Here is a 112,020-nt window from a genome sequence, read left to right on the forward strand (position 1 = left end):
ACACCATTCAAGTCCAGAAAATCCTCTGCGGGGCACGGGAGGCAGACAGCCCCTGCGCCACCTTGGAACAGACCGGAGACTAGCCATGAAATGTCCACTTATCGCCCCAGCGCTGGCACTGCTGCTCAGCACACCCGCTTTCGCCTCCATGGGCGAGATCTGGGTGTCGAACGAGAAGGACGACACGGTCAGCGTGATCGACATCGAAACGCTTGAAGTCGTGCGCACGATCGAAACCGGTGAGCGGCCGCGCGGGATCACCTTCTCCAAGGATTTCACGACGCTTTACATCTGTGCCTCCGACAGCGACTCGGTTCAGGTCATGAACCCTGACACCGGCGAGATCCTGCACGACCTGCCCTCCGGCGAGGACCCCGAACAGTTCGTGCTGCACCCCAATGACCGCCACCTCTACATTGCCAACGAGGACGACGCGATCACTACCGTGGTGGATACCGAAACCCGCACCGTGATTGCCCAGATCGACGTCGGGATCGAGCCTGAGGGGATGGCCGTTTCGCCCGACGGAAAGATCGCGATCACGACCTCCGAGACGACCAACATGGCTCATTGGATTGACACGGAAACACAGGAACTGTTCGCCAACACACTGGTGGACAGCCGCCCACGCCACGCCGAGTTCCGCGCCGAGGGCACAGAACTTTGGGTTTCTGCCGAGATCGGCGGGACCATGTCCATCTTTTCGGTCGCCGACCAAAGCGAGATCGCGAAAATCGGCTTCGAGGTTGAGGGCATCCACCCGGACAGGGTGCAGCCCGTCGGGTTCGAATTCACCGCGGATGAAAAGCACGCGTTCGTTGCTCTCGGACCCTCGAACCACGTGGCCGTCGTGAACACCGAAACCTACGAGGTCGAAGACTACATCCTCGTCGGCCGCCGGGTCTGGCATATGGCCTTCAATGGCGAAAAGTCGCTGCTGTTCACCACCAACGGCGTGTCCGGCGACGTTACGGTGATCGATGTGGCCAAGCGCGAGCCGATCAAATCCATCAAGGTGGGCCGCTTCCCGTGGGGTGCCGCATACCGCCCCGCGCAAGGCTGATTTCCAGCATGCATTTCCAGTTTGAAAGACCAATGAGGACGACGATGAAAACCCTGACAACACTTGCCACGGTGGTGGCGCTTTGCCTGCCAGCCGCAGGCTTCGCAGATGGTGCACCGCGCGATGAATGGGGCCGCGCCGGAATTCTGTCTTCGGCCAACAAGGTCGAACTGCCGCCGGTGATGCTCAGCTCAGGCATGCCGTTGTCGGAGGCGCCGTGGGTTCTGAAATCAGGCACCTATTACGAGTTCGAGATCGAAGGCGATGGATCAGCGGAACTGGCCCTTGAAGGGTCCGAGTTTTTCCGTGCAATCTGGATCGATGAGATCGTGGTGAACGATCTCGAAATCCGCCCGCTCGGCGTGAATTCGATCGAGTTCGACGATGCCGGCGAAATGGAGATTGGGTTCGTTGCCATCAAACCCGGCACATATTTTCTCAGGATCCCCGGCTCGACTGGCGAGACCCAGCGCCTTGAAATCACAATCGAATAAGTCGCCATGAGTGGGCTTCAGGTCACCGACCTGAGCTTCGCCTACGGCGCGAGAAAAGCCCTCGACGCGGTCTCGTTCGATATCGCGCCAGGGGCTTTTTGCGCCTTGCTGGGCCCGAATGGTGCGGGAAAATCCACATTGTTCGGTTTGCTCACACGGCTCTTCACAGCCCCGGCAGGCGAAATTTTCGTTGCCGGGCAGTCCTTGTCCGAAACACCACGGGCCGCGCTTGCGCAGATCGGCGTCGTCTTTCAGCAAAACACGTTGGACCTGTCGCTTTCGGTGGATCGGAACCTGCGCTACTTTGCGGCACTGCATGGCCTTTCGGGCGCGGAGGCAGGCAAACGGATCGACGCAGCACTCGACCAACTGGACATCCGCGCGCGCAGGCAGGAACGGGTGCGCGATCTGAACGGCGGGCACCGGCGCAGAACTGAAATCGCGCGTGCACTGATCCATCACCCCTCTGTCCTGTTGCTGGACGAGCCGACCGTGGGGCTGGATGCGGCTGCACGCACCGGCATCACCGACCATGTCCACGCTCTTGCGGCGGAAACGGGCCTGACGGTGCTCTGGGCCACGCATCTGACCGACGAGGTCCGCGATACCGACCGGCTGCTGATCCTTCATCGTGGTCGTATTCTGGAGGATGGGATCGCAGCCGAAAAGCGCGGGGCGGCGTCCCTGACCGATCATTTCCTCGGACTGACAGGGGCTGCGGTATGATGCAAACCATCCAGACCGCGCCATGCCGAACGGGCGTCCGATGACCCCCTATCTTACCGCACTGGCCGCAATCACCTCGCGCGAAGCGTTTCGCTTCGTCCAGCAGCGAGAGCGCTTCATCGCCGCCCTGGTGCGCCCTTTGGTCTGGCTTCTGGTCTTTGCGGCCGGGTTTCGCGCTGCCCTTGGTCTATCAATCACGCCGCCATACCAGACCTATATCACATACGAGATATATATCGTTCCCGGACTTTGCGGGATGATCCTGCTGTTCAATGGCATGCAATCGTCGCTCAGCCTTGTCTATGATCGTGAAATGGGGTCCATGCGGCTGCTGCTGACCTCACCGCTGCCTCGCTGGTGGTTGCTCTTCTGCAAGCTTACGGGCGGAACGCTGATCTCCATCGCGCAGGCTTATGCGTTCCTGGGCATCGCGGCGCTGTTCGGCATCACCCTACCACTTGCCGGCTATCTTCTGGCCTTCCCGGCGTTGCTGATCGCCGGGCTGATGCTCGGGGCGCTGGGGCTGATGCTGTCGTCCTTCATCAAGCAGCTGGAGAATTTTGCAGGCGTGATGAACTTCGTGATCTTCCCGATGTTTTTCCTGTCCTCTGCGCTCTACCCGCTCTGGAAAATGGCCGAAAGCAGCGAGCTTTTGCACGATATCTGCGCGGCCAACCCCTTCACCCATGCGGTAGAGTTGATCCGTTTCGCCCTCTACGCAGAGGTGAACCTGCCGGCGCTCGGCTGGACCGCGCTGGCTTGCGTGGTGTTCATGGCGCTTGCGCTGTGGGGCTACGACCCGGCGCGCGGGATGATCAGGCGCAAGGGTTGATCCGGCACAAGTTTGCGCGACGCCAAGCCCACGCATGTCTGCGCAAGGAGGCGGCCCGCTCACGTCTGCGCGAGGGGGCTGGTCGTCTGGGTCCGGGACGGGTCCAATGGGGCAACTCTGTCGTGTTGGAGACCGCAATGGGCCCTTTTTCGCATCCGCTTGCATGCGCCTGCGCTGCTCTTGTATCCGCGATCGTGGCCCAAACGGCCTCCGCCACGGTTCTGGGCGGAGAGATCGTACAGCAAACCGGTGACGGCACATTCGTGATCCTTGAGACGGACAGCGGGTTCGACGTGGGTCTCGACAATTTCAATACCGACCACCTTTACGCCTTTGACGAGGATCAGAACATCGTGCTCGACGCGCCGATCCGCGTTGATATCGGGGGCGTGGACGGGGTCATTCCGGCGGGCGAGGTCGTGGCCAGCCACTATGTCTTTTTCGACAGCTGGCACGGCAGCCACTATGCGTTTGTCGAGTTTGACGCCCCCATTCTCGGCGTCGCCGCCCTGCCCGCAAGTATGGACGCCACTGATTTCCTGGCCAACACCAACGTCAACTATATCAGCACCGATCTGCGCGGGTTGGAAACCGGAGACTATGCGTGGATCGACGAAGACAATCCAAATCGTCTCTGGGTGCTGTGGGCCGGATCGTCGCCCGGGGACTATATCCGTGTGTTCACCGCCCTGTCCCCAGCGGCGATGATGTAGGGACGGTGCGCCTACGACCATTGCGCGGCTGACCTTTCGCCGGGGTTGTGCTAGGAACGCGGCGGAGGAGCCATCATGCTGATCAGACCTGTCATTGCCTTTCTGTGCTGCGTCTCACCGGTCCTGGCCGATGACCACGGCGAGTTGAACCCGCCGGAGATGGGCATGAACCGCGTGATGGAAAACATTCGTCAGGGCAAACCGGATATGGTCACCTGCTCAGCCGGGTACTTCATGACCAAGAAGGGCGACCATGCAATGGCGCGCGAGCTGTTCGAAGCCTGCGCCGAAGCTGGCTGGACCGGAACGATGACGTGGATGAGCCAGCTGGACAACAACGGTCTGGGCGCACCTGAAAATCCCGAAGCCGCCGCAGAATGGGACCGCCGCGCCGCCGAGGCGGGCGATCCGGTTGGCAAGTTCAATTACGGGCTGGACCTGATCCGGGGGCGCGGCGTTGCGAAGGACGAAGCCGCAGGCCGGGCCATGGTGGACGCCGCTGCGGAAGACGGGCTTGAGGTCGCCAAACGCTTGCAGGGCGCAGGTTACGATCTGGACGAGGTCACACCGGACGCCGACAACTGGAAATACGCGCCCTTGTTCTGACGCTCGGACGTGACAGTCGCGGGACGCCCGTCGAGTGTGATGATCCGCGATGACAGCATCTCTGCCTCCCGCGCGACATGGGTGACCAGAACCGTCGCCAGCCCCCGTGCAGCCCGCAAGCGCGCGAAAAGAACCATCATGTCCTCCGCCAGATCCGGGTCTAGCGACACGAATGGCTCATCCAGTACCAAGACGTCCGGCCTGGACGCAAAGGCGCGCGCCAGCGACAGGCGACGCTGTTGGCCAAGTGAAAGCTGCGCCGGGAATTGCGCTGCCTTTTCGGACAATCCGACCTCCGCCAGCGCGGACCGCGCATCGGCTGCCGACAGACCCGTGGCGAGGCGGATATTGTCGAGCGCGGTGCGCCACGGCAGAAGCGTTGGCTCCTGAAACACCATGGCGACGCGGTCGGGCGTCTTCAACTCGCCGCGAAACCGCGTCTCCAAACCTGCAAGGATACGCAAAAGTGTGGACTTGCCGATGCCGGACGGTCCGGTGATCGCCAGCGTCTCGCCCGCGCGCACATCGATCGACAGCGCCCCCAGGACGGGGACACCGTCGAACTGCATGGTGTCGAGCGACAAATGCACAAGTGGCGCGGCCTGCGCTGGCGCGCGCGCCGATGGTTCTGGCGCATCAACGCTTGCGAGCCGCAGCCCGCGTGAGTCAGCTTCCCGGTTGGACAAACACACCCGCGGGCATCTCGGTAGCCTTACCGATCAACTCCGCGCCCCCCAGTTCCGCCATCAGGGCGAGCATCCGGGCCGCAGCATCTTCATCGACGGGGCCCGGCGCGGGAATGCCGGCGCGAAAGCCGGCCTTGAGCGCGTCGAACTGCGCATCCGAGTTCACCTTCATCCGAGGGCGCAGCCTGTCCCATTCCGAGTCCGACCCGGCGAGCAGATCCTTGGCGGCGCGTGAAGCCCCGGCAAGGCCTTCGACCAATTCCGGATGTTCGCGCAGCATATCGCCATGCAGAACATAGCCCAGCAGCGGGGTTTCAGGGCTGAGCCCCAACGCGCCAGACGCGGTATCGACCGTCACGAGCGGTCGCATGCCCGAGGCATCCATCTTGGCCATGAAATGCCAGAAGTTGATCGCGCCATCCAGATCACCCTGCAGCGCGGTCTTGTAGATCAGTGGCGGCGCCCCGAAGACCTGTTCGGTTTCTGCCGCGAGATCCATTCCGTATTCCTGCTGTGCATAGGCCCGAAGGATAAGCCAGGATTTATCAAGCGGGCCACCGGCGATGCCGACCTTGGCCCCCCTCAGATCCTCCAGTGTCCGCGCCGGCGAGTCGTCTGCGACCATCACGCCGCCCACGGCCTTGGAATACGGGATAAAGACGAAGTCCTTGCCCGCGGCGCGTTGCCGTGCAACCCACAGCCAGTCCGAGACGATCACGTCCGCCTCACCGCCCTGGAACGCAATCTTCGCAGCAGAGCCCCCCGCCATTCCTTGGACTGCAAGCTCGAAGCCACGCGCTGTATCGAACCCGTGGTGCTTTATGACGTCCAGTTCCCAATTCACCGTCCCGAATTCCAGCACGGCTGCCCGCAGTTTTGGCAGCTCGGCGAAAACGGCAGTGGCCGAAACGACAATGGCCAGCGCCGCAGCACAGGCCCGTGACATGAGTTTCATGGTGTTCCTCCGAGTTTGCGACAGACTACCAAGGCGCCAAGGCGGTAAAATACGACCAAAGCGTCATTCTACCACGGGGATTTCTTGACATGGCTCAAATCCGCTTTCCGGTGCAGGGGGTAGGTTGCGCTGACGTAACCGGAGGGACACCCGATGAGAAACCTTTTGATCTGTACCGTGATGGGACTGGGCCTTCTGGCACCTTCTGCGCAGGCGGAGCCCGTTTTCGAACAAGCCAAAGTGATGGCTGGCGAGATGCTGTTCAAGGCCGAATGCCGCCGCTGCCATGCCCCCGACACCACTCATGACAGCTACGGCCCCCCGCTGGAGAACATCGTCGGACGCGCCGCGGGCATCGTCGAAGACTATGACTACTCGATCGCGTTGGAAGCCTCGGGCATTGTCTGGACCGAAGCCGCCCTGCGCGCATGGATGGAAGACAATGACGGCTTCATGCCCGGCACGAAGATGCGCCATGTCGGGATCGAGGACCGCACAGTGCAGGATTTCATTCTGGCCTACCTGAATTCGATTTCCGACGCGGAAAAGAACAAGCAGATCGACAACTGAACTTGGTTGCAAGCGGCCCCGGACGCAGGGCTGCCGGTCACCGGGACGACCTCCCCCAAAAGGTCCCGGATGGCCCCTGGCGAGGGGACCGACGCGACCGCCTTCGGGCGGTCGCGCTTTTTCCGGATCAAGCGCGCTTATTCGATCACAAGGTGCGGCAACCAATGGCTGTCCGGATCTGCCTTTTCGAGATCGACAGGCCGTATCGGGCGCATCTCGCCGTCGGGCGGGGGTACGGCCAGGATATCCATGTCCATTTCGTGCATGACCCCGGTCATCGAACCATCGGCAGCGGCGTCGATCTTGTAGTACACCCCGTTCCACATATTGATCCCGTAATCCGTCGCGCTCTTCCAGATGAACAACAGGTCATATTCCAAGTCGGTAGGCCCCTGCGACAGGTCGCGCGCGTTTTCGTAAGGGTACGGCACGTGACACCATGTCTTGGTCGGCCCATCGAGGCACTTGAACGGACGCATGGACAGAAAGTGATTGGAAAACGGGTCGGCCAGCATCGACAGCGTGTAGTCGGCACCCGTCGTCTCGAGCTTTGCGATGGCGAGGCGTGCGCCCTGTCCGTCGACGAGAAAAACCGTGCGTGTCTCCGCAGCCGCCATAGCGCCGGCGGCCAGACCGGTTGCAAGTATGAATGCCCTGATAATCGTCGTCATGAATGGTCCTCCGAGGTGACACGATACGCCGGGGGGGTGCCTGCCAAGATGCGACTTTTGTCTCGGGTTGCGGCGGTTTCAGGGGCAAACGCGCATCTGGAACATGCATTACGACCATTGGCCAATAGGTCCCGTGCGGTGATCTGGGCGACAACTCCACTGGAGGAATTCCCCGATTGGTGGGGGACTCAGGGACAGTAATTACATGGAGGATAGCCGCATGAACCGGTTTATCGTCGCCGTGACAGCCGCCGTCGTCGCCTCTGGCGCGGCCTATGCTGCAGGTGTCACCGAAGAAGACCTGGCAAATGATGCCGCAAACACCGACAGCGTGCTGACCAATGGTATGGGGCGTGATCTTCAACGCTACTCGCCGCTGGACACGCTGAACAAGGACAACGTCAGCAAGCTGGTTCCGGCTTGGGCGTTCTCACTCGGCGGAGAAAAGCAGCGCGGTCAGGAGACACAGCCGCTGGTTCACGATGGCATCATGTACATCACCGGCTCCTACAGCCGCGTTTACGCGATCGACGTGATGACCGGCAAAGAGGTCTGGCAATACGACGCGCGTCTGCCCGAAGGTATTCTGCCGTGCTGTGACGTCATCAACCGCGGTGGCGCGATCTATGACGACAAATTCTATTTCGGCACGCTCGATGCCCGCATCGTCGCACTGGACCTGAAAACCGGTGATGTTGTCTGGCGGGAAAAGATCGCAGATTACAAGGCGGGCTATTCCTACACGGCGGCTCCGCTGATCGTTGACGGCCTGGTCGTGACTGGCAATTCCGGCGGTGAGTTCGGCATCGTGGGCGCCGTCGAAGCGCGCGACGCAGAGACCGGCGATCTGGTGTGGAAACGCCCGGTCATCGAAGGTCACATGGGTGAGCTGAACGGCGAGCCGTCGACCATGACCGGCACGCTGAATGCGACCTGGCCCGGCGACATGTGGAAAACCGGTGGCGGGGCGACATGGCTCGGTGGTTCTTATGACGCGCGCACCGACACGCTGATCTTCGGCACGGGGAACCCGGCACCCTGGAACAGTCACCTGCGTGGCGCAGGCGAGCCGTCCGAGGACGGTATGGGCGACAACCTCTACGCCGCATCGCGCCTTGGCATCGACCCGGCAACGGGCGAGATCAAGTGGCACTTCCAGACGACGCCGCGTGAAGGTTGGGACTTTGACGGGGTGAACGAAGTGGTCGCCTATGACGACCGCGACGGCAACCAGCGTTTGGCCACTGCGGACCGGAACGGCTTCTTCTACGTCCTGGATGCAGCAGATGGCGGCTTCGTCTCCGCCACACCGTTCGTCGAGGAAATCTCCTGGGCTTCCGGCATCGATGACAACGGCCGCCCGATCTTCATCGAGGACAACCGCCCGGGCAATCCGGCCGAGTCCGCCGATGGCGCGAAGGGCGAGACAGTCTTTGCTGTCCCGGGTTTCCTCGGTGGCAAGAACTGGATGCCGATGGCCTTCAGCCAGCGCACCGGCAACTTCTACGTCCCGTCCAACGAATGGGGCATGGATATCTGGAACGAGCCGATCACCTACAAGAAGGGCGCGGCCTATCTTGGGTCCGGCTTCACCATCAAGCCGCTCTTCGAAGATCACATCGGCAGCCTGAAGGCGATTGATCCCGATACCGGCGAAGTGAAGTGGAACTACAAGAATGACGCGCCTCTGTGGGGCGGTGTCATGACCACCGCCGGTGGCCTTGTGTTCTTCGGCACCCCCGAAGGTGAGTTCATCGCACTGGATGACGAAACCGGGGAGACGCTCTGGTCCTTCCAGACCGGCTCCGGCATCGTGGGCCAGCCCATCACCTGGGAGATGGAAGGCGAGCAGTATGTCTCCATCATCTCCGGCTGGGGTGGTGCGGTTCCGCTCTGGGGCGGTGAGGTGGCCAAGAAGGTCAACTACCTGAACCAGGGTGGCATGCTCTGGACCTTCAAACTGCCCAAGGAATACGCCGCGAAGTAATTCGCCGCGAACGAGGGACACCGTACAGACCAAGCGCGCGCCTTTCGGGGCGCGCGTTTTTTTGTGTGTGGATGATTTCGGTGCGTGGCGGCCTAGCTATTGGGTCAACCGAAACCTCACAAGGCCGCCACATGCTCCGTCATTGCCTTAGCCTCGCCCTGCTTTTATCCCTGATGCCAAGTGCCGGCCTCGCCGAAATCGAAGTCAGCTTTCGTGATGGCGCGCCCAAGGATCGCTTTACCGTGACGAATACCGGGAACTGTCCGACAGGACCCATGGTTGTCGAGATTGACATGACCAACAGCGTTGGAAAGCTGATCTTCGACGTTACCGCCCGCGGTGCGGGCGTGCAGGTGTTCCAACCACTGGAGATTACAGCAGGTGCCGAGTTCTTGCGTATCATTCCGGGTGTAGAAGACGGTCAGACAGGTTTGCAACTTGACCTTGTCGGTCTGCCCGCGGGCGGTCGGATCAGCTTTACCATCGATGTCGACGACACGATCGGACAGCGCGAGATCACGGTCAGCGGATCGGAAATGCAAGGCAGCGCCGTAATCGTTCAGGCAGGCTTTTCTGCAGAACCGGGCGTGTTTGATGACCGGGCCGTCGCGCGGGTCGAAACACCCGGTTGCGTGTCCTGAACCCGCTCCTCCGACCACTTTCTGAGCGTGTCGAGCACGCCGAGAGCGGTTCGCCCATGCTCTGTAATCTGATACTGAACCGTGACAGGTGCGGTTTGCATGACCTGCCGCGTCACGAGCCCATGCGCCTCAAGATGCCGTAGCCGGTCTGCAATCATCTTCTTGCTCGCGCCGCCGACCATGCGTGCCAGATCATTGAAGCGCACTGGCCCGTCCCGGACATGCCACAGGATCGACCCCGTCCACTTGCCTCCCAGAATCCGCATGCCCTGTTCAATGGCGCAAGGCTGATCACATGGCTCTGCCACGACCTTCCGGCCCGAATGTTCGGTGATTTTTGCTCGCATTGCCGAGACCTAGGTAACAAAAAGTATACTGGTTGCTTTTCTATCCCATCGCCTTCAACTGGCAAGAAGGTTTTTACCGAGGGATTTCCGGAGCCATCAGATGCCAAACGCCGACATCCACCTTTACACCGCCGCGACGATGAACGGGTACAAGCCTGTCATCTTTCTGGAGGAAGCCGGTGTTCCTTACGACCTAACGTTCATCGATTTCGCCAAGAAGGAGCAAAAGGCACCGGGCTACATGAAACTGAACCCGAATGGCCGCATCCCGACGATCGTGGACAGATCAAACGGAGATTTCCCGGTCTTCGAAAGCGGCGCAATCTTGTGGTACCTTGCGGAGAAGTACGGCCAGTTTCTGCCAATCGATACGAGTGGCAAGTCCGAGGTCCTTCAATGGCTGATGTTCCAGATGGGCGGGATCGGGCCGATGATGGGACAGGCCATGTATTTTCAGCGCATCGCTGCCCCGAACGGGCATGAAGAGCCTTTCTCCATCAAGCGCTACGTGGATGAAACGCGCAGGCTGCTGGAGGTGCTCGATACCCGGCTGGAGGGGCGCGCATGGCTCGCTGCCGATGCGTATTCGATCGCGGATATGGCGACCTATCCATGGGCGCGCGCCTACGTTTGGGCAAATGTCTCCATCGATGGCTTGCCGAACCTGCAAGCGTGGTTCGACCGGATCGATGCGCGGCCTGCCGTCCGCAAGGCACTGACCATTCCGAAGGCACAGCCCGCGTTCTGGGGGCACGCGGATGAGAGTGCGTTTCTCAAGGAGAACGCCGCCCGCTTCTCCTCTGACGTGAAATCCTGACGGCGCGGGTGACGGGAGGCGCGCGGAGCGCTAAGCAGGGAGGAGAACATCCCAAGCGTGCAGGCCCCTGATGAGCGATCCACACCTGAACTCGATGATGGAAAACCTCTATTGGTGGGGTGTGCCAACCCTCTTTCGCTGCCCGCATCAAGGACCCAAGGGGGCCGACATCGCCCTTGTCGGGGTGCCGCATTCGACCGGGAATGGCACGACGGAGCGCGATCAGCACCTTGGGCCACGGGCCTTGCGCAACGTCTCGGCCGTATCGCGGCGTATGCATGGCGGCTTCGGCCTCGACCCATGGACAGCGGCGCGGATTGTGGATGTCGGCGACGTGCCCCTGCCCCGCGCCAATGACAACGAAGCCTGCATCGCCGACATCACCGAGTTTTTCCACACCCTCGACGCCGCAGGCGCAAGGCCCGTGTCCGTGGGCGGCGACCACTCTGTCACCGGCGGCATCGTTCAGGCACTTGGCAATGGGCATCTGAGCAAGGGCGAAAAGATATGTTTCCTCCATCTGGACGCCCATACGGACGTCTTCACCAAGGTCGATCACTTTCTGGGCGCTGAGAAATCCGCCGCGCATTGGGGGGCATACCTTGCCGATCAGGGGCAGGTTGATCCGACCCATTCCATGCAGATCGGGCTCAGAGGGCACGCGCGCACGCTGGATTGGCTGCAACCGTCCTACGACTACGGCTATAACGTTGTGACCATGAAGGACTTCCGTGCGCGAGGGCTCGCAGATGTCGTCGCGCAAACCCGTGACATGCTGGCGGGGCGGCCGGTCTACATCACCTTCGATCTGGACTGTCTTGACCCGACCATCGCGCCCGGCGTGTCCAACATCGAACCAGGTGAAAAAGGCTTCGATATCGACGAGGCCGTGGGCCTGCTGCATGCAGTGCGCGGGCTGAACATCATTGGCGGCGACGTGGTCTGCATGATGCCCACCAAGGACAACCCCAACCAGATCACGGCCCTGACGGCTGCGGCGATCATGTTCGAAATGATTGCCATGATCGCCGAGAACACCAAATCCGCCTGATCACCCGGTTGTGGTCAGGCCTGCGATTGCAATGCATGTCAGGGTATGGGACCAAAGGGGTGGTTTCATGAACCGGACTTTACCTTATCATTGGTATACTGATGTGATGACGGGTCGCCTGACCCCAGCGCAGCATCTCGGGAGGAGGGCAAAGCGCAGATGACTTCGCCGAGCGAGTTTCAAACCGCTATGATCGTGGATGACCATCCGCTGTTTTGCGATGCGCTGTCGATGACGTTGCGCACGGTGTCCAATATTGACGAGATCACAACTGCCGACACGATGCAGGCAGCGCTTACCCAGCTGGAGGGCGAAGCACCGGACGTGATCGTGCTGGACCTGAACCTGCCGGACGTAAACGGTCTGGACGGGTTGATCCGCCTCAAGACCGCCTTGCCGAACACACCGGTCGTGGTCGTGTCTTCGATGGCGGACAACCGGATGATTTCCTCGACACTGCGGGTCGGAGCGTCTGGCTTTGTGCCGAAGCACTCCAAACGCGATGTGTTTCGCGAGGCGTTCGAGGCAATCGCCCATGGCAAGGTTTTCACACCCGAGAATTTCGTGCCGACCGGCGAAAAGGATGGCCCGCGCACAAGCGCGGAAGAGGCGTTGTCGCGGTTGGGGCTGCTGACCAAGCAACAGGCGCGCATCCTGCAACTGATCTGCGAAGGCAAACTGAACAAGCAGATTGCCTATGACCTGTCGATCGCGGAGACGACCGTCAAAGCCCATGTCACCGCCATCATGCGGAAACTGGGCGTGCAAAGCCGGACACAAGCCGTTTTGATTGCACAGGAAGCAAATTTCGCCAATATCGTGCGAAGCGACGAAACACCGGTCTGAGCAGAGGGACCTGCGCATCTGCGCAAGGGTCGGAACGGTGGCAATCAGAATTAGGGGGGAGGATGCGGCAAGACTCAGACGCCGCGCCCGTCGGTGGAGCGTTCCCACAGACGATTTTGCGCGCACACGTGCCAGTGGACCATCCGGACGCTGTTGCCCAACTCAAGACCGACCTTGGCGACGCGCCCTTTGCGCTCGTGGTGCTGTTTGTGTCCCCGGACGCGCGTTTTCGCGATGTCATCGCCGAGGCACGACGCGTCTTCTCGCCCGCGCCTGTTCTGGCCTGCACAACCGCCGGTGAGATAGCCAACCGCGGCTATACCGAGGGCGAGATCGTTGCCATCGGCCTGCCCTCGGATCGCTTCGCGGTGGAGGCCATGGTGGTCGACAACCTGCACGAAGTTGACAGTCAGGCCCTGATCGACCGCACGATCCGTCATCGCACGACGCTGTCGCGCAGCGCGCCGGACTGGGTCCACGAGTTTGCCTTTCTTCTGATCGATGGTCTTTCCCTCAAAGAGGACGAACTCGCCTTTGCGCTGGCGACCGGACTTGGCACCGTGCCGATGTTCGGCGGCTCCGCGGGCGATGGCGAGCGGTTCGAGGAAACCTTTGTCAGCTTCGCAGGCGATGTCTATCAGAATGCCGCCGTGCTGGCATTCGTGCGCACCCGGTGTCCCGTGCATGTGTTCAGTCTTGACCACCTCAAACCAACTGAAAAACGCATGGTGGTCACCCGGGCTGATCCTTCGCGCCGCATCGTGCATGAGATCAACACGGAACCGGCGGCGCGAGAGTATGCGCGGCTGTTGGGGCATAATCCCGAAGACCTTGGCTCGTTCACTTTCGCCGCTCACCCTGTCGTCGTCACTATTGGCGGGAACAGCCACGTGCGGGCGATCCAGAAGGTGACGGAGGACGGGGACCTCGTGTTTTTCTCAGCCATCGACGAAGGCCTTGTGCTGACCCTTGCGGAACCGGATGACATCGTGGTGCATCTGGAGGCGGAATTCAGCGCCCTCAGCAACCCGTTGAAACCGGATGCGATTCTCGCCTGCGACTGCATTTTGCGGCGGCTGGAGGCGGGACAGCTCCAAAAACTTGGAAAAGTGAGTCAGGTTTTAGCGGAAAACCAGGTGGTTGGCTTTTCGACCTATGGCGAACAGTTGAATGCGATGCACGTGAACCATACAATGACAGGTGTCGCATTGTATCCCCCGGACAGCGACCCGCCGCTCGTAGGGAGAGCACATGACGAATTGGCTGATCGACCCAAGCGACTCGCTTGAGCGCCAGAACGAGAAGCTCCGTCAGATCACGGAAGTTCTCATGCAGCGCGTTGAACAGGACACCGACCGCACAGGTGCGGCCTACGCCCAGTTCGAACGCGCAGCGCTTCTTGAGGACCAGGTCCGCCAACGCACTGCAGATCTCGAACACGCGCTGGACCTGCTGAACGAGTCGAACGCGCGGCTTGCAGAAGCCAACCGCGCCGCAGAGACCGCGCGCTCCGACCTGTCCAACGCAATCGAGACGGTTCAGGAAGGGTTCGCGCTGTTCAACTCGGACGATGAATTGGTGATGTGCAACTCTCGCTTCGGCATGCACATGATCGACCTGCAAGACGCATTGCGCCCCGGGCTCACCTTCGAAGCCTACGTGGAGCTTGTGAGCCAGTCGCGTTTTCTCGCCATGCCGGATGGCATGACCTCCGAGGAGTGGGCGACGCGGCGCCTGCAACGCCATGCCGACAATCACGTGATGTTCAACGTGCGCATGGTCCGCGACCGCTGGGTGCAGGTCAGCGAACACCGCACGCGCGACGGTGGCACGGTGATCCTGCAAACCGACGTCACCGACATCATGCGACTGGAACGCGAAGAACGCGACAAGCTGCTGGACGGTCAGGCGCGGATGATCCGCGCCACGCTGGACCACCTCAATCAGGGTGTCTGCATCTTCGACCGTGACGCGCGGCTTCTGGGCTGGAACAAGCGGGTCGGAACCTTGCTGGCCTTGCCGGTGTCAAATTTCCGCCTGGGCACCCGGTTCGGCACCATCTTGGAAAAGCTGGAAAACGAGATCACCTTCACCGGGGATATCAGCCGGTCCGAGCTCACGACCTGGGTCGCGCAGGCCACGGTGCGCAAACCCCTGACGATGGAGGTCCGGCGGCGCGACGGCATGATCCTCGATGTCTTCGCGCAGGACATGCCGGATCATGGCTTCGTGATCTCCTTCACCGATGTCACAGCGGAACGCGAAGCGACCCGCACCCTGTTTCAGGTCAACGAACTTCTGGAACAACGCGTGATGGAACGGACGCTGGAGCTTGAAGATGCGCTTGGTGCGGCAGAGCGGGCGAACGCATCCAAGTCGCGCTTTGTCGCGGCGGCATCGCACGACCTGCTGCAACCGCTCTCGGCGGCCAAGCTCTACGTTTCGGCTTTGGACGGGCCGGACAACACGGAACCGACACGTGAGATCGCATTCAAGGCGCAACGCGCGCTCAGTTCCGTCGAAGGCATTATCGACGCGCTTCTCGACATCTCGAAGTTGGAGGCCGGGATGGCGGCGATCGACATGCAGTCGGTCTCGCTGAACTCGATCTTCGACGCTGTTCGGGATGAATTCGCACCGATTGCCGCGCAGAAAAACCTGAGATTCAAGGTCATGCCGTGCGACGTGATGGTTGAAAGCGACCCGGCATATCTGCGTCGGATCGTGGCGAACCTCATCTCCAACGCGATCCGGTATACCGAGACCGGACAGGTTCTGGTCGGCGGGCGCCGGAATGGGGGGTCGGTCCGGATCGAGGTGTGGGACACCGGCCCCGGCATCTCAGAAGGCGATCAGGACGTGATCTTCCAGGAATTCCAACGCCTGAACGCCAAGGCAAGTGCGTCCGAAGGGTTGGGACTGGGCCTTGCCATCGTGGAGCGCGCTTGCGCGCGTTTGGGGCATCCACTGGGGCTCTGGTCCGTGCTTGGCAAGGGGTCGGGGTTCTTCGTCAACGCCGCCCTCTCCTCGCAACCCGGTCTCGCGCTTGAGGCGGGCATCCCGCACGGCACGCCCGCGCGGCTCGATGGCGGCGGCATGATCGTCTTGCTGGTCGAAAACGATCTGGACATGCGGCGTGCGCTGACGTTGCTGCTTGAAAAGTGGGATATCAGCGTGCTGGATGTGCATGGCGCGGAAGAGGCCTTGTCCCTGCTGGATGAAATCGCAATCGCACCGGATGCCATCATGGTGGATTATCAACTGGATGACAAAGACACCGGTCTTGACCTGATCGCCCAGATCCACGCGCGCCACGGCACGATGCCGACGCGTCTTATCTCCGCCAACCGGTCGCCCGAACTGCGCACGGCCTGCGCCGCCCGCGACATCACGCTGATGAACAAACCGATAGACCCGCGGACCTTGGAAACGTTCCTTGCGCAGGCCCTCGAACGCGCGCAGGGGCGCTGAGCTGCGTGTCAGCCGCCGTCGGCCTGTGCCCGCCTGACTAGGTCCTCGGCATAAGGGCCGAGCGTGTCGACGATCCTGAGAACGCCCTGCGCATTGGGATGAATGCCATCGGGTTGCATCATCCCCGTGAGGGCTCGCGTCCTGTCTACCCCGTCCACCAACCCGGCCAGAAAACTGCGAGAGTAGAGCGTGCCGTATTTCTCTGCCAGATCGGGGTACATGCTATCGAAAGCGGTTTTGTAATCCGGCCCGTAATTGCCGGGTGCCTCCAACCCGATCAACAGGACCTCCACCCCACTTTGTTCCGCGCGCGCCAGAATACCATCGAGGTTCGCACGACTTGCCTCCGGCGGGATCGCGCGAAGCAGATCGTTGCCCCCCAAGGCCACGATCATTGCGTCAACTTCCGGGGTCAGCGTCCAGTCGACACGGCTCAGCCCGCCTGCCGTGGTATCCCCGGAGACACCCGCGTTCAGGATCACCACATCATGGCCCCGCGCACGCAGCCAAGCCTCTAGCTGCGGGACAAACCCGTCTTCCTGCGGCAGACCATAGCCTTGGGTCAGACTGTCCCCGAGGGCCGCAATGGTGGTCGGCTCTGCCGCGACCGGACCAGCCAGTGCAATTGCAGCAAAAGCCGCAAGGCTCGCCTTGCGCAGTCGACCCCCTGCCCCATATCCCAAGGAAAGCAGCGGTTGCAGGAGCCCCGACATGACAGATGGCCGAACCCCGGACGCAGTTCTCAGCCTGCGCGATGTGGCGCTCTGCCTCGATGGCAACGCCGGTCCGGTGGAAATCCTGCGCGGGATCACGCTCGATGTGGCGCGGGGGCAGACAGTCGGGCTTGTAGGGCCTAGCGGGTCGGGCAAGTCGTCTCTCCTGATGCTGATGGGCGGGCTGGAGCGCGCAACCGGCGGACAGGTGATGGCGCTGAACCATGATCTGACCGCACTGGATGAGGACGCCCTTGCCCGCTTTCGCAGAAATCATATGGGGGTGGTTTTCCAGTCCTTCCACCTGATTCCGACAATGACCGCGCTGGAAAATGTCGCCACCCCGCTGGAACTGGCAGGCATGGACGACGCGTTCGACCGCGCTGAAGCCGAGTTGGAGGCGGTCGGCCTTGGCGCGCGGGCCGATCACTACCCCGCGCAAATGTCCGGGGGCGAGCAACAGCGCGTGGCCCTTGCCCGCGCCGCAGCACCACGACCGGAAATCCTGCTTGCCGACGAACCCACCGGAAATCTGGACGGATCCACCGGGGAGGCGATCATGGACCTGCTTTTCGGGTTGCGTGACCGCCATGGCGCAACACTGGTTCTGGTGACCCACGCACCAGAGCTTGCAGCGCGCTGTGATCGCGTTATCCGCCTGCGTGACGGGCAGATCGAGGCACAGGAAACCAGCACGACCGCCGAGGCCGCCGAATGAGCCTGCACGTTGCGGCCCGCATTGCGCGGCGCGAGTTGCGTGGGGGGCTCAAGGGGTTCCGCGTGTTTCTCTTGTGCCTGGCGCTCGGGGTTGCCGCCATCGCGGCGGTCGGCTCAGTACGCGTATCCATTCAGGAGGGGCTGTCGCGCGAAGGTGCCGTTATTCTGGGCGGCGATGCCCAGATGGAGTTTACCTACCGCTACGCCGACGAGGCAGAGCGCGCCTGGATGGCCGAAACAGCGGAAGCCGTGTCCGAGATCGTGGATTTCCGCTCGATGGTGGTTGTGGATCAGCCGGATGGGCCCCCGGACCGGGGCCTCACGCAGATCAAGGCGGTCGATGCGGCCTACCCCCTTAAAGGGTCGGTCGCGCTGGACCCGGACATGCCCCTTGCGCAGGCCCTCGATGGCACCGGCGATCTGCCCGGCGCGGTGATGCAGCAAGTCCTGATGGACCGGCTGGCCCTCGCCCCGGGCGACACCTTCCGCCTTGGCACGCAGGAGTTTGTCCTGATGGCCGCGCTCACGCGAGAACCCGATAGCGCGGGCGGTGGGTTCGGCCTTGGCCCCCGCACAATCGTGCGGACGGAGGATTTGGCGAACTCCAGTCTGTTGGGCTCCGGCACCCTGTTTGAAACCGAGTACCGCTTGTCCTTGCCCGAAGGCACCGATCTGGCCGCACTCGAAGTCGCCGCAGAAGCCCAATTCCAGGACAAAGGCATGCGTTGGCGTGACAGCCGTAATGGCGCGCCTGGTATTGCCCGTTTCGTCGACCGCATGGGCGCGTTTCTGGTGCTTGTCGGTCTGGCCGGTCTGGCCGTCGGCGGTGTTGGCGTGTCCGCCGCCGTGCGCGCTTACCTGGAGGCCAAGACCCCTGTGATCGCCACCCTCAAGACACTCGGCGCAGAGGGCCGCACGATCTTCGCGGCCTACATGATGCAGATCGGTGTGCTTACAGCGCTCGGCGTTGCAGCAGGGCTTATACTGGGTGCGATCATCCCGCTCGCACTCGCCCCGGTGATCGAGGCGCGACTTCCGATCCCAGCCGCATTTGGCGTCCACCCCGGCCCCTTGGCCGAAGCGGCGCTGTACGGCGTGCTGACGGCACTGGTGTTCACCCTCTGGCCCCTTGCCCGCACCGAACAGGTCCGCGCGGCTGAGCTTTTCCGCGATACGACATCGCGCACGATCCGGCTCCCGCGGCCGGCCTACCTTGGCGCGCTCGGGGCGGCAGTTGCCCTGTTGGTCGGAAGCGCCATCTGGCTGTCGGGCATTCCGATGCTGGCCAGCGGGTCGGTCGGTGGCATTGTCGGCGCATTGGCGCTTTTGATCCTTGCCGCGTGGGGCATACGCACCTTGTGTCGCCGTCTCGCCCGCGCCCGGGTCGTCCGTGGCCGCAGCGCCTTGCGTCTTGCACTCGGCGCGATTGGCGGACCGGGGACCGAGGCGACCTCCGTCGTCCTGTCGCTCGGGCTCGGATTGTCGGTCCTGGCAGCGGTCGGACAGATCGACAGCAACCTGCGTACCGCCATTGCCGAGGATCTTCCACAAGACGCCCCAAGCTATTTTTTCGTCGATATTCAGAACGACCAATTGCCCGCATTCCTTGACAGAACCCAAACTGATCCGGGCGTCAGCCGCGTGCAGAGTGCGCCGATGCTGCGCGGCGTGATCACCCGGATCAACGGAGAGCCCGCCCGCGAGGTTGCCGGAGACCACTGGGTGCTGCGTGGCGACCGCGGCGTGACGTATTCCGCTGCCCCTCCGCCGAACACCACCATCACCGAAGGAGAATGGTGGCCCGAGGACTACAGCGGCCCGAACCAGATCAGCTTTGCCGATGAAGAGGCGCGAGAGCTCGGGCTGGAGCTTGGGGACGAACTGACCATCAACATCCTCGGCCGTGACATCACCGGTACCGTGACCAGCTTCCGCGTCGTCGACTTTTCGACGGCCGGGATAGGATTCATCCTGTCGATGAACCCCGGCGCACTGGCCGGCGCTCCGCATACCCACATCGCGACGGTCTACGCGGAGGAGTCCGCAGAAGCGCCACTGCTGCGTGACGTCGCGGGCGATGCGCCCAACATCACTGCAATCCGCGTGCGCGACGCGATCGACCGTGTGACGGAAGCCTTGTCCGGCCTCGCGGCGGCCACGTCCTATGGGGCGCTGGCAACCCTGGTTACAGGGTTTGTCGTTCTGATCGGCGCTGCCGCCGCCGGGGAACGGGGCCGCGTGTTCGAAGCGGCGGTGCTGAAAACCCTCGGCGCGACGCGCGGGCGCATCCTGTCGAGCTTTGCGATGCGCTCGGCCCTGCTCGGGGCGGCAGCAGGGGCCGTTGCGATCGTCGCCGGAGGGATCGCAGGCTGGGCCGTGATGACCTTCGTGATGGAGGCCAGCTATACGTTCGAGCCTGTCTCAGCCATCGCCATCGTGCTGGGCGGCGCGCTGGCAACTCTGCTGGCCGGGCTTGCCTTTGCCCTGCGCCCCCTGGCGCTCAGACCAGCCGGAGTGCTGCGAGCCCGGGAATGATCAGCACTCGGGCAGGTTCACCGCGAGACCTCCAAGGCTCGTTTCCTTGTAGTGGTCCGACATATCCCGCCCGGTCTGGCGCATCGTCTCGATGCAGTTGTCCAGCGGCATGTAATGCGTCCCGTCCCCGCGCAGGGCGAGACTGGCCGCTGCCACAGCCTTGACCGCACCAAGCCCGTTACGCTCGATACAGGGGACCTGCACCAGCCCGCCGACCGGATCACAGGTCATCCCCAGATGATGCTCCAATGCGATCTCAGCGGCGTTTTCGACCTGCGCGTTTGTCCCGCCCAACGCGGCACACAGGCCTGCGGCGGCCATGGCGGCGGCGGACCCGACCTCCCCTTGACAGCCAACCTCCGCGCCCGAGATCGACGCATTGTGCCGGATCAACCCACCAATGGCCGCCGCGACCAGCAGGAAGTCACGGCACCCGGCCTCCGTCGCGCCGACGCAATGGTCGCGGTAGTAGCGCAGGACAGACGGCACGACGCCCGCCGCCCCGTTGGTCGGTGCCGTGACCACCTGACCACCTGCGGCATTCTCTTCGTTCACCGCCATGGCATAGACGCACAGCCAGTCGTTCACCGTGTGCGGCTGCGCGAGGTTCTGCCCGCCCTCGGCCTTCAGGGCCGCATGAAGCTCCTTCGCACGACGTTTGACTTTGAGCCCGCCGGGCAGGATGCCCCCGGTCTCAAGCCCCCGATCAACACAGGCCATCATCACACCCATCACCCGGTCGATCCGCGTGTCCGGATCGCCATGCACCGCCTCGTTCGCGCGCTTCATCTGCGCGATCGTCTTGCCGGACGCGGCTCCCATTTCCAGCATCTCGGCAGCAGAGCCAAACGGATGCGGGTACCCGGCCTGCGCTTTCTCCGTGTGCAGGTCGGTGTCAGGCGCGTCCAGCTCCGACGCGCGCAGCACGGCACCGCCGCCGACAGAGTAGAACGTCTCTTCCATGTAGAGCGCGCCAGTGTCGTCAAACGCCCGCAGGATCATCCCGTTGGCATGGCCCGGCAGACGCAGATCGTAGTCAAAAGCGATGTCTTCGTTCGGGTCGAACCGCAACTCTCCAAGCCCATCCGGCGTGACACGACCGGTCGACGCCATGGCGGTAAGAGCAGCCTCCGCGGCAGGGGCGTCCGGCGTCTCTGGAACAAAGCCCGCAAGCCCCAGTGCCACGGCCCGGTCCGTTGCATGCCCCTTGCCGGTGAAGGCCAGCGAGCCGTGCAGGGAACATCCCAGTGCCGCCAGTGTGCCGGCACCCGGTTCCTTGTCGCGCCGCCCGCGCAAATCCTCCAGAAACTCCGCCGCTGCCACCATAGGTCCCATGGTGTGAGACGACGACGGGCCAATCCCGATCTTGAAAATGTCAAACACGCTCAGAAACATCGCGCGCCCTCCCGATATAGCGAGCGTATCGATGCAGGATATCCGGCGCGCCACAGGACGCGACACCGAAGTTCGAAAACCGACCTGTGTCTGGTGGGGGACCCGGCGCCGCAGGCGACGGGCCACGCCCAACGGGAGGCGATGTGCGCACGCACATCAACGACGGGCGGGAGAGCCCCCGTTGCCCCCTATTCCGCCGGCTCCGCATAGGCATCGACAGGCGGACAGGTGCAGACAAGGTTTCTGTCGCCAAAGGCGTTATCGACCCGGTTCACGGGCGGCCAGTACTTGTCCACACGGAAGGCCCCGGGGGGATAGCAGGCCTGTTCGCGGCTGTACGGGCGGTCCCAGTCTCCGACCAGATCCTCCACCGTGTGGGGCGCGCGTTTGAGCGGGTTGTTCTCGGGGTCGAGATCGCCCGCGGCAATCGCGTCGGTTTCCTCGCGGATCGCCAGCATCGCGTCGCAGAACCGGTCGAGCTCGGCCTTGGGCTCGGATTCGGTCGGCTCCACCATCAAGGTGCCTGCCACGGGCCAGCTCATCGTCGGGGCGTGAAACCCGCAATCCATCAGGCGCTTGGCGACATCCTCCACCGTGACATGGGCGATCTTGTCCAGCAGCCGCGTGTCCAGAATGCACTCGTGTGCCACACGGCCGTTCTCGTTCGAAAACAGGATCGGGAAGCCCGCCTCAAGCCGCTTGGCCATGTAGTTCGCGTTCAGGATGGCGACCTTGGTGGCCTGGGTCAGCCCCTCCCCGCCCATGAGCAGGCAATAGGCATAGGAAATCGTCAGGATGGACGGGCTGCCGTAGGGGGCCGCTGCCACCGCGCCAACATCGCCGAAGCCTGCGCCATCGCGGTGGAAATGGCCCGGCAGATGCGGGGCCAGATGCGCCTTGACACCGATCGGCCCCATGCCCGGACCGCCGCCGCCATGGGGGATGCAAAAGGTCTTGTGCAGGTTCAGGTGGCTCACATCCCCGCCGATATCGCCGGGGCTGGAAATGCCCACCATCGCGTTCATGTTCGCGCCGTCGATATAGACCTGGCCGCCGTGGTCATGGGTGATCGCGCAGACCTCCTGCACCGTGCGTTCGAACACACCGTGGGTCGACGGATAGGTGATCATGCAACCGGCCAGGTGTTCGGAGTGCAGCTCCGCCTTGGCCCGAAAATCTTCCAAATCGATATCGCCGTTCTCGGCCGATTTGACCACGACAACCTTCCAGCCGACCATCTGGGCAGAAGCCGGATTGGTGCCATGGGCAGAGGTCGGAATCAGGCAGATGTTGCGGTGCGCGTCCCCGCGTGCCGCGTGATATCCGCGAATGGCCAGCAGCCCCGCATACTCGCCCTGTGCCCCGGAATTGGGCTGCATCGACATCGCGTCATAGCCTGTGACATCGCACAGCATGTCCGACAGCTCGTCGATCATCTCGTGATAGCCCGTCGCCTGGTCCGCGGGGACGAACGGATGCAAGTTGGCAAACTCGGGCCATGTCAGCGGCAACATCTCGACCGTTGCGTTCAGCTTCATCGTGCAGGAGCCCAGCGGAATCATCGCCCGGTCCAGCGCCAGATCGCGGTCGGCCAGACGGCGCATGTACCGCGTCATCTCAGCCTCGGCCCGGTTCATGTGGAAAATCGGATGGGTCATGTAGCTGCTTTCGCGCAGCATTTCCGTCGGCAAGTGATAAATCACCCGGGACTTGTCATAGCGCAGCCGCGCGCCACCAAAGGCCCGCCAGACCGCCTCTATCGTTTTGCCAAGGGTGAGTTCATCAAGGGTGATGCCGATGCGGTCCGACCCGATCCGGCGCAGGTTCACGCCTTCGCGCAAGGCCGCGTCGAGGATCACACCTTGCATCTCGCCAACCTTCACGGTGATCGTGTCAAAATAGTCCTTCGGGTCGACCTTGAACCCCAGTTCTATCAATCCGTCCGCCATTCGTGCGGTCTTACGGTGCACGGTCTGGGCGATGGCCTTCAGCCCGTCCGGGCCATGGAACACACCGTACATGGACGCCATCACGGCCAGCAACGCCTGCGCGGTGCAGACATTCGAATTGGCCTTTTCGCGGCGGATGTGCTGCTCGCGGGTTTGCAGGCTCAGCCGGTAGGCCTTGTTGCCGCGCGCGTCGATGGAGACCCCGATGATCCGCCCGGGCATGGACCGTTTTAGCGCATCCGTGCAGGTCATGTAGGCCGCGTGTGGCCCACCATAGCCCATCGGCACGCCAAAGCGCTGCGTGGACCCAATGGCAATATCGGCGCCCATCTCGCCGGGGGATTTCAGAAGTGTCAGCGCCAGTGGGTCCGCCGCCAGAATGCCAAGCGCCTTGGTCTCGTGCAGCGCGGCGATCTGATCGGTGTAATCGCGAACGTGCCCATAGGTGCCCGGGTACTGGAAAAGCGCGCCAAAAACCGCCGTCGGGTCCAGGTCTTCGACCGCGCCGACGATCACCCCTATCCCCAACGGCTCTGCACGCGTGCGGATCACGTCGATCGTCTGGGGGTGACAATCGCGCGCCACGAAGAACCCGGTCGCCTTGGATTTCGAGGCACGCTGCGACATGGCCATCGCCTCGGCCGCGGCGGTCGCCTCATCGAGAAGCGAGGCGTTGGCGATCGGCAAGCCGGTCAGGTCCGCCATCATGGTCTGGTAATTCAGCAGCGCTTCGAGCCGACCCTGGCTGATCTCAGGCTGATAGGGCGTGTAAGCCGTGTACCAAGCAGGGTTCTCGAGAATGTTCCGCAGGATCACCGGTGGGGTGTGCGTGCCATAATACCCCTGTCCGATCAAAGATGTCAGAACGGTGTTCTTGTCCGCCAACTCACGCATGCGGTGGATCGTGTCCCGCTCGCTCAGCGCGGGCCCGAACGCCAGGGGCTTGGCACGTCGAATATCCGAAGGAACCGCTTCGTCAATCAGGGCGTCGAGGCTCGGCACGCCGATCGTCGCGAGCATCTGGGCCATTTCCTTCGGCGAGGGGCCGATATGCCGGCGGTTGGCGAAATCGTAAGGTGCGTAATCTGTCAGGGAAAAGCCCATGGGTCGCTCCTTGGAAGGGGTGCGCTGCGCGCTGAGGTCGGTCGGTTTGCATGCCGGAGGGCGTCTCCGGCGGGGATACTATCAGACTTGAATGTTCCCGTTTCGGATCACTCGATGAGCGCCTTGTAGGCGTCTTCGTCCAGCAATTCCTCGAGTTCGGAACTTTCACCGAGCTTGATCTTGTAGAGCCAGCTTGTGCCTTCGGGGTCTTCGTTCAGCAGCGCCGGGTTGTCGACGAGTGATTCGTTGGCCTCGGTTATCTCTCCGGTCACGGGGGCATAGATGTCGGACGCGGCCTTGACGCTTTCAACAACTCCGATCTCGTCCCCCTTGGCGAAGGTTTCGCCAACGCCTTGAAGCTCGACGAAGACGACCTCGCCCAATTGTTCCGCGGCGTGGGCCGTGATGCCGATCGTCGCCATGTCATCCATGACAGTGATCCATTCGTGGTCTTCGGTGTAGTAGGTCGTCATTTCGGGGAACCTTTTCTAGCGTGCATAGCGATGCGGGACGAACGGGAGCGCCACGACCCGGGCCGGGGCGGGTTTGCCGCGCAGGATCAAGTGAAGTTCCGTACCGGGGGCCGCCAGCCCGGTCGGGACGTAGCCCATGGAGATCGGGGCCTGCAACGTCGGCGAGAATCCACCCGAGGTGACTGTCCCGACCACGGTGCCGTCCTTTGTGGAGATTTCTGTCCCCGCACGTGCAGGGGCCCGACCGTCCGGGCGCAGCCCGACAAGGGTGCGCGGTGCGCCATCGGTAGCCTCCGCGACGATCCGGGAAGCACCGGGGAAGCCCCCCTCCTCCCGTCGACGTTTCGGGATCGAAAACCCGAGGCCGCCCTCGATCGGAGAGGTGGTCTGGTCGATATCACTACCATAGAGCGGCAGTCCTGCCTCCAGTCGCAGGGTATCGCGTGCCCCGAGACCGGCGGGCTGCGCGCCGGCATTCAGAAGTGCGCGTGCCAGAGTTTCGGCATGTTCGGCAGGAACCGAAATTTCGAACCCATCCTCGCCCGTGTAGCCCAGCCGCGAGACCCGGCAGACAGCACCGTCCCAAACCTCGCGCTGCGCCTGCATGAAGCGCAGAACCTCCACCGATTGTGGAAAAAACGACGCGAGTGTGGATGCTGCCGCTGGCCCCTGCAGCGCAAGAAGCGCATGGTCAGCGAGCACGGTGACCTCGTGGTCGGGAAGCCCTGCCGTGAGCAAGGCGATATCCTGATCTGCCATAGAGGCATTGACCACAACGAACAGCTCCTTGCCGGTCTGCGTGACGATCAGGTCGTCATAGATGCCACCCTCGGACGTGGTGAGTTGCGTATAGCGCGCATGGCCGGGTCTGAGGGTGGTCAGTCCTCCGGGACACAGTCTTTCGAGGGCTGCGGCGGCGTCAGAACCAGCGATCACCAGCTGGCACATATGGCTGACGTCAAAAAGTGCGGCGGCGTCGCGGCAGGCTGCGTGTTCCGCCATGATCCCGGTGGGATATTGCACGGGCATTTCCCACCCGGCAAACGGAACGAGCTTGGCACCGAGCTCTACATGTAGGTCGTACAGGGGCGTCTTCTTCAACATCTATGGCTTTTTCCGGGCGAGTCGGAGTTTGTCAGCGTATGAGTTTCCTATCGGAAACAATCGCGAATTGGCAAGTGGAAGCGCCGCCACATGGCGAAAATAACGTCGCGGGAAAGCCCGGCGTATCGTGGCCCTTGCCGATGCCCGCAATTCACGCAAACTGCGCACCGAAGCGGGGTGAGATCAGAGGGCGGAATGGCCGGAGCGAAGATCGAAGAGTTTGGACAGATCGAAGATGGTTCCACAGTGCACAGGATCACCCTGGGCTCGAAATATCTGCGCGTATCCGTTTTGACTTTGGGTGCCGTACTTCACAATGTCAGACTGGCCGGGATTGGCCATGGACTGACGCTTGGCAGTCCGGATGTCCGCGCCTATCGCTCCAAGATGCGCAGTTTCGGCGCCTTGATGGGGCCCGTTGTGAACCGCATCCGCAACGCCAGCGCACCGATCCTTGGAACGCCGCACAGGTTCGAGGCAAATCTGGAGGGCGTGCACACCAAGCATGGCGGATCGGACGGAACGCAACACCGGGTCTGGACCATTGAAGAGGCCTCAGACGCCCACGTGGTGCTGCGGATACTGCTGGAGGATGGGCTGGCTGGCTTCCCCGGCACCCGCGATATCCGTCTGGAGTACCGTGTGACGGCGAGCGATCTGGATATGGTCATCCGGGCCGAGACAGATGCGCCAACGCTGCTGAACCTTGCGAACCATTCGTATTGGAACCTGGATGGTCCGGGACCCGTCGCCGGACACAAGTTGGAAGTGCATGCCGATCGGTATACCGAGAATGGGCCCGACCTGATGGTCACGGGGCGCGTGCTGGATGTGGCGGGAACGGATTTCGACTTTCGGGTGAAGCGCCGCTTTGCGCCGTGCGGCTCGTTGCGCTTTGACCTGAACTATTGCCTCGCCGATGGCAAACGCGCCCTCAGTCCTGCGCTGCGTCTGGAGGGACAATCGGGCGTTGCGATGGAAATGTGGACCACCGAACCGGGCCTGCAGGTTTTTGATCAGGGGACAATCGACACCGCGCCATTCAACGGCCATCACGGCACGCCCCATGCACCGTTTTCCTCAATCGCGCTGGAGGCACAGGGCTGGCCGGACGCGGCTAACCACACAGGGTTCCCGAGCATCGAGGTTCACCCGGACGCACCCTATCGGCAGCACACGCGCTGGCGGTTTTCCTGATCTAGTTGGCGCCGCGAAACCACGCGACAATCGCAGCGCGATCTTCGGGCTGCATGTAGTTGGCGGTGCCCGGTGGCATCGCGTGGCTCGCGCCCGCTTGCAGGAAGATCGCGCGGGCCTGGCTGGCCACGTCTGCCTCGGTTTCCAGCACCACGCCTTTTGGTGCCCATGCGAGGCCGGGCCAGAACACCTCCCGCGCATGGCACATCGCGCAATTGGCCTGCACAATGTCAAAGACATCCATGAACCCGTCGGCGGACGCGAACCTTTCGGCATGCGGGTCGCGTGCGGCTGTTGCGTCCTGCGCGGTGTCGGGGATGCCAAGCGTCGAGAGGTAGACGATCACGCCAAAGAGAGCCGCCGTCAGCCCCCATGTCCACCAGAGCATGCCCTTTTTCTGGTGCATGGTATTGAAGAAATGCCGGATTGTGACGCCCATCAGGAACACAAGCGCAGCGATCAGCCAGTTGTACTGGCTCGCAAACGCGAGCGGGTAATGGTTCGACAGCATCAGAAACAGCACGGGCAGGGTCAGATAGTTGTTATGGGTAGAGCGTTGCTTGGCAATCTTGCCGTATTTGGCGTCTGGCGTGCGACCGGCCTTGAGGTCGTCGACCACGATTTTCTGATTGGGGATAATGATCATGAACACGTTCGCGCTCATGATCGTTGCGGTGAACGCCCCGAGGTGCAACAAGGCCGCGCGTCCGGAAAACACCTGCGTATAGCCCCATGACATGAGAACCAGAATGCCGAACAACAGGATCATCAAACGCGTGTTGTCATCCCCGAACTTGGATTTGCAGATCCGGTCATAGGCGAGCCAGCCCAGCGTGAGAGAGGCGAGCGAGATCACGACACCGGCCCAGACAGGGATGTCGAGGACATTGGGATCGATCAGATAAAGCTCTGCGCCAAGATAATAGACGAGGATCAGAAGGGCGAAGCCCGACAGCCATGTCGCGTAGCTTTCCCATTTGAACCAGACGAGGTGTTCCGGCAGCCGCGCCGGGGCCACCATGTATTTGGTGATATGGTAAAAGCCGCCGCCGTGGACCTGCCATTCCTCGCCCGAGGCCAGATCGGGCATATCGTCGGCCTTGCGCAAACCCAGATCGAGCGCGATGAAATAGAACGAAGATCCGATCCAGGCGATCGCCGTGATGACATGCAGCCACCGAACAGCGAATTCCACCCAGGCTTCGATCACAATGGGGTCTGTCATGTTTGTCTGTCCCGGCCTTGACTTGGCATCATCTTTGCGTTGCCCACCGCAAAGGGAAAGAGGCGGCGGGCGCAAAAGGACGCCCTGCGATGCAGGGCGATTGTTTTTTAGGCAGTGGAGAGGGGCTGGCTGCCCCTCTCGGGCTCTCCCCGCAGGTATTTGTCCACAAAAGAAGTCATGAACCGCGGTAAGTTGCGTAGCTGAAGGGCGAAAGCAACAGGGGCACGTGGTAATGCGAGCCCGGATCGTTGATCCCGAAGCGGATCGGGATCTCATCGAGGAAAAGCGGGGGGTCGCCCGCCTGCCCGGTCTCGCGCAGGTAGTCTCCAGCGTGAAAGACAAGCTCGTAAACCCCGGGTTTGAACGCCTCTGCGGGCAAGATGGGACCGTCGGTGCGGCCATCCTCATTGGTGTGCTTGGCGGCAACTACCGTTCGGGTCACACCATCAATGGCATAGAGGACAATGTGCATGCCCTGGGCCGGCACACCGCGGGCGGTATCGAGCACGTGGGTGGTGAGAAAACCTGATGTGTCAGTCATGGGGCCTCTTGAGACGTTCAGGGCTTTTCAAGAGCCCGTGACAGTTATTACTCTCCGCCCGAGCAAAACAAATTCGAACGGGGATGGGAATGGAAAACGGCGGCCGTTATCCACGGGACTTGCACGGGTATGGCGCGACGCCCCCCGACCCGCACTGGCCAAACGGTGCGAAGATCGCCGTTCAGGTCGTGGTGAATTACGAAGAGGGCGGCGAGAACAACATCCTGCACGGCGATGCTGCGTCCGAGGCTTTTCTGTCGGAGATCGTGGGGGCTGCCGCATGGCCCGGTCAGCGGCACTGGAACATGGAGACGATCTACGAATACGGCGCGCGGGCCGGGTTCTGGCGGCTGCACCGGATGTTCACGGACCGCGGGATCCCGGTGACCGTCTACGGGGTGGCGACGGCCCTTGCGCGCAGTCCCGCGCAGGTCGGGGCGATGAAAGACGCCGGATGGGAGATCGCCTCGCATGGCCTGAAATGGATCGAGTACAAGGATTTCCCCGTCGAGGATGAACGCGCGCACATGAATGAGGCGATCGCCCTGCACACCGCCGTGACCGGGGCGCGCCCGCGCGGTTGGTACACCGGGCGGTGTTCCGAAAACACGCTGGCGCTGGTGGCGGAGAATGGCGGGTTCGCCTATTGCGCTGACAGCTACGCCGACGAGTTGCCGTACTGGGTGCGCGTCGGCGACCGCGACCAGTTGGTCGTGCCCTATACGCTTGACGCCAACGACATGCGCTTTGCCACTCCGCAGGGATTCAACGCGGGCGATCAGTTCTTTTCTTATCTCAAGGACAGTTTCGATTGTTTGTACGCTGAGGGCAGTGCGGGTGCGCCTAAGATGATGAGCATCGGCCTGCATTGCCGCCTGGTCGGACGACCGGGCCGCGCGCAGGCTTTGGCGAGGTTTCTGGACTACGCCGCGGCGCACGCCGACGTGTGGTTCGCCCGGCGGATCGATATTGCCGAACACTGGGCCGCACACCATCCGCCGCGGACGCGCGCGTTGATCCCGACCGCCATGCCACGCGACGCGTTCGTTGCGGCCTTTGGCGGGATCTTCGAACACTCTCCATGGATCGCGGAACAAGCCTTCGACGGCGAACTCGGCCCGGCCCATGACACAGCGGACGGGCTGCACGCTGCACTTGCCCGACGCTTCCGCGCCGCGCCCGACGACGCCCGACTTGCCGTGTTGAACGCGCACCCGGATCTGGCCGGGAAACTGGCGGCAGCCAAACGGCTGACCGCCGAAAGCACTGCCGAACAGGCAGGGGCGGGCCTTGATGCGCTGACAGACGCCGAACACGCCACATTTACGCGGCTCAACGATGCCTATAAGGACAAACACGGGTTCCCGTTCATCATTGCGGTGAAAGGGTTGAGCAAGGGTCAGATTCTCGAGGCGTTCACCGCCCGGATCGAAAATGACCGTGACACCGAGTTTGAGACCGCCTGCGCTCAGGTGGAGAAAATCGCGCTGCTGCGGCTGCGCGATATGGATCTGGGCTGAGGGCCGCGAAGGAGTTATGCAGATGAGTGCGACCGAGACAAAGCCTGATATCCCGCTGTTTGTGCGGACGGGCATCAACCTTGCCTCGGCAGGGCTCGGCGCCCGCGCTCTGTATGCGACCGACGAGTTCTTCGCCCCCCTCAACCGCATGTTGCAGGATGCGCCTGCGATTTTCGTGCCCGACAAGTTCGATGCGCATGGCAAATGGATGGACGGCTGGGAAACACGGCGCAGACGGGGGGGCGGGCATGATCACTCGGTCATCTCGCTGGCAGCACCCGGGCGTATCCTCGGGTTCGACATCGACACATCTCATTTTACCGGCAATTATGCCCCTGCGGTGATGGTGGAAGCCTGCACCTCCGACCACGACCCTGATGAAAGCACGCGCTGGGTGGAGATCCTGCCCCACAAGCCGCTCGGGCCGTCCGCGCATCACTATTTCAACTGCAAGAGTTTCGAAAGCTGGACCCATCTGCGGGTGCATATCTTCCCGGATGGCGGGATTGCACGGTTCCGCGCGTATGGCATTCCCGAACTGGATCCATCCACGGAGGGGCAAGATATCGAGCTCTCGGCGGCGTTGAATGGCGGCCGGATTCTGGCGTTCTCCGATGCCCATTACGGAGACTACATGCGCCTTCTGGCACCGGGCCGCGGCGTCAACATGGGCGATGGCTGGGAAACCCGACGCCGCCGCACGCCGGGACACGACTGGATGGTGATCGCCCTCGGGGCGCGCGGACAGGTTGGCCGGGTGGAGGTTGATACGGCGCACTTCAAGGGCAACTTTCCCGATCGCTGCTCAATCCAGGCCGCGGACCTTGCAGTATTCGGAGACGGGTTGACGGACGCAATCGTCACCGACTCGATGTTCTGGCAAACGCTTCTGCCGGAGGTGCAACTGACAGCGGACGCTGTGCATGAGTACAGCGACCAGCTCGCCGATCTGGGATCGATCACGCATATCCGGTTCAACATCTTTCCCGATGGCGGGGTCAGCCGCTTGCGGCTGTTCGGACGGCCCGAGTGGTCGCCGGGCTCGATCTGACCCATGACGGATATTCGCGCCCGCCCCTTGACCGCCGAAGCCTTTGCGCCTTTCGGAGACGTGCTGGAACTTCGGGCCACCCCGGACAAGATGATCAACGAGGGCCTTTGCGGGCGGCACCACGATCTGGCGCGGCTCGATTTCGGGCCCAACGGGCGCGCCGGTATCAGTCTGTTCGACGCAAAACCGCGAACGCTGCCCTATTGCCTCAAGATGATGGAAAGGCACCCGGAGGGCAGTCAGGCATTCCTGCCGATGTCCCTGTCGCCGTTTCTGGTGGTGGTCGCCCCGGACGCCGGTGGCTCCCCGGGACGCCCGCACGCATTCATCACGGCACCCGGCCAGGGCGTGAACTATCACCGGGGGGTCTGGCACGGGGTTCTGACGCCGTTGACGTCTCACGGGCTGTTCGCGGTGATCGACCGGATCGGCGCGACGCCGAACCTTCAGGAAAACTGGTTCGTTGAACCCTACACCATCGTCGCGGCCTGACGGGCTAGTACTTTGACATTCGCATGGCCACGTCGAGCATGCGGTTGGAAAAGCCCCACTCGTTGTCGTACCAGCCAAATACCCGCAGAAGTCCACCTTTTGAAACACGGGTTTCCGGCAAAGCCATGACGATGCTCTCGCTGCGCTGGCGCAGGTCGGAGGACACGAGCGGTTTGCGTGTGACGCCCAGAATGCCCCCCTCTGTCGCGCGGAAGAGCGCGTTGGCCGCCTCCGCGCTGGCTGGTCGTTCGGTCGTAACGCTCAGATCAACGGCGGAAACGGACGCAACCGGCACCCGCACGGCAGAGCCTTCGATCCGGCCTGCGATCTCGGGCAGGACCAGATCGGTAAGGGCCTGTGCGGACGTTGTCGTCGGCACCATCGAGAGTGCTGCCGCACGGGAGCGTGCAGGGTTCGCCATCGGCATATCCACCGTCGGCTGACTGCCGGTATAGCAGTGGATCGTGGTCATCGACCCGGTGACAACGCCGAACTCCTTGTGCAGGAGCTTGGCAAGCGGGGCCAGCGCGTTTGTCGTGCATGAGGCGTTGGACACGATCCGATGGTCCCGGGTCAGCCCGCCATCGTTTGCGCCCAGAACAAGCGTCCAGTCCGCCTCGGGCGACGGGCCAGACACCAGAACCCGCCTCGCCCCGGCAGACAAAGCCCGCTCGGCGAAGGTACGGTCCGACCCACGACCCGTACACTCCATCACCAGGTCAATGCCTGTCAGATCCGTCTCCCTCAGGTTGGCGATATTGGAAAACGCGATCCGCTTTCCATCAACGACGAGCGCGCCGTCCTCAGCAGCGACCTCGCCGGCCCAGGGGCCGAATACACTGTCGTATTCGAACAGATAGGCGCAGGTTTCCAGATCAGCGATATCATTGACACCGACGATCCTGAGTCCCGGCCAGCCGCCACCGAGCCACGCCCGCAGAACCGAACGACCGATGCGCCCGAACCCGTTGATGACAACCCTGTAGTCTCGCATGTCCTTCTCCCCGTGGCCGCGTCGCAGACATGACCCAAGGCCGCAGGGCTGGCAAGCCACAGCCCCTGTATCGATACAAAACACCGGGGCGAGACAGCAGGTCGCAGGCTGTCGGGCTGGTTCGTTTGCTGCGGAAGGCTACCTCCAAGCCTAGAGCGAAACACTACACTCAGATGCAGCTTTTCTCGGAGAGGTCCCCATGGACACGCTGATCCTGTCCCGTATCCAGTTCGGAGCCAACATCTCGTTCCATATCCTGTTCCCGACGATCACGATCGCGCTGGGATGGGTCCTGTTGTTCTTCAAGCTGCGCTTCGCCGCCACGGGGGCGGAGAAGTGGATGGATGCTTACAAGTTCTGGGTGAAGGTCTTTGCACTCAGCTTTGCGATGGGTGTCGTCTCGGGCATCACCATGTCGTTCCAGTTCGGGACGAACTGGCCCGGGTTCATGGAAACCGTGGGCAATATCGCAGGGCCTCTTCTGGCGTACGAAGTGATGACCGCGTTTTTCCTCGAGGCGGTTTTCCTCGGGATCATGCTGTTCGGGGTGTCCCGCGTTCCACCCTGGCTGCATACGCTGGCAACGTTCCTTGTGGCATTCGGGACGACCATGTCCGCCTTCTGGATCCTTGTGCTGAACAGCTGGATGCACACGCCCGCCGGGTACGAATTGCGTGACGGCGTGGTCTACGCCACCGACTGGATAGCGATCATCTTCAACCCGTCCATGCCGTACCGGCTGGCGCACATGTTGCTCGCGTCAGGTCTGACAGTCGCGTTCCTGCTGGCAGGTCTGTCCGCGTTTCGCTGGCTTAAGGGCGACCGGTCCGAGGGGGTGCGCACGACCCTCAAGGTGGGCGCTTGGATGGGCGCTCTGCTGATCCCGCTACAGATTTTCATGGGCGACATGCACGGACTGAACACGCTGGAGCATCAGCCCCAGAAAATTGCCGCGATGGAAGGGCATTGGGATGGGAGCAAGACACCAGTACCGCTGGTGCTGTTTGCCCTGCCCAACGAGGAAACGCGCGAAAACGATTTCGAGCTTGCGATTCCGTATCTCGGCTCGCTGATCCTGACGCACAGCCTCGATGGGACCGTCCCGGGACTGAACGACTTTGTCACGGAAGACGGAGAGGTTCTGCACCCGCCAGTCGCCAAGGTGTTCTGGTCGTTCCGGATCATGGTGGCCACCGGGTTTGCGATGCTCGCGCTCAGTTGGGCAGCCGTGTTCTTCATGCGCCGTGGACGCGGGGTAGAAGGCTTGCCCAGACCAATGCTCTACGGCTTCGTGGGCATGGCATTCTCTGGCTGGATCGCAACGCTGGCGGGGTGGTACACGACCGAGATCGGTCGCCAGCCCTGGCTGGTTGACGGCGTGCTGCGTACATCCGAAGCCGTGGCTGACGTGCCAGCGCCCATGGTCCTGTCCACTCTGATTGCCTACCTCGTAGTCTATGCAGCGCTGATCTTCTGCTACATGGGGGTGCTGACCTATCTGGCGGCAAAGGCTGCAAAGGGCGAACCGGTCAAGGTGTTTGACGCCCCCCGTTCCGGTGCTGCCGAAGTGCGCGCCATAACCCCGGCGCAGTAACCTGCATGACCGAGATTTTTACCGATCCCGCCCAATGGCTGCCGCTGGTTTTCGCCGCGCTCATGGGCCTGTCCATCCTCATCTATGTGGTGCTGGACGGGTTTGACCTTGGCGTTGGCGTGCTGTTTCCGTTCGCCGATGACCGGGAACGCGACACGATGGTCTCGTCGATCGGTCCGTTCTGGGATGCAAACGAAACGTGGCTCGTGCTCGCGATCGGAATCCTGCTGGTGGCGTTTCCTTCCGCGCACGGGGCTATCCTGACCGCCCTTTACCTGCCGGTGGCCATCATGCTGATCGGCCTGATCCTGCGCGGTGTAGCGTTCGAGTTTCGCGTGAAAGCGCCACCGCAATACAAGGCGTTCTGGAACAATGCATTTTTCACCGGCTCGCTCATGACCTCGTTGAGCCAGGGGTTCATGCTGGGCCTTTACATCATGGGTCTGCAATGGACCCTGTGGACGGTCGCGTTCTCGCTGCTGACAGCGGTGTTCCTGACCGTGGCCTATTCGTTCATCGGCGCGACGTGGCTGGTGCTGAAAACCGAAGGCGCATTGCAGAAAAAGGCTGTCGACTGGTCCAAGGGCGGCATCTGGGGGCTGGTGCTTGGACTGGGCGCCGTATCGCTTGCCTCGCCGCTGGTCAGCCCGCGGATCTTCGAGAAATGGTACTCCTTTCCGGAGATCGTCCTGCTGGCCCCGCTTCCGCTGATGTTCTGCCTTTTGATCGGGTTGCTGTTCTTCGGCCTCAAGCGCCTGCCGACTGCGGATGACAGCTTTGCCTGGGTTCCGTTTGCCGCGACCATCGTGCTGTTCATTCTGGCCTTCTTCGGGCTTGCGTACTCCTTCTATCCCTACGTTGTCCCGGATCAACTGACGATCTACGAAGCCGCCAGTGCGCCGGAAAGCCTGATGATCATCCTGTTCGGCACGGTCTTCGTGCTGCCCGCGATCCTCGGCTACACGATCCTCAGCTACGTGATCTTCCGCGGCAAGGCGCGCGAGCTGACCTATTACTAAACGGCGCGCGCAGCCCTAGACGTCACGCGGCAAGAGCGCGTCGGGCATGTTCTGGTAACACACCGGGCGCAGGAACCGGCGGATGGACAGGGTTCCAACGGACGTGGCGCCAAAATTGGTGGAGGCAGGATAAGGCCCACCATGCACCATGCTGTCGCACACCTCGACCCCGGTGGGGAAGCCGTTGACCAGAATGCGCCCGGCCTTGCGTTCGACGATGGGCATCAGGTTTTGTGCCTGATCGGTATCCTCCGCATCCATGTGGAGCGTGCAGGTCAGTTGACCTTGCAACGCGCTGGCGACCTCTGCCATTTCGTCCGCGTCTCTTGCGTCGACCACGATGCCGAGCGGGCCGAACACCTCTTCCTGCAAGGCGGTGTCGGCCAGCCAGTCGCGTGCCGCAACCCGATACAGATAGGGTTTCGCATTGCGCCCGGTGCACGCGGTTCCAAGCAGTTCGGCCACCCCCCGCCCGTCTGCCACGCGGGCAACCCCGCTACGATAGGCATCTGCGATCCCGTCGGTCAGCATGGTCTGGCCTGCGGCCTCGGTCAGGGCCGCCTCCGCCGCGCTGACGAACCCGTCGGCACCGGGCAAGGCCACGGCAATGCCCGGATTGGTACAGAACTGGCCCGCCCCCATGAGCAACGACCCCGCCCATCCGGCGCCGATCTCTGCCCCGCGCGCGGCGATGGCGTGCGGCAACAGGAACATCGGGTTTACCGAGCCCAGCTCACCAAAGAACGGGATGGGGTCCGGGCGCGCCGCGCACAAGTCGAAAAGCGCGCGTCCCCCGACCAGAGATCCGGTAAACCCGACTGCCCGGATCATCGGATTCTGCACCAGCGCCGAGCCAACGTCGCGCTTGCCCCCCTGGATCAGGCTGAAGACCCCCGGATGCATCCCGGTTTTCTCAATCGCCGCATGAATAGCCTCTGCCACGATTTCACCTGTTCCGGGATGTGCCGAATGCCCTTTGACCACCGCGGGGCACCCTGCCGCAAATGCGGCCGCAGTGTCGCCCCCCGCCGTGGAAAACGCGAGCGGAAAATTCGACGCGCCAAAGACCGCGACCGGTCCGATAGGTCGCTGGATCATCTTCAGGTCCGGACGCGGAAGCGGGGCTCTGTCGGGCAAGGCCGGATCGTGTCGGCGATCAAGGTAGTCCCCCTTCAGGATATGCTCCGCAAAAAGCCGCAACTGTCCGGATGTGCGCCCGCGTTCACCCTGAAGTCGCGCTTCGGGCAGGCCGCTTTCCTGGGTCCCGATCTCTGTAATCGCCTCGGCACGCGCCTCGATCTCATCCGCGATGGCATTCAGAAATGCCGCGCGGTCGACGCGGGAACTGTACCCGAAGGACCCGAATGCGTCCTCCGCTGCGCGGCATGCCTGATCGACAAGCTCGGGCGTGCCCACGCAATAGTCATGCGCCGGACCATGCGCCGGGTCGGACGTGAATTTCTGTTCGCTTAGGACCCATGTGCCGGCGATCAGGTGTTTCCCGTGGGGTTTGAAGCTCATCTTGCATATCCGTGTATTGAATTTGATCTTTACAGCCGTCGGTGCTGGGCCGGTCTCAGGATGCTTCGGGGTCAAGCATCGAGCTGACGAATTTTGCACCCTGCCCTTCGGACACTAGCCCGCCTAGTCGGTCTGCGAGCGCGGAAGCGACAAGCGCCCGCGACGGCAGCGTGTCGGACAGAAGATCTCGCGCGTAGCGCAGATCCTTTTCCGCATTTGCAATGGAAAATTGCGCCCCGCTGAAATCGCCCTCCAGCGCCGGACCGACCGCTTTCTGAAGCGTGCCGGACCGCGCGGCACCGGCCATCATCGCATCGTAGAGCGCGTGGGCATCCACCCCCATCCTTGCTGCGCATTGAAACGCATCGGCCAGCAGGATCATTGTGCCCTGCGTGACCAGATTGTTCAGCAGCTTTGCCGCGTGACCTCGCCCCGGGTCGCCGAACCGCCAAACTGCCTTGGAGTAGACACCGACCAGCGCTTTAATGGCGGGATAGTCGGCTTCGGCGCATCCAACGAGCGAGGCCAAAGACCCCTCTTGCGCCTGTGCGGGTCCCCCAGTGACCGGCGCGTCCGCAAAAACCGCGCCTTGTGCGGCAACGCGCGTTGCGATCCGTTCAGAGGTTTCGGGGCGCGACGTGGTGGTGTCGATCCAGATCTGTCCCTCGCGCAGATGCGGAAGCAGCTCCTCCGCCAAAGCTTCCACAACCTCTGCGTTCGGCACACAGGTGAGCACGACATCGCTGGCGCGCGCGAGGGCAACGGCATCTGCGGCTTCTTCGGCCCCGTCTGCCAACAGTGGCTCGATCGGCGCCCTGTTCTTGTGCACGAGCAGGCTCACCCGGTGCCCCGCCAAAAGCATGCGCCTGGCCATGCCAGCGCCCAGCAGACCGGCGCCTATGATCCCTATCGACCGGCTTGTCATGCCGCTGCCTCGGTCCTGGCGGTGCGGGCCATGCGCACCAGCAGATCGAAGGCCTGTCGCGTCGCCCCTACGTTGGCGATGCCCTTTCCGGCGATATCAAACGCCGTGCCATGCGCGGGTGTGGCCACCGGGATCGGCAGCCCCCCCGCAACGGTCACGCCCCGTTCGAACCCCATCAGCTTGATCGCGATCTGGCCCTGGTCGTGGTACATCGTGACCACCGCATCCACTTCGCCACGCTTGGCCTTGAGAAAGACGGTGTCCGAAGGCCAGGGGCCTGTCACATTCATCTGGCGTTCCTGACACGCCCTGACCACGGGTTCGATGATGTCGATTTCCTCGCGCCCGAACTTTCCGTTGTCCCCGGCATGCGGGTTCAGCGCTGCGACCGCGACATGCGGCCGGGCGCGCCCCGAACGCGCCAGCGTGTCATGGGCAAGCTCGATCGCGCTCGCAATTCCAGGGCCGTCGATGTGGCTGGCCACGTCCTTCAGACCGATATGGCTGGTCACGCGCGTGGTCATCAGATCATCCAGAACGTTTATTTCCGAATGGTAACCGGTGAACCCGAGATAGCGCGCCATGTAGCGATGCTCGTCTTCGGCGTTCAGCCCCGCCGAGGTCATCGCCGCCTTGTTGAACGGAGCAAAGAGCACGCCATCGACCTGGCCCGCCTGCGCCAGATCGAGCGCCTTGTCGAGGCAGCGCAACGATGTTGTTCCCCCCGCAACTGTCACTTCGGCAACCCGGACGTCGGCTGGGTCAATCGTCTCAAGATCAAGGTGTGCCACGCCTTCGAATGTCGGCACGTCGATCTCGGCGATGGGGTTGAGCGGCACCTCCAACTCGGCTTGCGCAGCCCCCCGCTGCCAGAGATGCGCGTCGCCGACCAACAGAATGTCAGCCGCATCGCGCACCCCGTCCTCAGCCAGAAGTCTGGCGATCAGCTCCGGACCAATTCCCGACGGGTCGCCGGGCACAATCGCTAGCCTCGGGCGCATTACGTGTCCTCCTGTGCTGCGCGTTCGGTCATGGTGGCGGCAATATTGGTTTCCGCCGTCCGCAGGTGCTGCTTCAACGCGCGGCGGGCGGCCTTGGCGTCCCGGGCCTTGAGCGCTTCGATGATTTTCAGGTGTTCCTGTCGCGTGGTATCGCGGCCCTCGTGGCGCTGCGATGACAGGAACCGAACCCGCCACAGCCGCGCATTGTAAGCCGCATGGGTTTCGGCGAGTGCCGCGTTGCCGGATGCCGCGACAATGGCTTCGTGAAAAGACATGTCCCGGCGGAACGCCTCCAACTTGCCATCCGCATCCCGTGCGTCCTTTATGGACGCGTTTATGCTTTCAATCTCGGCCAGTTGCCGATCGCTTGCCATATCGCATGCCAGTTCCCCTGCCAGCGCCTCCAACGCGCCCTGCACCCGCAACCAGTCGTTGATCTCGTCCAGCGAGGGGTCAGCGACGAAAGGACGACGGGTCGGCCCGTAATTGATCAGGCCCTCTCCCTCGAGGATGCGAAGGGCCTCTTTCAGCGGCGTGCGGCTGATCCCGAACGCCTCCGCAAGGTCGCGCTCACGCACCGGCATACCCGGCGCCAACTTGCCCAGCATGATGAATTCCCGGAGGCTTTCAGCCGCCTCCGCGGCGAGCGATTTTCGCGGCTTGATCTCGGCGAAATCGCGCAGTTCGTTGGTCCAGGTTGCGTCGCTCATGTTACATGCCCCACCGCAAAACCAAGGGATCGAGAGGCCGCAACAGGTCAATCAGGCGGGATCGGATCGCCGGGTGCAGGGGCGGGATCGGGTGGCGGCAAAACTCCGACTTGATCACCCCGCCCTCGACCATCGCGGCCTTGCAGGACTGCCAGCCGCATTGACGGTTCTCGTGATTGATCGCCATGGCCACCCGGCCATAGGCCTCGGTCGCGCCCGCGACATCGCCCGCATTGTGCTTGGTGATCACGGGCTTGATCTGATCCACGATCATGCCGCTGGTCATGGAGCCCGTCGCCCCTGCATCCAGATCCGCCAGCAGCGTGATCGCCTCCTCTCCGTCAAAGGGCGCTTCGATCGCGGAGCCCCCCGCTTCGATCAGGGAACGGATCTTGTTCGCCGCGCGCGGACACTCGATCTTGAAGAGTTTCACGGCCTCGATTTCCTGCGCCATCCGAACCAGCAGCGGCACTGGCAGGTCCACACCTGACAGCGGCGCGTCCTGCACCATGATCGGAATGCCAACCTCGCCCACCGCAGCAAACTGTTCAAAACTCTGCTCGGGCGTCCCTTTGAGCAACGCTCCATGATAGGGCGGCATCATCATGACAATATCTGCGCCCAGATCCTTGGCAAACCGCGCGCGTTCAACGGCGATCTGGGTCGCATAGTGGCTGATCGTGACGATCACCGGCACCCGCCCGGCGACATGCTCAACACTGAGCCGCGCGAGCACCTCGCGCTCCGCATCCGAGATCAGGAACTGTTCCGAGAAATTGGCAAGAACACAGATGCCATCAGCGCCCTGATCGATCAGGCAATCCAGAACGCGTTTCATGCCTTCAAGATCGACAGTCCCATCCTCGTTGAACGGGGTCGGGGCGACGGGCCAAATTCCAGTGTACTTGCTCATTCCGTGATCTCGAAGTGTTTGAAATGCGTGTCCGTGATCGAGATGCCGAGACCGGGCTTGTCGTCATCCAGTTGCAGAAAGCCATCCTGCGCTTCTGGGTCGCCTTCGAAGATGTAGTAGAACAGCTCATTGCCCACTTCGACATCAAAGACCGGGAAATACTCGCTGATCGGGCAGTTAATGTTGGCCATGGTCAGGTGATAATTGTGCATCTGGCCCGCGTGCGGGATGACGATGATCTGCGCGGCCTCGGCAATGGCGTTGATCTTCTGCGCCGCCGTGATGCCACCCACGCGGTTGGTGTCGTATTGCAGCACGCTGACGGCCTTGCGGTTGATGAGTTCGGCGCAGCCCATGATGCTGAACTCATGCTCGCCGCCCGAGATCGGCACACTGCCCATCGCGTTCAGTTCCGCATAGCCCGCCACGTCGTCGGCGATGACCGGTTCTTCGAGCCAGCGCGGTTCGAACCTCTCCAGCTTGGGCAGCATCCGCTTGGTGTAGTCGAGGTTCCAGCCCATGTAACACTCGAGCATCAGGTCCACGTCGTAGCCCAGAACCTCGCGCAGCGCCTCTACCCGGTTGAGGTTCTCGCGCATACCGGCAGGCCCGTCCTTGGGCCCGAACCCGAACCGGGTCTTGTAGCCCTGATAGCCGTGCTTCTGTGCCGCTTCAGCCTCCGCCTGCATCGCTGGGATGCTGTCGGCGTAGAGCTTCGAATAATAGACCGGAATCTTCTCTTTCGTGCGACCGCCCAGCAGTTTGAAGACCGGCTTGCCGACGAGCTTGCCCATCAAGTCCCAGATCGCGATATCAATCGCGGAAATGGCGGTCATGCCTACGCCCTTGCGCCCCCAGGCATGCGTGCGCCGGTACATCTTCTCCCACAGGTAGGCATAGTCGAACGGGTCCTCACCGATCACCAGCGGCGCATACCAATCGTCGATCGCCTGCTTGACCACAGTCGGTGCAAGGGCCGCGTTGCCGATGCCAATGGTCCCATCCTCGGTTTCCACCTCGCAGGTCAGCCACTGATGAAACCGGAAAGACGCCATGGCATCCCCCTTGATCCACAGCGCGTCCGACGCATTGGTGCAGAAGTTGCCTTGCGGCGGCACCGTGGGCCCGGTCCAGTTCCAGACGCGCGTGCGGACGGATTTGATCTTGGTCATAACTTACTCTCCGGTGGAAACCAGTGGATCACGCTGCTTGAACAGACGCCAGAAATACGGTCCGAACAATGCCAGGATGGTGAGAACAAAGAACAAAAGTGTAAGGGGGCGCGTAAACATCAACCACCACTGATCATCGAGCATGATGAGGGACTGGCCCAGGCGCTTCTCCAGCATACCGCCCAGGATCAGCCCGATGGCCAGCGGCACCACGGAGTACCCGAACCGCCGCATGAAGTAGCCGATCACACCGGAGCCGATTGCGATAAAGACATCCAGCATCGACTGGTCGAGCGCGTAGGCCCCCACAATGGAAAACGTAAACACGATGGGCCAGAGGATCTGCACGGGCACGAAGGTCACGCGGGCAAAAATCTTCGCACCAAAGAGGCCCACGAAGATGAACATGACATTTACCAGCAGCATCGCCCAGAAGATCGCGTAAGCGAACTCCGCCTGCTCGGTGAACATGGTCGGACCCGGTTGAAGTCCGTGAACCATCAACCCGGCAAGGATCACCGCTGCGGTGGGACTGCCCGGTATTCCCAGCGCGAGGGTCGGTACCATCGCCCCGCCGGTTGCGGAGTTGTTCGCGGCCTCTGACCCGGCAATGCCCTCGATCGCGCCCTTGCCGAACTCTTCTGGGGTTTTCGACCAGCGCCGCGCCTCGTTGTAGCCGATCATCGAAGCGACAGTGGCGCCTTCGGCGGGCAGGATGCCGATGAACGTCCCGATGCCCGAGCTGCGCAAAATCGTCCGCCACACCTTGCGGTAATCCTCCCGCGAGGGGAGCTTGATGGCCTTCATGAAAACCTGTTTCCGCTCGACGTTGAGCCGCTCGGCCTGCACCAGAAGTTCCGAGATACCGAAAATTCCGATCATGACCGGCACGAAACCGATGCCTTCGGACAACTCGTTGAACCCGAAAGTGAACCGCTCCACGGTCGTCAGAAGATCCTTGCCCACAGTCGCCAGAAAAACCCCCAGCGCGCCCGCGATGATGTTTTTCAGCGGTGTACCGTCGCCAATCGTTGCCAGCATCGAAATGCCGAATACCGTCAGCGCGAAATACTCGGGCGGGGCAAAGTTATACGCCATGCGCGCCATGAGCGGTGCGGCCAGCATCAGGCAGACAACGGAAATGATACCGCCAATGGTCGAAGACACGGTCGCCATGCCAAGCGCCCTGCCCGCCTCTCCCCTCTGGGCCAGCGGGAACCCGTCGAGGCAGGTCGTGGCACTCGCGGACGTACCCGGCGTGTTGATCAGGATTGCCGTGATCGCGCCTGCAAACGTCGCCGCGCAGTAGATCGTGGTGAGGATCGCGATGGCCGGAATCGGGTCCATCGTGATGGTGAACGGCAGCAGCAAGGCCGCGCCGGTGGTTGCGTTCAACCCGGGAAGTGCCCCGATGATGACGCCCCCCAGAGTCGCCGCGAACAACAAGATCAGCAGTTGCGGTTCAAGAAGCGCGGCGAGGCCTGCAAACAGCGGTTCCATGCGCGCTACCCGTACCAGAGGTTGGTCAGCAGGCCGCGGGGAAAGCGGATGCGAAACACAATATCAAACAGGAAAAAGATCAGAGCGGGACTGACGACAGCAACAAGCCCGATCCCCCAGGGTCGCCGTTCCCCCCATGACCACGCGAGCGCCCCGGCGAACACGCCGAGCCCAAGAAACAGGTCAATCTGCGCCACCAAAGCAAACACGACAAACAGGCCCAGGCTGGTCCAGACATTGATGCCGATGGGATCGTGCTCGATGGGTTTGTCGAAGATCATCACAAGGATCGATAGCGCAATGATCAGCAACAGGATCATTTGCGGAAAGTCCGATGGCTGCATCCCACGCAGCAGAATCGGTGGGACACGGTCGAATTGCGTGCTGAGCCAGTAGGCAACCAGGCAAAAGGCAATTGTCCCACATGGAACCGCGTAACGCGTCATTTCAGATGTCCTTGTGAAAGGCTTTCGAGAACCGGCCCGCGTGTGCCCGCGGGCCAGCTGTCTGGCAAGGGCTTACTGGATGAAACCCAACTCACGCAGAGCGGCATCCATGTCCGCCTGCATGGAGGTCAACTGGTTGCCCCAGACCTCGGAGCCCGCGACGGATGTCGAGTCCAGCCCGACCGATGTCAGAAAGCCCTGATACACGGTGTGATTCATCGCGTTCAGCAGCGCCTCTTCGATCTTGGCAGCAACCTCGTCCGGCGTATCGGCATGCACGACAAAACCGCGCACGGTCGAGAAGTTGGCGTCTATGCCAAGCTCCTGCGCGGTGGCGACATCCGGCAGACCGCTCATGCGCTCGGGCGCCAGAACGACGATCGGGCAGATATCACCGGCTTCGATCTGGGATCCGGCCTCTGCGAGGTTCAGAACTGCCACGTCGACCGCACCGGCAACAAGTTGCGTCGCCAGTTCGCCACCTCCTTCGAACGGAACGATCCGCGGCGTTGCCAGCTCCCCCCTGCGCGCGAACATGAAGGCCGACACGTCATCGATGCCACCAAGGTGTGTGGTGCCGTAAGTCAGCGGGTCTTCTTTTTGCGCTGCCACGAACGCCTCGGCGGAGTCGTAGACACCGCATCGGGTCATCAGGATTTGCGGATCGTCCGTGCCGCGCGCGATCGGACGCACATCGTCCAGCGTCATTTCGGTCTTACCCAGCGCAACGGTCGCCGAATGCCCGATGGTGAAGGTCAGGATGCTGTGTCCATCCGCCGCCTGGGTCAGGTAGTAATCCATGGCAGAGGCCCCACCGCCGCCGCGCTTGTTGACCACCACCATGTCGGTGCCCAGTTCCCGGCGCGCACGGATCATCATCATGCGCGTGGTCACGTCCGTTCCGCCGCCGTTGCCGGCATGGGTGATCACTTCGATCGTTTTGGACGGGAATTCTTGTGCGACGGATTCACCGCCGATAACCGCAATTGCAGCCACCAAAGCCAGTAATTTCTTCATAAGGTCCTCCCTTGCAGTCAGCGCCAACCGCGCTCGGCGACTCGCTTAACATGGCATTTGGTATTTTGGAATACCAAATATTGAGGGGGCCCGTTTCACAGGTTCGCAACATGAAAAAACCCCCAGAGGACTGGGGGTTTTGCGGGTCGAAAACGAGTTAACGGGTCAATTGCGCGGTTTGAGCCGCCTCAGGGCTCCCAGCCCCGCAAGACCGGACAGCATGAGCCAGCCGCCAGCCGGCAAGGGCACTTGTGAAAGCTGCAAGTCCCACGTGGCAACTTCGCGAGGGCTCGGCTTGTAGATACCAGCCCTCGGATCGACTTCGAACTGGATCACGCCGGTCAATCCGGACAACTTGATCGAACCGCTGTCGCCCAGATCAAAGGTAGCGGCACCAACCTTCAGAATGCCGTCGAACGGGTTCTTGCGGGTGTTTTGCCAATTGAAGGTGCCATTATAGACGTCGGTGCCAAAATCCATCGCCCAAGCATCGGTGTACTTGCTTTTCTTGCTGTGCGCGACACCCCCCCAGATCGAGACGTCACCCACAACGGTCAACAACGGATCACCTGCGGTGGCGTTGAAATCACCCAGCGTAATATCCGGGCTGGGCGCGGACGCGGCAGGGGCTATCCCGCCTTCGTGGACGACCCCGAAGACAACCGTGGATGCGGTGGTTGGTGTGGCCAATGCCACAGCCACCCCGAGGGTCGCCAAGGCAAAACGCAGATTCAACATCAAGAAACACTCCAAAACCTTGATGGGTGCCGAAGTACCGTCAAAACCCGCCGAAAACGCGGCGGTTTGAACCTAAATAAAGGCAAATTGTCGGCATTTTCGCAAAGGCTCCGTCATCTTGCGCCAAGCAGGCGTCCCGATCGCCGTACCACCGCTTCCGATTTTGCATTGCCTTGCGGCGGGCTCTGCGCTTGTCTGACCCGCAGGAGATGAAGGGAGCGATCCGATGACCTTGGAGATCTATCAATACCCCTACGGCCCAGGTGCCAATTACGGCGTTTTGCTACACGATCCGGTGGCGATGCAAACGGCATCGGTCGATGCGGGGGATGCCGCGGCACTGATGGCGGCGCTGGACAAAACCGGATGGCCCCTGACCGAGATTTGGATCACGCACCATCACCATGATCACACCGACGGGCTGGAGGAGGTGAAAGCGGCCACGCAGTGCACCGTTCGCGGACCCGCGCCCGAGTCCCAACCGATTGCCGGGCTTGACCTGCGGCACGACGATGGCGACCGGTTCGATTTTGCCGGGCACGAGGTACAGGTGCTGCACACCCCGGGCCATACCACGGACATGATCAACTTCTACCTGCCGTCGGAGAAGCTGGTTTTCACCGGAGACACGCTCTTTGTCATGGGCTGTGGGCGGCTTTTCGAAGGCGACGGACCGATGATGCATGCCAGCATGCAGAAACTTGCCGCGCTGCCTGCGGAAACGAGCGTGTATTGCAGTCATGAATACACAGAGGCCAATGCGGATTTCGCGCTGACGGTCGATCCCAACAATACCGAATTGCGCGAACGTGCCGCGACCGTGAAGGCGCTGCGCGCAGCGGGCAAACCTACCGTGCCCTCAACCCTCGCCGACGAGCTGGCAACCAACCCGTTCCTGCGGGCCGACGATCCGTCGATACGGGCACATCTCGGGATGGAGGATGCCAGCGACGCGGACGTGTTCACCGAAATCCGGCGTCGCAAGGATGCCGCCTAGGCGCGGCGTCGGCGTTTCGACACCGCAGGGATCCCAAGCGCTTGCCGGTACTTGGCAACTGTTCGGCGCGCGACCCGAAAACCGTCCGCAGCGAGCGCCTTTTCCAGCGCGCCGTCGCTCAAGGGGCGCGCCCGGTTCTCGCCCTCGACAAGTCGTGTAATCGCCGCCGCAAGGGCATCCTGACTGGGGCCCGCTGTTCCAAGCAGCGCGTCAACAGGCCGACTGAACAGCGCTTTGAGTGGCAGCGCCCCGCGCGGCCCGGCGATCAGGCAGCCCGCACATACCCGACTGACGGTAGAGACATGCAAGTCAAGCTCCCCGGCGATCATGTCCAGCGTCAGGGCGCGCAAATGGCCAGGCCCGCTATCAAGATAGGCCGATTGGTGCCGCACAAGGGCCGCCCCCACACGCAGAAGTGTCGCCTGACGTTTTTCGACAGCAGCAACCAGCGCGAGGGCTTCGGCGCGCGCCGTCTTGGCGTCTTCATCCTGCGTGGATGCCTCGACGACCTGCAGGGTCGGCAAGGTTGACCGCGTGAGGTCGACCGACCACCCCTCGTCGGTTCGCGATGCCACAAGGTCAGGGGGAAAAACGGGTGGCAGGTCATTGGCGAACTGCAATCCGGGCTTGGGATCGAAGCCGCGCAGTACCGCTGTGATCTCGGGGATATCCTCCTCCGCGCAATCGCACAGCTCGGCCAGCTCGGTCGTTCTGCCCTCTGCCAGCAAAGGCAGGTTGGCGATCAGCGTCTCAAGCTCCCAGGTCAATACCCCGCTCTCTTCGGCTTGCAAAAGCAGGCACTCCGCGAGCGAACAGGCAAACAGGCCTGTGGGCTCAAGCTGCTGAAGCTTGCGCAGCACGGCCCGGGCCGCAGCAACAGGCACGTCACAGCATAGCGCAACAGTATCGACAGAGCTTCCCAACCAGCCGGACGGCTCAAGCGCATCCAGAAAGGCATAGGCGATCTGTTTGTCGCGCGGCGCCGCGAAATCGGTCTCGATCCGATTGGAAACATACGCATACAATCCCGGACCGTGCGCCTCCAACCCGGCTGTCGCATCCCACGTGCCTCCGAACTCCGGGCGGGGGCTGGTCTCGCGCGGCAGCGGTCGGGGCAGCGTCACCCGCAGCGCGGGGTTCTTGGCGCTCGCGTTCTCAAGAAACAGGATGAGTTCGGGTGTCGACATCTGCAACAGCTGAAGCGAGTGCTGCATTTGCAGGGTCATGGCCAGACGGGTGGTCTGACGCAGGGTCTGGGTCAACTCCATGCACACAGACTAGCATGGACCCGCCACCGGGGCGCAACCACTGTTCAGGTCCTATTTCGGGCTGGGTGGTGGCGTGGGAGAGACTTGAACTCTCGACCTCACGATTATGAGTCGTGCGCTCTAACCAGCTGAGCTACCACGCCATGGTGCGGCGCTGGGTATGCCACCCACCCGAGCGCGTCAAGGGGGGTTTGGCGCATATTCGCGGGGCGAAATGCATAGGCAATACCCCGAGATGGTAGCCTTCAGATCAGGCTGTTCCGGAGCAGCCGCTTTCTTGCATGGTGTATTTTGCAGCATACCGCATGATTTTTAATCATATGGGCGAAAATTGACCGACTTGACTTGGTGTTCCGAAACCCTCGGGACGATTCCCGTTTTTGTCTCGCGCCCTGCTGCCCGACAGTCCGTCACGCCGGGGGGCAGCTGCAGACCGGCAAAAGAGGAAACGCGTGCGACGACATTGTACCTGGCAGTTCTCTGCCGCCGCACCGACGCAACATAACGCCGTGACGGGCACATAAGGGCCGCAGGACAAGGTTTCAAACCTGGCCAGCGTCCGGCTCCCGTTCGCGGCCCATGATTTGGGAAGCAAATTCATGAAAAACTTCGGGAAATCCTTCATCCTTGCCGGCGTCGCATCGGCATTGATGTCCACAACCGCCCTGTCGCAGGAAGACACCATCAAGGTCGGCATCCTGCACTCTCTCTCCGGGACCATGGCGATCTCCGAGACGACCCTCAAAGACGTGATGCTGATGCTGATCGAAGAGCAGAACAAAAAGGGCGGCATCAACGGCCAGATGCTCGAGGCGGTCGTGGTTGACCCGGCCTCCGACTGGCCGCTTTTCGCGGAAAAAGCTCGTGAACTGATCGAAGGCGAAGGCGTGGACGTGGTGTTCGGTTGCTGGACCTCCGTGTCGCGCAAATCCGTTCTGCCCGTGTTCGAAGAACTGAACTCGCTGCTCTTTTACCCGGTGCAGTACGAAGGTGAGGAAAGCCAGCGCAACGTGTTCTACACCGGTGCAGCTCCGAACCAGCAGGCGATCCCAGCGGTCGATTACCTGATGGAAAACGAAGAGGTCGAGCGCTGGGTTCTGGCCGGCACCGACTACGTCTACCCGCGCACGACAAACAAGATCCTGGAAGCATACCTGCAATCCAAGGGCGTCGCGCCCGAAGACATCATGATCAACTATACGCCGTTCGGGCACTCCGATTGGCAGACCATCGTGTCCGACATCGCCACCTTCGGCTCGGCAGGCAAGAAAACCGCCGTTGTGTCCACCATCAACGGTGATGCCAACGTGCCTTTCTACAAGGAACTCGGCAACCAGGGCATCTCCGCCGAGGATATTCCTGTTGTCGCATTCTCCGTGGGTGAAGAAGAGCTTGCAGGTCTGGACACCGGCCCGCTGGTCGGTCACCTCGCGGCATGGAACTACTTCATGTCTGTCGACACGCCTGAGAACGACGCGTTCATCGAGACATGGCAGGCGTTCATCGGCTCGGAAGAGCGTGTGACCAACGACCCGATGGAAGCCCACTACATCGGTTTCAACATGTGGGTCGAAGCAGTCGAGAAGGCAGGCACGACAGACGCCGACGCGGTCATCGATAGCATCATTGGCGTGACCGTGCCGAACCTGACCGGGGGCATTTCCACCATGCTGCCGAACCACCACATCACCAAGCCGGTTCTGGTGGGCGAGATTCAGGATGACGGTCAGTTTGATGTCGTGTGGGAGACCGAAGATCTGGTCCCAGGCGACGCATGGTCGGACCACCTTCCTGAATCGGCACCTTTGATGGCTGACTGGACGCCGCCGATCAATTGCGGGAACTACAACACCGTCACGGAAACCTGCGGCGGCGGCTCCTGAGCCAGCCTTCCTTCGGCGTGGCCACCTGGCCGCGCCTGTTCCGCATACGGTGCGGCCCCTGACGCGGGGCCGCATCCAACGACAAGCATCCGAGACAATAATGACCCTGATCCGATTGTGCCTCGCAGCACTCCTGTGCTGCTTTGCGACGCTCTCCTCTGCCCAGAGCTTCGAGGACTTGGTCGCCCAGCTGCCAGAGGGCAAGTTTCCCGAGCGCGCTGCCGTTGTGGCCCAACTTGCCGCAACGGGTGAGCCGCGCGCCGTTGGAGTTCTGGAACTGTTGCTGGAAGGAAACCTGCACGTTCTGAAGTCCAACGAAAAGGTTGTCGAGATCCGCGAAGTCGGCTCCGAGGACGTCGCGTTCGACGCGTTGACAGCCGAAGAATACGGAATTGTGCCGCGACGCGGCTCTACGAAAATCCGCGTCAACAACGGGCTGCGGCGCGACATCCGTGCCGCGATTGGCACGCTGACCCTGCGTTCTCCAGACCCCACCCTGCGCCTTGCCGCCGCCGAAGCCGCGTTCTCGGCACCTGATCCGGGGCAGCTTGACCTTTTACGCGCCGCGCGAACCGACGAAAGCGTCGATGATGTCGCCGAGGCATTGGACTATGCGATCGCCGCCACGGTATTGGAAGCCGATGACGCCCCCGAGGCAGACCAGGTCACAGCAATCGCCACCCTGCGCGAGATGGGCAATCAGGACGCACTGTCGGTCCTGACACCGCTTCTTCAAGCCACCAATCCCGTTCTCGCCACAGCCGCCGCCGAAGCTGTCGAGGCGATCGAGGCAAACCAGCGCCTCTGGAACATGGCGCAGAACGTCTGGTTCGGCCTGTCGCTCGGTTCGGTGCTGCTGCTCGCCGCCATCGGGCTGGCCATCACATTCGGAGTGATGGGCGTGATCAACATGGCGCACGGCGAACTCGTGATGATCGGCGCATACACCACCTTCTTCGTGCAGGAGATCATTCGCGCCTCCTTCCCCGGTCTCTTTGACTGGTCGCTTCTGATTGCCGCCCCGCTCGCCTTCCTGATCGCGGGTCTGGTGGGCATCGCGATCGAGCGCGGCTGCGTGCGGTTTCTCTATGGCCGTCCGCTGGAAACCCTCTTGGCCACGTGGGGTATCAGCCTGATCCTGCAACAGACCGTGCGCTCGATCTTCGGCCCCAACAATCGAGAGGTGGGCAACCCGAGCTGGATGTCCGGCGCGTTCGAGGTGGGGCAGATGACGATCACCTACAATCGCCTCTGGATCCTGCTGTTTTCCCTCGCGGTGTTCGCAATCCTGTTGTTCGTGATGAAGAAAACCTCCGCCGGACTACGCATGCGGGCCGTGACCCAGAACCGCGCGATGGCCGCGAATATGGGCATCCGCACAGGCTGGGTCGACGCCATGACATTCGGCCTCGGCGCAGGGATCGCCGGGCTGGCTGGCGTTGCGCTAAGCCAAATCGATAACGTGTCCCCCAACCTTGGGCAAAGCTACATCGTGGACAGTTTCATGGTCGTGGTTTTCGGCGGCGCAGGGAACCTCTGGGGCACGCTGGCAGGTGCCTTCACGCTCGGGATCGCCAACAAGTTCCTCGAACCCTATGCGGGCGCCGTTCTCGCCAAGATCCTCGTGCTCGTGTTCATCATCCTCTTCATCCAGAAGCGGCCCCGCGGCCTCTTCGCGGTGAAGGGTCGCGCGGTGGAGAACTGACATGGGCCTGATCGACCGCCGTATGGGTATCTTCCTCGTGGGGCTTTTCATCCTCACCGTCGCGGTTCCCGCCGGAAACCTGTGGATGGAGGGCAAACCTGTCCCCTCCTACATCGTCAGCCTTCTGGGCAAATACCTGTGCTACGCCCTGCTGGCCGTCGCATTGGACCTTGTCTGGGGCTACACCGGCATCCTGTCGCTCGGCCATGGCGCATTTTTCGCCCTTGGCGGCTACGCGATGGGCATGCACCTGATGCGCGAGATCGGGGATCGCGGCGTCTATGCCAACCCCGACCTCCCGGATTTCATGGTGTTTCTGAATTATCAGGAGTTGCCCTGGTTCTGGTACGGGTTTGACCAGTTCTGGTTTGCCTGCCTCATGGTCCTGCTGGTTCCGGGCGCGCTGGCTTTCGTGTTCGGCTGGTTCGCGTTTCGGTCGCGCGTGACGGGCGTGTACCTGTCCATCATCACGCAAGCGATGACCTACGCCCTGATGCTTGCATTTTTCCGCAACGAAATGGGCTTTGGCGGGAACAATGGCCTTACGGATTTCAAGGACGTGCTGGGCTTTGATCTGCAATCTGACAGCACGCGCGCCGGTCTGTTTGTTCTCTCTGCCCTCGCGCTCGCAGCCGGGTTGCTGATCGCGCGCGCGATCACCATCTCAAAACTGGGCAAGATCCTCGTCTGCATCCGCGACAGCGAGGACCGCACCCGGTTCCTCGGCTACCGTGTTGAAGGATACAAACTCTTTGTCTGGGTCGTCTCCGCGATGATGGCCGGGGTCGCTGGCGCGCTCTACACTCCGCAGGTGGGCATCATCAACCCGGGCGAGTTCAGCCCCGCAAACTCGATCGGAATTGTCATCTGGGTGGCCCTTGGCGGGCGCGGCACCCTCGTGGGCGCGGCCATTGGCGCAATCATTGTCGGAACCGCGCAAACGCTGCTTACGGGCTGGTTCCCTGAGCTGTGGATCTTCGTTCTCGGGGCGCTGTTTGTCTTCGTGACGATCTTCATGCCGAAAGGCGTTCTCGGCGTGATTGAAGACGTCATCGCCAAACGCGCCAAGCCCGCGCCCAAACAACAGGAGCTAGAGGCATGAGCATCCAGATCTCCCTGAACGGGGTCTCGCGCAGCTTCGACGGTTTCAAGGCGATCAATGACCTCAGTCTGACGGTCGAGAAGGGCGAGTTGCGCGCGATCATCGGACCGAACGGTGCGGGCAAGACCACGATGATGGATATCATCACGGGCAAGACCCGCCCGGACGAGGGCGAGGTGCTGTGGAACCAGACCGAAGACCTGACCAAGACCGACGAGGCGGGCTCGGCGCGCCTTGGTATCGGGCGCAAGTTCCAGAAACCCACCGTGTTCGAAACCCATTCGGTCGAAGACAATATCGCGCTGAGCCTCAAGGCCGACCGCTCGGTCTGGGCCACGCTGATCAATCGCCGCACCGGGGCCGAAGAGGCAAAGATCACCGAGCTGCTGGATCTTGTGAAGCTGACCGCGGATCGCAAGCGCCTCGCCGCGGATCTGAGCCACGGCCAGAAGCAATGGTTGGAGATCGGAATGCTGCTGGCACAAGACCCCGAATTGCTGCTGGTCGATGAACCGGCCGCCGGCATGACCGATGCGGAAACGATGCGCACCGCTGATCTTTTGCGCGACATCGCAGGCCAGCACACCGTGATCGTCGTGGAGCACGACATGGACTTCGTCCGCGCGCTCGATTGCCGGGTGACGGTGCTGCACCAAGGTCACGTTCTGGCCGAAGGCTCACTGGATCACGTCTCGGCCAACCCCGAGGTTATCGAAGTTTATCTGGGTCGCTGACATGCTGGACATCCGAAATATCGACCTCCATTACGGCGCCGCCCAAGCGTTGCGCGGCGTGTCCATCACCGCAGAACCGGGCCGCGTGACGACCGTCCTCGGCCGCAACGGTGTGGGCAAAACGACCCTGCTGCGCGCCATCACCGGGCGTCAGCCGATTTCCGGCGGGCAAATGCTGTGGGAGGATCAGGACCTTGCGAAAATGCGTGCGGATGTCCGTGCTCGCGCCGGAATTGCCTCCGTCCCGCAGGGACGCGAGGTGTTCCCCCTGCTGACCGTGCAGGAGAACCTGGAGACCGGCTTTGCCGCCCTTCCCCGCGCGATGCGTCACGTGCCGGATGATGTTTTCGAATTGTTTCCGGTCCTCAAGGACATGTTGCACCGGCGCGGCGGAGACTTGTCGGGCGGGCAGCAGCAGCAACTTGCGATTGGCCGCGCGATGGTGATGCGGCCGCGGCTGCTGGTGCTGGATGAGCCGACCGAGGGCATCCAACCCTCCATCATCCAGGATATCGGGCGGGCGATTACCTACCTGCGCAACCGGGGCGACATGGCCATCCTGCTGGTGGAGCAGTACTTCGATTTCGCGCGAGACCTGTGTGACAGCTTCGCCGTCATGGACCGGGGCCAGATCATAAAATCGGGCACCAAGGCCGAGATGAACGACGATGAGTTGCGCGGCATGCTGACGGTCTAGGACATCGGAGGCGCTTTCGCCCTTGAACGCAGCGCCTGCGCGCGGAACACTACGGGCACGCTGCGAAAGACTGCCCCATGACCATGATCACAACCTGCATATTCGACGCCTATGGCACGCTGTTCGATGTCAGCGCTGCAGCCCGTGAGGCTGCGTCTGAACCCGGGCGCGAAGCGTTTGCCGCAAAATGGCCGGACATCGCGCGCGACTGGCGGCTCAAGCAGTTGCAATACACATGGTTACGCGCGGTGATGGGCGAACACTGCGATTTCTGGAAAGTGACGCAAGACGGCCTCGACTGGGCTCTGGAGGCATCGGAGCTTGGCGATGATCCGGATCTGCGCGCACGGCTCTTGCAACTGTACTGGGAACTCTCCGCCTACCCGGAAGTGCCGAGAATGCTCGGCGCTTTGAAAGCAATGGCGATGAACACGGCCATTCTGTCGAACGGCTCACCGGACATGTTGAACGGTGCCGTGCAAAGCGCGGGAATCGGCGCGCATCTGGACGATGTGCTGAGTGTTGAATCGGTCTCGATCTTCAAACCGGCCCGGATCGTCTACGATCTCGTCGGCGCGCGCTTCGGTTGCACGCCCGAGCAGGTGTTGTTCGTCTCATCGAACGGATGGGACGCGGCGGCGGCTTCGGCGTACGGGTTCCGAACCGCGTGGGTCAACCGCATGGGCGAGCCGGTCGACCGCCTGCCCGCGGTGCCTGACAAGATCCTGTCCGACCTGACGGGTATCCCCAACTTTGCGGAGGCCCCCTGATGCCCCACATCACAGCCCCGGACGGTGCGCGGCTCTTCTACGCCGACGAAGGTACCGGGACACCGGTTCTGTGCCTGTCCGGCCTCACACGTACAACCCGTGACTTCGACTATGCCATGCCCGCACTGGCTGGCTGCCGCGTCATCCGCATGGACTACCGCGGACGCGGGCAATCGGACTGGGCCGACTACAAGAGCTACACCCTCATGCAGGAGGGCACGGACGCGCTGCAACTTCTCGATCACCTCGGGTTGGCGCAAGCGGCAATCCTTGGCACTTCGCGCGGCGGGCTGATTGCCATGGGGCTGGCATTGGCGGCACGGGACCGCCTACTCGGGGTGTGTCTGAACGACATCGGGCCGGTTTTGCATCCGGACGGGCTGGAGGTCATCATGGGCTATATCGGTCGCAACCCGGTTTACAAGACCCACGCGGATATGGCCGCAGACATGCCATCACTGATGTCCGGTTTCGCGAACGTGCCTGAAAGCCGTTGGCTTGAAGAGGTCCAGAAACACTACACCGAGACGCCGCGCGGCTTGCAGATCACCTATGACCCGAAATTGCGCGACGCCGTGATCGAGGCAGGCGCGATCCCGGGCGCAGACCTTTGGCAGTTCTTCGATGCTCTGACGGGCCTTCCCACTGCCGTGATCCGGGGGGCGAACTCCGACCTGCTGAGCGCTGAAACACTGGCCGAGATGCGCGCGCGCCGTCCCGACCTCATCTGGGCCGAGGTGCCGGACCGGGCGCATATCCCCTATCTCGATGAGCCCGAGGCGGTGGATGTCCTGAAGCGGTGGATTGCCGCGCTTTGACCGACATCGCACTGATCGACGCTGCCGCAGCCCGCCTTTCCGGGCATGCCCGCTGCACGCCGTTGCTGTCATCGCCCTTTCTCGACGCCATCGCGGGCCGGCAGGTGCTGGTCAAGGCGGAATGCCTGCAACACACCGGGTCCTTCAAATTCCGTGGCGCTTGGTCCGCTCTGTCAGCCCTGCCCCAGCCTGCTCTCAAATCCGGGGTGATTGCGTATTCGTCCGGCAATCACGCCCAGGGTGTTGCCATGGCCGCCCGGGCTTTTGGCGCTCCTGCGGTGATTGTGATGCCAGCGGATGCACCGGATGTAAAAATCGAGACAACGCGTGCGCTTGGGGCAGAGGTCGTGCTTTACGATCGCGCAACTCAGGACCGGGACGCTATCGGAACGGAACTTGCTCAGACACGGGGACTGACGCTTGTAAAGCCGTTTGATGATCCGCAGGTGATCGCCGGTCAGGCAAGTGTCGGACTGGAGCTCGCCGAACAAGCCGCGCGTTCAGGCGTCACGTCCGGCGAGGTGCTGGTATGTTGCGGCGGCGGTGGCCTGACATCCGGCATCGCGCTGGCGCTGGAGGCGCGCGCGCCTAGCTTTCGTGTTCGCCCCGTAGAACCCGAAGGCTTCGACGACGTGGCCCGGTCCCTGCGGTCCGGGCGGATCGAGCGAAACGCGCGGACTTCCGGCTCGATCTGTGACGCGATCATCACCCCTCAACCCGGCGACCTGACCTTTCCCATCCTTCACCGCTTGTGCGGGCCGGGTCTGGTTGTCACCGAAGAAGACTGCCTTCGCGCCATGGCACTCGCATTCCAAAGACTGCGCATCGTGCTGGAACCCGGCGGCGCCGTGGCTCTTGCGGCGGCTCTGTTTCAGCCGGACCAGTCAGACGCGGATACGCTGATCGTCACCGCCTCCGGTGGCAACGTGACCCCGGAGGTTTTTGCGCAGGCGCTTGCGACCGGTCAGGCTGCTTCGAGCCGTTCTGCAAGGCCGTTGACCAGATAAGCCAAGGAGGCCCGCTTGCCCCTCTGGACCCGGCTGGAAATCAGGAACGCCACACTCGCTGTGTCACATTCCAGCGACCGTTCGACCAGCCGCAGCAACCAGCGTTCGTCAAAGCTCAGCTCCGTGGCACCTGGCTCGCGCCAATCGGGGGTTTGACCAAGGGCCTGTTCCAGCGTGCGGGCCACGGCGTCGGCGAAATCGTGGGCCGACGGATGCTCCCGCATCGACAAAACTGCGCAGGCCTTGAACAGATCCAACCGAGCTGCCGTTTGCGCGGCATCAACACGTTGGCGGATCAGGGCAAGCACCGCTTCGGGCTGTGCAGGGTGATCCGGGGATTCGATGTCTTCAATAAAAGTCATTCGCGCGCCTCTGTGGCCATGGAAGGTCCAGCTGCGATCGAGTGTGCAAAAGCTGATCCGGAGCCGAAAGAGACGCGGTGCCGCAGCGCAGCAATCCGCCGCATGAGCGCGGCGGAAATGTCTCACCTCGTGTCAGGCTGGCACGTCCAGCCACGAAAAGAAGTCCTTCGGCGCGCGCGATCTCAACCTCGCGGCGACCTCAGTGCCCATTTTCGCGGCATCTTCGATCGGCGCGCTTTCTGCGTCGGTCAGAACTTCGGATCCATCGGGGCGCAGGATCTCCCCACGCAGGCGAATCGTGCCACCCTCCAGCTCGGCAAGCCCCGCAATCGGCGTCTCGCAAGAGCCATCCAGCGCCGCCAGATACGCCCGCTCGCAGGCCAGTCTGTGGCCGGATGCGGTGTCGTGTATCGCCTCCAGCATCTCCGCGGCGCGGCTATCATCCGCCCGCCGCTCGATCCCGATGCAACCTTGGGCAACGGCGGGCAGCATGTCGTCAGCCTCAATCGCGGTGCGCGGCACCTCATCCATCTTGAGCCGGTTCAGGCCCGCCATCGCAAGAAAGGTTGCCGCCGCGACGCCGTCGCCGAGCTTCTTCATCCGCGTCTGCACATTGCCGCGAAACTCCACCAGGTTCAGATCAGGGCGCCTGTGGGCCAGTTGCGCGCGCCGCCGCAAGGACGAGGACCCGACCACGGACCCCTCCGGTAAGTCGGCCAACGTGCCGCCATCCAGAGTGACGAACGCGTCACGCACATCCTCGCGTGGCAGATACGTGTCCAGCAACAACCCCTCGGGCTGTTCCACGGGCATGTCCTTCATCGAGTGCACGGCAATGTCGATCTTGCCGGCCAGCATGTCGTCTTCGATCTCGCGGGTGAACAGACCCTTGCCACCGATCTCTTTCAGCGGTCGGTCCAGAACGCGGTCACCGGTGGTCTTGATCACCACGATTTCAAACGCGTCCTCGGGCAGGTCGAACGCCGCCATCAGCCGCGCACGCGTCTCATAGGCCTGTGCAAGTGCCAGAGGCGAACCACGTGTGCCAATTTTGAGCGGTGAAACGGGCGTGGGAAGTATGGTATTCATGGTCGTATCTCTATATGTGTCAACTTACGTTGACAAGTAAATCTGCCTTGACACTTTGACAGCACGGGCGGAACCTAGAGTCCAGACACTAAGAAAGACCGGCCATGACTGACAGGAAAAAACTTCTCCGCGCCCTCGATGGAGAGGTGCAAAAGGTCCCACCCATCTGGATGATGCGGCAAGCGGGGCGGTATTTGCCCGAATACCGCGCCACACGGGCGGAGGCCGGGGATTTCCTTTCGCTGTGTTACAATTCAGATCTGGCGGCGGAAGTGACCCTGCAACCCATCCGCCGCTACGGGTTCGACGCGGCCATCCTGTTTGCCGACATCCTGCTGGTGCCGCAGGCGCTTGGTGCGGATCTTTGGTTTGTGGCCGGCGAAGGGCCCCGGCTGAGCACGATCACATCGATGGATGATTTCAACAAGCTGGTCCCGGCAGATGCGATCCACGATCATCTGGCCCCGGTCTACGAAACCGTGCGCATCCTGTCCCGCGAACTGCCGCGCGAAACGGCGCTGATCGGTTTCGCAGGGGCACCGTGGACCGTGGCGACGTACATGATCGCCGGTCGCGGAACGCCGGATCAGGGCCCTGCGCATTCCCTGATGGCTGAAAACCCGGAGGTTTTCGATGCGCTGATGGAGCGGTTGACCGACGCCACCATCACCTACTTGTCGATGCAGATCGACGCGGGGGCCGAAACGGTGAAGCTGTTCGACAGCTGGGCAGGATCTTTGAAGGGGGAGGCGTTCCAGAAATACGCGCTGGCGCCCGCCAAACGCATCATCTCGGAACTCAAGGCGCGCCACCCCGGCATTCCGATCATCGCTTTCCCGCGTGAAGCGGGCGACGGCTATATCGGGTTTGCCAAGAAAACCGGCGCAGACTGTGTCGCACTCGACAATTCGGTGACGCCGGAATGGGCCGCAATGAATGTGCAGGTCGACGGCTGCGTACAGGGAAATCTCGCCTCGCGGCACATGGTCACCGGAGGCCAGGCGCTCATCGACGACACACGGCGCATTGTCGATGCGTTCTCGGCCGGGCCGCACATCTTCAATCTCGGCCACGGCATCACTCCCGATGCAGACCCCGCGAACGTGCAACTCATGATCGACACGGTGCGCGAAGGGGCCTACGCCGAAAGCTGATCCGTTAATCGGGCATTAACCAAACCTCGCGAAGGGTTAACGGGTTGCGTTTTCCCGCGGGGGTCAGATGTCGGTGCGTGCCCATACAGTTGCGTTCGAAGGGGTGGAGGCCCGCCCGGTGGAGGTGCAATGCGCCTTGTCGCCCGGCATGCCGTCCTTCTCAATCGTGGGTCTGCCAGACAAGGCCGTCTCTGAGGCGCGGGAGCGTGTGCGCGCCGCCATCGGCGCCTTGGGACTGGCGCTGCCTTCCAAGCGGATCACGGTGAACCTTTCGCCTGCGGATCTGCCCAAGGAAGGTTCGCATTTCGATCTGCCGATTGCGCTAGCACTGCTGGCTGCCCTGTCGGTGGTCCCTCCGGAACTGGTCGCACAGACCGTGGCTTTGGGCGAGCTGTCCCTTGATGGCACGCTTGTACCCGTGATCGGCGCCCTGCCCGCTGCGCTCGCCGCAGCAGGGGCGCAGAAGTCGCTGCTCTGCCCCGAGCGCTGCGGGGCGGAGGCGGCCTGGGTCGGCGCGACAGATGTGATCGGGGCCAACAGCTTGCGCGCGGTCATCCAGCATTATTCCGGCGAACACCCGATCGCGCCCGCGTCTCCGGGCGAGGCGCAGCGCGCAGCCAGCACGCGCGACATGGCCGATGTGAAGGGGCAGGAACGCGCCAAACGGGCGCTGGAGATCGCCGCCGCCGGGCGGCACCACCTGTTAATGGTCGGAGCCCCTGGCGCGGGCAAATCGATGCTGGCCAAACGCCTGCCCGGAATCCTGCCGCCCCTGTCCGCGGTCGAGGCGCTTGAGACCTCGATGATCCATTCACTTGCCGGGCTGATCGACGCTGGCGGCATCTCCCGCGACCGCCCCTTTCAGGAACCGCATCACACCGCATCCATGGCGGCGATTGTGGGCGGCGGCAAGGGCGCGAAACCGGGCCAGATCTCTCTGGCGCATAACGGGGTGCTCTTCATGGACGAGTTCCCGGAGTTTCCACGCACGGTTCTGGAAACCCTGCGTCAACCGATTGAGACCGGCGACGTGGTCGTGGCCCGTGCGAATGCACATATGCGCTACCCCTGTCGCTTCTTGTTGGTTGCCGCCGCAAATCCCTGCAAATGCGGAATGATGTTCGACGCGGCGCAAGCCTGTTCGCGCGCGCCCAACTGCGGGGAGGACTATATGGGGCGCATTTCCGGACCTCTACTGGACCGGTTCGACTTGCGCATCGACGTGCCCGCCGTCAGCTTCACCGATCTGGACCTGCCCGCAACCGGAGAAACCTCTACGGTCATCGGTGCACGGGTCGCCGCCGCGCGCGCCCGACAGGACGAAAGATACGCGCAGGCGCCGGATGTGCATGTGAATGCCGATGTCGAAGGCGCACTGCTGGAGGAGGTCGCGGCCCCTGACAACGAGGGGCGCGCGTTGATCCAGCAGGCCGCAGAGCGGTTCAGCCTGTCTGCGCGCGGATATCACCGGGTGCTGAAAGTGGCACGTACGATTGCGGACCTTGCCGGAGAGCAGCACGTGCTGCGCAGCCACCTCGCCGAGGCGCTCAGCTACCGACTGCCCGCATCCGGAAGCTAGGCTTCAGACAGGCGCCGCTCAATAGCGTCCCAGATCAAGCCGGTCGCGTTGGTGCCGTCGAACCGTTCGAGCTCCTGCAGACCGGTTGGGGAGGTCACGTTGATCTCCGTCAGCCAACCACCGATGACGTCTATGCCGACAAACACCTGCCCCTTTTCCCGCAGGTACGGGCCAATCGCGGCGCAAATCTCCAGATCGCGATCATCCAGTGCGATCTTTTCGGCCCGCCCGCCGACATGCATGTTCGATCGGGTCTCGCCTGCAGCAGGCACTCGGTTGATCGCGCCCACCGGGTCCCCGTCCACAAGGATCACGCGTTTGTCTCCGCGTGCCACGTCGGGCAGAAACTTCTGCATGATCAGCGGTTCGCGGTTTATGCCGGTAAATAGCTCATGCAGAGAGTTGAGATTGCGATCCTCCGGCGTCAGACGAAAGACCCCAGCGCCGCCATTGCCGTAAAGCGGCTTGAGGATCACGTCCTCATGGCGCGCGCGAAATGCCTTCAACGTGTCCAGATCACGCGCGATCATGGTCGGTGGCGTCAGGTCAGGAAATTGCAACACCAGCAGTTTTTCGGGTGAATTGCGCACCCAGAACGGATCGTTGACCACGAGGACCTTGCCCGCAAGATGGTCCAGCAGATGGGTTGTGGTGATGTAGCCCATGTCGAACGGAGGGTCCTGACGCAGCCAGACGACATCGAACGTGGACAGATCGACCGTTTCAGGAGCCTCAAGCTGCGCCGGTGCGCCTGCCACCCGCTGCACCGTGCCGAACTGGCCCCGCGCGGTGATGCGCCCTTCGTCGTACGAAATGGCGTCGGGCCCGTAGAAGAACAGCGTTGCCCCGCGCGCCTGAGCCTCCTCGGCGAGGCGAAAGCTGCTGTCGGCGTCGATATTGACCCCTGCGATCGGGTCCATCTGAAAGGCAATCTTCAAGGTCATCGGCGGCTCCGCAGTGGACTTGCCGCCCCGTCTTGCCTTGTCGGACGGTCAGGTGCAATGGCTCCGGCCGCCGGGCAAGCTCACAATGTGATGTTCGGCACCACCTGAATTCGGCCGGTGCCATCAACGAGCGCCAGATCAATGCGCATATCCAGCAATTCCAATTCGGGATGTGCACCCTGAAAGCACTGCGCGGATGCCGCCAACCGTGCCAGTTGTGCCTGCGTTAGACTTTCCAGAGCACGGTCATGACTGATCCGCGCCTTGACCTCGACAAAAACCAGAAGATCCCCGCGCCGGAAGACAAGGTCGATCTCGCCGGGGCCGATCCGCACCCGCTCGCCCAACATGGTGCAGCCGCGTCGGAGATACGCCCGCGCGACCGCCTGTTCGGCGGACGCCCCGCTCAGGTAGGCGCGTTTGCCACGGGCACTGCGGCGCGCGGCTTCCGGGGTGAGCGGCGCGCACGGCACCGCGGTGTCAGGCAACTGCGTTTGCATATGCGATTGGTAGTTCGGCGGTCTTACCGATCCTTTAAGATTTCCAACGCGCGTTGATAGATCTGCCGCCGCGGCAGACCGGTGGCTTCCGTCACAACGGCGACCGCGTCCTTCACGGACTGATCGCGGAGCGCCGTCTCAAGCGCCTCGTCGACATCAAGCGCGTCTGGTTCGACGGCGCCTTCGGCACCAACCAGCACGACGATCTCGCCTTTCCAGGTGGCTGTTGCGGATCGGGTGACAAGGTCTGCCAGCGTGCCGGTCACCACTTCTTCGAACTTCTTGGTCAGTTCCCGGCAAAGCGCTGCCGCCCGGTTCGGGCCCAGCGTATTGGCCATGTCCTGCAAGGCCTTGCCGATCCGGTTCGGGCTTTCGTAGAACACCAGCGTGCCGGGAACCGGGCGCAGGCCCTCCAGCGCCTTGCAGCGCGCGCCTTTGGACGACGGCAGGAACCCATAGAAATGGAACTGATCCGTGGGCAGCCCGGACAGGCTCAGCGCCGTTATGGCAGCCGAAACCCCCGGTGTCGCGGTGATCGTCGCACTGACTTCGCGCGCTGCCGCGATCAGGCCATAACCCGGATCCGCGATCAGGGGCGTTCCGGCCTCGGACGCGTAGGCCACCATCAGCCCCTGCTCCAGCGCGCCGCGCACACGCGCCCTGTCCCGGTCGCCAGAGTGATCGTGGTAGGCATAAAGCGGTCGTCCTGACAGCGGCACCCCGTGGATTTCCAGCAACCGCCGCAGCGTTCGCGTGTCTTCCGCAACCAGAACATCCGCCGCGCGGAGCACGTCGAGCGCCCGCAAGGTGATATCGCGCGCGTTGCCGATTGGTGTGGTAACAAACACAAGCTGGCCGGCCGGTGACTCTGCCATGTTCTGCCATCCCTTTGCTGATGCGCGCGCAGCCGTTTACTTATCGCCCGAGGTTATCTAGGTTCACCGGCGTAGTCCGACCTTTTTCCGATTGTGCTCCGGAGGCCCGAATGCTCCCCGCTTTTTCGAAGACGCGCAAGGCTTTACGCATATCGGCCTTGTCAATGGGCGCTGCTTTGGTGCTGGCGGCCTGCGACGTGCCAGCGACGGGCGGGGGGCCGTCGATCAACGCCAGCGCACCCGTGCCGGTCGCCCTGCTGGTGCCCTACGGGTCGGAGAACGCCGCTGAAACCGGTCTCGCCCAGTCGTTGGAGAATGCCGCACGGCTTGCAATGGCTGATCTGAACGGGGTCGAGGTTGACTTGAAGGTGTATGCCACCGCAGGCAACCCGGACCAGGCAGCCACCGTCGCCCGCGAAGCGGTGCGCGATGGCGCCAAGATCATCCTCGGACCGGTCTATGGCGCGTCCGCGAATGCCGCCGGGGTGGCAGTTTCGAGCGCGCGCGTGAATGTCCTGAGCTTTTCGAACAACACGGAGATCGCAGGCGGCAACGTCTTTGTGCTTGGCAACACGTTCGACAACACCGCGCGGCGCGTGGTGTCCTACGCGAATTCGCAAGGCCGCAGTTCGATGGTCGTCACCTACCCGGAGACGGCTGTCGGCGTGATCGGCCGCGATGCGGTAACGAACGCGATTGCAAGCTCTGGCGCAGGCAATGCCGGCACAATCGGCTACGAGGCCTCGCAGAACGGTGTGATCAATGCAGTGCGCGAAATTGCCGATCTGGTCCGCGACAACGGCGCTCAGGCGCTGGTGATTGCGGACGACACCTCGGGCGGCGTCCCGCTCTTGTCGCAGCTTCTGCTGGAGAACGGCGTGGACCCGACGGTCACTCAGCTTGTCGGGCTCACACGCTGGGATATTCCGCCGAGCACCCTCGATCTACCGGGCGTTCAGGGCGGCTTGTTCGCGCTGCCGGATCCAGGCCCGACCAGCCAGTTCCAGAGCCGCTATCAGTCGGCCTACGGCGCGCCGCCGCATCCGATTGCGGGCCTCGCCTATGACGGCATGGCCGCCATAGGTGCGCTGGTCGCGTCCGATGGTTCCAGCGCGCTGACAACCTCCGCCCTGACACAAGGGGCTGGCTTCGCCGGTGTCAGCGGGGTGTTCCGCTTCCGCGCCGATGGCACGAATGAACGGGCCCTGGCCGTGGCCCAGATCGTCGATCGGCAGGTCACAATCGTCTCACCAGCACCAAAGAGTTTCTCTGGTGCTGGTTTCTGATGCCACGCGCCCTCACGCGCCGCCCCTGACCGGCGGAACGCTGATCTGCGCGCCCCACACGATCTTCGATTTCGACGCCGTTACAGAGGCACTGGACACCGCCTGCACCACGGGCGAGGCCGGATCCCAGCGCGCGGCCGCAACCAAGATCCTGAAGATCGCTCGCAAGAATGGCCTGCAAGCGATCGCGACTGCCTTCGCCGAACAACCGTTCCGCGCACGCGAGACGGTGCGCGCCTACGCATGGCTGACAGATTGCATTGTGACCAGCGCCGTATCCATCGCGACCCGGTATGCCCACCCCACCCCGACACCCACCGATGGCGAGCGGTTGAGCGTCCTGTGTGTTGGCGGATACGGGCGGGGCGAGATGGCCCTGCATTCGGATGTCGATCTGCTGTTCCTGACGCCGTACAAGATCACCGCATGGGCCGAAAGCGTGATCGAGACGACGCTTTACATCCTGTGGGACCTTAAGCTGAAAGTCGGTCATGCATCGCGCACGGTCAAGGACTGCCTCCGATTGGGGCGGGAGGACTACACGATCCGCACCGCCCTCCTGGAAAACCGCTTTCTGACGGGCGATGCAGCCCTTGCCGACGAGTTGCGCACACGCCTCAAGACGGAGTTGTTTCACAACACCACGCAGGACTACATCGAGGCAAAGCTCGACGAGCGGGAGAAACGTCACAAACGCCAGGGTGGCCAGCGCTACATGCTTGAGCCGAACGTGAAGGAAGGCAAAGGCGGCCTGCGCGATCTGCAATCGCTGTACTGGATCGCGAAGTATGTGCATGGCGTCGAAACGGTCGAAGAACTGGTGCGCCTGGGTGTGTTCACCCCCGAAGAACAGGTGTTGTTCGATACAGCCGATACGTTTCTGTGGGCGGTTCGCTGCCATCTGCACCTGATTGCCGGACGCGCGACCGATCAGCTGACGTTCGACATGCAGGTCGAAGTGGCCGACCGCATGGGCTTTACCGACCGCGACGGGCGGCGTGCGGTTGAACACTTCATGCAACTCTATTTTCGCCACGCCACCAGCGTCGGCGACCTCACCCGCATTTTTCTCACGGCGTTGGAAGCCAGTCACGCCAAGCGCGAACCGGGCCTGTTCAAGCTGCTGCGCCGGGGCCGCAAGGTCGAAGTGAAGGACTTGTACGAGGTGCGCCAGAACCGTCTGGCCATCAAGGATCCCGACAGCTTTTTCGCCGAACCCGTCAACATCTTGCGCATCTTCGAAGAGGCGCTGCGCACGGGCTACCTGCTGCACCCGGACGCAATGCGGCTGATCAAGGGCAAGCTGCACCTGTTGGACCGCACCGTTCGATCGGACAAGGAAGCCAACCGCATCTTTTTCGACATGCTCCTGAAGCACGGCAACCCCGAACGCGCACTGCGGCGGATGAACGAACTGGGCGTGTTGGGCGCGCTGATCCCGGAGTTTCAGAAGATCGTCGCGATGATGCAGTTCAACGTCTACCACCAGTACACGGTGGACGAGCACACGTTGCAATGCATCTCGACCCTGGCGCAGATCGAGCGCGGCGAGCTGATCGAGGAACTGCCGGTCGCCAGCCGCATCCTGAAACGCGGCGTGAACCGCAAGGTGCTTTACGCCGCGCTGTTGCTCCACGACATCGGCAAGGGGCGCAAGGAAGATCATTCGGTCGTGGGGGCGCAAATTGCCCGCCGCATTGCCCCACACATGGGGTTCAACAAGGCCGATTGCGAGACGGTCGAATGGCTGGTGCGGTATCATCTGCTGATGTCGGACATGGCGCAGAAGCGCGACCTGTCGGACCCTCGCACGATCCGCGACTTCGCCAAGGCGGTGCGCAGCAAGGAACGGCTGGAACTGCTGACAGTGCTGACGGTGTGCGATATCCGCGGCGTCGGGCCCGGCACATGGAACAATTGGAAAGCGCAGCTTTTGCGCTCGCTCTATCGCGAGACCGCGAACGCGCTTGAGAACGGGCTGGAAGACATCAATCGCGAAAACCGGGAGGCAGAGGCCAAGCGCGCCCTCCGTGCGGCCCTGTCGGACTGGCCCACCAAGGATCTGCGACGCGAGACCGGACGCCACTACGGCCCCTACTGGCAGGGGTTGCCGATGGATGCCCATGTCACCATCGCGCGGCTTCTCAGGGACATTCCGGACGATCAGGTGCGCGTCGATTTCTCGTTGGACACGGACCGCGACGTGACCCGCGTGGCCTTTGCGATGGCCGATCATCCCGGCATCTTCGCGCGTCTGGCCGGTGCGCTTGCGCTGGTCGGTGCCAATGTCGTGGACGCACGCACCTATACCACCAAGGACGGCTACGTCACCGCGTGCTTCTGGGTGCAGGACGGCGACGGCGCGCCTTTTGCGGAAAGCCGTCACAAACGTCTGGAAAAAATGATCGACAAGACGCTGTCGGGCGAGGTCGTCGCGGGCGAGGCGCTCGAGTCTCGCGACAAGGTCAAGAAACGCGAAGCCCAGTTCCGTTTCCCGACCTCCATCAGTTTCGACAACGAAGGGTCGGAGATCTACACCCTGATCGAAGTCGACACCCGCGACCGTCCGGGGCTGCTGTTCGATCTGGCCCGCACCATGGCAAGCGCCAATATCTACATCGCCTCCGCCCAAATCGCGACCTACGGGGCTCAGGTCGTGGATACCTTCTACGTCAAGGACATGTTCGGGCTGAAACTGCACGGCGCTGCCAAGCAGGCCACAATAGAGAAACGGCTGCGCGAGGCGATTGAACACGGGGCGGAGCGAGCGCAAGAGGCGCCGTGAGCCGATGAAGCCGATCCGTCTGGTTGCGGGCTTTCTGACCGTTGGCCTCTGGACGATGCTCAGCCGTGTTCTGGGTTTTGTCCGCGATATCCTGATCGCTGGAACACTTGGCGCGGGCCCGGTGGCTGACGCGTTTTTCGTCGCGTTTGCGCTGCCCAACATGTTCCGCCGGTTCTTTGCCGAAGGCGCGTTCAACATGGCGTTTGTGCCCATGTTTTCCAAACGGGTAGAAGCGGGCGAGGATGCAGAAGGGTTCGCCCGTGATGCCCTGTCGGGACTGGCGACGGTTCTTGTGGTCTTCACGCTTGTGGCGCTTGCCGCGATGCCGTGGCTGGTGCTGGCAATGGCGTCGGGCTTCCGGGGGGACGTGCGTTTCGATCTGGCGGTGGATTTCGGCCGGATCGTTTTCGTCTACATTCTTTTCATCTCTCTCGCGGCCCTGCTGTCCGGAGTGTTGAACGCGACGGGCCGGTTCGCCGCCGCCGCGGCAGCACCTGTCCTGCTGAATATCATTCTGATCGTGCTGCTGTTCACCGCTGAGAGCGGTGTTCTGGCCGAAACGATTGTCATCGGCACCGCGGCCGCCGCTGGGATAGAGGGGTTGCATCACGGCACGATGCTGGCGATTGGCGTGGTTCTCGCCGGACTGGCGCAGCTTTGGTTGCTCTGGCGCGCGGCCGCGACAGCCGGATTTGACCTGCGCCCGCGCTGGCCCAGCATGACCCCGGAACTCAAACGTCTGGCAATCGTCGCCGCTCCGGCCGCGCTGGCGGGCGGGGTCATCCAGATCAACCTGCTGGTCGGACGGCAGGTTGCGTCATTCTTCGAGGGCGCCATCGCGTGGCTCAACTTCGCCGACCGGCTCTACCAATTGCCCCTCGGTGTGGTGGGCATCGCGATTGGCGTGGTGTTGCTGCCGGACCTGTCGCGCCGGCTTGGCGCGGGAGATGACGCAGGGGGCAAGAACGCGTTCAACCGCGCTGCCGAAATCTGCCTGGCCCTGACCATTCCGGCTGCGGTCGCCTTGTGCGTGATTGCCACGCCGCTGGTATCGGTCCTGTTCGAGCGGGGGCGGTTCACCGCCGAGGACACAGCGGCAACGGCACTGGCGGTCGCGGTCTACGGCCTCGGCCTGCCGGCCTTTGTTCTGCAAAAGGTCTATCAACCGCTGTTTTTCGCCCGTGAGGACACACGCACGCCGCTGCGATATGCGTTCTGGGCGATGCTGGTCAACGCCGTGGTTGCCATCGGCCTTGCCCCGCTGATCGGCTACATCGCCGCGGCCATTGGCACGACCATGGCCGGCTGGGCGATGGTCTGGCTTCTGGCGCGCGGGGCAAAAGGCCTCGGGGATGCGGCGCAGTTCGACGACCGGTTCGCGCGTCGGATCTGGCGCATCGTTCTGGCCGCCCTCGGGATGGGGGTTGTGATCTGGGGCCTGTCCGTTGCGATGGAAGATGCGCTGACAACGGCAGGGCTTCGCTACGCGGCCCTGACGCTGGTTGTGGCCGCCGGGATCGGCAGCTACTTCGCGCTCGGCCAGGTCCTGGGCGCATTCCGAATTTCGGAGTTTCGCGCCGCCCTGAAACGCCGCTAGCGCTGGCGCAGTTTGGCCATCAGCCGGGCCCAGCCACCGGGGCTGACCACGAAAGACATCAAGAACCCTGCGACGAACCCCGACAGGTCGGCGATCCAGTCCATGCCAGTGTCGAAGAAAACCGCAAAAAACAATTGAATGCCCAAGAGCACCCCGATCAGGCCAAAGGCGCGCGCCTGCGGACCGCCCGTGTTGATCAACGCGACCCAGAGCAGGAACGTGTACGCGCCGATCAACCCGTAGACCCCCGGATACCCGCCCACCAGTGGCAGGTCCGTCTGCAACACCAGCCCGTACACGAGCGCCCCCATCACGGACGACACCCAGAAGACGGACAGGAACGCGAGACCGCCAAACACCTCCGACACCATCTTGCCGATGGCCAGCACGAAAATCGCAACGAACACCGCATGGGTAAAATTCATGTGGATCAGCGGATAGGTCACAAAACGGGCAAGCTGCTCCGGCGGGAACCGCCCGTTGGCAAGCATCCAGTCAAAAACCCGGTCAATGAAAGCCCAGTCCTCGATCGCAGCCAATCGCCAACCCACCGCGTCCGGACCACCGATGATCCCGCGCGCACCAAGGTTGAACAGAACCTCTATCCCGAGGATGACCACAACCAGAGCCACGACGGACCGCGGCAACGGGTTGAACGGACTTTCGGGGGTTGGGGTCATCGCAGGCCCTTCAGTTGACGCCAAGACGCCCCACGGTTAAGCGAAGCGCGCAATAACGTCCACACCGGAGCCCGCCTGCATGACCGACGCCGCAACCGCCAACGCCGCCTTTACCCCGCGGGTTTTTTCCGGAATCCAGCCCTCCGGTGGGCTCACGCTCGGTAACTACCTCGGCGCGATGAAACGCTTTGTCGAGATGCAGGAAACCGGTATCGAAACGCTTTATTGCATGGTGGACCTGCACGCGATCACAGTCTGGCAGGACCCGGCGGCCCTGACCCGCAACACCCGCGAACTGGCGGCAGGCTTCATTGCTGCTGGGCTCGATCCGGCCAAATCCATGCTTTTCAACCAAAGCCAGGTGCCTGAGCACGCGCAGCTGGGCTGGATTTTCAACTGCGTGGCGCGCATGGGGTGGATGGGCCGCATGACCCAGTGGAAGGACAAGGCGGGCAAGCATTCGGAAAACGCCTCGCTCGGCCTGTTCGGCTACCCCGCGCTGATGGCGGCGGACATTCTCGTCTATCACACCACGCAGGTTCCGGTGGGCGAGGACCAGAAGCAGCACCTGGAGTTGACGCGCGATATCGCGGCGAAGTTCAACCACGATTACGGTGTTGAGTTCTTTCCCATCACTGAACCGGTGATCGAAGGTGCTGCAACGCGCGTGATGAGCTTGCGCGACGGGTCGAAAAAGATGTCGAAATCAGACCCGTCCGACATGAGCCGCATCAACATGACCGATGATGCAGACGCCATCGCCAAGAAGATCCGCAAGGCCCGCACTGACCCCGATCCCTTGCCGGAGGCGCTCAAGGACCTCGACGACCGTCCGGAGGCGCGCAATCTGGTCAATATCTACGCCGCGCTGGCAGAGATCACACCGCAGGCAGTTCTGGACGAACATGGCGGTGCGCAATTCGGGGCGTTCAAGCCTGCGCTCGCCGAACTTGCGGTCGATAAACTCGGCCCGATCTCGGCAGAGATGTCGCGCCTGATGGACGATCCGGCAGAAATCGACCGCATGCTGGCCGACGGCGCGGCGCGCGCGCGGACGATTGCTGCCCCGATTCTCAAGAAAACCTACGAAATCGTTGGAATGGTCGGCGCCTGATACCGATTTTTCGGTCTTCAGCGACCAGATGCGGACCCCCTTGTTTCCGCTAACAATTTTCGACGTGCTGCCTAATTTTTACAACCTGTGACATAAAACCTTTGCAGAAAATGCATAGCTTCCATGCACACGAGGCTTGGCAAGCGGGCGTGCATCGCCTATGTGTCGGCCTCCCACTCTAAGGAGGTGTTTATGGCGTACCTGAACGCGGTTCCGCAATCCGTGCGGAAAGAGAATACCTCGACGGCAGGCCCCGAGAAATTGCCAGCCGGCGATACGACAAAAAAACAAGAGGCATCCGTGTCGATGTCCTACCAACTGGGCTTCGCCCCGGCTGCCTAGCAGAACAGTGGGCGAGGCGCGAAACCGCCTCGCCACCCCGCTCTTCCCCGACATCGCCCATCCGCTTGTCCGCATGCACCGTGGTTGCCTGTGCAGCGTGGTTGCGCCATCATCGCGGGCGGAGGAATGGATATGCGCAAATTTCTTGTCATTCTGGATGACAGCCGAGAGTGCCTGAACGCGATGCGGTTCGCGGCCATGCGCGCGGCCAAGACCGGCGGCAGCGTCCAGATCCTTTCGGTGATCCCTCCGGATGAGTTTCAGCACTGGATCGGTGTTGGCGAGGTCATGCGCGAGGAATCCCGCGAGCGGATCGAAGCCCATTTCGAGGTGTTCGCCAAGTGGATGCGCGACAAGCAAGGCGTCGATCCCGAACTGGTTATCCGGGAGGGTGAACCGGTCGATGAGGTGCTCGGACAGATCAAGGACGACCCCGAGATCGGAATCCTCGTTCTTGGCGCCGGGTCCGGACGCAAGGGGCCCGGTCCGCTTGTTACCGCGATGACGAAACTTGCAGGCGCGTCCCCGATCCCGTTCACCATCGTTCCCGGCGAGCTGAGCAAGGATCAGTTGGAAAGTGTCTGCTGAGCGAACTTAGAACCATTCCAATTCTTGACCTTTGCGGTCGGAAACCGCATATACAGGGTCACGCCAATGGAGCTGACTCATGTTTATCCAGACCGAATCCACGCCCAACCCGGCCACGTTGAAATTCCTGCCCGGACAAGCAGTTCTTGAGACCGGCACAGCCGATTTCCCGACGCCCGAGGCGTCTTCCAGTTCGCCCTTGGCGCAACGCCTTTTTGCTGTTTCCGGTGTGAAGGCCGTGTTCTTCGGGAATGATTTCGTCACCGTGACCAAGTCTGACGAAGTGGCGTGGGACCATATCAAACCCGCACTTCTGGGGGCGATCATGGAGCATTTCCAGTCTGGCGACGCCGTCATGACCGGAGAGGCAGAGGCGCCCGCAGGTCACGCTGCTCATGAGGGGCCGGACGGCGAGATCGTGAACCAGATCAAGGAGTTGCTCGACACGCGTGTACGCCCGGCAGTGGCGCAGGACGGTGGTGACATCACGTTTCACGGGTTCGAACGCGGTGTCGTCTACCTCCACATGCAGGGCGCTTGCGCGGGATGCCCCTCCTCGACCCTGACGCTGAAGATGGGGATCGAGAACCTTCTGCGCCACTACATCCCCGAAGTGCTTGAGGTGCGCCCGGTTGCCGCCTGACCCGACCATTCTGGCGTTTGATACATCGGCCGCGCACTGCGCGGCCGCTTTGTTATGTGATGATGCAATCATCGCTGAAGAAATACGCCCGATGCAGCGCGGACAGGCCGAAGCGCTGATACCTCTCCTGGAGGAGATGCTGGCAAGCACCGGCAAAGCATGGGCCGATCTGGACGCGATCGCTGTCGGAGTCGGCCCGGGCAATTTTACCGGCATTCGCATCTCCGTCGCAGCCGCGAGGGGGCTTGCCATGGGTCTGGGCATTCCCGCCATAGGGGTATCAATGTTCGAGGTTATGGCCCATGGGAACATGGCCGACAGCCTGCTGGTATCCCTGCCCGCCCCACGGGAACAGGCCTACGTCCAACCGTTCCGTCGCGGACGGCCTAACGGGACCGCGCAGCTGATTGATCCAACTGGCCCGCCCGGCGACCTGCAGATGTCTTTTGGCGTGGTCGTTCAGGGCTTTGCAGCGAACCAGGTTGGCAGCGCCTTTGAATGCAGCACCATCCAGGCGGAGATCGAGGACCTGCCCCGTCGCCTCGTCCGCATCGCGGAACGGCGGCTCTGTGTGGACCGCGAAACACCACAGAGCCCAAAGCCGCTTTACGTGCGCCCCGCCGATGCGGCGCCCGGAAAGCCTGCGCCGGTGCTCTTGCAAGGATGACACCTGCGGACCTCGCGGCGCTGCACCGCGCGTGTTTCATCACCCCGCGTCCCTGGACGGAGCCCGAGTTTGCGGACCTTCTGGCCAACACGGGCGCGTTCCTTGAAACGTCGAAAACCGGCTTTGCCTTGGGCCGGGTCGCAGGTCCGGAAGTCGAGTTGCTGACCCTGGCCGTGGCACCGACCGCGCGCCGCATGGGCACCGGACGTGCGCTGATGACCGCGTTTGAGCATACAGCCCTGAAAAAGGGGGCACAGGAGGCATTCCTCGAAGTGGCTGCCGACAATGCACCGGCGCTGGAGCTCTATCGCCGCGCGGGATACCAGCAAGCCGGGGAACGCAGCGGCTACTACCAGCATTCGGACGGCGAACGGGTCTCTGCCCTGATCCTGCGCAAACGCCTTGCGCATGGATGACTTCGGGTCATCGCTGGTGTTCGCCCGCAAAACACAAGGCCCCTGCGCAAATCCCACTTGACCCTGACCGGGCCTGCCGCCTTACTCGCTGCAGTGCAAAATTGCTCGACACCCACAAGCAGCCCCCCGAGAGGCTGCACGGGCCAACCAACTGGGAGTATCTAGGATGTCCATGATGAAAACCTTGGCGGGCGCCGTTGCCGCGACAGTGTTGTCGGCCGGCGCCGTCCTTGCGGAACCTGCCGTTATCTTCGACCTCGGCGGGAAGTTCGACAAATCGTTCAACGAAGCGGCATTCCGCGGCGCCGAGCGTTGGGCCGAAGAAACCGGCGGCAAGTACCTCGAGATCGAGTTGAGCTCGGAAGCGCAGCGCGAACAGGCCCTGCGCCGGTTTGCCGAACGCGGGGCCAACCCGATCATCACGACCGGTTTCGCGATGGCCGACCCCGTCACACAGGTTTCGCCAGATTACCCCGATATCACCTTCGTGAATATTGACGGGTTCTTTCCGAACCTCGATGAACTTCCCAACGTGCTCGCCATCAGTTTCGCGGAACACGAAGGCTCCTACCTCGTTGGCATGATGGCCGCCAAGAAATCCCAGACCGGCACGATCGGATTTGTCGGCGGTATGGACGTCCCGCTGATCCGTCACTTCGCTTGCGGGTATGCGCAAGGCGCCAAGGCCGTGAACCCTGATATCAACATCATCCCGAACATGACCGGCACAACGCCGGCGGCATGGAACGACCCGGTGCGCGGCGGCGAACTGGCCCGCGCGCAGGTGAGCCAGGGCGCGGACGTGATCTATGCTGCGGCAGGTGGCACCGGCGTCGGCGTGCTGCAAGCCGCAGCGGACGAGGGCATTCTGTCCATCGGCGTGGACAGCAACCAGAACCACCTGCACCCAGGCTCTGTCCTGACCTCGATGCTCAAGCGGGTGGACGTGGCCGTCTACAACGCCCTGATCGCGGGCGACGCGATTGAGACCGGCCAGCTTGCCCTGTCCCTTGCGGACGAAGGCGTGGGCTACGCTGTAGATGAGAACAACGAAAGCCTGCTGACCGAAGACATGATCGGCGCGGTGGAAAAGGCCAAAGCAGCCATCGTTGCCGGTGATCTGGAAGTTACCAGCTACTACGCCAATGACAGCTGCCCTGTCCTGACCTTCTGATCTGCGGATCAGCACCAAGAACACACCGCGCGGACCTGTTCGCGCGGTGATCCGGTTGAAGCGGGGGCTTCCATGGCAGACAGCGCTGCGCCAGCGATTGAGCTGAAGGGCATATCCAAAGCCTTCGGGCCCGTGCAGGCCAACAAGGACATCTCGATCCGCGTGATGCCGGGCACGATCCACGGTATTATCGGCGAGAACGGCGCCGGAAAGTCCACGCTGATGTCGATCCTGTTCGGCTTTTACAAGGCCGACGCAGGGGAGATCTGGATCCACGGAAAACAAACCGAAATCCCAGACAGTCAGGCCGCGATCCGCGCCGGCATCGGCATGGTGTTCCAGCATTTCAAACTGGTGGAAAACTTCACGGTTCTCGAGAACATCATCCTCGGGGCCGAAGATGGCGCGTTTTTGCGTCCGTCGCTCGCCAAGGCCAGGAAACTCCTGCAAGAACTGTCCGATGAATACGGGCTCAACGTCGATCCGGATGCCAAGATCGAAGACCTGAGCGTTGGCTACCAGCAGCGCGTGGAAATCCTCAAGGCGCTCTACCGCAAGGCCGACATCCTGATCCTGGATGAGCCCACGGGCGTGCTGACCCCGACGGAGGCGGACCACCTGTTCCGTATCCTCGAAGGGCTCAAGGCCGAGGGTAAAACCATCATCCTGATCACCCACAAGCTGCGGGAGATCATGGACACGACCGACACGGTCAGCGTCATGCGGCGCGGGCAGATGACGGCAACGGTCAAGACATCGGAAACCAGCCCTGAACAGCTGGCCGAGCTGATGGTAGGCCGCAAGGTTCTGCTCCGGGTGGACAAGGCCCCTGCAAAACCAGGCGAAGTCATCTGCAACGTCGAAAAGCTAAAGGTCGTCGACGGTCTCGGGGTGGAACGTGTCAAATCCATCGCATTCCAGATCCGCGCCGGAGAGGTACTGGGCATCGCAGGGGTGGCGGGCAACGGCCAGTCCGAATTGCTGGAAGTGCTAGGCGGCATGCGGGAGGCCACGGGCCGGATCGAGATCAACGGTCAGGAGATTGATCTGACCGGACGCGCATCCGACGGTCGTACGCGGCGCAAGACGGGCGTGTCCCATGTCCCCGAAGACCGCCAGCGCGAAGGCCTGATCATGGATTATCACGCGTGGGAAAACGTTGCGTTCGGGTATCATGACGACCCGGCCTACAAGCGGGGTCTCTTGATGAACAATGCGGCCCTGCGCGCGGATACGAATGCCAAGATCGAGAAGTTCGATATCCGACCGCCGGACTGCTGGCAGGCGGCCAAGAACTTTTCAGGCGGCAACCAGCAAAAGATCGTCGTCGCCCGCGAGATCGAACGGAACCCGGATCTCTTGCTGGTCGGACAGCCGACACGCGGCGTCGATATCGGCGCGATCGAATTCATCCATCAGCAGATCATCGCCCTGCGGGATGCTGGAAAAGCCGTACTGCTTGTTTCGGTGGAACTCGACGAGATCATGGCGCTTAGCGACCGGATCGCGGTCATGTTCGACGGCCGTATCATGGGTGAACGCCTGCCTGCGGAAACCAACGAGGCAGAGCTTGGCCTGCTCATGGCCGGGATTGCCGAAACCGCCAGCACCGCCTCGCAGTTGCAGGAGGCCCTGTGATGGACACGATGCCCAAATGGGTCGATGCGCTTCTCGTCCCGCTGATCTCGGTTCTGATTGCGTTCCTCATCTCGGGCCTTGTGATCATCGCCATCGGCGAAGACCCGGTCGAAGCGGTCAAGCTTATGGTGACAGGCGCACTCGGGTCGACCTATGGCTGGGGCTATACCCTTTACTATGCGACCAACTTCATCTTCACCGGTCTGGCGGTCGCGATCGCGTTTCATGCGCGGCTGTTCAATATCGGGGGCGAAGGGCAAGCGACCCTGGGCGGGCTGGGCGTTGCCCTTGCCTGCCTTTTCATTCCGTGGCCGCACTGGTCGCTTGCGCTGGTCGGCGCAATGGTGGCCGGGGCGCTGTTCGGTGCGGCTTGGGCGGCCATTCCCGCCTATCTACAGGCCAAGCGCGGAAGCCATATCGTGATCACGACGATCATGTTCAACTTCATAGGGGCCGCAGTGCTCAACTATGTGCTGGTGAACCAATTGCGCCCTGCGGGCTCGATGGACCCGGCCTCTGCCCGCTTTCCCGAGACCACAAACCTGCCCACCCTGCACGAAATCCTGGCCCCACTTGGCATAGAGTTTTCACGCGCTGCCCCCGCGAATGTCACGCTTCTGGTCGCATTACTCGCCTGCTTTCTGCTCTGGTTGCTGATCTGGCGCACCAAGCTCGGGTACGAGATCCGCGCCTTTGGACATTCCGAAACAGCCGCGATCTATGCCGGGATTTCACCTATCCGCATCACCATGATCGCCATGCTCATTTCGGGCGCGCTGGCCGGATTGATGGCCATCAACAATGTCATGGGGGAGGCCGAGCGCCTGGTTCTGAATTCCGTCGAAGGGGCCGGCTTCATCGGCATCGCGGTTGCCCTGATGGGCCGCTCGCACCCGGTCGGCGTCTTGCTCGCAGCGATCCTGTTCGGGTTTCTCTACCAAGGTGGCGCGGAACTGGCGCTCTGGACGGACATTCCGCGCGAATTGATCACCGTCATCCAGGCCCTGGTGATCCTGTTCACCGGAGCGCTTGACAACATGGTGCGCAGCCCGATCGAGAAGGTTTTTCTCGCCCGCCGCCGCGCGCGCCAGCAATCCGCGCAAGGCGCGGAGCCTGCGGAATAGGAGGGGAGAGCACCGATGGATTTTCTGACCCTCCTGCAAGTCCTCGACAGTACGATCCGGTTGGCGACCCCGCTCCTTCTGGCTTGCCTTGCCGGGCTTTTTTCCGAACGCGCGGGCGTGTTTGATATCGGGCTGGAGGGCAAGATGCTGGCCGCGGCGTTCTTTTCTGCCGCCGTCGCCTTTGTCACCGGATCGGTCTGGCTTGGCCTCATTGCCGGGGTCGCGGCCTCGATGCTTTTCTCCGCGCTGCATGGCCTCGCCTCCATCACTTTCCGGGGCAACCAGTTGATCTCGGGGGTCGCATTGAACTTCCTTGCAGCAGGACTCACGGTCCTGATCGCGCAGACGTGGTTCAATCAGGGCGGCCGGACCCCATCACTGATCGGCGACGCCAGGTTCGAACCGATTACCCTGCCGTTCGCGGACGCATTGCAAAACGTCCCCATACTTGGTCCGATCTATTTCGAACTGATCTCGGGCCACTCGATCCTTGTCTACATCGCAGCCCTCGCAGTGCCCGCAACATGGTATGTCCTGTTCCGCACGCGGTTCGGCTTGCGCCTGCGGGCCGTGGGCGAGAACCCGGCGGCGGTCGATACCGCGGGCGTATCCGTCGTGGGGCTGCGCTACGCGGCGGTGATGATCTGCGGTCTTCTTTGCGGGCTTGCCGGTGCCTATCTGGCCACCGGACTGGCAGCCGGCTTCGTCAAGGACATGACCGCAGGGCGCGGCTATATTGCGCTGGCCGCGCTGATCTTTGCAAAATGGCGTCCATGGTATGCCCTGATCGCCTGCCTTCTCTTCGGGTTTCTCGAGGCGATCGCCAACCGCTTCCAGAACATCGAGGTCATGGATTTCGTGATCCCCGTCCAGTTCATGCAGGCCCTGCCCTACATCCTCACTGTCGTCATTCTTGCCGGATTTGTCGGCAAGGCGATCCCCCCGCGCGCCGGGGGGGAACCCTATGTCAAAGAGCGCTGATACGTTACAGGGCGGCAACTGCGCCCATTGCGCGCCCCGACCGGCGGCTTAGACTGACGCCATGCTCATCTACCTCCCCATTGCCGAGGTTTCGGTCAACGCGTTCCTGCTGCTGGGGCTTGGTGGGGTCGTTGGCGTGCTGTCGGGAATGTTTGGCGTGGGTGGCGGTTTTCTCATGACACCGCTGCTGTTCTTCATCGGAATTCCACCTGCGGTGGCCGTCGCGACCGAAGCGAACCAGATTGTCGCCTCGTCCTTCTCCGGGGTGCTCGCACATCTCAGGCGCCGCACGGTGGACCTCCGCATGGGCTGCGTGCTTCTGGCTGGCGGCTTGGTCGGCGCTGGATTGGGCGTTTTGGTCTTCAACTACCTCAAATCGCTCGGGCAGGTCGATCTGCTGGTCAAACTTTGTTACGTCGTGTTCCTCGGCGTGATCGGCGCACTGATGTTCGTGGAAAGCCTGCGCGCCCTGCGACGGTCGCGAAAGACCGGCGCGCCCCCGGCAAAAAGACGCCAGCGCACCTGGGTGCACACCCTGCCCTTCAAGATGAAGTTTCGCACCTCGGGCCTCTACATCTCGGTGATCCCACCGCTGATCGTTGGGCTCATCGTCGGCATTCTGGCCGCCATCATGGGGGTTGGGGGTGGCTTCATCATGGTGCCTGCCATGATCTATATCCTCGGCATGCCGACCAAGGTGGTTGTTGGTACATCGCTGTTCCAGATCATTTTCGTAACCGCCTTCACGACGCTTCTGCACGCGACAACGAACTTCACCGTCGACATGGTGCTTGCGGTTTTGCTGCTGGTCGGCGGCGTGATCGGGGCGCAAATCGGCACGGTGATCGGAACGCGGCTCAAGGCCGAGCAGTTGCGCATCCTGCTGGCGATCATGGTCCTCGCGGTTTGCGGCAAGCTGGCGCTGGACCTGCTTCTGGAACCGTCGGAGCTCTACTCCCTCGGCGCGGGGGGGCACTGATGATCCGGCTCCTGTGCATCTTGCTGGCCCTCGCACTGCCCGCCCGGGCGGAGGAGGTCGTTGCCGAACTGTCGCAAACCAACGTCTCCATCACTACCAATTTCGCCGGCTCCGAGATCCTCGTCTTCGGCGCGGTCAAGCGCACGGCGCCCGCCCCCGATGACAGCGACCTTCATGTGATCATCACGATCGCCGGGCCGTCCGAGCCAATCACGATCCGCCGCAAATCCCGCGTCGCCGGGATATGGATCAACACGGCCGCCGCAGAAATCGACGCCGCCCCCAGTTTCTATGCGGTCGCCAGCACCGCGCCGTTGGCGGATGTTCTCAGCGAGACCAGCGACCTGCGGCACAGGATTTCGGCCACTCGACTCATCCGCGCAATCGACGTGGGTGAGGCGGTGACCGAGCTCGACAATTTCACCGATGCCTTGCTGCGCATCCGCGCCGGGGACGGGCTCTATCAGTTGATCGAAGGCGGTGTACGCCTGACCGACGCCACCCTGTTCTCGACGGAGATTTCGCTGCCTGCCAACCTGACTGAGGGCGACTACGCAACGCGGGTCTTTCTCACGCGGGAGGGCATGGTGGTCGACAGCTTCGAGACCGTGATCGATGTGCGAAAGGTCGGGCTGGAACGGTTCCTGTATAACCTCGCCCACGATCAGCCCCTGATTTACGGCCTCCTGTCTCTCGCCATCGCGATCGCTGCGGGTTGGGGTGCTGCAGCGTTCTTCCGCTACGTCCGCGGCTGAGCATCTTTTGTGTCGCAATACCTCGGGGGTTCCGGGGGCAGCGCCCCCGACCGCACGAAGTGCCAGATACTGCGCGGACCGTCAGGTCCGCTCCGCTGGCTTACCCACGCCCGATATGGGGCATCTTCGTCGCCATCACCATCATGCTCTGTACGTTGGCCTCCGCAGGAAGCCGCGCCATCGACAGGACAGCCTCCGCGACATCCTCGACCGCCATGCTCGGCAAAGGGGCCAATCCTTGCGCTGCGCGGGTTTTCTCCAGACCCAGAACCAGGTCCGTGCGCGCATTTCCGATGTCGATCTGGCCGCACGCGATATCAAATGCGCGCCCGTCCAGGCTCAGGGTCTTGGTCAAACCGGAAACGCCATGCTTGGCGGTCGTATAGCAGGTCGACCCCTCGCGCGGCGAATGCGCAGAAATAGACCCGTTGTTGATGATCCGGCCGCCCATGGGGTCCTGACGGCGCATGATCCGAAAGGCCGCGCGGGCGCACAGGAACATGCCGGTCAGGTTCACATCGATCACCTGTTTCCAACCCTCCAGCGGGATCTCGTCGATCGGACCTTGTGGCCCGAACATACCCGCGTTGTTGAACAGGACATCCAAGCGCGCGCCCTCGGCAAACATGTCGAACGCCGCATCGACTGCTGCAGCGTCCGTCACGTCCGCCGGCAGGATTACCGCCTGCGCATGGCCTTCGGCGACCTCGTGCAGTGCCGCTGCGCGACGTGCAAGCAACCCTACGCGCCACCCCTCCTGCAGGAACCGACGCGCTACCGCGGCCCCGATCCCACTGGATGCTCCCGTCACCAGAATGGACTTCATCCCTCGCCCTCCTCTTGCCGAACCAATTCCAACGGCGCGGGCGCAACGCTCAGATCATCCGTTCCCAGCGGCACGTCGGGGCGCGCCAACCGGTTGCGCGTGACCCAGATCAGCCGCTCGGACGCCCGCGTGATCGCCACATACGCCAACCGCTTCCACAGCGGCTGCCCGGCCTCTGAACGGCCAGCCCAGGCCGCCGCAGACAGGTCCGGCGCAAACACCTGCACGGTGTCCCATTGCGATCCCTGTGCCTTGTGGATCGTTACCGCCGCACCATGCAGGAACGTCGCTCCCATTCGTGCAGCAAAGGGAATGAAGGGTTCCTCCTCGTCGGGCAGCTCGATCTTCACAATGGATGCGGCTGACACTTCAGGGGCCTCGGCGCCGACCACATGCAACCTCGAGAATCCCGGCTTCCGCCCTGCTCCAAGATAGATGACCTGCGCCCCCTTGATCAGGCCGCGCGCCTCAAGATCGATCCGCTTCTTTCGGTGCTTGAGCGGCAGTTCGATCCCATCGCAGACGAGCGGCTCTCCGGGCAGCAAGGCGTCGAGCGGTGCACCATAGGCCGTTCTAAAAGCCGTAATGAGTTTGATCCGCGTCTTGTTGCGCCACACCAAGGCAGGCGAGCGTGCCATCAGCGCCGCCTGCATGCGCGGCAGCATCTGCACTCGGTCGTCCCTCGCGGCGGCGTCTTCCACAAGGGTTTCGAACCGCTCGAACGTGACCTCCGGCTCGAACAGCGCATGTGCAAGATCGAGGATCGGACTGTCGGCGTCCTGCCGATGAACACGGCTCAGTTCCAGTTTCGCTGGCGCCGGGAGGCCGTCAAACGCCATCTCGCCGGATTGCCCTACCGGCGCCAGTTGCGCAGGATCGCCGAACAGAACGAGGGTCGGGAAAATTTCTTTCAGATCATCAAGTTGTCGGTCATCGAGCATCGAGCTCTCATCCACGAACCCAATATCCAGCGGATCCTCCCGCCGCTTCCATCCGGTGATGAAATCGGACCCGCGCAACCCTGCCGCCGCCAGCGCCCCCGGAATGGAGTTGTGCGCCTGATAGAACACGAAAGCCCGCTCCAGCGCCTCGGTCGAGAGCCCTTCGATGTCCGGCTTGTCGCCGGTGCCGGCCAGCCAGTCCGCGATATGTTCGTATTCCGGGTCGTAGACCGGAGTATAAAGGATCCGGTGGATCGTCGTCGCAGGAACCCCACGCGTGCGCAAAACGCTGGCCGCCTTGTTCGTCGGGGCAAGGATCGCGAGCGTGCGCCGGTCCTTGCGTCGCTTGCCTTCCCAGTCGCCGGAAACAACTTCGACGCCGGCAGCTGTCAGATCCTCCGCCAACCTGGCCAGCAAAAGGGTCTTGCCCGATCCCGCACGTCCCAGCACCGCCAGAACGCTGCACGCCGCCCCTTCGCGCGGGGGCAGCAGGGCCTCGTTTTCAAGATCAACGCCCGACTGGGCAAGCAAGTCCGAAACCTGATCGTAGGCTTCGGCCTGGTCGTCAGAGAAGACGGGTGCGGGCACGGTCATGCCGCGACCCTAGCCCGCCCTCCCGTAGGCTGCCAGAGCCAAAGATCTTACGCGACGAGCGAAGGACCGAAGGCGCGTTCGTACCATTCGGTGCTGACCTCGCGGCTGATGCCGGTGCGTGCGGACAGACGGTCGCGCAGATCGTGGTCCATGGACCAGAGCCCGACGGAAATCGCGGTCCGCCCCTCGCCCTGGCTCCCCAGCACCTCGGGGATCCAGCCAAGACGCCGGTAGACGAGGATCATCCGAGCATCGAACACGCCCACCGAATGGGACAGACCGGAGGCGCAGCCAAACTCGGCCCCGGCCAGCATCAAAGCGCCCGCGACCTTGCTGTCTGCATCCGGCGACAGGCAAAACCGCGTGCATTCCCAAATGAACGGCGATTGGATTGCGACCCCATCTGTCAGGTGGAGGAAGTGATCATTGATCATGGTGGACCCGGTCGTGGGAAGAACACGCATCGACCCTGCATGGGTGCCCGCCTCTGTCTCGGCGATGATGTAGAGCGGGTTGATAGTGTCGTACTCATCCCGTTCGAAACCATCGGCATCAACGGTCACATCCCAGTTCAAACGCTCTTTGAACTGACGGGCGCGATCCCGAAACATCGTATCGCGCAGTGTCGGGAACTGGTTCAATTCGTCGGCGTAAACAAAACGGATCATGCGGCTGCCCTCCTGCTGCAAAGCGCGAGCAAGAGAAACGCGTGACCGTCGTTAAGGATTTCCTAGCGCACGCAACCATAAAAATCCCGCAAATACGGGATTTTACGGCTGCGTTAACGCTTGTTAGACCACGATCAGACCGCGGACCATGGCCCGGGCAACCGCATGCGTGGCGTTCGCGGCCCCCAGTTTGAACCGCGCGCTTTCGATGTAAACTCTGAGCGTATGCTCAGAGATTCCAAGCTTTTCCGACGCCTGGGACCGGTTCATGCCATTGGCCAACAAGGTCAAAGCATCAGACTCGCGCGGGGACAGCGGCTTGGTCGGAGGATGCAGTTGTGATTCGAGTTCCAGGGCACGTTGGTTAATGAAGTGGGCAGCAAGAATAAGTGTCTTGAGTTTCTCCTTTCGGTAATTGGCCCACCCGTCATCCGACTCGGTGCTGTTCACCGAGAAAAGCGCAAACTGCCCGTTCGGGCCGCGGATCGGCACCGAAACCCCCTGATTGCCGACACCTGTTGCCAGCGCTTCGCCCAGAAACGCCCGCTGGGACTTTCCGGACCAGTCGAGCTGTTTCCAATCTACAGGATGGAAGCGTTGATAGGTGCCCTGAACCACAGGATCGATGCGCGCATAGTCTTCCTCGATGTAGCGCCGGATCCACGGCGCGTCATAGGTCATCGCGCCGTACTTGTTCCCCGAGGCATCCAGACAGTGATAGACAAGGTGTTCTACATCCAGAAAGTCGCGCAGGCCGAACAAATGCGCCTGGACGTCGTCAAGCGATCTGGCCGCTTGCAAATCTTCTAGGAAATCTTCCAGTTCCTGATACATGGTCCCCCGTCTCGTCGGGAACGTCAGGTGCCGTCTGGGCAATCTCGGTCGCAGCGACAAGGATGGTGTCATCCAACTGCTCAGCCAAGGCACCCATGTTGTTCTGCAGCGCGAAGCTGCGGAGGTCGGCAAGTACGTCCACGATCCAGTCCTGTGCCATTCGAGTTTCCATTTCTAAAAGTTAACGAAACATTAACACAACTATAGCACGAGCGAAATCCGTGCGATATTCACGCATTTTTACTCCCCAAAAATAGCGAGTGCGCGGTCGGGCAACCTATTGATACTGTGTTGCCGCTCGAAAAAGCGGCGCATCACATACTCCCGGATCGGATGATCGGGCACTGTAGGTACGATTCGTTAATGGAAGATGAGCGCCGCAACTCGCCTATAGCGGGTGGTCGTTAATAGCCGGGCCCAAGAAAACACGAAAAAGAAGAAGCCCGCCGCCGATCCGTCAGGTCGGGGCGGGCTTGCATGTCTTGCAGGGGAACCGGCTTACGACAGCGGACCGGCTTCCAGCACATCCTCGAGGGTGCGCAACCCGGTGCGCGGTGCCTGCACCAGCACGGACATGTTGCCCGGCTTGTGCTCGTTGCGCAGCATCTTCATGTGGGCTTCAGGCAGTTCAGCCCAGGGGAAAACCTCGGACATGCAGGGGTCGAGACGACGCTCCATCATCAGTTTGTTCGCCGATGCCGCCTGCTTGAGGTGCGCGAAGTGCGACCCCTGCAAGCGCTTCTGGTGCATCCACATGTAGCGGACGTCAAAGGTGCAGTTGAACCCGGTGGTACCCGCGCAGATCACGACCATCCCGCCCTTCTTGCACACCAGTGTGGATACGGGGAAGGTTGCCTCGCCAGGGTGCTCGAAGACCATGTCGACGTTCACGCCCTTGCCGGTGATATCCCAAATCGCCTTTCCGAACTTGCGCGCCTCGGTGAACCACTCCTTGTATTCGGGGGTGTTCACGGTGGGCAGCTGTCCCCAGCATTTGTAATCGTTCCGGTTGATGACGCCCTTGGCGCCAAGACCCATCACGAAGTCGCGCTTGCTCTCATCCGAGATCACGCCGATCGCGTTGGCACCAGCGGTGTTGATCAACTGGATCGCGTAGGACCCCAGACCGCCCGACGCGCCCCAGACCAGAACGTTCTGCCCGGGCTTGAGATCGTGCGGCTCGTGGCCAAACAGCATCCGGTAGGCCGTGGCGAGCGTCAGTGTATAGCACGCGCTTTCTTCCCAGGTCAGGTGCTTGGGACGCGGCATCAACTGCTGCGACTGCACACGGGTGAACTGGCTGAACGACCCGTCGGGTGTCTCATAGCCCCAGATGCGCTGTGTCGGGGAATACATCGGGTCGCCGCCATTGCATTCTTCGTCGTCGCCGTCGTCCTGATTGCAATGCACAACCACCTCGTCGCCGATCTTCCAGCGCTTGACCTTGTCACCCACGGCCCAGACGATCCCGGCAGCGTCGGATCCAGCGATGTGATAGGGCATCTTGTGGCCATCGAACGGGCTGATCGGCTGACCCAACGCGGCCCAGACGCCGTTATAGTTCACACCGGCGGCCATCACCAGGACCAGCACCTCGTTGCTGTCCAGCGTCGGAACATCGACGACCTCTTTCAGCATTGCGGTGTCGGGCTCTCCATGACGTTCGCGACGGATTGCCCACGCGTGCATTTGCTTGGGCACATAGCCAAGCGGGGGCATCTCTCCCATGTCATAGAGGTCTTTTTCCGGTGCCTCGTAAGACACGAGGGCCTGATCGGTATCGAGCGCCATGAGGGCCTCCAGTGAGTCTGTTAACTTTCCGCAGCGCAGAATCGTTTTGCTGCGGTGCCTGCATGCGATTTAAGGGGGCGCGGGTAACATTGCAAACGAAAAAGCCCGCTTTGCGAAACTTTATGTCGCACGCTCTACAATCGCATCGAAATTACCCGCTTTGGCAAGGCATGACGTTTCCGGAAGGCTGTTGGCATAGTAACGCAGTACGTCGCGAGCCTCTGGTGCAACGTGTACGACATCCGCGCGCACCTGAACCAGTCCGCGGCGCCTCAGAACCTTGATCCCGTCCGCCGCACTGGCAGAGGCAAGCGCGCTCTTGCTCCCGCGCGCCGTGCGCGCCGTGGCAAAGGCCTCCTCCAGATCGGCCAGGGGCATTGTCCCTCCGGCGTTGAGCAGAATATCCGCCACAAGTGGTACGGGCAAAACCGGCACGATGCGCCGGACGTCCGCCATCAACGCCTCCCCCAACCCGGCCACGTCGCCCCCCGCCCGTAGGTGCGCCCGCAGGGAGACTGGTGCTCCGAACCGGACGGCCGCCTGCCCAAAGCGCTGCCTGCGTGTCAGGATTGGCCACAACTCCGGCAGAACCGCCCAGATCACCCGCGCCCATGTGCGCCGAAAGCGGCCTTGGGTCTGCATCGCGACCAGATTTCGGTCTTCGAACACGCGGTCATAATTCAAGCCGACCGGAACAAAGACCACATCTCGTTGACCATCTGCTTCGACGCCATCTACCAGATAGCTGAGCAATCCCAGCTTCGGCGGGCCGACCTTCCCATCCCGCGACAACCCGCCTTCGGGGAAGATCGCCTGGGTAACGCCGCCGTCGCGCGCCATCTGGACATACCGCGCCAGAACCCCGCGATAGAGCGGATTGAGGTTCCGCCGCCGGATGAAATACGCGCCCGTCGCCCGGATCAGCCAGCGCAGCGGACGGACTCTTGCCCACTCGCCCACCGCGTAGGACAGGGTCGTGTCCTTGGACACCAGCCACGTTACCAGCACGTAGTCCATGTTGGAGCGGTGGTTTATCACGAACACCACCGTGGCCTCCGGGTCGACGTTTTCAAGCGCGGGGTGAGAGGGCGCAATCTCCACCCGGTAAAGCGCCTGCGTGAGCCACCGCGCGGCGCGCATGGCAAACCCGTAATAGGTCGCGGTGGAAAACCCAGGCACGATCTCGCGCGCGTAGCGTCGTGCCTTTTCGAAGGCGACATCTTCGCGCACACCTTCCTTGGCAGCATGCTCCACCACCGCCTCCATCACCTGCGGGGAATAGAGCAACCGGTTTATGTTGTCGGACCGCCGCATCAGTTTGAACGGCTCGATCGGGCGCACGAGGCGCGTGTTCAATCGATCGACCGCACGCTCGAACCGTTTGCGGAAAAACCAGCGTACGGATGGAAACAGGAAATGCGAGGCAAAGGTGACCGCGGCAAAGGCAATCAGAAGCCAGAACTGCCAATAGGCGATATCCACCGTCTGTGTCATTTTCCTACTTTGCACCGCTTTTGTGGCGGAACAACGTCCCTACCGTCGCAGACAGAGCATCCGATGACGACGGTGTGCTGATGGCACTGCGGCACTTCTTCGGCTTATGCGTATTGGCCCCGATACCCTATGCTGTGACGCAGAACGCTGTTTCTCCGCAATGCAGCGAATTGACATGGACATAAAATTGCCTATCAATGCCGCGAAACGAAAGATCGTTACCGTAGGTGATTCACGAGGACCCCGATGACCGAGACGAAAAAAGATCGCCCCTGGCTCTTCCGCACCTATGCAGGCCATTCCACTGCTGAAGCCTCGAACAAGCTCTATCGCAACAACCTCGCGAAGGGTCAGACGGGCCTGTCCGTGGCCTTCGATCTGCCGACCCAAACCGGCTATGACAGCGACCATGTCCTGTCGCGCGGCGAGGTTGGCAAGGTCGGCGTGCCGGTCGCGCATCTGGGCGACATGCGCACATTGTTCCAGGACATCCCGCTGGAACAGATGAACACCTCGATGACGATCAATGCGACCGCCCCGTGGTTGCTTGCGCTTTATATCGCGGTGGCCGAAGAACAGGGCGCGGATGTCTCCAAGCTGCAAGGCACGGTCCAGAACGACATCATCAAGGAATACCTCAGCCGCGGCACGTATATCTGTCCTCCGAAACCGTCCTTGCGGATGATCACGGATGTCGCGGCCTACACGCGCGAGCATCTGCCGAAGTGGAACCCGATGAACGTGTGTTCCTACCACCTGCAAGAGGCCGGCGCGACACCGGAGCAGGAATTGGCCTTTGCGCTCGCCACGGCCACAGCTGTTCTCGATGACCTGAAAGGCAAAGTCCCCGAAGAACACTTCCCGGCCATGGTCGGGCGCATTTCGTTCTTTGTGAACGCGGGCATCCGGTTCGTGACCGAGATGTGCAAGATGCGCGCTTTCGTGGAGCTGTGGGACGAGATTTGCCGTGACCGGTATGGCGTGGAGGACCCGAAATTCCGCCGCTTCCGCTATGGAGTTCAGGTCAACTCGCTTGGTCTGACCGAACAGCAGCCGGAAAACAATGTCTACCGCATCCTGATCGAGATGCTGGCCGTGACTCTGTCGAAGAACGCCCGTGCCCGTGCGGTCCAACTGCCTGCGTGGAACGAAGCACTTGGCCTGCCCCGGCCATGGGATCAGCAATGGTCGCTGCGGATGCAGCAGATCATGGCGCTGGAAACCGATCTTCTGGAGTATGATGACCTGTTCGACGGCAACCCGGCTGTGTACCGCAAGGTCGCGGAGTTGAAAGAAGGTGCCCGGGCCGAGCTTGCGACGATTGACGGCATGGGCGGCGCCGTGGCGTCGATCGAGTACATGAAATCCCGTCTGGTGGAGGCCAATTCCGACCGCCTTGGTCGTATTGAAGTTGGTGAAACCACGGTCGTGGGTGTGAACAAGTACCAGCAGGGCGAGCCATCGCCGCTGGTCGACGAGGAAGGCGGCATCATGGTGGTCGACCCGGCGGTCGAGGCCGAACAGATCGGGCGACTGGACGCGTGGCGCGCCGCACGGGATGAAGATGCGGCGCAAAAGGCACTGTCGGACCTGCGCGAAGCTGCGATGTCCGGCGCCAACGTCATGCCCGCCTCCATCGCGGCCGCCAAAGCGGGTGTCACCACCGGCGAATGGGGACTGGAAATCCGCAAGAGCTTTGGCGAGTACCGCGCGCCCACGGGCGTGTCATCTAACCCGTCGAACCGTACCGAAGGTCTGGACGAAATCCGCGATGCGGTCAGCGCCGTATCCACCAAACTCGGGCGCAAGCTGAAATTCCTCGTCGGCAAGCCCGGTCTGGATGGTCACTCCAACGGGGCCGAACAGATCGCCGCCCGGGCCCGCGACTGCGGCATGGACATCACATACGAAGGCATTCGCCTGACGCCCGAGGAAATCGTGAAAGCCGCCCGTGAGCAGGACGTTCACGTTGTTGGCCTGTCGATCCTGTCCGGGTCCCACATCCCGCTGATCGAAGAGATGATGGGCCGCATGCGCGATGAGAACCTGATGCACATTCCGGTCGTTGTGGGCGGGATCATCCCGGACGATGATGCGGAACGGCTCCGCGCCATGGGTGTTGCGAAGGTCTATACGCCAAAGGATTTCGAGCTGAACCGGATCATGTTCGACATCGTTGGGCTGGTCGACGCCGAACCTGTCGCCGCGGAATAAGCGATGGACAGGTTCAGTGCCCGTCCTCTTCGAACACATCGATCAACGCGTCGTAGCTATAGGATTGCAGGATGACGATGTCAGTTTCCGGCAGGAACGCGGGATCCTGAGACAGGCACCCGACCCCGCAGATCTGGCTGGCGATCATATCCGTACTGTCGATGTACCAAAGCCGTCCGCCCGGAGTTGCGACATAGCCGTCCACCCCTTCGGCCTCGTCACTTTCCATATCCGACCCGCTGGGAATTTCTGACCACGCCTCCGGATCATAAGCCGCATGCGTGTGGAAAGACGCGACAGGATCGAACCGCCATGGCCAGCGCGGTTCGCAGTGATCCGCGCCGCCGCGCCGCGCACGGGTCGCAACCAGCCTTCCGCGCCGGTCGTAGCCGATATACCCGCAATACTCCCGGTTCGACCGAAAAGACTTGGGTTGCAGCTCCGCAAAGAGCGACTTGACGAACGCAATCTCTGCCGCGGCGTCCTGCGCGGATACGGGCACTGCCCCAAGGGCCAGATAAAGCAGGGTCGCAGGCGTCAGAAACCGTCGCACAATCGTTTCCTCGTTGGTACGCTCGCGGCAAGATAATGCCCCCGTTTTCCGCGAGAAAGGATAAATCCATGCACCGGAGCCCCATATTGGTAGCCTTGGTCGGCCTTCTTCATCTGACCACGGCTCATGCGCAAGACACATGGCCTGCGCCGATCACCGCCAAGCTGGACGAAGCGCGGGGCGAGTGCGCGGCCTTTGAAAACGGCGAACTCACGGTAGCATGGGACGCGGTGCGGCGTACCGATCTGACGGGCGACGGTCAGTTGGACCACGTGCTCGATCTGCAGAAACTCACCTGCTCCTCTGCGGCGAGCCTGTATTGCGGCACAGGAGGGTGCTCGGTTCTGTTCGTGGTCGGTGATACCGTGACAGAGCGCCTGTCGAAGGGATGGAGCGTCGAGAGGTTCGATTTCCTGACCGTCCTGCTGAACCAGATGCACGGGTCGGCCTGCGGCGGCACGAACCTGAACCCCTGCGTGGAAGCACTGGTCTGGGACCACGACGAAAACCGCTTCTTCTCGCTGGCAGACTGAGACCAGAACCGCGGTGTTCCCCCGCCACCGGCGCGCTATAGTCCGACAAAACGAGGGAGCCTTTGATGACAGTCCATATCGGTGCCGAGCCTGGCCAGATTGCCGAAACCGTTCTGATGCCCGGCGATCCGCTGCGTGCCAAATGGGCCGCCGAAACGTTTCTGGACGCGCCGGTCCTGGTCAACGAAGTCCGCGGGATGCTTGGGTTTACCGGTACATGGCGCGGAAACCGGGTCACGATCCACGGCTCGGGCATGGGGATGCCCAGTTTATCGATCTATGCCAATGAGCTGATCAGGGACTACGGCGCGCAAACGCTTATCCGCATCGGGTCGACCGGGGCGATGCAGGACCACGTGGCTCTGCGCGATGTGATCCTTGCGATGACAGCCTCATCGATATCCACCCCGTCACGCGGGGTGTTCCGAGAGCTGAACTATGCCCCCTGCGCCGATTACGGGTTGCTGCGCGCAGCCGAAGACGCCGCGCGCGCCAAGGCCTCCACGGTGCATGTGGGCGGCATCTATTCGTCGGATGTGTTCTATGACGAACGTCCTGATCTGAACGAACAAATGACGCGACATGGCATTCTCGCCGTGGAGATGGAGGCTGCGGAGCTCTACACGCTCGCGGCCCGCCATGGCCGTCGCGCGCTGGCGGTCCTGACGGTGTCCGACCACCTTCTGACCGGCGAGGCGTTGCCCTCAGCAGATCGGCAGTCGAGCTTCGGCGACATGGTGGAAATCGCGCTCGAAGCAGCTTTCGCATAAGGACGACTCATATGAAACGCACGCTGAACGGCCGCTCTGTCGGCGCTATCGGCCTAGGCTGCATGAGCTTTGGCGGAATCTACGGCGATACGACCGAGGCCGAAAGCCATGCCTGCCTCGACGCCGCGCTCAAGTTGGGTGTCGATCACTGGGATGTTGCCGAAATCTACGGAGAGGGCCGCTCCGAGGAGGTGATCGGCAGCTATTTGCGGGCAACCGGGGCAGAAGTCACCCTCGCCACCAAAGCCGGTATTTATACCTCGCCGACCCGACACTACAGCAACGCCGAAGGCGATCTGCGCGCTTCCCTCGAAGGTTCGTTGAAGCGGTTGGGGCGTGACAAGGTGGAGTTGTTCTACCTGCACCGCCGCGACCCCGAAACGGAAATCGAGCCGGTTATCGAGGGGCTTGCGCGGATAATGGAGGACGGGTTATGCGACGCGATCGGCCTGTCTGAAGTGACCCCTGCCACCCTGCGTCGCGCGCAGAAGGTACATCCGATTGCCGCCGTTCAGATGGAGTATTCGCTCTGGTCGCGCCCGGTGGAGCTGGGGATGGTACGAGCCTGTGCCGAGGCGGGTGCTACACTTGTCGCCTTTTCTCCGCTGGCGCGGGGGATGCTTGCGGAGCGATCTCCGGATCCGGATGCGTTCCACGCGGATGATTTCCGCAAGTCGATGCCACGCTTCATCGGGTCGGCCTTTGCCTATAACCGGGCAGCAATCGACGGGTTCCGGGCGTTTTGCGCGGATCGGGGATGGGCCGTCCCGGCGGCGGCTCTGGCTTGGCTTCTGTCCCGCGGAGATCACGTGCTGCCCATCCCCGGAACCCGGTCGGCAGCGCACTTGGCCGAGTTCGTGCAGGCGACAGACATTACCTTCACCAAAGATGATCTGCTTGAAATTGAAAGACTTCTGCCCTGCGGTTTTGCCGATGGTGACCGTTATGCGGGCGCGGGCAAGAACGGAGTGGAAAGTTACTGTTGATCGCGCAGGCATAGCCGGGGCTGCTTGCCATCGCCGGTGACAGCCTCTGCCCCGCAGGCCGCGCAGCGCCAGTCGTGCCCTGTGCGTTTGCGCCACCTGCACATGCGGGTGCGTTTGGTACGCAGCAGGTACATCGCCAGAAACACCAGAAGGATCGCAATCGGGAAAAACGCCATCGCGCCCTCTTTTGTAAAAAAGGCCCCAACTCTCGCGGGGCCTTTTTACATTTTGCTACACAACGCGGGCGCTACATCAGACGTGGCGTTCGACCATCATCTGCTTGATCGCACCGATGGCCTTGGCCGGGTTCAACCCCTTGGGGCAGGTCTTGGCGCAGTTCATGATCGTGTGGCAGCGATAGAGCTTGAACGGATCTTCCAAATCGTCCAGTCGCTCACCGGTCGCCTCGTCGCGGCTGTCGATAATCCAGCGATACGCGTGCAACAGAGCCGCCGGTCCGAGGTACCGATCCCCGTTCCACCAATAGCTCGGGCAGGAGGTGGAGCACGACGCGCACATCACGCATTCATAAAGGCCATCAAGCTTCTTGCGATCCTCGATCGACTGGCGCCATTCGGTTGCCGGACGGTTTGTCTTGGTCTCCAGCCACGGCATGATCGACGCGTGCTGCGCATAGAAATGCGTCAGGTCCGGGATCAGGTCCTTGACCACCGGCATGTGCGGCAGCGGATAGATCTTGACCGTTTCGTTCTTGATCTCGTCCATGCCGAAGATACAGGCCAGCGTATTGCCGCCATCGATGTTCATCGCGCAGGACCCGCAAATCCCCTCGCGGCAGGACCTGCGGAAGGTCAGCGTCGGATCAATCTCGTTCTTGATCTTGATCAGCGCGTCCAGAACCATTGGACCGCAGGTGTCCATATCGACGAAATACGTATCCACGCGCGGATTCTCTCCGGCGTCGGGATCATACCGATAGATCTGGAACTTGCGCAGGTTCGTGGCGCCGTCAGGCTTGGGCCACGTCTTGCCAGTGCGGATGGTGGAGTTCTTGGGGAGGGTAAGTTGAACCATCTGCGTTGCTCCTCAATACACGCGCGCCTTGGGCGCGATTTTCTTCAGGTCGATGCCACCTTCGTTGTGGCCCAGAAGCGGGTTGAGATGCACGGGGCGCTGACCCAGCTCCACCTTGCCGTTCACATAGGACAACGAGTGCACGCGCCAGTTTTCATCATCCCGGTCGGGATAATCCTCGTGCGCGTGGGCGCCACGGCTTTCCTTGCGCGCCTCGGCGCTGACGATGGTCGCCAGCGCGTTGGGCATCAGGTTGGTCAGCTCCAGCGTTTCCATAAGGTCGGAGTTCCACACGAGCGACCGGTCGGTCACGGCGATGTCGTCCATCTTGCCCGCGACGCCGTACATCTTCTCGACGCCTTCGGCGAGGGTCTGGTCGGTGCGGAACACGGCCGCGTCGGCCTGCATCGTCTTTTGCATCTCAAGCCGCAACTCGGCGGTGCTGACGGTGCCCTTGGCGTGGCGCAGCCCGTCGAACCGGCCTAGGGCCTTGTCGAGCGAGGCCTGGTTCAGCGTCGGGTTCGGACTGTTGGGATCGACGATCTGGCCGGCCTTGATTGCAGCGGCGCGCCCGAAGACCACGAGGTCGATTAGCGAATTGGAACCCAACCGGTTCGCCCCGTGCACGGAGGCACACCCGGCTTCGCCCACGGCCATCAGGCCCGGCGCGATGGCGTCGGGGTCGTCCTTTGTCGGGTTCAGAACCTCGCCCCAGTAATTCGTCGGAATACCACCCATGTTATAGTGCACCGTGGGCAGAACCGGGATCGGTTCCTTGTTGACGTCGACGCCTGCGAAGATGCGTGCCGACTCCGAGATGCCCGGCAGGCGTTCAGCCAGCGTGTCCGGCGGCAGGTGGTTGAGGTGCAGGTGGATATGATCGCCATCCGCACCAACCCCGCGGCCCTCGCGGATCTCCAGCGTCATGCAGCGAGACACCACGTCGCGCGAAGCGAGGTCCTTGTAGGTCGGCGCATAGCGTTCCATGAAACGCTCGCCTTCGGAGTTGGTCAGGTATCCGCCTTCGCCGCGCGCGCCTTCGGTGATCAGGCAGCCGGAGCCGTAGATACCGGTCGGGTGGAATTGCACGAACTCCATATCCTGAAGCGGCAGGCCCGCACGCGCCACCATCCCGCCACCATCACCGGTGCAGGTATGGGCAGATGTCGCCGAGAAATAGGCCCGGCCATAGCCGCCCGTGGCAAGCACGGTCATCTTCGCGTTGAAAACATGGATCGTTCCATCGTCGAGTTTCCAGCACACCACGCCCTGGCACTGCCCGTCTTCGGACATGATCAGGTCGATCGCGAAATATTCGATGAAGAACTCGGCATTGTTCTTGAGCGACTGACCGTAAAGCGTGTGCAGGATCGCGTGGCCCGTCCGGTCGGCGGCGGCACAGGTGCGTTGCACCGGGGGGCCTTCGCCAAATTCAGTCGTGTGGCCACCAAAGGGCCGCTGATAGATCTTGCCCTCTTCGGTCCGCGAAAATGGCACGCCGTAATGTTCCAGCTCGTAGACCGCCTTGGGGGCCTCACGCGCAAGGTATTCCATCGCATCCGTGTCACCCAGCCAGTCGGAGCCCTTGACGGTGTCATACATGTGCCACTGCCAGTTGTCGGGGCCCATGTTGCTGAGCGACGCGGCGATGCCACCCTGCGCGGCCACCGTGTGGGAGCGTGTCGGGAACACCTTGGAGATGCACGCCGTGCGCAGCCCCTGTTCGGCCATGCCAAGCGTCGCGCGCAGACCGGCACCGCCGGCCCCGACGACCACAACATCGTAAGTGTGGGTTTCGTATTCGTATTCGGACATCAGTGGCTCCCTGTGATCACAATGCGAGGCGGGCGAGCGCGAACAGGCCGACGGCCATGGCGCCATAGCTCACACAGATCATGGCTATGATTAGGGCTTTGCGGGTCAGCCCGTCGGAATAGTCTTCGATGGCGGTTTGCACGCCATGGCGAAAATGGTCGAACCCCACGATCAGCATCAGACCGGTTATGATCGCCGGGAAGGGACGGCTGAGATGGGCGATGACAGCCTCGTAAGGCTCGCCCACGACGGAGCCGAAGCTGAACAGAAACAGCGGAACGAGAACCAGCAGCGCGACAGAGCTGATCTGCATGTGCCAGTGATGCTCGGTCCCGGTTTTCGCGGACCCAAGGCCGGTGGCGCGTTTGCGGTCGGTCAGATAAGCCATGTGTCCCTCCGTTACAGCGCGATGACAGTGATGAGTGTCAGAACGACGGATCCACCGATAACCATGTATCCCATGGCGTAGGCGTCCTTGAGCTCGAACCCGCGGCCCGTGTCCCAGACAAGGTGCCGGACGCCGGCCAGCGTGTGATACCAGAGCGCCCAGATGGAGCCGAAAAAGACCAGCTTGCCGAACCACGACGTCACGAGCCCATCGACAAAGGCGAAATACTCGGGGCCGGCGGACGCTGCGAGCAACCACCACACGATCAGAAGCGCCCCGACCAGAAGTGCATTGCCGGTGATCCGTGTCAGGATCGAAGTGATCGACGTCAGTTCCGGGCGATAAATCTGGATATGCGGCGAAAGGGGGCGGTCCCCCCGGTTCACATCGGCCATTGCGGCACCTCTTTTACTGTCCAAAGACGGGGTCGTTGCGCATATCAATAGCCGAAATAACCCACATGTCACGGGCAGCTATGTGTGAATCGGCGCGGTTATTTGGCGCAACCGGGCAGGTTTTCGGTCAACGTGATCACACTTGGCGCACGCGTGATCACAAACGGACACCGCATGTTTTTCGCCGGTTCGCGTACCGAGGCCGAAATTCCACTCGCGAGACGCCTGGCATGGTCTATCTTGTAATTTCATCACCTGACAAAAAAGGGAGTATGTCATGATGGCCAGACGATTTTCCGTTCTCGCAATCGCCGTTTCCACCGCTGTTGCGGCCAGCGCCGGTGCCGCATTTGCGGACGAGGCACTGGAAAACGCACTGAAGGCCCGCAAGGGCCAGTTCCAGCTTCTGGCGTTCAATGTCGGCGTTCTGGGGGGCATGGCGCGGGGCAATGCGGAGTATGACGCAGCGCAGGCGCAGGTCGCGGCAGAGAACATTCAGGCGATCGCGGCGCTGAACCAGGCCGCCTTCTGGCCCGAGGGGTCTGATAGCATGAGCATCGACGGCACGCGGGCGATGCCGGTCATCTGGGACAACTTCGATGACTTCGCATCCAAGTGGCAGGCGGTGGCTGCGGCGGCTGAAGGACTGCCGGCCGCGGTTGGCGCAGGTGTCGCAGGCATCGGCCCGGCGCTTGGCCCCATCGGGGGAACATGCAAAGACTGTCACGATACCTACCGCGCGCCCCGGAATTAACGCGCGGCAGAGCATTGTGTGCGCGTTATTATCGAGAAGGTCGTGAATGCCCGCCGGAAACAAGCTTGCTGTCGCTGCAGTGATTGTGGGGGCGGCCTCTCTGTTCGCCCTCCAACTGATGCGACCGGCACCGGCAATACCCGGTCGTTTCAATGACATCGGCGGCGACCCGGTTCCAGGCGAGGCGGTGTTTTGGGCAGCCGGATGCGCCTCTTGCCACAAGGCCCCTGACGCCAAGGGCGACGACGCGCTTGTCCTGTCGGGCGGGCAGCGCCTTGTGACCGAGTTCGGGACATTCGTTGTCCCGAACATTTCCAGCCATCCCACCGCGGGGATCGGCAACTGGACCCTCGACACCTTTGCCCGCGCGATGACACAGGGCGTCTCGCCCGAGGGGAACCACTATTACCCGGCCTTCCCGTACACCGCCTATGCCCTGATGACGGACACGGATGTGGCGAACCTGTTTGCCTACATGACAACCCTGCCCGCATCCGACGCCGTGCACCCCGATCACGACCTGTCGCTGCCCTACAACATCCGGGCAGGGCTTGGCCTTTGGAAACGGCTCAACGGGGATCCTGGTTTTGTCGGGCCAACTGGCACGGATACGCTAGAGCGCGGGCGCTATCTGGTCGAAGCGCTGGCCCATTGTGCCGAATGCCATACCCCCCGCGACAGCTTCGGGCGGCTGGAAAAGAGCGCGTGGATGGCGGGCGCCCCCAACCCGAGCGGTCAGGGACGCATTCCCAACATCACGCCCGGCACCCTGCGATGGAGTGCGGGGGACATCGCCTATTACCTGGAAACAGGATTCACGCCCGATTTCGACAGTGCCGGCGGGCACATGGCCTCTGTCATCACCAACATGCAGCAGTTGACCGCTGAGGATCGCGAGGCAATCGCGGCCTACATGCTGCTGCTGCCGTCGATACCATGACCTACACCGGCATGAGCGCCCAGTAATCCAGGTCGAGCAACACGCCCGGCAGGTACTTGCCGTCATCGCCCTTCAGCTCACCAACTGACCCGTCTTTGGTTGCGACCAGACGCAGGCGCACGGCCCCAACGCCCGGGGCGGCCGTTTCGGCCTTGTCCAACACCTCCGTCCAGGCCTTCACCGTGTCGCCCGAAAAACACGGGTTCGCATGGGCGCCCGCATTCAGACCGACGATCATCTGGGCGTTGGCAAGCCCGTTGAACGACAATGTCCGCGCCATCGAAATCACGTGCCCACCATAGATCAGCCGCTGCCCGTCCGGCCGGAAGGTGGCGTCGAAATGCACCTTGGCGGTGTTCTGCCACAGGCGCGTGGCCTGCATGTGTTCGGATTCTTCGATCGTGACGCCGTCGACATGGTCGATCACCTCGCCCACTTCGTAATCGCCCCAACGGTGCGGCTCCCCGGCCAGATCGAAGTCGTAGCCGGTGAAATCGAGGCCCTCGGGGATCAACAGATCGGAGGCCGCAACGGTCTTGGCGAGCTCCGGAATCACCGTTTCCGCCGCCGGGGCCTCCAGATCGCGTTTGCGCACCATGACCCAGCGCACGTATTCCAGAACTGCCTCGTCGCGCTGGTTCAGGCCGGTTGTTCGCACATAAACCACGCCCGATTTGCCGTTGGAATTCTGCTTCAGCCCGATCACCTCGGACACCGAGCGCAGCGTGTCGCCCGGATAGACCGGCTTCAGGAACCGCCCCTCGCCATAACCCAGGTTGGCCACCGCGTTCAGGGACACATCCGGAACCGTCTTGCCGAACACGACATGGAACGCAGCCAGATCGTCCAGCGGAGAGGCTGGTAAACCACAGCCGCGCGCGAACTCATCGGAGGAATAAAGTGCGTGCCGCGCCGGATAGAGCATGTGATAGAGCGCGCGCTCCCCGCCGGACACGGTCCGCGGCACCGCATGGGTCAACACCTGTCCGACCGCGTAATCCTCAAAGAAACGACCTGAATTGGTCTTGGCCATCACTGCTCTCCTAGTTTCAGGTCGGGGGAATAGGTGCCGGGCACCTCTTTGGTCACGGCCTGCCCGCAGCGCATCACACCGCGCGCGGCGTCAAACGCGTAGGTCGGGGTGCCCTCCAGCGTCCACCCCTTCGACAGGGCTTCGGACACCTTGTGGCAGAAGGCCGAGGTGTCATCCTCGGTCAGGAACCGGTACAGTTTCATAGGCGTGCCTCAGGCCGGGAACGGCCAGACGCCCAGCCAGTTGTGAATGAAGGTGATCACGAAGAAGACCACCACCGTGATGATCGCGGTCGTGACCAGTTTCTTGGTCGGCGGCGCCGCGGGGGGCGTCCAGTCCGGTTCTGCCTTGTTGATCAGTATAACAGAGACCACCGACCACGCCAGCAACCCGCCAAACAGCAGGATGGAGGCCAGATCGCCGTTCACCAGCAGGTGCGCCAAGGCGAAAGTCTTGATCGATGCGAGTTGCGGGTGACGGATTTTCGTCGCGGGCCACACGCCGGACTTGGCGGCCCCGAACATCCAAAGTGCGAACACCATCAGCGTGTTGTTCACGTGGGTGAGAAACGGGGGCGGTGACCAGACGGGGATGAAATCCGCACCCCGATACCCGATGACCATCAGCACGATCGCGGCCACTATGGCGACGGCGACCACGCCCTTGCCCTTGTCTCCCATCGCCGCGCGTTTTTCCGGTGCGAGCCGTTTGAAGAAATGCGCGCCGGACCACAGGGCCAGTCCAAGGGCGAGGATGGTGAAATACATGGGTTACTCCGCAGCGATGGCTTCGATTGCCTCGGCTTTTGCCAGAACTTGCCGGGCGGTCGCAACATGCAGGTTCTCGACGATCTTGCCGTCCACCACCGCGATGCCCAGACCCTTGGCCTCTGCCTCCTCGAACGCGGCGATCTGGCGACGGGACAGATCCAGCTCGGCCTCCGATGGGGCGAAGGCCGCGTTTGCAATGGCGACCTGCGCCGGGTGGATCAACGTCTTGCCGTCAAAGCCCATGTCGCGGCCCTGCGTGCACTCGGCCTGAAGCCCCTCGTCATCCTTGAACGCGTTGTAGACACCATCGACGGCCACCAGACCGTGCGCGCGCGCCGCCAGCAGGCAGAGGCTCAGGCCCGTCAGCATCGGCAACCGGTCCGGGCGATAGCGGCAATCAAGTTCCTTGGCCAGATCGTTGGTACCCATGATGAAGCCCGCCATACGGGGCGCCGCTGCGATGTCTTGCGCGTTCAGCATCCCCAGCGGGGTCTCCATCATCGTCCAGATGGTCGTGTCGGCGGTTTCGGGCCGCGCATCGAGCTTGCGGGCCAAGGCCTCCACATCCGCGGCGGTGTTGACCTTGGGGATCAGGATCGCCTCGGGCCTCGCGGCGGAGATAACCTCCAGATCGGCATCGCCCCAGTCGGTATCGAACCCGTTGATGCGCACGATCTTGGCCCGTGCCCCGTAATCCGCCGTGGCCAGCGTTTCGGCCAGCAGGTGTCGCGCATTGGCCTTTTCATCCACGGCGACAGCATCTTCGAGGTCAAAAATGATCGCATCGACCGCCAGCGTCTGCGCCTTTTGCAACGCACGGTCCTTTGATCCGGGAATATAAAGGACGGAACGGTAGGGGCGGGCGCGGTGGTCGACAGGGCGGTCCATGATTCTCTCCAGCTCAAAACTTGCCGGAAAAGACCGCAGCGTCCGAAAATTTGCAAGAAAGTTTCTTCTGCGCCGCAGAATGCGGCAGGAAGGGCCAATAGGTCAGCACTTTGGCCCAAAATGCTGCAGGTGCGAAAACGCCGCACGGTCTGTTAACCAGTTTTGGGGTATGGTGGGCGCAGGCTACTTCACACGCCGGGCTTGTGAGGGATGTCGGGCGGGCCGCAGCCCGCTGGCGAGAGGGATGTCCGGCATGGCGAAACCATGACAACGGCGCGGATCAACACCCGTGCCGAACGAAAGGGACAGACCATGAAAACCCGTATCGTGCAGACATGTGCTTGTGTGATCACCAGTTGCGTGCTTGGCAGCGCCGCTCTTGCGCAGGCCCAACCCTGTGCCGACCGTGAAAAGGTCGTGGACCGCCTGACCAATACCTATGGCGAAACCGTACAGAGCATGGGGCTTGGGGCAAACAACGGCATGATGGAGGTATTTGCCTCAGAGGAAACCGGATCTTGGACAATCACGGTGACCATGCCCGACGGGCAGACCTGCCTGATCGCCTCTGGCCAGGCATTCGAAGGGCTTGACGGAAGCCCCACGACCCTCCCCGGCGACGACGTCTGACACCGCAGTCTGCGGTACGCACCGCAGCTTGATCTGCCGCCCGCAAGAATCGCCGGGATTCGCCGTGGGCAGCGGTGCCCGCCGCGCTGCGGGCGACGGCGGCCCCGCCGGGGCGCGTTGCGACGATACTGCACGCCCCGGCAATCTCGGTTAACTAACAACAGATTAGATGATCCGCGTGCGCGCCGAATGCGGCATTGGGGCGTTCCGCCGCGCTGGCGCGGCCTTGTCAGGCACAGGGGCACAAGCTAGGCAACCGGCCAAGTTCAACGCAAGCCGGAGACAACTTCCATGGCACGACCCAAAATCGCCCTCATCGGGGCAGGCCAGATCGGCGGCACGCTCGCACATCTCGTCGCCCTCAAGGAACTCGGAGATGTCGTCCTGTTCGACATCGCCGACGGGACCCCGCAGGGAAAGTCTCTGGACATCGCCGAAAGCGGCCCGGTCGAGCGGTTCGACGCCACGCTCAAAGGCACAACCGACTATGCCGATATCGCAGGCGCGGACGTGTGCATCGTGACCGCCGGCGTGCCGCGCAAACCCGGCATGAGCCGCGATGACCTTTTGGGCATCAACCTGAAGGTCATGAAATCCGTGGGCGAAGGCATCGCGGCCAACGCGCCCGACGCATTCGTCATCTGCATCACCAACCCGCTCGACGCGATGGTCTGGGCGCTGCAGCAGTTCTCGGGCCTGCCCAAGGAAAAGGTCGTCGGAATGGCCGGCGTTCTGGACAGCGCGCGCTTCCGGCACTTCCTGTCGGTGGAGTTCAACGTCTCGATGAAGGACGTGACTGCGTTCGTTCTGGGCGGCCACGGTGACACGATGGTGCCGCTGACGCGCTATTCGACCGTTGCCGGCATCCCACTGCCTGACCTGGTGAGCATGGGCTGGACCACGCAGGAAAAACTGGACGCGATCGTGCAGCGCACCCGTGACGGCGGCGCCGAAATCGTCGGCCTTTTGAAGACCGGCTCGGCCTTCTACGCCCCGGCCGCCTCGGCGATCGAGATGGCAGAGGCCTACCTGAAGGATCAGAAACGCCTGCTGCCCTGCGCAGCCTATTGCGATGGTGAATTTGGCCTGAAGGGCATGTATGTCGGCGTGCCCACCATCATCGGTGCAGGCGGCATCGAAAAGGTCGTGGACATCAAACTGGCCAAGGATGAGCAGGCGATGTTCGACAACTCCGTCAATGCCGTCAAAGGGCTTGTCGAGGCGTGCAAGGGCATCGACGACTCGCTCGTGTGATCCGGCTTTCGCCCTCAACTTGCTGAGATCGGGCGCCTCGTGCGCCCGTTTTCGTTTCGGGTCCAGCGTCTGCCGGATCGCGCCCGTGTCGGGCAACCCCTTCGTAACGCGTCGGAAAACCCAAGCCTGCTTTCGATCTTCGTGCAAACCGATTCGCGGACCCCGGGAAATCGGCTAGGGTCGGAATTAATTTTGTGATCACACTTTTTAAACGTGTGATCACAAATGTTGAAAAACCACCGGAAATTCCCACATGCGGCGAATTGGCGGGTTGTCTGCACACCTCTGTATGCAAGACCGGGCAAAACAACAGCAGCACGGGACAGTTTCATGAACATTCATGAGTACCAGGCGAAAGCCCTCCTCCGCAGCTACGGCGCACCGGTTTCTGATGGCCGCGTCGTTCTGAAGGCCGAAGACGCCAAAACCGCCGCGGGCGAGATGGACGGGCCGCTCTGGGTGGTCAAGGCCCAGATCCACGCCGGTGGGCGCGGCAAGGGCTCTTTCAAGGAGGCCGACGCAGGCGAGAAAGGCGGCGTGCGCCTGGCGAAGTCGGTCGCCGAGGCGGCCGAGGAGGCAAAGATGATGCTGGGCCGCACGCTGGTCACGCACCAGACCGGCCCCGCGGGCAAGACGGTGAACCGCATCTATATCGAAGATGGCTCCGGCATCGAGACGGAGATGTACCTGGCGCTTCTGGTGGACCGCCAGACCAGCCGCATCTCGTTCGTCTGCTCCACCGAAGGCGGGATGGACATCGAAGAGGTGGCCGCCGCCACCCCTGAGAAAATCCTCTCCTTCAGCGTGGATCCTGCCTCGGGCTACCAGCCGTTTCACGGTCGTCGTGTGGCCTTCGCACTTGGACTTTCCGGCAAGCAGGTCAAGGAATGCGTGGCCCTGATGGGTCTGCTCTACAAGGCCTTCGTCGAGAAGGACATGGAGATGCTGGAAATCAACCCGCTGATCATCACCGACAGCGGCAGCCTCAAGGTGCTCGACGCCAAGATCGGTTTTGACGGCAACGCGGTCTACCGCCATCCCGATATCGCTGAACTGCGCGACGAGACCGAGGAAGACCCCAAAGAACTCGAAGCGTCGAAATACGACCTGAACTACATCGCGCTGGATGGCGAGATCGGCTGCATGGTCAACGGCGCGGGCCTTGCCATGGCCACGATGGACATCATCAAGCTTTACGGGTCCGAGCCTGCCAACTTCCTCGACGTGGGCGGCGGCGCGACCAAGGAAAAGGTCACCGAGGCGTTCAAGATCATCACCTCCGACCCGCAGGTCAAAGGCATCCTCGTGAACATCTTCGGCGGCATCATGCGCTGCGATGTGATCGCCGAGGGCGTGGTGGCCGCGGTCAAGGAAGTGGGATTGCAGGTCCCGCTGGTGGTCCGGCTTGAGGGCACGAATGTCGAGCAGGGCAAGGAGATCATCAACTCTTCCGGCCTGAACGTCATCGCGGCTGAAAACCTCAAGGACGGCGCGCAGAAGATCGTGGCTGCGGTCAAGGGCTGAGGACGGCTCCGGACGACCACGGATGCAGGTGTATTGCGAAATGATCAACCTCGAGACCGATCAGGATCGCCGCGCCCATATGGCGGTTGAACTGGCTCAGGCCGGGGTTGAGGCACGGGTGTACCCGGGCTTTGACTATCGCAAGGAGGGGACGGAGGCGCTGCACGCGCAATGCCGTCCCTTCGGGCCATGGGGTGTGTTCCATACCCAGGACATGGCCTGCACCATCAGCCACGCCATGGCGTGGGAGCGGTTCCTCGAAACCGATCTGCCCTATGCGCTGATCCTGGAGGATGACGTGTTCATCTCTCCCGAACTGGGGCAATGGCTGTCGGACATGTCGTGGTGGCCCGAGGACGCGGATCTGGTCAAGATCGAGCGCTGGCGCAGCGAAAGCCTGTTCGTCATGCTCGGCGTTCCGGGGGCGACCCACCTGAACCGGCATCTGGCGCGGCTTCTCAGTCGCCATGTCGGCGCGGCCGGATACATCCTGACCCGGAAAGCAGCTGAAACGCTGCTCGCGCAGCGGCCCTTCGACATCACCGTCGACAATCTGCTGTTCAACATCAACGCGTCCCGCGTGGCGCGGCGGATGAAGATGTACCAGGTGGAACCGGCACTGGTGCAGCAGGGCAACGAACCACCGCAGAACGGCGCGCGCCCGTTCACGCGCCACCGCCCCACAGGCCTGACCTTGTGGCGGCAGAAACTGCTGCGTGGGTACTACGAACTGGCGGTGCCGATCTCTACCATGCGCAAGGCGCTTACAGGCAAGGCGCGCAAGGCGCGCATTCGCTTTGTGCCCATCGTCATGGGGGCCGCTGACTGACATGCGCCGTCCGATCGCCCTTTCCCGTTCCTGCCTTACGATCTTGAGCGTTCTGAGCGCTCTGGCGGGGGCCGTGCCTGCTCCGGCCCAGGTACCGCAGGCGGCTGCGATAAACGCGGCCCAGGGGCTCGCACTGTTCGAGGACCGGTGCCAGATAGCTTTGTTCGATCCAAACGCCTATATCGCCAGCGTCCCCCCTACCCTGCCCGTCGGGGGCAGTGCCTTTGCCCAGAGCCCCGATCAGCAGATCCTGTCAGCGCACGAGTTTCACAATCCGTGGTTCGTGGAGTTCTATATCTCCTCCACCGGAACACACCGGATGCTCCGCTGCACAGCGCACGGCTGGTCAGACGGGACTCATGGCGGAGGGCTGGCAGACCCCGACGCGCTTGCACAGCAACTGAAAGCAGCGCTGGCGGGCCGCGCGGATGGCGCACTGGTCGGTGGACTGATGCCGCAGAATTTCGCGGATGTTTTTAATGGACAGGCTGTTGGTGTGCCTAGCTATCAACAGCACTACTACGCTGGAAGTTTTGACTGGGGCGGACAGGATGTGCCGGTCTGGGTTGAAATTCATATCGGTGGTCTCAGCCTCACCACCGTCCGGATCGAGGAGAGCGCGCAATGACACCTCTTCGCCTGCTCGCCCCGGTAATCGCCGCAATCGCATGCGCCCTGCCCGCCGCCGCGCAGTCGCCCGTGGCGCAGGCCGGCGCGCATGTGCAGTTCGCGCTGACCGAATGCCTGCGGAACTACCGCACGCCCGAACAACTGCATGATATCTTCACGCAGGCGGGTATGGGCCATTCGATCGAGGATTTCGGCGGCGGCGAGATCATCCACTGGTACGACGCCCCGGACCAGACCGCCTTTGTGGCAGTCGTTGGCCTTGGCGGCGCAAATGGTCCGGAGTGCCGGATCACCACCAATCATATCTCGGTCACGGCCATGCTGCCGTTCGCCCGCTCGGTCGCAGCGCGTGTGATGAGCGGAGTGACCATTGCCGACACCAGCCCGGAAGGACAGGTCATCTTGCCCGATGGACCGGGGTCTGATGGCGAGTTTTGTACCGGATTTCACATGCTGGTGCCTCGCTCCATGATCTGGGTGCAGGTCGGAAACCCGGGCAACGAAGCATACTGCCGCAGTTCGCTGGAGGGCGCGATTATTCGCGTTCTGCTCTGAGGTGGCCGGACGAGAAACAACCAATCAAGAGTCGCAAACGGCTCAAGACACGAAAAGCTGAACGAAGGGACAACCATGTCTGTACTGATCGACGAAAACACCAAGGTCATCTGTCAGGGCTTCACCGGCTCTCAGGGCACGTTCCACTCCGAGCAGGCCATCGCCTACGGCACCAAGATGGTCGGCGGTGTCACGCCGGGCAAAGGCGGGATGGAGCATCTGGGCCTGCCGGTCTTCAACTCCGTGCACGAGGCCAAGCACGTGACGGACGCCAACGCGTCGGTGATCTATGTCCCGCCCCCCTTCGCCGCAGACTCGATCCTTGAGGCGATCGACGCCGAAATGGAAGTGATCGTCTGCATCACCGAAGGCATCCCGGTGCTCGACATGATGAAGGTCCAGCGCGCGCTTGAAGGCACCTCCAGCCGCCTGATCGGACCGAACTGCCCCGGCGTGATCACACCTGACGCCTGCAAGATCGGTATCATGCCCGGCCACATCCACAAGCGCGGCACCGTCGGTGTTGTCTCTCGCTCGGGCACGCTGACCTACGAGGCGGTCAAGCAGACCACCGATGTGGGCCTTGGCCAGTCGACCTGCGTCGGCATCGGCGGTGACCCGATCAAGGGAACCGAGCATATCGACGTGCTGGAATGGTTCCTGGCCGATGACGAAACGGAGTCGATCATCATGATCGGCGAGATCGGCGGATCCGCAGAAGAAGAAGCCGCGCAGTTCCTCGCCGATGAGAAGAAGAAAGGCCGCTGGAAGCCCACCGCAGGCTTCATCGCGGGCCGCACCGCCCCTCCGGGCCGCCGCATGGGCCACGCAGGCGCCATTGTCGCCGGTGGCAAGGGCGGCGCTGAGGACAAGATCGAAGCGATGAAAGCCGCTGGCATCGTCGTCGCCGAAAGCCCCGCCGGGCTGGGCGAGGCCGTGCTGGAGGCCATCGGCTGAGCGTGAGCTTCACGCAATCCATACGGACGTGTTTTCGCAAATACGTCACCTTCTCGGGGCGGGCCTCTCGCCCCGAATACTGGTTCTTTTTCCTGTTCGTGTTCCTCGGCGGCATGATCGCGACCGCGCTGGACATGGCTGTCTTTCCCGACAGCGTCGAGGTGAACGAAGAGGTGTCAGACACCGAAGTCGCGTTCGAAGTGAATGCCACTGGACCCATCCAGACCGTGTTTTCACTCGGCACTTTCCTGCCGCTCCTGGCCGCAGGCTGGCGGCGCATGCATGACAGCGGCCGCTCGGGGCTGCATCTGGTCTATCCGCTGATGGTGATGATCGGCACGGCCACTTTTGCCGCCTTCGGCATGGGCATCGCCGAAGGGGTCGGCGGTGCGGGCGAAGGTGTTGCGACGGTCACAGCGATCATTCTGATGATCGCGCTGGCGGTCTTGCTGATCTCGCCGCTGCTGGTGCTTTGGTGGCTGGCCCGTCCCACCCAGGAGGGCGCGAACCGCTACGGCCCGCAACCGCACATGGTGGAGGCATGATCATCCTCATGGGCCTCAAGACCGGCATACTGCTTGGTGCAGCACTCGCCAGTATGGCGGCGTTGTTTCTGGCGATGAAGCACCTGCCCGCGCTGATTGACCCCTCGCTGGCAAAGCGGCCTGTGGCGGCTGACGGCTCCCATTGCCTGAGCCGGACTCCTGCTGAACATGTCGGGTTCATGGACGCGCTCAACGCGCGGATCGACCCAACCGACCGGGTTGTGGTCACAGAGACGCGTCTCGGCCCGCTGACCGAAGACGGCACCCACAGGGTTACGGTCGACTACCGGTTTCGCAAGTTTTCCGGCGTCTACACAGACGGGCGTGCCACAGGAACGGTGCGCAATGACGACTGCTCTTTCGAAATACAGACACTCGAACGCTAATGGCGAGGAGATAGCAAGTGACTGATCAATCCCCCAATGACGTGTTCCACGCCTCCTCTTTCATGCAGGGGCAGAACGCCGAATACCTCGAACAGCTCTACGCGCAGTATGCCAACGACCCCAACGCGGTCGATGCGGCCTGGGCGGAGTTCTTTGCCGCCCTGGGCGATGCCGAACTGGATGTGAAGGCAGAGGCCGCTGGCCCCTCCTGGGGTCGGATGGACTGGCCACCGCAGCCGAGTGACGATCTGACCGGGGCACTGACCGGCGAATGGCCCGAAGTGCCGGTCGCCGAGGCGAAGGCCGCCGGCAAGAAAATCAAGGAAAAGGCCGCCGAGAAGGGCGTCGAGGTCTCTGACGATCAGATCAAGCGGGCCGTTCTGGACAGTATCCGCGCGCTGATGATCATTCGCGCCTACCGGATCCGGGGCCACCTGGTTGCCGATATCGATCCGCTGGGGATGCGGGATCACACGCCGCACCCCGAGCTGGATCCGAAGACCTACGGGTTCGACGAAAGCGATATGGACCGCCCGATCTTCATCGATCAGGTGCTGGGGCTGCAAATGGCCTCCATGCGTCAGATCATGGAGATCGTGAAGCGCACCTATGCGGGCACGTTCGCGTTGCAATACATGCACATCTCCGATCCCGAGCAGGCCGGGTGGCTGAAGGAACGGATCGAAGGGTTCGGCAAGGAAATCGCCTTCACCCGCGAAGGCCGGAAAGCAATCCTGAACAAGCTGGTCGAGGCCGAAGGGTTCGAGAAGTTCCTGCACGTGAAATACATGGGCACCAAGCGCTTCGGCCTTGACGGGGGCGAGGCATTGATCCCCGCCATGGAACAGATCATCAAGCGCGGCGGCAATCTGGGCCTGAAGGAGGTCGTGATCGGCATGCCGCACCGCGGGCGCCTGTCGGTGCTGGCCAACGTGATGTCCAAGCCCTACCGCGCGATTTTCAACGAGTTTCAGGGTGGGTCGTTCAAACCCGAGGACGTCGATGGCTCGGGCGACGTGAAATACCACCTCGGCGCGTCCTCGGACCGCGAGTTCGACGGCAATTCGGTCCACCTGTCACTGACTGCCAACCCCTCGCACCTGGAGGCCGTGAACCCGGTGGTTCTGGGCAAGGCCCGCGCCAAGCAGGACCAGTATGGCGATACCGACCGCACCAGCGTGCTGCCGATCCTGCTGCACGGCGATGCAGCCTTTGCCGGTCAGGGCGTCGTGGCCGAGTGTTTCGCCCTGTCGGGCCTGCGCGGCCATCGGACCGGCGGCACGATCCATATCGTGGTGAACAACCAGATCGGCTTCACGACCGCGCCGCATTTCAGCCGGTCCTCGCCCTATCCCACCGACAACGCGCTGGTGGTGGAAGCCCCGATCTTCCACGTGAATGGCGACGATCCGGAGGCGGTGGTGCATGCCGCGAAGGTTGCGACCGAATTCCGCCAGAAGTTCCGCAAGGACGTCGTGATCGACATCTTCTGCTACCGCAGGTTCGGGCACAACGAGGGCGACGAGCCCATGTTCACAAACCCGATCATGTACAAGCGGATCAAGGGCCACAAAACCACGTTGCAGCTTTACACCGAGCGGCTTGTGAAGGACGGCCTGATCCCCGAGGGCGAGATCGAGGACATGAAGGCCGCATTCCAGGCCCATCTGAACGAAGAGTTCGAGATCGGCAAGGATTACAAGCCCAACAAGGCCGACTGGCTCGACGGGCGCTGGTCGCACCTGGAGCGCGACAAGGAAGACTACCAGCGCGGCCAGACGGCCATCGCACCCCAGACGCTGGACCAGGTCGGCACCGCCCTGACCCGCGTGCCGGAGGGTTTTCCGTTGCACAAGACCGTCGGGCGTCTGCTGGAAACCCGCAAGAAGATGTTCGAGAGCGGACAGGGCTTTGACTGGGCGACCGGGGAGGCGCTGGCCTTCGGCTCGCTTCTGACCGAAGGGTACCCGGTGCGGCTTGCCGGACAGGACAGCACACGCGGCACCTTCAGCCAGCGCCATTCGGGTCTGGTGAACCAGGAAACCGAAGAACGCTACTATCCGCTCAACCACATCCGCGAGGGCCAGTCCCGGTACGAGGTGATCGACTCCGCCCTCAGCGAGTACGCCGTGCTGGGTTTCGAGTATGGCTACTCGCTGGCCGAACCCAACGCCCTGACCATGTGGGAGGCCCAGTTCGGCGATTTCGCCAACGGCGCGCAGATCATGTTCGACCAGTTCATCAGCTCGGGTGAGCGGAAATGGCTGCGGATGAGCGGCCTCGTGATGCTTTTGCCCCACGGGTTCGAAGGCCAGGGCCCAGAGCATTCGTCCGCGCGACTGGAGCGGTTCCTGCAAATGTCGGCCGAAGACAACTGGATCGTCGCGAACTGCACCACGCCTGCGAACTACTTCCACATCCTGCGCCGCCAGCTGCACCGGTCTTTCCGCAAGCCGCTGGTGCTGATGACGCCGAAATCGCTGCTGCGGCACAAGATGGCGATCTCAGCGGCGGAGGATTTCACCACCGGGTCATCCTTCCACCGCGTGCTCTGGGACGATGCGCAAAAGGGCAATTCCAACACGGTTCTGAAAGCCGACGACAAGATTAAGCGCGTCGTGATCTGTTCGGGCAAGGTGTACTACGATCTTCTGGAGGAACGCGACAGCCGCGGCATCGACGATGTCTACCTGCTGCGGCTCGAACAGTTCTATCCGTTCCCCGCGCTGGCGCTGATGAAGGAGCTGGAGCGGTTCAAGAACGCCGAGGTTATCTGGTGCCAGGAAGAGCCCAAGAACCAGGGCGGCTGGACCTTTGTCGAGCCGAACATCGAATGGGTGCTGACCCGCATCGGGGCCAAGCACACCCGCCCGGTCTATGCCGGTCGCGCGGCCTCGGCCTCCCCGGCGACGGGTCTGGCCAGCCAGCACAAAGCACAACAAGCCGCGCTCGTGAACGAAGCGCTTACTATCGAGGGATAAGAAAATGTCGATTGAAGTCCGAGTCCCCACGCTGGGTGAAAGCGTGACCGAGGCCACGGTGGCCACATGGTTCAAGAAGCCCGGCGATACTGTTGCGGTCGATGAGATGCTCTGCGAGCTGGAAACCGACAAGGTGACGGTTGAGGTTCCCTCCCCCGCTGCCGGAACACTGGCGGAGATCGTCGCCGCCGAAGGCACGACCGTTGGGGTGGACGCCCTTCTGGCCTCCATCGGCGAAGGCGAAGGGGCCGCGCCTGCCCCGGCGGCAGCTGCCCCTGCCGAAGACGCTGCCCCGGCGGCCGCGGACGGCGGAGAGAGCGTTGACGTGATGGTGCCCACGCTTGGCGAGTCGGTCACCGAGGCGACCGTATCCACATGGTTCAAGAAGGTTGGCGATGCCGTAGCGCAGGATGAAATGCTGTGTGAGTTGGAAACCGACAAGGTTTCCGTCGAGGTACCTGCCCCTGCGGCGGGAACGCTGACCGAGATTACCGCGCCGGAAGGCACCACCGTCGATGCATCTGCCAAACTGGCGGTCATCGGGGGAGCCGGCGCCGTCGCGGCCCCTGCGGAACCGGCTCCGGCCCCGGCGGCCGCCCCGGCGGCAGGCGCCAAGGATGTGGAGGATGCGCCCTCGGCCAAGAAGCTGATGGCCGAGAACAACCTGTCGTCGGCAGACGTTCAGGGCTCCGGTCGCGATGGCCGCGTGATGAAAGGCGACGTGCTGGCCGCCATGGCGGCCCCCAAAGCCGCCGCTCCGGCCCCGGCAGCCGCCCCGCGCGCACCGGTTGCCGCCGATGACGTGGCGCGCGAGGAACGGGTCAAGATGACCCGCTTGCGCCAGACCATCGCCAAGCGCCTGAAGGACAGCCAGAACACCGCCGCCATGCTCACCACCTACAACGAGGTGGACATGACCGAGACGATGGCCCTGCGGAAGGAATACAAGGACCTCTTCGAGAAGAAGCACGGCGTCCGCCTTGGCTTCATGTCCTTCTTCACCAAGGCCTGCTGCCACGCGCTGAAGGAAGTGCCCGAGGTCAACGCCGAGATCGACGGCACCGACATCGTCTACAAGAACTTCGTCCATATGGGCATCGCAGCCGGCACACCCACCGGCCTTGTCGTGCCGGTGATCCGCGACGCAGACGCGATGAGCTTTGCCGAGATCGAAAAGGCGATCTCCGAGAAGGGCAAGCGCGCCCGCGACGG

At 62.4% G+C, this 112,020-nt stretch carries 110 protein-coding genes, 1 tRNA gene and 1 pseudogene (1 of these 112 running past the window's edge); 66 read left to right on the forward strand and 46 right to left on the reverse strand.

All coding sequences use genetic code 11. From position 1 onward, the window contains the following. Window positions 1–85 precede the first annotated feature (85 nt). The 6 genes from ACP15N_RS05875 (at window position 86) to ACP15N_RS05900 (ending at window position 4,434) form a co-directional block, all read left to right on the forward strand. Complete coding sequence (locus ACP15N_RS05875; protein ID WP_425091287.1) at window positions 86–1,063, forward strand: YVTN family beta-propeller repeat protein; 978 nt, start codon at window positions 86–88, stop codon at window positions 1,061–1,063. A gap of 44 nt (window positions 1,064–1,107) precedes the next feature. After that, window positions 1,108–1,557: a hypothetical protein gene (locus ACP15N_RS05880; protein WP_425091288.1), complete on the forward strand. Its 450-nt coding sequence runs from the start codon at window positions 1,108–1,110 to the stop codon at window positions 1,555–1,557. 6 nt (window positions 1,558–1,563) lie between these two features. Further along, window positions 1,564–2,283, forward strand: coding sequence for an ABC transporter ATP-binding protein (locus tag ACP15N_RS05885; protein WP_425091289.1), 720 nt, complete (start codon window positions 1,564–1,566; stop codon window positions 2,281–2,283). Window positions 2,284–2,323: 40 nt separating this feature from the next. Then, window positions 2,324–3,115 carry an ABC transporter permease gene (locus tag ACP15N_RS05890; protein ID WP_425091290.1) on the forward strand — a complete coding sequence of 264 codons (792 nt, stop codon included), beginning with the start codon at window positions 2,324–2,326 and terminating at the stop codon, window positions 3,113–3,115. Window positions 3,116–3,252: 137 nt separating this feature from the next. Then, a complete protein-coding gene (locus ACP15N_RS05895; RefSeq protein WP_425091291.1) occupies window positions 3,253–3,828 on the forward strand; it encodes a hypothetical protein in 576 nt (191 codons plus the stop codon). A 75-nt stretch (window positions 3,829–3,903) separates the two neighbouring features. Further along, entirely contained in the window at window positions 3,904–4,434 is a 531-nt protein-coding gene (locus ACP15N_RS05900) for a tetratricopeptide repeat protein (RefSeq protein ID WP_425091292.1), read from the forward strand. On the opposite strand, the gene ACP15N_RS05905 is transcribed toward ACP15N_RS05900, so the two are convergent. Continuing rightward, a complete protein-coding gene (locus tag ACP15N_RS05905) occupies window positions 4,374–5,120 on the reverse strand; it encodes an ABC transporter ATP-binding protein (RefSeq protein WP_425091293.1) in 747 nt (248 codons plus the stop codon). The two genes, ACP15N_RS05900 and ACP15N_RS05905, sit on opposite strands and share 61 nt — an antisense overlap. Then, window positions 5,101–6,066 carry an ABC transporter substrate-binding protein gene (locus tag ACP15N_RS05910; protein WP_425091606.1) on the reverse strand — a complete coding sequence of 322 codons (966 nt, stop codon included), beginning with the start codon at window positions 6,064–6,066 and terminating at the stop codon, window positions 5,101–5,103. The genes ACP15N_RS05905 and ACP15N_RS05910 overlap by 20 nt, the downstream gene beginning before the upstream one ends. Before the next feature lie 162 nt (window positions 6,067–6,228). On the opposite strand from ACP15N_RS05910, the gene ACP15N_RS05915 reads away from it, so the two are divergent. Next, window positions 6,229–6,645: a c-type cytochrome gene (locus ACP15N_RS05915; RefSeq protein ID WP_425091294.1), complete on the forward strand. Its 417-nt coding sequence runs from the start codon at window positions 6,229–6,231 to the stop codon at window positions 6,643–6,645. 137 nt (window positions 6,646–6,782) lie between these two features. Here ACP15N_RS05915 and ACP15N_RS05920 read toward each other — a convergent pair whose 3' ends face one another. Beyond that, entirely contained in the window at window positions 6,783–7,316 is a 534-nt protein-coding gene (locus ACP15N_RS05920) for a hypothetical protein (protein ID WP_425091295.1), read from the reverse strand. A 220-nt stretch (window positions 7,317–7,536) separates the two neighbouring features. Between ACP15N_RS05920 and ACP15N_RS05925 the strand changes: the two genes are divergently transcribed. Then, window positions 7,537–9,303, forward strand: coding sequence for a PQQ-dependent methanol/ethanol family dehydrogenase (locus tag ACP15N_RS05925; RefSeq protein ID WP_425091296.1), 1,767 nt, complete (start codon window positions 7,537–7,539; stop codon window positions 9,301–9,303). A 131-nt stretch (window positions 9,304–9,434) separates the two neighbouring features. Beyond that, window positions 9,435–9,944, forward strand: a complete 510-nt coding sequence (locus tag ACP15N_RS05930; protein ID WP_425091297.1) for an aggregation factor core — start codon at window positions 9,435–9,437, stop codon at window positions 9,942–9,944. Here the strand turns inward: ACP15N_RS05930 and ACP15N_RS05935 are convergent. Next, the gene (locus ACP15N_RS05935) at window positions 9,863–10,210 is read right to left on the reverse strand and encodes a winged helix-turn-helix transcriptional regulator (RefSeq protein WP_425091298.1); all 348 of its coding nucleotides are present in this window, start codon (window positions 10,208–10,210) and stop codon (window positions 9,863–9,865) included. The two genes, ACP15N_RS05930 and ACP15N_RS05935, sit on opposite strands and share 82 nt — an antisense overlap. Window positions 10,211–10,391: 181 nt before the next feature. On the opposite strand from ACP15N_RS05935, the gene ACP15N_RS05940 reads away from it, so the two are divergent. The 5 genes from ACP15N_RS05940 to ACP15N_RS05960 all read left to right on the forward strand — a co-directional run bounded on the left by ACP15N_RS05940 (window position 10,392) and on the right by ACP15N_RS05960 (window position 16,476). Continuing rightward, window positions 10,392–11,108: a glutathione S-transferase family protein gene (locus ACP15N_RS05940; RefSeq protein ID WP_425091299.1), complete on the forward strand. Its 717-nt coding sequence runs from the start codon at window positions 10,392–10,394 to the stop codon at window positions 11,106–11,108. A 70-nt stretch (window positions 11,109–11,178) separates the two neighbouring features. Continuing rightward, window positions 11,179–12,159, forward strand: a complete 981-nt coding sequence (locus ACP15N_RS05945) for an arginase family protein (RefSeq protein WP_425091300.1) — start codon at window positions 11,179–11,181, stop codon at window positions 12,157–12,159. A 159-nt stretch (window positions 12,160–12,318) separates the two neighbouring features. Further along, the gene (locus ACP15N_RS05950) at window positions 12,319–13,005 is read left to right on the forward strand and encodes a response regulator (RefSeq protein WP_425091301.1); all 687 of its coding nucleotides are present in this window, start codon (window positions 12,319–12,321) and stop codon (window positions 13,003–13,005) included. 62 nt (window positions 13,006–13,067) lie between these two features. Beyond that, window positions 13,068–14,294: an FIST N-terminal domain-containing protein gene (locus ACP15N_RS05955; RefSeq protein WP_425091302.1), complete on the forward strand. Its 1,227-nt coding sequence runs from the start codon at window positions 13,068–13,070 to the stop codon at window positions 14,292–14,294. After that, a complete protein-coding gene (locus tag ACP15N_RS05960; protein WP_425091303.1) occupies window positions 14,257–16,476 on the forward strand; it encodes a PAS-domain containing protein in 2,220 nt (739 codons plus the stop codon). Before ACP15N_RS05955 ends, ACP15N_RS05960 begins: the two co-directional genes overlap by 38 nt. 8 nt (window positions 16,477–16,484) lie before the next feature. On the opposite strand, the gene ACP15N_RS05965 is transcribed toward ACP15N_RS05960, so the two are convergent. Then, on the reverse strand, window positions 16,485–17,189 hold the full coding sequence (locus tag ACP15N_RS05965) for an arylesterase (protein ID WP_425091304.1): 705 nt from the start codon (window positions 17,187–17,189) through the stop codon (window positions 16,485–16,487). Between ACP15N_RS05965 and ACP15N_RS05970 the strand changes: the two genes are divergently transcribed. Together ACP15N_RS05970 and ACP15N_RS05975 are read left to right on the forward strand one after the other, a co-directional pair. Then, window positions 17,188–17,907: an ABC transporter ATP-binding protein gene (locus ACP15N_RS05970; protein ID WP_425091305.1), complete on the forward strand. Its 720-nt coding sequence runs from the start codon at window positions 17,188–17,190 to the stop codon at window positions 17,905–17,907. The two genes, ACP15N_RS05965 and ACP15N_RS05970, sit on opposite strands and share 2 nt — an antisense overlap. Further along, window positions 17,904–20,441 carry an ABC transporter permease gene (locus tag ACP15N_RS05975; RefSeq protein WP_425091306.1) on the forward strand — a complete coding sequence of 846 codons (2,538 nt, stop codon included), beginning with the start codon at window positions 17,904–17,906 and terminating at the stop codon, window positions 20,439–20,441. The genes ACP15N_RS05970 and ACP15N_RS05975 overlap by 4 nt, the downstream gene beginning before the upstream one ends. On the opposite strand, the gene ACP15N_RS05980 is transcribed toward ACP15N_RS05975, so the two are convergent. The 4 genes from ACP15N_RS05980 to gcvT all read right to left on the reverse strand — a co-directional run bounded on the left by ACP15N_RS05980 (window position 20,442) and on the right by gcvT (window position 26,466). Continuing rightward, complete coding sequence (locus tag ACP15N_RS05980) at window positions 20,442–21,836, reverse strand: L-serine ammonia-lyase (RefSeq protein WP_425091307.1); 1,395 nt, start codon at window positions 21,834–21,836, stop codon at window positions 20,442–20,444. 188 nt (window positions 21,837–22,024) lie between these two features. Further along, window positions 22,025–24,889 carry an aminomethyl-transferring glycine dehydrogenase gene (gcvP, locus tag ACP15N_RS05985; protein WP_425091308.1) on the reverse strand — a complete coding sequence of 955 codons (2,865 nt, stop codon included), beginning with the start codon at window positions 24,887–24,889 and terminating at the stop codon, window positions 22,025–22,027. A 107-nt stretch (window positions 24,890–24,996) separates the two neighbouring features. Next, a complete protein-coding gene (gene gcvH / locus ACP15N_RS05990) occupies window positions 24,997–25,362 on the reverse strand; it encodes a glycine cleavage system protein GcvH (protein WP_425091309.1) in 366 nt (121 codons plus the stop codon). Window positions 25,363–25,377: 15 nt separating this feature from the next. Further along, window positions 25,378–26,466, reverse strand: a complete 1,089-nt coding sequence (gene gcvT / locus ACP15N_RS05995) for a glycine cleavage system aminomethyltransferase GcvT (RefSeq protein ID WP_425091310.1) — start codon at window positions 26,464–26,466, stop codon at window positions 25,378–25,380. Between the two features lie 195 nt (window positions 26,467–26,661). On the opposite strand from gcvT, the gene ACP15N_RS06000 reads away from it, so the two are divergent. Beyond that, complete coding sequence (locus tag ACP15N_RS06000; protein WP_425091311.1) at window positions 26,662–27,663, forward strand: aldose epimerase family protein; 1,002 nt, start codon at window positions 26,662–26,664, stop codon at window positions 27,661–27,663. A gap of 1 nt (window position 27,664) precedes the next feature. Here ACP15N_RS06000 and ACP15N_RS06005 read toward each other — a convergent pair whose 3' ends face one another. Both ACP15N_RS06005 and uraH read right to left on the reverse strand, forming a co-directional pair. Further along, complete coding sequence (locus tag ACP15N_RS06005; protein WP_425091312.1) at window positions 27,665–28,888, reverse strand: urate hydroxylase PuuD; 1,224 nt, start codon at window positions 28,886–28,888, stop codon at window positions 27,665–27,667. A gap of 175 nt (window positions 28,889–29,063) precedes the next feature. Continuing rightward, the gene (gene uraH / locus ACP15N_RS06010; RefSeq protein WP_425091313.1) at window positions 29,064–29,429 is read right to left on the reverse strand and encodes a hydroxyisourate hydrolase; all 366 of its coding nucleotides are present in this window, start codon (window positions 29,427–29,429) and stop codon (window positions 29,064–29,066) included. An 89-nt stretch (window positions 29,430–29,518) separates the two neighbouring features. On the opposite strand from uraH, the gene puuE reads away from it, so the two are divergent. From puuE to ACP15N_RS06025, 3 genes are read left to right on the forward strand one after another with little or no spacing between them, the layout of a single operon-like run. Continuing rightward, window positions 29,519–30,949 (forward strand): allantoinase PuuE, encoded by a 1,431-nt coding sequence (gene puuE / locus ACP15N_RS06015; RefSeq protein WP_425091314.1) that lies wholly within the window; start codon window positions 29,519–29,521, stop codon window positions 30,947–30,949. Between the two features lie 22 nt (window positions 30,950–30,971). Continuing rightward, window positions 30,972–32,000 (forward strand): allantoicase, encoded by a 1,029-nt coding sequence (gene alc, locus ACP15N_RS06020; protein WP_425091315.1) that lies wholly within the window; start codon window positions 30,972–30,974, stop codon window positions 31,998–32,000. A gap of 3 nt (window positions 32,001–32,003) precedes the next feature. Next, on the forward strand, window positions 32,004–32,492 hold the full coding sequence (locus tag ACP15N_RS06025) for an ureidoglycolate lyase (RefSeq protein ID WP_425091316.1): 489 nt from the start codon (window positions 32,004–32,006) through the stop codon (window positions 32,490–32,492). 4 nt (window positions 32,493–32,496) lie between these two features. Here ACP15N_RS06025 and ACP15N_RS06030 read toward each other — a convergent pair whose 3' ends face one another. After that, window positions 32,497–33,486, reverse strand: coding sequence for a type I glyceraldehyde-3-phosphate dehydrogenase (locus ACP15N_RS06030; RefSeq protein ID WP_425091317.1), 990 nt, complete (start codon window positions 33,484–33,486; stop codon window positions 32,497–32,499). A 199-nt stretch (window positions 33,487–33,685) separates the two neighbouring features. On the opposite strand from ACP15N_RS06030, the gene ACP15N_RS06035 reads away from it, so the two are divergent. Both ACP15N_RS06035 and ACP15N_RS06040 read left to right on the forward strand, forming a co-directional pair. After that, a complete protein-coding gene (locus tag ACP15N_RS06035) occupies window positions 33,686–35,080 on the forward strand; it encodes a cytochrome ubiquinol oxidase subunit I (protein ID WP_425091318.1) in 1,395 nt (464 codons plus the stop codon). A 5-nt stretch (window positions 35,081–35,085) separates the two neighbouring features. Further along, window positions 35,086–36,099 (forward strand): cytochrome d ubiquinol oxidase subunit II, encoded by a 1,014-nt coding sequence (locus ACP15N_RS06040; RefSeq protein WP_425091319.1) that lies wholly within the window; start codon window positions 35,086–35,088, stop codon window positions 36,097–36,099. Between the two features lie 15 nt (window positions 36,100–36,114). On the opposite strand, the gene ACP15N_RS06045 is transcribed toward ACP15N_RS06040, so the two are convergent. From ACP15N_RS06045 to ACP15N_RS06090, 10 genes are all read right to left on the reverse strand, one after another. Then, window positions 36,115–37,620 (reverse strand): aldehyde dehydrogenase (NADP(+)), encoded by a 1,506-nt coding sequence (locus ACP15N_RS06045; RefSeq protein ID WP_425091320.1) that lies wholly within the window; start codon window positions 37,618–37,620, stop codon window positions 36,115–36,117. A 55-nt stretch (window positions 37,621–37,675) separates the two neighbouring features. Next, window positions 37,676–38,545 (reverse strand): NAD(P)-dependent oxidoreductase, encoded by an 870-nt coding sequence (locus tag ACP15N_RS06050; protein ID WP_425091321.1) that lies wholly within the window; start codon window positions 38,543–38,545, stop codon window positions 37,676–37,678. Beyond that, window positions 38,542–39,546, reverse strand: coding sequence for a 4-hydroxythreonine-4-phosphate dehydrogenase PdxA (locus tag ACP15N_RS06055; protein WP_425091322.1), 1,005 nt, complete (start codon window positions 39,544–39,546; stop codon window positions 38,542–38,544). Before ACP15N_RS06055 ends, ACP15N_RS06050 begins: the two co-directional genes overlap by 4 nt. Then, window positions 39,546–40,256, reverse strand: coding sequence for a GntR family transcriptional regulator (locus tag ACP15N_RS06060; RefSeq protein WP_425091323.1), 711 nt, complete (start codon window positions 40,254–40,256; stop codon window positions 39,546–39,548). Before ACP15N_RS06060 ends, ACP15N_RS06055 begins: the two co-directional genes overlap by 1 nt. 1 nt (window position 40,257) lies before the next feature. After that, window positions 40,258–41,169 carry a dihydrodipicolinate synthase family protein gene (locus ACP15N_RS06065; RefSeq protein ID WP_425091324.1) on the reverse strand — a complete coding sequence of 304 codons (912 nt, stop codon included), beginning with the start codon at window positions 41,167–41,169 and terminating at the stop codon, window positions 40,258–40,260. Then, window positions 41,166–42,341 (reverse strand): L-rhamnonate dehydratase, encoded by a 1,176-nt coding sequence (locus ACP15N_RS06070; RefSeq protein WP_425091325.1) that lies wholly within the window; start codon window positions 42,339–42,341, stop codon window positions 41,166–41,168. The genes ACP15N_RS06065 and ACP15N_RS06070 overlap by 4 nt, the downstream gene beginning before the upstream one ends. 3 nt (window positions 42,342–42,344) lie before the next feature. Continuing rightward, window positions 42,345–43,841: a tripartite tricarboxylate transporter permease gene (locus ACP15N_RS06075; RefSeq protein WP_425091326.1), complete on the reverse strand. Its 1,497-nt coding sequence runs from the start codon at window positions 43,839–43,841 to the stop codon at window positions 42,345–42,347. A 5-nt stretch (window positions 43,842–43,846) separates the two neighbouring features. Next, a complete protein-coding gene (locus ACP15N_RS06080; RefSeq protein ID WP_425091327.1) occupies window positions 43,847–44,287 on the reverse strand; it encodes a tripartite tricarboxylate transporter TctB family protein in 441 nt (146 codons plus the stop codon). 72 nt (window positions 44,288–44,359) lie between these two features. Next, window positions 44,360–45,304, reverse strand: coding sequence for a Bug family tripartite tricarboxylate transporter substrate binding protein (locus tag ACP15N_RS06085; RefSeq protein ID WP_425091328.1), 945 nt, complete (start codon window positions 45,302–45,304; stop codon window positions 44,360–44,362). Between the two features lie 165 nt (window positions 45,305–45,469). Next, on the reverse strand, window positions 45,470–46,042 hold the full coding sequence (locus ACP15N_RS06090) for a VPLPA-CTERM sorting domain-containing protein (RefSeq protein ID WP_425091329.1): 573 nt from the start codon (window positions 46,040–46,042) through the stop codon (window positions 45,470–45,472). A 226-nt stretch (window positions 46,043–46,268) separates the two neighbouring features. On the opposite strand from ACP15N_RS06090, the gene gloB reads away from it, so the two are divergent. Further along, window positions 46,269–47,039, forward strand: a complete 771-nt coding sequence (gene gloB / locus ACP15N_RS06095) for a hydroxyacylglutathione hydrolase (RefSeq protein ID WP_425091330.1) — start codon at window positions 46,269–46,271, stop codon at window positions 47,037–47,039. Here the strand turns inward: gloB and rpoN are convergent. Together rpoN and ACP15N_RS06105 are read right to left on the reverse strand one after the other, a co-directional pair. Continuing rightward, the gene (gene rpoN, locus ACP15N_RS06100; protein ID WP_425091331.1) at window positions 47,036–48,307 is read right to left on the reverse strand and encodes an RNA polymerase factor sigma-54; all 1,272 of its coding nucleotides are present in this window, start codon (window positions 48,305–48,307) and stop codon (window positions 47,036–47,038) included. The genes gloB and rpoN overlap by 4 nt on opposite strands. Before the next feature lie 66 nt (window positions 48,308–48,373). Further along, window positions 48,374–48,450: transfer RNA gene (locus tag ACP15N_RS06105), tRNA-Met, on the reverse strand. 456 nt (window positions 48,451–48,906) lie between these two features. Between ACP15N_RS06105 and urtA the strand changes: the two genes are divergently transcribed. The 8 genes from urtA (at window position 48,907) to ACP15N_RS06145 (ending at window position 57,023) form a co-directional block, all read left to right on the forward strand. Beyond that, window positions 48,907–50,190 (forward strand): urea ABC transporter substrate-binding protein, encoded by a 1,284-nt coding sequence (urtA, locus tag ACP15N_RS06110; protein WP_425091332.1) that lies wholly within the window; start codon window positions 48,907–48,909, stop codon window positions 50,188–50,190. A gap of 100 nt (window positions 50,191–50,290) precedes the next feature. Further along, entirely contained in the window at window positions 50,291–51,895 is a 1,605-nt protein-coding gene (gene urtB / locus ACP15N_RS06115) for an urea ABC transporter permease subunit UrtB (protein WP_425091333.1), read from the forward strand. Between the two features lies 1 nt (window position 51,896). After that, window positions 51,897–52,997 (forward strand): urea ABC transporter permease subunit UrtC, encoded by a 1,101-nt coding sequence (urtC, locus tag ACP15N_RS06120; RefSeq protein WP_425091334.1) that lies wholly within the window; start codon window positions 51,897–51,899, stop codon window positions 52,995–52,997. Then, window positions 52,994–53,731, forward strand: coding sequence for an urea ABC transporter ATP-binding protein UrtD (gene urtD, locus ACP15N_RS06125; protein ID WP_425091335.1), 738 nt, complete (start codon window positions 52,994–52,996; stop codon window positions 53,729–53,731). The genes urtC and urtD overlap by 4 nt, the downstream gene beginning before the upstream one ends. Before the next feature lies 1 nt (window position 53,732). Beyond that, entirely contained in the window at window positions 53,733–54,428 is a 696-nt protein-coding gene (urtE, locus tag ACP15N_RS06130) for an urea ABC transporter ATP-binding subunit UrtE (RefSeq protein WP_425091336.1), read from the forward strand. Between the two features lie 77 nt (window positions 54,429–54,505). Beyond that, on the forward strand, window positions 54,506–55,198 hold the full coding sequence (locus ACP15N_RS06135; protein ID WP_425091337.1) for a haloacid dehalogenase type II: 693 nt from the start codon (window positions 54,506–54,508) through the stop codon (window positions 55,196–55,198). Beyond that, window positions 55,198–56,016 (forward strand): alpha/beta fold hydrolase, encoded by an 819-nt coding sequence (locus tag ACP15N_RS06140; RefSeq protein WP_425091338.1) that lies wholly within the window; start codon window positions 55,198–55,200, stop codon window positions 56,014–56,016. Before ACP15N_RS06135 ends, ACP15N_RS06140 begins: the two co-directional genes overlap by 1 nt. Continuing rightward, the gene (locus tag ACP15N_RS06145; RefSeq protein ID WP_425091339.1) at window positions 56,013–57,023 is read left to right on the forward strand and encodes a threonine ammonia-lyase; all 1,011 of its coding nucleotides are present in this window, start codon (window positions 56,013–56,015) and stop codon (window positions 57,021–57,023) included. Before ACP15N_RS06140 ends, ACP15N_RS06145 begins: the two co-directional genes overlap by 4 nt. Here the strand turns inward: ACP15N_RS06145 and ACP15N_RS06150 are convergent. Both ACP15N_RS06150 and hemC read right to left on the reverse strand, forming a co-directional pair. Continuing rightward, window positions 56,981–57,385, reverse strand: coding sequence for a hypothetical protein (locus tag ACP15N_RS06150; protein ID WP_425091340.1), 405 nt, complete (start codon window positions 57,383–57,385; stop codon window positions 56,981–56,983). The two genes, ACP15N_RS06145 and ACP15N_RS06150, sit on opposite strands and share 43 nt — an antisense overlap. Window positions 57,386–57,517: 132 nt before the next feature. Continuing rightward, entirely contained in the window at window positions 57,518–58,474 is a 957-nt protein-coding gene (hemC, locus tag ACP15N_RS06155; protein WP_425091341.1) for a hydroxymethylbilane synthase, read from the reverse strand. A 104-nt stretch (window positions 58,475–58,578) separates the two neighbouring features. Between hemC and hemE the strand changes: the two genes are divergently transcribed. Next, window positions 58,579–59,628 carry a uroporphyrinogen decarboxylase gene (hemE, locus tag ACP15N_RS06160; RefSeq protein WP_425091342.1) on the forward strand — a complete coding sequence of 350 codons (1,050 nt, stop codon included), beginning with the start codon at window positions 58,579–58,581 and terminating at the stop codon, window positions 59,626–59,628. A 67-nt stretch (window positions 59,629–59,695) separates the two neighbouring features. After that, a complete protein-coding gene (locus tag ACP15N_RS06165) occupies window positions 59,696–61,207 on the forward strand; it encodes a YifB family Mg chelatase-like AAA ATPase (protein ID WP_425091343.1) in 1,512 nt (503 codons plus the stop codon). Here the strand turns inward: ACP15N_RS06165 and gshB are convergent. The 3 genes from gshB to rsmI all read right to left on the reverse strand — a co-directional run bounded on the left by gshB (window position 61,204) and on the right by rsmI (window position 63,526). Continuing rightward, complete coding sequence (gene gshB / locus ACP15N_RS06170) at window positions 61,204–62,145, reverse strand: glutathione synthase (RefSeq protein ID WP_425091607.1); 942 nt, start codon at window positions 62,143–62,145, stop codon at window positions 61,204–61,206. The two genes, ACP15N_RS06165 and gshB, sit on opposite strands and share 4 nt — an antisense overlap. An 86-nt stretch (window positions 62,146–62,231) precedes the next feature. After that, a complete protein-coding gene (locus ACP15N_RS06175; RefSeq protein WP_425091344.1) occupies window positions 62,232–62,639 on the reverse strand; it encodes a YraN family protein in 408 nt (135 codons plus the stop codon). 35 nt (window positions 62,640–62,674) lie between these two features. Further along, entirely contained in the window at window positions 62,675–63,526 is an 852-nt protein-coding gene (gene rsmI / locus ACP15N_RS06180; RefSeq protein WP_425091345.1) for a 16S rRNA (cytidine(1402)-2'-O)-methyltransferase, read from the reverse strand. Window positions 63,527–63,636: 110 nt separating this feature from the next. Here rsmI and ACP15N_RS06185 point away from each other — a divergent pair, with 110 nt between their 5' ends. Genes ACP15N_RS06185 through murJ form a run of 3 tightly spaced genes read left to right on the forward strand, consistent with a single transcriptional unit; the run spans window position 63,637 to window position 69,194 of the window. Continuing rightward, on the forward strand, window positions 63,637–64,812 hold the full coding sequence (locus tag ACP15N_RS06185; protein ID WP_425091346.1) for a penicillin-binding protein activator: 1,176 nt from the start codon (window positions 63,637–63,639) through the stop codon (window positions 64,810–64,812). Beyond that, window positions 64,721–67,597: a [protein-PII] uridylyltransferase gene (locus tag ACP15N_RS06190; RefSeq protein ID WP_425091347.1), complete on the forward strand. Its 2,877-nt coding sequence runs from the start codon at window positions 64,721–64,723 to the stop codon at window positions 67,595–67,597. Before ACP15N_RS06185 ends, ACP15N_RS06190 begins: the two co-directional genes overlap by 92 nt. Before the next feature lie 4 nt (window positions 67,598–67,601). Beyond that, on the forward strand, window positions 67,602–69,194 hold the full coding sequence (gene murJ, locus ACP15N_RS06195) for a murein biosynthesis integral membrane protein MurJ (RefSeq protein ID WP_425091348.1): 1,593 nt from the start codon (window positions 67,602–67,604) through the stop codon (window positions 69,192–69,194). On the opposite strand, the gene ACP15N_RS06200 is transcribed toward murJ, so the two are convergent. Further along, window positions 69,191–69,874 (reverse strand): rhomboid family intramembrane serine protease, encoded by a 684-nt coding sequence (locus ACP15N_RS06200; RefSeq protein WP_425091349.1) that lies wholly within the window; start codon window positions 69,872–69,874, stop codon window positions 69,191–69,193. The genes murJ and ACP15N_RS06200 overlap by 4 nt on opposite strands. 79 nt (window positions 69,875–69,953) lie before the next feature. Here ACP15N_RS06200 and trpS point away from each other — a divergent pair, with 79 nt between their 5' ends. From trpS to ACP15N_RS06260, 12 genes are all read left to right on the forward strand, one after another. Next, window positions 69,954–70,988: a tryptophan--tRNA ligase gene (trpS, locus tag ACP15N_RS06205; RefSeq protein ID WP_425091350.1), complete on the forward strand. Its 1,035-nt coding sequence runs from the start codon at window positions 69,954–69,956 to the stop codon at window positions 70,986–70,988. Window positions 70,989–71,180: 192 nt separating this feature from the next. Next, window positions 71,181–71,330 (forward strand): hypothetical protein, encoded by a 150-nt coding sequence (locus ACP15N_RS06210; RefSeq protein ID WP_425091351.1) that lies wholly within the window; start codon window positions 71,181–71,183, stop codon window positions 71,328–71,330. 132 nt (window positions 71,331–71,462) lie between these two features. Beyond that, entirely contained in the window at window positions 71,463–71,918 is a 456-nt protein-coding gene (locus ACP15N_RS06215; protein ID WP_425091352.1) for a universal stress protein, read from the forward strand. 79 nt (window positions 71,919–71,997) lie between these two features. Continuing rightward, window positions 71,998–72,561, forward strand: a complete 564-nt coding sequence (locus ACP15N_RS06220; RefSeq protein ID WP_425091353.1) for a NifU family protein — start codon at window positions 71,998–72,000, stop codon at window positions 72,559–72,561. Next, window positions 72,551–73,228 (forward strand): tRNA (adenosine(37)-N6)-threonylcarbamoyltransferase complex dimerization subunit type 1 TsaB, encoded by a 678-nt coding sequence (gene tsaB / locus ACP15N_RS06225; RefSeq protein ID WP_425091354.1) that lies wholly within the window; start codon window positions 72,551–72,553, stop codon window positions 73,226–73,228. The genes ACP15N_RS06220 and tsaB overlap by 11 nt, the downstream gene beginning before the upstream one ends. Next, window positions 73,225–73,644 carry a GNAT family N-acetyltransferase gene (locus ACP15N_RS06230; protein ID WP_425091355.1) on the forward strand — a complete coding sequence of 140 codons (420 nt, stop codon included), beginning with the start codon at window positions 73,225–73,227 and terminating at the stop codon, window positions 73,642–73,644. The genes tsaB and ACP15N_RS06230 overlap by 4 nt, the downstream gene beginning before the upstream one ends. Before the next feature lie 166 nt (window positions 73,645–73,810). Beyond that, window positions 73,811–74,818, forward strand: a complete 1,008-nt coding sequence (locus tag ACP15N_RS06235) for a BMP family lipoprotein (RefSeq protein ID WP_425091356.1) — start codon at window positions 73,811–73,813, stop codon at window positions 74,816–74,818. 72 nt (window positions 74,819–74,890) lie between these two features. Then, complete coding sequence (locus tag ACP15N_RS06240) at window positions 74,891–76,456, forward strand: ABC transporter ATP-binding protein (protein WP_425091357.1); 1,566 nt, start codon at window positions 74,891–74,893, stop codon at window positions 76,454–76,456. Beyond that, window positions 76,456–77,580 (forward strand): ABC transporter permease, encoded by a 1,125-nt coding sequence (locus ACP15N_RS06245; RefSeq protein WP_425091358.1) that lies wholly within the window; start codon window positions 76,456–76,458, stop codon window positions 77,578–77,580. Before ACP15N_RS06240 ends, ACP15N_RS06245 begins: the two co-directional genes overlap by 1 nt. Before the next feature lie 15 nt (window positions 77,581–77,595). Continuing rightward, a complete protein-coding gene (locus ACP15N_RS06250; protein ID WP_425091359.1) occupies window positions 77,596–78,561 on the forward strand; it encodes an ABC transporter permease in 966 nt (321 codons plus the stop codon). Between the two features lie 61 nt (window positions 78,562–78,622). Continuing rightward, complete coding sequence (locus ACP15N_RS06255) at window positions 78,623–79,540, forward strand: sulfite exporter TauE/SafE family protein (RefSeq protein ID WP_425091360.1); 918 nt, start codon at window positions 78,623–78,625, stop codon at window positions 79,538–79,540. After that, window positions 79,540–80,295: a TIGR02186 family protein gene (locus ACP15N_RS06260; RefSeq protein ID WP_425091361.1), complete on the forward strand. Its 756-nt coding sequence runs from the start codon at window positions 79,540–79,542 to the stop codon at window positions 80,293–80,295. Before ACP15N_RS06255 ends, ACP15N_RS06260 begins: the two co-directional genes overlap by 1 nt. Window positions 80,296–80,395: 100 nt before the next feature. Here ACP15N_RS06260 and ACP15N_RS06265 read toward each other — a convergent pair whose 3' ends face one another. From ACP15N_RS06265 to ACP15N_RS06280, 4 genes are all read right to left on the reverse strand, one after another. Beyond that, window positions 80,396–81,121, reverse strand: coding sequence for an SDR family oxidoreductase (locus tag ACP15N_RS06265; RefSeq protein WP_425091362.1), 726 nt, complete (start codon window positions 81,119–81,121; stop codon window positions 80,396–80,398). Beyond that, entirely contained in the window at window positions 81,118–82,656 is a 1,539-nt protein-coding gene (locus ACP15N_RS06270) for an ATP-dependent DNA helicase (RefSeq protein WP_425091363.1), read from the reverse strand. Before ACP15N_RS06270 ends, ACP15N_RS06265 begins: the two co-directional genes overlap by 4 nt. 47 nt (window positions 82,657–82,703) lie before the next feature. After that, complete coding sequence (locus tag ACP15N_RS06275; RefSeq protein ID WP_425091364.1) at window positions 82,704–83,324, reverse strand: acyl-homoserine-lactone synthase; 621 nt, start codon at window positions 83,322–83,324, stop codon at window positions 82,704–82,706. Between the two features lie 123 nt (window positions 83,325–83,447). Next, window positions 83,448–84,158, reverse strand: a complete 711-nt coding sequence (locus ACP15N_RS06280; RefSeq protein ID WP_425091365.1) for a helix-turn-helix transcriptional regulator — start codon at window positions 84,156–84,158, stop codon at window positions 83,448–83,450. Between ACP15N_RS06280 and ACP15N_RS06285 the strand changes: the two genes are divergently transcribed. After that, window positions 84,157–84,336 carry a hypothetical protein gene (locus tag ACP15N_RS06285; protein WP_425091366.1) on the forward strand — a complete coding sequence of 60 codons (180 nt, stop codon included), beginning with the start codon at window positions 84,157–84,159 and terminating at the stop codon, window positions 84,334–84,336. The genes ACP15N_RS06280 and ACP15N_RS06285 overlap by 2 nt on opposite strands. Window positions 84,337–84,656: 320 nt before the next feature. Here the strand turns inward: ACP15N_RS06285 and ccrA are convergent, their stop codons facing one another. Together ccrA and ACP15N_RS06295 are read right to left on the reverse strand one after the other, a co-directional pair. Then, a complete protein-coding gene (gene ccrA, locus ACP15N_RS06290; protein ID WP_425091367.1) occupies window positions 84,657–85,949 on the reverse strand; it encodes a crotonyl-CoA carboxylase/reductase in 1,293 nt (430 codons plus the stop codon). Window positions 85,950–86,069: 120 nt separating this feature from the next. After that, entirely contained in the window at window positions 86,070–87,443 is a 1,374-nt protein-coding gene (locus tag ACP15N_RS06295; RefSeq protein ID WP_425091368.1) for a 1-acyl-sn-glycerol-3-phosphate acyltransferase, read from the reverse strand. Window positions 87,444–87,686: 243 nt separating this feature from the next. Between ACP15N_RS06295 and ACP15N_RS06300 the strand changes: the two are divergent. Beyond that, a pseudogene (locus tag ACP15N_RS06300) lies at window positions 87,687–89,657 on the forward strand (methylmalonyl-CoA mutase family protein); the annotation flags it as partial. 13 nt (window positions 89,658–89,670) lie between these two features. Here ACP15N_RS06300 and ACP15N_RS06305 read toward each other — a convergent pair. After that, on the reverse strand, window positions 89,671–90,210 hold the full coding sequence (locus ACP15N_RS06305; protein WP_425091369.1) for a DUF4329 domain-containing protein: 540 nt from the start codon (window positions 90,208–90,210) through the stop codon (window positions 89,671–89,673). Between the two features lie 68 nt (window positions 90,211–90,278). Between ACP15N_RS06305 and ACP15N_RS06310 the strand changes: the two genes are divergently transcribed. The 3 genes from ACP15N_RS06310 (at window position 90,279) to ACP15N_RS06320 (ending at window position 92,499) form a co-directional block, all read left to right on the forward strand. Beyond that, window positions 90,279–90,743: a hypothetical protein gene (locus ACP15N_RS06310; protein ID WP_425091370.1), complete on the forward strand. Its 465-nt coding sequence runs from the start codon at window positions 90,279–90,281 to the stop codon at window positions 90,741–90,743. Between the two features lie 65 nt (window positions 90,744–90,808). Continuing rightward, on the forward strand, window positions 90,809–91,513 hold the full coding sequence (gene deoD / locus ACP15N_RS06315; protein ID WP_425091371.1) for a purine-nucleoside phosphorylase: 705 nt from the start codon (window positions 90,809–90,811) through the stop codon (window positions 91,511–91,513). An 11-nt stretch (window positions 91,514–91,524) separates the two neighbouring features. Next, window positions 91,525–92,499 carry an aldo/keto reductase gene (locus ACP15N_RS06320; protein ID WP_425091372.1) on the forward strand — a complete coding sequence of 325 codons (975 nt, stop codon included), beginning with the start codon at window positions 91,525–91,527 and terminating at the stop codon, window positions 92,497–92,499. Here ACP15N_RS06320 and ACP15N_RS06325 read toward each other — a convergent pair. The 5 genes from ACP15N_RS06325 to sdhC form a co-directional block, all read right to left on the reverse strand. Then, on the reverse strand, window positions 92,490–92,675 hold the full coding sequence (locus ACP15N_RS06325) for a hypothetical protein (RefSeq protein WP_425091373.1): 186 nt from the start codon (window positions 92,673–92,675) through the stop codon (window positions 92,490–92,492). The two genes, ACP15N_RS06320 and ACP15N_RS06325, sit on opposite strands and share 10 nt — an antisense overlap. A gap of 76 nt (window positions 92,676–92,751) precedes the next feature. Next, window positions 92,752–93,534, reverse strand: a complete 783-nt coding sequence (locus tag ACP15N_RS06330) for a succinate dehydrogenase iron-sulfur subunit (RefSeq protein ID WP_425091374.1) — start codon at window positions 93,532–93,534, stop codon at window positions 92,752–92,754. A gap of 12 nt (window positions 93,535–93,546) precedes the next feature. Further along, a complete protein-coding gene (gene sdhA / locus ACP15N_RS06335; RefSeq protein ID WP_425091375.1) occupies window positions 93,547–95,349 on the reverse strand; it encodes a succinate dehydrogenase flavoprotein subunit in 1,803 nt (600 codons plus the stop codon). A gap of 16 nt (window positions 95,350–95,365) precedes the next feature. Then, entirely contained in the window at window positions 95,366–95,737 is a 372-nt protein-coding gene (gene sdhD, locus ACP15N_RS06340; RefSeq protein WP_425091376.1) for a succinate dehydrogenase, hydrophobic membrane anchor protein, read from the reverse strand. Window positions 95,738–95,748: 11 nt separating this feature from the next. Next, window positions 95,749–96,132: a succinate dehydrogenase, cytochrome b556 subunit gene (gene sdhC, locus ACP15N_RS06345; protein ID WP_425091377.1), complete on the reverse strand. Its 384-nt coding sequence runs from the start codon at window positions 96,130–96,132 to the stop codon at window positions 95,749–95,751. Between the two features lie 280 nt (window positions 96,133–96,412). Between sdhC and ACP15N_RS06350 the strand changes: the two genes are divergently transcribed. Together ACP15N_RS06350 and ACP15N_RS06355 are read left to right on the forward strand one after the other, a co-directional pair. Continuing rightward, window positions 96,413–96,886 carry a c-type cytochrome gene (locus ACP15N_RS06350; RefSeq protein WP_425091378.1) on the forward strand — a complete coding sequence of 158 codons (474 nt, stop codon included), beginning with the start codon at window positions 96,413–96,415 and terminating at the stop codon, window positions 96,884–96,886. 46 nt (window positions 96,887–96,932) lie between these two features. After that, window positions 96,933–97,826, forward strand: coding sequence for a c-type cytochrome (locus tag ACP15N_RS06355; protein ID WP_425091379.1), 894 nt, complete (start codon window positions 96,933–96,935; stop codon window positions 97,824–97,826). Window position 97,827: 1 nt separating this feature from the next. Here the strand turns inward: ACP15N_RS06355 and ACP15N_RS06360 are convergent, their stop codons facing one another. From ACP15N_RS06360 to ACP15N_RS06375, 4 genes are read right to left on the reverse strand one after another with little or no spacing between them, the layout of a single operon-like run. Then, complete coding sequence (locus ACP15N_RS06360) at window positions 97,828–98,859, reverse strand: MaoC family dehydratase (RefSeq protein ID WP_425091380.1); 1,032 nt, start codon at window positions 98,857–98,859, stop codon at window positions 97,828–97,830. Beyond that, entirely contained in the window at window positions 98,859–99,062 is a 204-nt protein-coding gene (locus ACP15N_RS06365) for a DUF1737 domain-containing protein (protein ID WP_425091381.1), read from the reverse strand. The genes ACP15N_RS06360 and ACP15N_RS06365 overlap by 1 nt, the downstream gene beginning before the upstream one ends. A 9-nt stretch (window positions 99,063–99,071) precedes the next feature. Beyond that, entirely contained in the window at window positions 99,072–99,626 is a 555-nt protein-coding gene (locus tag ACP15N_RS06370; protein ID WP_425091382.1) for an NnrU family protein, read from the reverse strand. 3 nt (window positions 99,627–99,629) lie between these two features. After that, window positions 99,630–100,517, reverse strand: coding sequence for an HpcH/HpaI aldolase/citrate lyase family protein (locus ACP15N_RS06375; RefSeq protein ID WP_425091383.1), 888 nt, complete (start codon window positions 100,515–100,517; stop codon window positions 99,630–99,632). A 312-nt stretch (window positions 100,518–100,829) separates the two neighbouring features. Between ACP15N_RS06375 and ACP15N_RS06380 the strand changes: the two genes are divergently transcribed. From ACP15N_RS06380 to odhB, 11 genes are all read left to right on the forward strand, one after another. Beyond that, window positions 100,830–101,147 (forward strand): hypothetical protein, encoded by a 318-nt coding sequence (locus ACP15N_RS06380; RefSeq protein WP_425091384.1) that lies wholly within the window; start codon window positions 100,830–100,832, stop codon window positions 101,145–101,147. A gap of 291 nt (window positions 101,148–101,438) precedes the next feature. Further along, the gene (mdh, locus tag ACP15N_RS06385; RefSeq protein WP_425091385.1) at window positions 101,439–102,401 is read left to right on the forward strand and encodes a malate dehydrogenase; all 963 of its coding nucleotides are present in this window, start codon (window positions 101,439–101,441) and stop codon (window positions 102,399–102,401) included. 330 nt (window positions 102,402–102,731) lie between these two features. After that, window positions 102,732–103,925 (forward strand): ADP-forming succinate--CoA ligase subunit beta, encoded by a 1,194-nt coding sequence (sucC, locus tag ACP15N_RS06390; protein WP_425091386.1) that lies wholly within the window; start codon window positions 102,732–102,734, stop codon window positions 103,923–103,925. Between the two features lie 40 nt (window positions 103,926–103,965). Further along, the gene (locus tag ACP15N_RS06395; RefSeq protein ID WP_425091387.1) at window positions 103,966–104,754 is read left to right on the forward strand and encodes a glycosyltransferase family 25 protein; all 789 of its coding nucleotides are present in this window, start codon (window positions 103,966–103,968) and stop codon (window positions 104,752–104,754) included. A 43-nt stretch (window positions 104,755–104,797) separates the two neighbouring features. Continuing rightward, the gene (locus ACP15N_RS06400; protein WP_425091388.1) at window positions 104,798–105,382 is read left to right on the forward strand and encodes a hypothetical protein; all 585 of its coding nucleotides are present in this window, start codon (window positions 104,798–104,800) and stop codon (window positions 105,380–105,382) included. Next, a complete protein-coding gene (locus ACP15N_RS06405) occupies window positions 105,379–105,939 on the forward strand; it encodes a hypothetical protein (RefSeq protein WP_425091389.1) in 561 nt (186 codons plus the stop codon). The genes ACP15N_RS06400 and ACP15N_RS06405 overlap by 4 nt, the downstream gene beginning before the upstream one ends. Window positions 105,940–106,014: 75 nt before the next feature. Continuing rightward, complete coding sequence (gene sucD, locus ACP15N_RS06410) at window positions 106,015–106,896, forward strand: succinate--CoA ligase subunit alpha (RefSeq protein ID WP_425091390.1); 882 nt, start codon at window positions 106,015–106,017, stop codon at window positions 106,894–106,896. Window positions 106,897–106,898: 2 nt separating this feature from the next. Further along, window positions 106,899–107,441, forward strand: a complete 543-nt coding sequence (locus ACP15N_RS06415; RefSeq protein WP_425091391.1) for a DUF805 domain-containing protein — start codon at window positions 106,899–106,901, stop codon at window positions 107,439–107,441. Next, window positions 107,438–107,827, forward strand: a complete 390-nt coding sequence (locus tag ACP15N_RS06420) for a hypothetical protein (protein WP_425091392.1) — start codon at window positions 107,438–107,440, stop codon at window positions 107,825–107,827. The genes ACP15N_RS06415 and ACP15N_RS06420 overlap by 4 nt, the downstream gene beginning before the upstream one ends. A 17-nt stretch (window positions 107,828–107,844) precedes the next feature. Next, window positions 107,845–110,808: a 2-oxoglutarate dehydrogenase E1 component gene (locus ACP15N_RS06425; RefSeq protein WP_425091393.1), complete on the forward strand. Its 2,964-nt coding sequence runs from the start codon at window positions 107,845–107,847 to the stop codon at window positions 110,806–110,808. Between the two features lie 4 nt (window positions 110,809–110,812). Then, window positions 110,813–112,020 carry the 5' portion of a 2-oxoglutarate dehydrogenase complex dihydrolipoyllysine-residue succinyltransferase gene (gene odhB, locus ACP15N_RS06430; RefSeq protein WP_425091394.1) on the forward strand. 292 nt of this gene lie beyond the right edge of the window, so 1,208 of the gene's 1,500 nt are visible here — the first part of the coding sequence; the start codon lies at window positions 110,813–110,815; the stop codon falls past the right edge of the window.

Origin of the sequence: Tropicimonas sp. S265A (assembly GCF_049800835.1) — a bacterium.
In the GTDB taxonomy this organism is placed as follows: Bacteria; Pseudomonadota; Alphaproteobacteria; order Rhodobacterales; family Rhodobacteraceae; genus Dinoroseobacter.

Bases quoted from the DNA above. Each gene is read 5' to 3' on its own strand.
- ACP15N_RS05875 (WP_425091287.1), top strand. From the start codon at position 86: ATGAAATGTCCACTTATCGCCCCAGCGCTGGCACTGCTGCTCAGCACA.
- ACP15N_RS05880 (WP_425091288.1), top strand. From the start codon at position 1,108: ATGAAAACCCTGACAACACTTGCCACGGTGGTGGCGCTTTGCCTGCCA.
- ACP15N_RS05885 (WP_425091289.1), top strand. From the start codon at position 1,564: ATGAGTGGGCTTCAGGTCACCGACCTGAGCTTCGCCTACGGCGCGAGA.
- ACP15N_RS05890 (WP_425091290.1), top strand. From the start codon at position 2,324: ATGACCCCCTATCTTACCGCACTGGCCGCAATCACCTCGCGCGAAGCG.
- ACP15N_RS05895 (WP_425091291.1), top strand. From the start codon at position 3,253: ATGGGCCCTTTTTCGCATCCGCTTGCATGCGCCTGCGCTGCTCTTGTA.
- ACP15N_RS05900 (WP_425091292.1), top strand. From the start codon at position 3,904: ATGCTGATCAGACCTGTCATTGCCTTTCTGTGCTGCGTCTCACCGGTC.
- ACP15N_RS05910 (WP_425091606.1), bottom strand. From the start codon at position 6,066: ATGTCACGGGCCTGTGCTGCGGCGCTGGCCATTGTCGTTTCGGCCACT.
- ACP15N_RS05915 (WP_425091294.1), top strand. From the start codon at position 6,229: ATGAGAAACCTTTTGATCTGTACCGTGATGGGACTGGGCCTTCTGGCA.
- ACP15N_RS05920 (WP_425091295.1), bottom strand. From the start codon at position 7,316: ATGACGACGATTATCAGGGCATTCATACTTGCAACCGGTCTGGCCGCC.
- ACP15N_RS05925 (WP_425091296.1), top strand. From the start codon at position 7,537: ATGAACCGGTTTATCGTCGCCGTGACAGCCGCCGTCGTCGCCTCTGGC.
- ACP15N_RS05930 (WP_425091297.1), top strand. From the start codon at position 9,435: ATGCTCCGTCATTGCCTTAGCCTCGCCCTGCTTTTATCCCTGATGCCA.
- ACP15N_RS05935 (WP_425091298.1), bottom strand. From the start codon at position 10,210: ATGCGGATTCTGGGAGGCAAGTGGACGGGGTCGATCCTGTGGCATGTC.
- ACP15N_RS05940 (WP_425091299.1), top strand. From the start codon at position 10,392: ATGCCAAACGCCGACATCCACCTTTACACCGCCGCGACGATGAACGGG.
- ACP15N_RS05945 (WP_425091300.1), top strand. From the start codon at position 11,179: ATGAGCGATCCACACCTGAACTCGATGATGGAAAACCTCTATTGGTGG.
- ACP15N_RS05950 (WP_425091301.1), top strand. From the start codon at position 12,319: ATGACTTCGCCGAGCGAGTTTCAAACCGCTATGATCGTGGATGACCAT.
- ACP15N_RS05955 (WP_425091302.1), top strand. From the start codon at position 13,068: ATGCGGCAAGACTCAGACGCCGCGCCCGTCGGTGGAGCGTTCCCACAG.
- ACP15N_RS05960 (WP_425091303.1), top strand. From the start codon at position 14,257: ATGACGAATTGGCTGATCGACCCAAGCGACTCGCTTGAGCGCCAGAAC.
- ACP15N_RS05970 (WP_425091305.1), top strand. From the start codon at position 17,188: ATGACAGATGGCCGAACCCCGGACGCAGTTCTCAGCCTGCGCGATGTG.
- ACP15N_RS05965 (WP_425091304.1), bottom strand. From the start codon at position 17,189: ATGTCGGGGCTCCTGCAACCGCTGCTTTCCTTGGGATATGGGGCAGGG.
- ACP15N_RS05975 (WP_425091306.1), top strand. From the start codon at position 17,904: ATGAGCCTGCACGTTGCGGCCCGCATTGCGCGGCGCGAGTTGCGTGGG.
- ACP15N_RS05980 (WP_425091307.1), bottom strand. From the start codon at position 21,836: ATGTTTCTGAGCGTGTTTGACATTTTCAAGATCGGGATTGGCCCGTCG.
- gcvP (WP_425091308.1), bottom strand. From the start codon at position 24,889: ATGGGCTTTTCCCTGACAGATTACGCACCTTACGATTTCGCCAACCGC.
- gcvH (WP_425091309.1), bottom strand. From the start codon at position 25,362: ATGACGACCTACTACACCGAAGACCACGAATGGATCACTGTCATGGAT.
- gcvT (WP_425091310.1), bottom strand. From the start codon at position 26,466: ATGTTGAAGAAGACGCCCCTGTACGACCTACATGTAGAGCTCGGTGCC.
- ACP15N_RS06000 (WP_425091311.1), top strand. From the start codon at position 26,662: ATGGCCGGAGCGAAGATCGAAGAGTTTGGACAGATCGAAGATGGTTCC.
- ACP15N_RS06005 (WP_425091312.1), bottom strand. From the start codon at position 28,888: ATGACAGACCCCATTGTGATCGAAGCCTGGGTGGAATTCGCTGTTCGG.
- uraH (WP_425091313.1), bottom strand. From the start codon at position 29,429: ATGACTGACACATCAGGTTTTCTCACCACCCACGTGCTCGATACCGCC.
- puuE (WP_425091314.1), top strand. From the start codon at position 29,519: ATGGAAAACGGCGGCCGTTATCCACGGGACTTGCACGGGTATGGCGCG.
- alc (WP_425091315.1), top strand. From the start codon at position 30,972: ATGAGTGCGACCGAGACAAAGCCTGATATCCCGCTGTTTGTGCGGACG.
- ACP15N_RS06025 (WP_425091316.1), top strand. From the start codon at position 32,004: ATGACGGATATTCGCGCCCGCCCCTTGACCGCCGAAGCCTTTGCGCCT.
- ACP15N_RS06030 (WP_425091317.1), bottom strand. From the start codon at position 33,486: ATGCGAGACTACAGGGTTGTCATCAACGGGTTCGGGCGCATCGGTCGT.
- ACP15N_RS06035 (WP_425091318.1), top strand. From the start codon at position 33,686: ATGGACACGCTGATCCTGTCCCGTATCCAGTTCGGAGCCAACATCTCG.
- ACP15N_RS06040 (WP_425091319.1), top strand. From the start codon at position 35,086: ATGACCGAGATTTTTACCGATCCCGCCCAATGGCTGCCGCTGGTTTTC.
- ACP15N_RS06045 (WP_425091320.1), bottom strand. From the start codon at position 37,620: ATGAGCTTCAAACCCCACGGGAAACACCTGATCGCCGGCACATGGGTC.
- ACP15N_RS06050 (WP_425091321.1), bottom strand. From the start codon at position 38,545: ATGACAAGCCGGTCGATAGGGATCATAGGCGCCGGTCTGCTGGGCGCT.
- ACP15N_RS06055 (WP_425091322.1), bottom strand. From the start codon at position 39,546: ATGCGCCCGAGGCTAGCGATTGTGCCCGGCGACCCGTCGGGAATTGGT.
- ACP15N_RS06060 (WP_425091323.1), bottom strand. From the start codon at position 40,256: ATGAGCGACGCAACCTGGACCAACGAACTGCGCGATTTCGCCGAGATC.
- ACP15N_RS06065 (WP_425091324.1), bottom strand. From the start codon at position 41,169: ATGAGCAAGTACACTGGAATTTGGCCCGTCGCCCCGACCCCGTTCAAC.
- ACP15N_RS06070 (WP_425091325.1), bottom strand. From the start codon at position 42,341: ATGACCAAGATCAAATCCGTCCGCACGCGCGTCTGGAACTGGACCGGG.
- ACP15N_RS06075 (WP_425091326.1), bottom strand. From the start codon at position 43,841: ATGGAACCGCTGTTTGCAGGCCTCGCCGCGCTTCTTGAACCGCAACTG.
- ACP15N_RS06080 (WP_425091327.1), bottom strand. From the start codon at position 44,287: ATGACGCGTTACGCGGTTCCATGTGGGACAATTGCCTTTTGCCTGGTT.
- ACP15N_RS06085 (WP_425091328.1), bottom strand. From the start codon at position 45,304: ATGAAGAAATTACTGGCTTTGGTGGCTGCAATTGCGGTTATCGGCGGT.
- ACP15N_RS06090 (WP_425091329.1), bottom strand. From the start codon at position 46,042: ATGTTGAATCTGCGTTTTGCCTTGGCGACCCTCGGGGTGGCTGTGGCA.
- gloB (WP_425091330.1), top strand. From the start codon at position 46,269: ATGACCTTGGAGATCTATCAATACCCCTACGGCCCAGGTGCCAATTAC.
- rpoN (WP_425091331.1), bottom strand. From the start codon at position 48,307: ATGGAGTTGACCCAGACCCTGCGTCAGACCACCCGTCTGGCCATGACC.
- urtA (WP_425091332.1), top strand. From the start codon at position 48,907: ATGAAAAACTTCGGGAAATCCTTCATCCTTGCCGGCGTCGCATCGGCA.
- urtB (WP_425091333.1), top strand. From the start codon at position 50,291: ATGACCCTGATCCGATTGTGCCTCGCAGCACTCCTGTGCTGCTTTGCG.
- urtC (WP_425091334.1), top strand. From the start codon at position 51,897: ATGGGCCTGATCGACCGCCGTATGGGTATCTTCCTCGTGGGGCTTTTC.
- urtD (WP_425091335.1), top strand. From the start codon at position 52,994: ATGAGCATCCAGATCTCCCTGAACGGGGTCTCGCGCAGCTTCGACGGT.
- urtE (WP_425091336.1), top strand. From the start codon at position 53,733: ATGCTGGACATCCGAAATATCGACCTCCATTACGGCGCCGCCCAAGCG.
- ACP15N_RS06135 (WP_425091337.1), top strand. From the start codon at position 54,506: ATGACCATGATCACAACCTGCATATTCGACGCCTATGGCACGCTGTTC.
- ACP15N_RS06140 (WP_425091338.1), top strand. From the start codon at position 55,198: ATGCCCCACATCACAGCCCCGGACGGTGCGCGGCTCTTCTACGCCGAC.
- ACP15N_RS06150 (WP_425091340.1), bottom strand. From the start codon at position 57,385: ATGACTTTTATTGAAGACATCGAATCCCCGGATCACCCTGCACAGCCC.
- hemC (WP_425091341.1), bottom strand. From the start codon at position 58,474: ATGAATACCATACTTCCCACGCCCGTTTCACCGCTCAAAATTGGCACA.
- hemE (WP_425091342.1), top strand. From the start codon at position 58,579: ATGACTGACAGGAAAAAACTTCTCCGCGCCCTCGATGGAGAGGTGCAA.
- ACP15N_RS06165 (WP_425091343.1), top strand. From the start codon at position 59,696: ATGTCGGTGCGTGCCCATACAGTTGCGTTCGAAGGGGTGGAGGCCCGC.
- rsmI (WP_425091345.1), bottom strand. From the start codon at position 63,526: ATGGCAGAGTCACCGGCCGGCCAGCTTGTGTTTGTTACCACACCAATC.
- ACP15N_RS06185 (WP_425091346.1), top strand. From the start codon at position 63,637: ATGCTCCCCGCTTTTTCGAAGACGCGCAAGGCTTTACGCATATCGGCC.
- ACP15N_RS06190 (WP_425091347.1), top strand. From the start codon at position 64,721: ATGAACGGGCCCTGGCCGTGGCCCAGATCGTCGATCGGCAGGTCACAA.
- murJ (WP_425091348.1), top strand. From the start codon at position 67,602: ATGAAGCCGATCCGTCTGGTTGCGGGCTTTCTGACCGTTGGCCTCTGG.
- ACP15N_RS06200 (WP_425091349.1), bottom strand. From the start codon at position 69,874: ATGACCCCAACCCCCGAAAGTCCGTTCAACCCGTTGCCGCGGTCCGTC.
- trpS (WP_425091350.1), top strand. From the start codon at position 69,954: ATGACCGACGCCGCAACCGCCAACGCCGCCTTTACCCCGCGGGTTTTT.
- ACP15N_RS06210 (WP_425091351.1), top strand. From the start codon at position 71,181: ATGGCGTACCTGAACGCGGTTCCGCAATCCGTGCGGAAAGAGAATACC.
- ACP15N_RS06215 (WP_425091352.1), top strand. From the start codon at position 71,463: ATGCGCAAATTTCTTGTCATTCTGGATGACAGCCGAGAGTGCCTGAAC.
- ACP15N_RS06220 (WP_425091353.1), top strand. From the start codon at position 71,998: ATGTTTATCCAGACCGAATCCACGCCCAACCCGGCCACGTTGAAATTC.
- ACP15N_RS06230 (WP_425091355.1), top strand. From the start codon at position 73,225: ATGACACCTGCGGACCTCGCGGCGCTGCACCGCGCGTGTTTCATCACC.
- ACP15N_RS06235 (WP_425091356.1), top strand. From the start codon at position 73,811: ATGTCCATGATGAAAACCTTGGCGGGCGCCGTTGCCGCGACAGTGTTG.
- ACP15N_RS06240 (WP_425091357.1), top strand. From the start codon at position 74,891: ATGGCAGACAGCGCTGCGCCAGCGATTGAGCTGAAGGGCATATCCAAA.
- ACP15N_RS06245 (WP_425091358.1), top strand. From the start codon at position 76,456: ATGGACACGATGCCCAAATGGGTCGATGCGCTTCTCGTCCCGCTGATC.
- ACP15N_RS06250 (WP_425091359.1), top strand. From the start codon at position 77,596: ATGGATTTTCTGACCCTCCTGCAAGTCCTCGACAGTACGATCCGGTTG.
- ACP15N_RS06255 (WP_425091360.1), top strand. From the start codon at position 78,623: ATGCTCATCTACCTCCCCATTGCCGAGGTTTCGGTCAACGCGTTCCTG.
- ACP15N_RS06260 (WP_425091361.1), top strand. From the start codon at position 79,540: ATGATCCGGCTCCTGTGCATCTTGCTGGCCCTCGCACTGCCCGCCCGG.
- ACP15N_RS06265 (WP_425091362.1), bottom strand. From the start codon at position 81,121: ATGAAGTCCATTCTGGTGACGGGAGCATCCAGTGGGATCGGGGCCGCG.
- ACP15N_RS06270 (WP_425091363.1), bottom strand. From the start codon at position 82,656: ATGACCGTGCCCGCACCCGTCTTCTCTGACGACCAGGCCGAAGCCTAC.
- ACP15N_RS06275 (WP_425091364.1), bottom strand. From the start codon at position 83,324: ATGATCCGTTTTGTTTACGCCGACGAATTGAACCAGTTCCCGACACTG.
- ACP15N_RS06285 (WP_425091366.1), top strand. From the start codon at position 84,157: ATGGTCCCCCGTCTCGTCGGGAACGTCAGGTGCCGTCTGGGCAATCTC.
- ACP15N_RS06280 (WP_425091365.1), bottom strand. From the start codon at position 84,158: ATGTATCAGGAACTGGAAGATTTCCTAGAAGATTTGCAAGCGGCCAGA.
- ccrA (WP_425091367.1), bottom strand. From the start codon at position 85,949: ATGGCGCTCGATACCGATCAGGCCCTCGTGTCTTACGAGGCACCGGAA.
- ACP15N_RS06295 (WP_425091368.1), bottom strand. From the start codon at position 87,443: ATGACACAGACGGTGGATATCGCCTATTGGCAGTTCTGGCTTCTGATT.
- ACP15N_RS06310 (WP_425091370.1), top strand. From the start codon at position 90,279: ATGCACCGGAGCCCCATATTGGTAGCCTTGGTCGGCCTTCTTCATCTG.
- deoD (WP_425091371.1), top strand. From the start codon at position 90,809: ATGACAGTCCATATCGGTGCCGAGCCTGGCCAGATTGCCGAAACCGTT.
- ACP15N_RS06320 (WP_425091372.1), top strand. From the start codon at position 91,525: ATGAAACGCACGCTGAACGGCCGCTCTGTCGGCGCTATCGGCCTAGGC.
- ACP15N_RS06325 (WP_425091373.1), bottom strand. From the start codon at position 92,675: ATGGCGTTTTTCCCGATTGCGATCCTTCTGGTGTTTCTGGCGATGTAC.
- ACP15N_RS06330 (WP_425091374.1), bottom strand. From the start codon at position 93,534: ATGGTTCAACTTACCCTCCCCAAGAACTCCACCATCCGCACTGGCAAG.
- sdhA (WP_425091375.1), bottom strand. From the start codon at position 95,349: ATGTCCGAATACGAATACGAAACCCACACTTACGATGTTGTGGTCGTC.
- sdhD (WP_425091376.1), bottom strand. From the start codon at position 95,737: ATGGCTTATCTGACCGACCGCAAACGCGCCACCGGCCTTGGGTCCGCG.
- sdhC (WP_425091377.1), bottom strand. From the start codon at position 96,132: ATGGCCGATGTGAACCGGGGGGACCGCCCCCTTTCGCCGCATATCCAG.
- ACP15N_RS06350 (WP_425091378.1), top strand. From the start codon at position 96,413: ATGGCCAGACGATTTTCCGTTCTCGCAATCGCCGTTTCCACCGCTGTT.
- ACP15N_RS06355 (WP_425091379.1), top strand. From the start codon at position 96,933: ATGCCCGCCGGAAACAAGCTTGCTGTCGCTGCAGTGATTGTGGGGGCG.
- ACP15N_RS06360 (WP_425091380.1), bottom strand. From the start codon at position 98,859: ATGGCCAAGACCAATTCAGGTCGTTTCTTTGAGGATTACGCGGTCGGA.
- ACP15N_RS06365 (WP_425091381.1), bottom strand. From the start codon at position 99,062: ATGAAACTGTACCGGTTCCTGACCGAGGATGACACCTCGGCCTTCTGC.
- ACP15N_RS06370 (WP_425091382.1), bottom strand. From the start codon at position 99,626: ATGTATTTCACCATCCTCGCCCTTGGACTGGCCCTGTGGTCCGGCGCG.
- ACP15N_RS06375 (WP_425091383.1), bottom strand. From the start codon at position 100,517: ATGGACCGCCCTGTCGACCACCGCGCCCGCCCCTACCGTTCCGTCCTT.
- ACP15N_RS06380 (WP_425091384.1), top strand. From the start codon at position 100,830: ATGAAAACCCGTATCGTGCAGACATGTGCTTGTGTGATCACCAGTTGC.
- mdh (WP_425091385.1), top strand. From the start codon at position 101,439: ATGGCACGACCCAAAATCGCCCTCATCGGGGCAGGCCAGATCGGCGGC.
- sucC (WP_425091386.1), top strand. From the start codon at position 102,732: ATGAACATTCATGAGTACCAGGCGAAAGCCCTCCTCCGCAGCTACGGC.
- ACP15N_RS06395 (WP_425091387.1), top strand. From the start codon at position 103,966: ATGATCAACCTCGAGACCGATCAGGATCGCCGCGCCCATATGGCGGTT.
- ACP15N_RS06405 (WP_425091389.1), top strand. From the start codon at position 105,379: ATGACACCTCTTCGCCTGCTCGCCCCGGTAATCGCCGCAATCGCATGC.
- sucD (WP_425091390.1), top strand. From the start codon at position 106,015: ATGTCTGTACTGATCGACGAAAACACCAAGGTCATCTGTCAGGGCTTC.
- ACP15N_RS06420 (WP_425091392.1), top strand. From the start codon at position 107,438: ATGATCATCCTCATGGGCCTCAAGACCGGCATACTGCTTGGTGCAGCA.